Source organism: Planomonospora antibiotica, assembly GCF_014647955.1.
GTDB lineage: Bacteria > Actinomycetota > Actinomycetes > Streptosporangiales > Streptosporangiaceae > Planomonospora > Planomonospora parontospora.
This window is the reverse complement of the sequence record NZ_BMQE01000006.1, coordinates 170,452-282,982: the sequence shown is the minus strand read 5'-3', so window position 1 is coordinate 282,982 and position 112,531 is coordinate 170,452. Positions and strand designations below refer to the sequence as shown.

The 112,531-nt window shown below is 72.9% G+C and carries 104 protein-coding genes and 1 pseudogene (1 of these 105 cut by a window edge); 49 read left to right on the top strand and 56 right to left on the bottom strand.

Going from position 1 to position 112,531, the window contains the following annotated elements; translation table 11 throughout:
• Positions 1–78 precede the first annotated feature (78 nt).
• From IEZ06_RS08560 to IEZ06_RS08520, 9 genes and pseudogenes are all read right to left on the bottom strand, one after another.
• Positions 79–2,223, bottom strand: coding sequence for a glycoside hydrolase family 3 C-terminal domain-containing protein (locus tag IEZ06_RS08560; RefSeq protein WP_189236093.1), 2,145 nt, complete (start codon positions 2,221–2,223; stop codon positions 79–81).
• Between the two features lie 275 nt (positions 2,224–2,498).
• Positions 2,499–3,140 (bottom strand): ABC transporter ATP-binding protein, encoded by a 642-nt coding sequence (locus IEZ06_RS08555; RefSeq protein WP_189236092.1) that lies wholly within the window; start codon positions 3,138–3,140, stop codon positions 2,499–2,501.
• Complete coding sequence (locus tag IEZ06_RS08550; RefSeq protein ID WP_189236091.1) at positions 3,128–3,931, bottom strand: ATP-binding cassette domain-containing protein; 804 nt, start codon at positions 3,929–3,931, stop codon at positions 3,128–3,130. Before IEZ06_RS08550 ends, IEZ06_RS08555 begins: the two co-directional genes overlap by 13 nt.
• A gap of 7 nt (positions 3,932–3,938) precedes the next feature.
• Positions 3,939–4,784: an ABC transporter permease gene (locus tag IEZ06_RS08545; protein WP_189236090.1), complete on the bottom strand. Its 846-nt coding sequence runs from the start codon at positions 4,782–4,784 to the stop codon at positions 3,939–3,941.
• Positions 4,781–5,800, bottom strand: a complete 1,020-nt coding sequence (locus IEZ06_RS08540; RefSeq protein ID WP_203871916.1) for an ABC transporter permease — start codon at positions 5,798–5,800, stop codon at positions 4,781–4,783. The genes IEZ06_RS08545 and IEZ06_RS08540 overlap by 4 nt, the downstream gene beginning before the upstream one ends.
• A complete protein-coding gene (locus tag IEZ06_RS08535) occupies positions 5,782–7,455 on the bottom strand; it encodes an ABC transporter substrate-binding protein (RefSeq protein ID WP_189236089.1) in 1,674 nt (557 codons plus the stop codon). The genes IEZ06_RS08540 and IEZ06_RS08535 overlap by 19 nt, the downstream gene beginning before the upstream one ends.
• 199 nt (positions 7,456–7,654) lie before the next feature.
• Positions 7,655–8,734: a cation diffusion facilitator family transporter gene (locus tag IEZ06_RS08530; RefSeq protein ID WP_189236088.1), complete on the bottom strand. Its 1,080-nt coding sequence runs from the start codon at positions 8,732–8,734 to the stop codon at positions 7,655–7,657.
• Positions 8,735–8,911: 177 nt separating this feature from the next.
• A pseudogene (locus tag IEZ06_RS08525) lies at positions 8,912–9,352 on the bottom strand (class I SAM-dependent methyltransferase); the annotation flags it as partial.
• Positions 9,353–9,376: 24 nt separating this feature from the next.
• The gene (locus tag IEZ06_RS08520; protein WP_189236087.1) at positions 9,377–9,772 is read right to left on the bottom strand and encodes a cupin domain-containing protein; all 396 of its coding nucleotides are present in this window, start codon (positions 9,770–9,772) and stop codon (positions 9,377–9,379) included.
• 399 nt (positions 9,773–10,171) lie between these two features.
• Here IEZ06_RS08520 and IEZ06_RS08515 point away from each other — a divergent pair, with 399 nt between their 5' ends.
• Positions 10,172–10,816, top strand: a complete 645-nt coding sequence (locus tag IEZ06_RS08515) for a GlxA family transcriptional regulator (protein WP_229797893.1) — start codon at positions 10,172–10,174, stop codon at positions 10,814–10,816.
• Here the strand turns inward: IEZ06_RS08515 and IEZ06_RS08510 are convergent.
• Both IEZ06_RS08510 and IEZ06_RS08505 read right to left on the bottom strand, forming a co-directional pair.
• Entirely contained in the window at positions 10,813–11,847 is a 1,035-nt protein-coding gene (locus IEZ06_RS08510) for a LacI family DNA-binding transcriptional regulator (protein ID WP_189236086.1), read from the bottom strand. The genes IEZ06_RS08515 and IEZ06_RS08510 overlap by 4 nt on opposite strands.
• The gene (locus tag IEZ06_RS08505) at positions 11,844–12,185 is read right to left on the bottom strand and encodes an MmyB family transcriptional regulator (RefSeq protein ID WP_229797892.1); all 342 of its coding nucleotides are present in this window, start codon (positions 12,183–12,185) and stop codon (positions 11,844–11,846) included. Before IEZ06_RS08505 ends, IEZ06_RS08510 begins: the two co-directional genes overlap by 4 nt.
• An 89-nt stretch (positions 12,186–12,274) precedes the next feature.
• On the opposite strand from IEZ06_RS08505, the gene IEZ06_RS08500 reads away from it, so the two are divergent.
• The 3 genes from IEZ06_RS08500 to IEZ06_RS08495 all read left to right on the top strand — a co-directional run bounded on the left by IEZ06_RS08500 (position 12,275) and on the right by IEZ06_RS08495 (position 15,277).
• The gene (locus IEZ06_RS08500) at positions 12,275–13,636 is read left to right on the top strand and encodes an MFS transporter (RefSeq protein WP_229797887.1); all 1,362 of its coding nucleotides are present in this window, start codon (positions 12,275–12,277) and stop codon (positions 13,634–13,636) included.
• Positions 13,637–14,208: 572 nt separating this feature from the next.
• Positions 14,209–14,340: a hypothetical protein gene (locus IEZ06_RS37130; RefSeq protein WP_255529579.1), complete on the top strand. Its 132-nt coding sequence runs from the start codon at positions 14,209–14,211 to the stop codon at positions 14,338–14,340.
• Positions 14,327–15,277 (top strand): tetratricopeptide repeat protein, encoded by a 951-nt coding sequence (locus tag IEZ06_RS08495; RefSeq protein WP_189236085.1) that lies wholly within the window; start codon positions 14,327–14,329, stop codon positions 15,275–15,277. The genes IEZ06_RS37130 and IEZ06_RS08495 overlap by 14 nt, the downstream gene beginning before the upstream one ends.
• Positions 15,278–15,356: 79 nt before the next feature.
• Here the strand turns inward: IEZ06_RS08495 and IEZ06_RS08490 are convergent, their stop codons facing one another.
• Both IEZ06_RS08490 and IEZ06_RS08485 read right to left on the bottom strand, forming a co-directional pair.
• On the bottom strand, positions 15,357–16,328 hold the full coding sequence (locus IEZ06_RS08490; RefSeq protein WP_189236084.1) for a polysaccharide deacetylase family protein: 972 nt from the start codon (positions 16,326–16,328) through the stop codon (positions 15,357–15,359).
• Positions 16,329–16,513: 185 nt separating this feature from the next.
• Positions 16,514–17,503: an LLM class flavin-dependent oxidoreductase gene (locus IEZ06_RS08485; RefSeq protein ID WP_189236083.1), complete on the bottom strand. Its 990-nt coding sequence runs from the start codon at positions 17,501–17,503 to the stop codon at positions 16,514–16,516.
• A gap of 169 nt (positions 17,504–17,672) precedes the next feature.
• Here IEZ06_RS08485 and IEZ06_RS08480 point away from each other — a divergent pair, with 169 nt between their 5' ends.
• On the top strand, positions 17,673–18,551 hold the full coding sequence (locus tag IEZ06_RS08480) for a TIGR03619 family F420-dependent LLM class oxidoreductase (protein ID WP_189236082.1): 879 nt from the start codon (positions 17,673–17,675) through the stop codon (positions 18,549–18,551).
• Between the two features lie 30 nt (positions 18,552–18,581).
• On the top strand, positions 18,582–19,028 hold the full coding sequence (locus tag IEZ06_RS08475; protein WP_203871915.1) for a nuclear transport factor 2 family protein: 447 nt from the start codon (positions 18,582–18,584) through the stop codon (positions 19,026–19,028).
• Between the two features lie 94 nt (positions 19,029–19,122).
• Here the strand turns inward: IEZ06_RS08475 and IEZ06_RS08470 are convergent, their stop codons facing one another.
• The 4 genes from IEZ06_RS08470 to IEZ06_RS08455 form a co-directional block, all read right to left on the bottom strand.
• Positions 19,123–20,763, bottom strand: a complete 1,641-nt coding sequence (locus IEZ06_RS08470) for a GMC oxidoreductase (protein WP_189236081.1) — start codon at positions 20,761–20,763, stop codon at positions 19,123–19,125.
• A 193-nt stretch (positions 20,764–20,956) separates the two neighbouring features.
• Positions 20,957–21,457 carry a carboxymuconolactone decarboxylase family protein gene (locus IEZ06_RS08465; RefSeq protein ID WP_189236080.1) on the bottom strand — a complete coding sequence of 167 codons (501 nt, stop codon included), beginning with the start codon at positions 21,455–21,457 and terminating at the stop codon, positions 20,957–20,959.
• Entirely contained in the window at positions 21,454–22,533 is a 1,080-nt protein-coding gene (locus tag IEZ06_RS08460; protein WP_189236079.1) for an NAD(P)H-dependent amine dehydrogenase family protein, read from the bottom strand. The genes IEZ06_RS08465 and IEZ06_RS08460 overlap by 4 nt, the downstream gene beginning before the upstream one ends.
• Before the next feature lie 64 nt (positions 22,534–22,597).
• Positions 22,598–23,257 carry a class I SAM-dependent methyltransferase gene (locus tag IEZ06_RS08455; RefSeq protein WP_189236078.1) on the bottom strand — a complete coding sequence of 220 codons (660 nt, stop codon included), beginning with the start codon at positions 23,255–23,257 and terminating at the stop codon, positions 22,598–22,600.
• 117 nt (positions 23,258–23,374) lie between these two features.
• Between IEZ06_RS08455 and IEZ06_RS08450 the strand changes: the two genes are divergently transcribed.
• Positions 23,375–23,851: a DUF5713 family protein gene (locus tag IEZ06_RS08450; protein ID WP_229797886.1), complete on the top strand. Its 477-nt coding sequence runs from the start codon at positions 23,375–23,377 to the stop codon at positions 23,849–23,851.
• 27 nt (positions 23,852–23,878) lie between these two features.
• On the opposite strand, the gene IEZ06_RS08445 is transcribed toward IEZ06_RS08450, so the two are convergent.
• From IEZ06_RS08445 to IEZ06_RS08425, 5 genes are all read right to left on the bottom strand, one after another.
• Positions 23,879–24,388: a hypothetical protein gene (locus IEZ06_RS08445; RefSeq protein ID WP_189236077.1), complete on the bottom strand. Its 510-nt coding sequence runs from the start codon at positions 24,386–24,388 to the stop codon at positions 23,879–23,881.
• A 259-nt stretch (positions 24,389–24,647) separates the two neighbouring features.
• On the bottom strand, positions 24,648–26,873 hold the full coding sequence (locus IEZ06_RS08440; protein ID WP_189236076.1) for a glycosyl hydrolase family 18 protein: 2,226 nt from the start codon (positions 26,871–26,873) through the stop codon (positions 24,648–24,650).
• Between the two features lie 158 nt (positions 26,874–27,031).
• On the bottom strand, positions 27,032–27,925 hold the full coding sequence (locus tag IEZ06_RS08435; protein WP_189236075.1) for a helix-turn-helix domain-containing protein: 894 nt from the start codon (positions 27,923–27,925) through the stop codon (positions 27,032–27,034).
• Positions 27,926–28,080: 155 nt separating this feature from the next.
• Positions 28,081–28,539: a hypothetical protein gene (locus IEZ06_RS08430; protein WP_189236074.1), complete on the bottom strand. Its 459-nt coding sequence runs from the start codon at positions 28,537–28,539 to the stop codon at positions 28,081–28,083.
• Positions 28,536–29,009, bottom strand: coding sequence for a hypothetical protein (locus tag IEZ06_RS08425; protein ID WP_189236073.1), 474 nt, complete (start codon positions 29,007–29,009; stop codon positions 28,536–28,538). Before IEZ06_RS08425 ends, IEZ06_RS08430 begins: the two co-directional genes overlap by 4 nt.
• A 44-nt stretch (positions 29,010–29,053) precedes the next feature.
• On the opposite strand from IEZ06_RS08425, the gene IEZ06_RS08420 reads away from it, so the two are divergent.
• Complete coding sequence (locus IEZ06_RS08420; protein WP_189236072.1) at positions 29,054–30,082, top strand: helix-turn-helix transcriptional regulator; 1,029 nt, start codon at positions 29,054–29,056, stop codon at positions 30,080–30,082.
• 97 nt (positions 30,083–30,179) lie between these two features.
• Here the strand turns inward: IEZ06_RS08420 and IEZ06_RS08415 are convergent, their stop codons facing one another.
• The 5 genes from IEZ06_RS08415 to IEZ06_RS08395 all read right to left on the bottom strand — a co-directional run bounded on the left by IEZ06_RS08415 (position 30,180) and on the right by IEZ06_RS08395 (position 36,191).
• The gene (locus tag IEZ06_RS08415; RefSeq protein WP_203871914.1) at positions 30,180–31,511 is read right to left on the bottom strand and encodes a pectate lyase; all 1,332 of its coding nucleotides are present in this window, start codon (positions 31,509–31,511) and stop codon (positions 30,180–30,182) included.
• A 423-nt stretch (positions 31,512–31,934) separates the two neighbouring features.
• The gene (locus IEZ06_RS08410) at positions 31,935–32,252 is read right to left on the bottom strand and encodes a hypothetical protein (RefSeq protein WP_203871913.1); all 318 of its coding nucleotides are present in this window, start codon (positions 32,250–32,252) and stop codon (positions 31,935–31,937) included.
• Positions 32,249–33,043, bottom strand: coding sequence for a slipin family protein (locus IEZ06_RS08405; protein ID WP_189236071.1), 795 nt, complete (start codon positions 33,041–33,043; stop codon positions 32,249–32,251). The genes IEZ06_RS08410 and IEZ06_RS08405 overlap by 4 nt, the downstream gene beginning before the upstream one ends.
• Positions 33,040–33,789 (bottom strand): hypothetical protein, encoded by a 750-nt coding sequence (locus IEZ06_RS08400; protein ID WP_189236070.1) that lies wholly within the window; start codon positions 33,787–33,789, stop codon positions 33,040–33,042. Before IEZ06_RS08400 ends, IEZ06_RS08405 begins: the two co-directional genes overlap by 4 nt.
• Positions 33,786–36,191 (bottom strand): nitric-oxide reductase large subunit, encoded by a 2,406-nt coding sequence (locus IEZ06_RS08395; protein WP_203871912.1) that lies wholly within the window; start codon positions 36,189–36,191, stop codon positions 33,786–33,788. The genes IEZ06_RS08400 and IEZ06_RS08395 overlap by 4 nt, the downstream gene beginning before the upstream one ends.
• Positions 36,192–36,380: 189 nt before the next feature.
• Here IEZ06_RS08395 and IEZ06_RS08390 point away from each other — a divergent pair, with 189 nt between their 5' ends.
• Entirely contained in the window at positions 36,381–37,247 is an 867-nt protein-coding gene (locus tag IEZ06_RS08390; protein WP_189236069.1) for an ATP-grasp domain-containing protein, read from the top strand.
• A gap of 146 nt (positions 37,248–37,393) precedes the next feature.
• On the opposite strand, the gene IEZ06_RS08385 is transcribed toward IEZ06_RS08390, so the two are convergent.
• Positions 37,394–37,996 (bottom strand): short chain dehydrogenase, encoded by a 603-nt coding sequence (locus IEZ06_RS08385; protein WP_189236068.1) that lies wholly within the window; start codon positions 37,994–37,996, stop codon positions 37,394–37,396.
• Between the two features lie 69 nt (positions 37,997–38,065).
• Here IEZ06_RS08385 and IEZ06_RS08380 point away from each other — a divergent pair, with 69 nt between their 5' ends.
• The gene (locus tag IEZ06_RS08380; protein ID WP_189236067.1) at positions 38,066–38,974 is read left to right on the top strand and encodes a LysR family transcriptional regulator; all 909 of its coding nucleotides are present in this window, start codon (positions 38,066–38,068) and stop codon (positions 38,972–38,974) included.
• A 122-nt stretch (positions 38,975–39,096) separates the two neighbouring features.
• Here the strand turns inward: IEZ06_RS08380 and IEZ06_RS08375 are convergent, their stop codons facing one another.
• Both IEZ06_RS08375 and IEZ06_RS08370 read right to left on the bottom strand, forming a co-directional pair.
• A complete protein-coding gene (locus IEZ06_RS08375; RefSeq protein ID WP_189236066.1) occupies positions 39,097–40,677 on the bottom strand; it encodes a sensor histidine kinase in 1,581 nt (526 codons plus the stop codon).
• Between the two features lie 154 nt (positions 40,678–40,831).
• Positions 40,832–41,167, bottom strand: a complete 336-nt coding sequence (locus IEZ06_RS08370) for a sigma factor-like helix-turn-helix DNA-binding protein (protein ID WP_229797885.1) — start codon at positions 41,165–41,167, stop codon at positions 40,832–40,834.
• Between the two features lie 143 nt (positions 41,168–41,310).
• Here IEZ06_RS08370 and IEZ06_RS08365 point away from each other — a divergent pair, with 143 nt between their 5' ends.
• Entirely contained in the window at positions 41,311–42,099 is a 789-nt protein-coding gene (locus tag IEZ06_RS08365; protein ID WP_189236064.1) for a hypothetical protein, read from the top strand.
• A gap of 31 nt (positions 42,100–42,130) precedes the next feature.
• On the opposite strand, the gene IEZ06_RS08360 is transcribed toward IEZ06_RS08365, so the two are convergent.
• Both IEZ06_RS08360 and IEZ06_RS08355 read right to left on the bottom strand, forming a co-directional pair.
• Entirely contained in the window at positions 42,131–42,757 is a 627-nt protein-coding gene (locus IEZ06_RS08360; protein WP_189236063.1) for a DUF305 domain-containing protein, read from the bottom strand.
• A 107-nt stretch (positions 42,758–42,864) separates the two neighbouring features.
• Positions 42,865–43,704, bottom strand: coding sequence for an NAD-dependent protein deacetylase (locus IEZ06_RS08355; protein WP_189236141.1), 840 nt, complete (start codon positions 43,702–43,704; stop codon positions 42,865–42,867).
• 189 nt (positions 43,705–43,893) lie between these two features.
• Here IEZ06_RS08355 and IEZ06_RS08350 point away from each other — a divergent pair, with 189 nt between their 5' ends.
• Together IEZ06_RS08350 and IEZ06_RS08345 are read left to right on the top strand one after the other, a co-directional pair.
• A complete protein-coding gene (locus IEZ06_RS08350; protein WP_203871910.1) occupies positions 43,894–44,430 on the top strand; it encodes an NUDIX hydrolase family protein in 537 nt (178 codons plus the stop codon).
• 36 nt (positions 44,431–44,466) lie between these two features.
• Positions 44,467–45,732, top strand: a complete 1,266-nt coding sequence (locus tag IEZ06_RS08345) for a methyltransferase (RefSeq protein WP_189236062.1) — start codon at positions 44,467–44,469, stop codon at positions 45,730–45,732.
• Here IEZ06_RS08345 and IEZ06_RS08340 read toward each other — a convergent pair.
• The gene (locus IEZ06_RS08340; RefSeq protein WP_189236061.1) at positions 45,722–48,220 is read right to left on the bottom strand and encodes a PEP/pyruvate-binding domain-containing protein; all 2,499 of its coding nucleotides are present in this window, start codon (positions 48,218–48,220) and stop codon (positions 45,722–45,724) included. The two genes, IEZ06_RS08345 and IEZ06_RS08340, sit on opposite strands and share 11 nt — an antisense overlap.
• Positions 48,217–48,939 (bottom strand): TetR/AcrR family transcriptional regulator, encoded by a 723-nt coding sequence (locus tag IEZ06_RS08335; protein WP_189236060.1) that lies wholly within the window; start codon positions 48,937–48,939, stop codon positions 48,217–48,219. Before IEZ06_RS08335 ends, IEZ06_RS08340 begins: the two co-directional genes overlap by 4 nt.
• Before the next feature lie 174 nt (positions 48,940–49,113).
• Between IEZ06_RS08335 and IEZ06_RS08330 the strand changes: the two genes are divergently transcribed.
• The gene (locus tag IEZ06_RS08330) at positions 49,114–49,530 is read left to right on the top strand and encodes a YchJ family protein (protein WP_189236059.1); all 417 of its coding nucleotides are present in this window, start codon (positions 49,114–49,116) and stop codon (positions 49,528–49,530) included.
• A gap of 162 nt (positions 49,531–49,692) precedes the next feature.
• Here IEZ06_RS08330 and IEZ06_RS08325 read toward each other — a convergent pair whose 3' ends face one another.
• Complete coding sequence (locus tag IEZ06_RS08325) at positions 49,693–50,952, bottom strand: NAD(P)/FAD-dependent oxidoreductase (RefSeq protein WP_189236058.1); 1,260 nt, start codon at positions 50,950–50,952, stop codon at positions 49,693–49,695.
• Between the two features lie 125 nt (positions 50,953–51,077).
• Entirely contained in the window at positions 51,078–52,610 is a 1,533-nt protein-coding gene (locus tag IEZ06_RS08320) for a PucR family transcriptional regulator (RefSeq protein WP_189236057.1), read from the bottom strand.
• Between the two features lie 181 nt (positions 52,611–52,791).
• On the opposite strand from IEZ06_RS08320, the gene recD2 reads away from it, so the two are divergent.
• Positions 52,792–54,924, top strand: a complete 2,133-nt coding sequence (recD2, locus tag IEZ06_RS08315; RefSeq protein WP_229797883.1) for an SF1B family DNA helicase RecD2 — start codon at positions 52,792–52,794, stop codon at positions 54,922–54,924.
• Between the two features lie 114 nt (positions 54,925–55,038).
• Here the strand turns inward: recD2 and IEZ06_RS08310 are convergent, their stop codons facing one another.
• On the bottom strand, positions 55,039–55,227 hold the full coding sequence (locus IEZ06_RS08310; RefSeq protein WP_189236055.1) for a hypothetical protein: 189 nt from the start codon (positions 55,225–55,227) through the stop codon (positions 55,039–55,041).
• Here IEZ06_RS08310 and IEZ06_RS08305 point away from each other — a divergent pair.
• From IEZ06_RS08305 to cutA, 3 genes are all read left to right on the top strand, one after another.
• Positions 55,226–57,607 carry a putative bifunctional diguanylate cyclase/phosphodiesterase gene (locus IEZ06_RS08305; RefSeq protein ID WP_189236054.1) on the top strand — a complete coding sequence of 794 codons (2,382 nt, stop codon included), beginning with the start codon at positions 55,226–55,228 and terminating at the stop codon, positions 57,605–57,607. The genes IEZ06_RS08310 and IEZ06_RS08305 overlap by 2 nt on opposite strands.
• A gap of 177 nt (positions 57,608–57,784) precedes the next feature.
• Complete coding sequence (locus IEZ06_RS08300) at positions 57,785–58,795, top strand: coiled-coil domain-containing protein (protein WP_189236053.1); 1,011 nt, start codon at positions 57,785–57,787, stop codon at positions 58,793–58,795.
• A gap of 49 nt (positions 58,796–58,844) precedes the next feature.
• A complete protein-coding gene (gene cutA / locus IEZ06_RS08295) occupies positions 58,845–59,189 on the top strand; it encodes a divalent-cation tolerance protein CutA (RefSeq protein WP_189236052.1) in 345 nt (114 codons plus the stop codon).
• A 54-nt stretch (positions 59,190–59,243) separates the two neighbouring features.
• On the opposite strand, the gene IEZ06_RS08290 is transcribed toward cutA, so the two are convergent.
• A complete protein-coding gene (locus IEZ06_RS08290) occupies positions 59,244–59,735 on the bottom strand; it encodes a MarR family winged helix-turn-helix transcriptional regulator (RefSeq protein WP_189236051.1) in 492 nt (163 codons plus the stop codon).
• A 112-nt stretch (positions 59,736–59,847) separates the two neighbouring features.
• Here IEZ06_RS08290 and IEZ06_RS08285 point away from each other — a divergent pair, with 112 nt between their 5' ends.
• The 6 genes from IEZ06_RS08285 to IEZ06_RS08260 all read left to right on the top strand — a co-directional run bounded on the left by IEZ06_RS08285 (position 59,848) and on the right by IEZ06_RS08260 (position 66,910).
• Positions 59,848–60,699: an NAD-dependent epimerase/dehydratase family protein gene (locus IEZ06_RS08285; protein WP_189236050.1), complete on the top strand. Its 852-nt coding sequence runs from the start codon at positions 59,848–59,850 to the stop codon at positions 60,697–60,699.
• Between the two features lie 421 nt (positions 60,700–61,120).
• The gene (locus IEZ06_RS08280; RefSeq protein WP_189236049.1) at positions 61,121–63,781 is read left to right on the top strand and encodes a glycoside hydrolase family 3 protein; all 2,661 of its coding nucleotides are present in this window, start codon (positions 61,121–61,123) and stop codon (positions 63,779–63,781) included.
• A gap of 179 nt (positions 63,782–63,960) precedes the next feature.
• A complete protein-coding gene (locus IEZ06_RS08275; protein WP_229797882.1) occupies positions 63,961–64,953 on the top strand; it encodes a Ca2+-dependent phosphoinositide-specific phospholipase C in 993 nt (330 codons plus the stop codon).
• Positions 64,954–65,214: 261 nt separating this feature from the next.
• On the top strand, positions 65,215–65,457 hold the full coding sequence (locus tag IEZ06_RS08270) for a hypothetical protein (protein WP_189236048.1): 243 nt from the start codon (positions 65,215–65,217) through the stop codon (positions 65,455–65,457).
• A gap of 188 nt (positions 65,458–65,645) precedes the next feature.
• A complete protein-coding gene (locus IEZ06_RS08265) occupies positions 65,646–66,530 on the top strand; it encodes an IclR family transcriptional regulator (RefSeq protein WP_203871909.1) in 885 nt (294 codons plus the stop codon).
• A gap of 215 nt (positions 66,531–66,745) precedes the next feature.
• Positions 66,746–66,910, top strand: coding sequence for a hypothetical protein (locus tag IEZ06_RS08260; RefSeq protein WP_189236047.1), 165 nt, complete (start codon positions 66,746–66,748; stop codon positions 66,908–66,910).
• A gap of 48 nt (positions 66,911–66,958) precedes the next feature.
• Here IEZ06_RS08260 and IEZ06_RS08255 read toward each other — a convergent pair whose 3' ends face one another.
• Positions 66,959–67,576 carry a flavin reductase family protein gene (locus IEZ06_RS08255; RefSeq protein WP_203871908.1) on the bottom strand — a complete coding sequence of 206 codons (618 nt, stop codon included), beginning with the start codon at positions 67,574–67,576 and terminating at the stop codon, positions 66,959–66,961.
• Positions 67,577–68,028: 452 nt separating this feature from the next.
• Here IEZ06_RS08255 and IEZ06_RS08250 point away from each other — a divergent pair, with 452 nt between their 5' ends.
• The 9 genes from IEZ06_RS08250 (at position 68,029) to IEZ06_RS08210 (ending at position 78,322) form a co-directional block, all read left to right on the top strand.
• Positions 68,029–68,838 carry an alpha/beta fold hydrolase gene (locus IEZ06_RS08250; RefSeq protein ID WP_229797881.1) on the top strand — a complete coding sequence of 270 codons (810 nt, stop codon included), beginning with the start codon at positions 68,029–68,031 and terminating at the stop codon, positions 68,836–68,838.
• On the top strand, positions 68,835–70,493 hold the full coding sequence (locus IEZ06_RS08245; protein ID WP_189236046.1) for an FAD-binding protein: 1,659 nt from the start codon (positions 68,835–68,837) through the stop codon (positions 70,491–70,493). Before IEZ06_RS08250 ends, IEZ06_RS08245 begins: the two co-directional genes overlap by 4 nt.
• Positions 70,494–70,513: 20 nt before the next feature.
• The gene (locus IEZ06_RS08240) at positions 70,514–71,671 is read left to right on the top strand and encodes a ferredoxin--NADP reductase (protein WP_189236045.1); all 1,158 of its coding nucleotides are present in this window, start codon (positions 70,514–70,516) and stop codon (positions 71,669–71,671) included.
• A 169-nt stretch (positions 71,672–71,840) separates the two neighbouring features.
• Positions 71,841–72,626, top strand: coding sequence for a 2-keto-4-pentenoate hydratase (locus IEZ06_RS08235; protein ID WP_189236044.1), 786 nt, complete (start codon positions 71,841–71,843; stop codon positions 72,624–72,626).
• A gap of 10 nt (positions 72,627–72,636) precedes the next feature.
• Positions 72,637–73,566, top strand: a complete 930-nt coding sequence (locus tag IEZ06_RS08230) for an acetaldehyde dehydrogenase (acetylating) (RefSeq protein ID WP_189236043.1) — start codon at positions 72,637–72,639, stop codon at positions 73,564–73,566.
• A gap of 134 nt (positions 73,567–73,700) precedes the next feature.
• A complete protein-coding gene (gene dmpG / locus IEZ06_RS08225) occupies positions 73,701–74,720 on the top strand; it encodes a 4-hydroxy-2-oxovalerate aldolase (RefSeq protein WP_189236042.1) in 1,020 nt (339 codons plus the stop codon).
• A gap of 8 nt (positions 74,721–74,728) precedes the next feature.
• On the top strand, positions 74,729–75,913 hold the full coding sequence (locus tag IEZ06_RS08220) for an acyl-CoA dehydrogenase family protein (protein ID WP_189236041.1): 1,185 nt from the start codon (positions 74,729–74,731) through the stop codon (positions 75,911–75,913).
• A gap of 31 nt (positions 75,914–75,944) precedes the next feature.
• On the top strand, positions 75,945–76,853 hold the full coding sequence (locus IEZ06_RS08215) for a VOC family protein (protein ID WP_189236040.1): 909 nt from the start codon (positions 75,945–75,947) through the stop codon (positions 76,851–76,853).
• Entirely contained in the window at positions 76,850–78,322 is a 1,473-nt protein-coding gene (locus tag IEZ06_RS08210) for an FAD-dependent oxidoreductase (protein ID WP_189236039.1), read from the top strand. The genes IEZ06_RS08215 and IEZ06_RS08210 overlap by 4 nt, the downstream gene beginning before the upstream one ends.
• Before the next feature lie 104 nt (positions 78,323–78,426).
• On the opposite strand, the gene IEZ06_RS08205 is transcribed toward IEZ06_RS08210, so the two are convergent.
• The 3 genes from IEZ06_RS08205 to IEZ06_RS08195 form a co-directional block, all read right to left on the bottom strand.
• Positions 78,427–79,014: a hypothetical protein gene (locus tag IEZ06_RS08205; protein ID WP_229797880.1), complete on the bottom strand. Its 588-nt coding sequence runs from the start codon at positions 79,012–79,014 to the stop codon at positions 78,427–78,429.
• Positions 79,015–79,105: 91 nt separating this feature from the next.
• Complete coding sequence (locus tag IEZ06_RS08200; RefSeq protein WP_189236038.1) at positions 79,106–79,390, bottom strand: ferredoxin; 285 nt, start codon at positions 79,388–79,390, stop codon at positions 79,106–79,108.
• A complete protein-coding gene (locus IEZ06_RS08195; RefSeq protein WP_189236037.1) occupies positions 79,387–80,544 on the bottom strand; it encodes a 3-ketosteroid-9-alpha-monooxygenase, oxygenase component in 1,158 nt (385 codons plus the stop codon). The genes IEZ06_RS08200 and IEZ06_RS08195 overlap by 4 nt, the downstream gene beginning before the upstream one ends.
• A 198-nt stretch (positions 80,545–80,742) precedes the next feature.
• Here IEZ06_RS08195 and hsaA point away from each other — a divergent pair, with 198 nt between their 5' ends.
• The gene (hsaA, locus tag IEZ06_RS08190) at positions 80,743–81,909 is read left to right on the top strand and encodes a 3-hydroxy-9,10-secoandrosta-1,3,5(10)-triene-9,17-dione monooxygenase oxygenase subunit (protein WP_189236036.1); all 1,167 of its coding nucleotides are present in this window, start codon (positions 80,743–80,745) and stop codon (positions 81,907–81,909) included.
• Between the two features lie 203 nt (positions 81,910–82,112).
• Complete coding sequence (locus IEZ06_RS08185) at positions 82,113–82,730, top strand: TetR/AcrR family transcriptional regulator (RefSeq protein ID WP_189236035.1); 618 nt, start codon at positions 82,113–82,115, stop codon at positions 82,728–82,730.
• Positions 82,731–82,833: 103 nt separating this feature from the next.
• Here IEZ06_RS08185 and IEZ06_RS08180 read toward each other — a convergent pair whose 3' ends face one another.
• The gene (locus IEZ06_RS08180; RefSeq protein ID WP_189236034.1) at positions 82,834–85,602 is read right to left on the bottom strand and encodes a cation-translocating P-type ATPase; all 2,769 of its coding nucleotides are present in this window, start codon (positions 85,600–85,602) and stop codon (positions 82,834–82,836) included.
• Positions 85,603–86,096: 494 nt separating this feature from the next.
• On the opposite strand from IEZ06_RS08180, the gene IEZ06_RS08175 reads away from it, so the two are divergent.
• Positions 86,097–87,929, top strand: coding sequence for a glycoside hydrolase family 15 protein (locus tag IEZ06_RS08175; RefSeq protein WP_189236033.1), 1,833 nt, complete (start codon positions 86,097–86,099; stop codon positions 87,927–87,929).
• A 145-nt stretch (positions 87,930–88,074) separates the two neighbouring features.
• Here IEZ06_RS08175 and IEZ06_RS08170 read toward each other — a convergent pair whose 3' ends face one another.
• From IEZ06_RS08170 to IEZ06_RS08155, 4 genes are all read right to left on the bottom strand, one after another.
• A complete protein-coding gene (locus IEZ06_RS08170) occupies positions 88,075–89,460 on the bottom strand; it encodes an MFS transporter (RefSeq protein ID WP_189236032.1) in 1,386 nt (461 codons plus the stop codon).
• Positions 89,461–89,497: 37 nt separating this feature from the next.
• Complete coding sequence (locus tag IEZ06_RS08165; protein ID WP_189236031.1) at positions 89,498–90,319, bottom strand: class II glutamine amidotransferase; 822 nt, start codon at positions 90,317–90,319, stop codon at positions 89,498–89,500.
• Between the two features lie 53 nt (positions 90,320–90,372).
• Positions 90,373–90,891, bottom strand: a complete 519-nt coding sequence (locus tag IEZ06_RS08160; RefSeq protein WP_203871907.1) for a hypothetical protein — start codon at positions 90,889–90,891, stop codon at positions 90,373–90,375.
• Positions 90,892–91,047: 156 nt separating this feature from the next.
• Positions 91,048–91,542 carry a DUF1269 domain-containing protein gene (locus IEZ06_RS08155; RefSeq protein WP_189236030.1) on the bottom strand — a complete coding sequence of 165 codons (495 nt, stop codon included), beginning with the start codon at positions 91,540–91,542 and terminating at the stop codon, positions 91,048–91,050.
• 599 nt (positions 91,543–92,141) lie between these two features.
• Between IEZ06_RS08155 and IEZ06_RS08150 the strand changes: the two genes are divergently transcribed.
• Together IEZ06_RS08150 and IEZ06_RS08145 are read left to right on the top strand one after the other, a co-directional pair.
• Complete coding sequence (locus IEZ06_RS08150) at positions 92,142–92,372, top strand: hypothetical protein (RefSeq protein WP_203871906.1); 231 nt, start codon at positions 92,142–92,144, stop codon at positions 92,370–92,372.
• Positions 92,373–92,752: 380 nt separating this feature from the next.
• Positions 92,753–93,271 (top strand): DUF7144 family membrane protein, encoded by a 519-nt coding sequence (locus tag IEZ06_RS08145; protein ID WP_203871905.1) that lies wholly within the window; start codon positions 92,753–92,755, stop codon positions 93,269–93,271.
• 139 nt (positions 93,272–93,410) lie between these two features.
• Here the strand turns inward: IEZ06_RS08145 and IEZ06_RS08140 are convergent, their stop codons facing one another.
• Both IEZ06_RS08140 and IEZ06_RS08135 read right to left on the bottom strand, forming a co-directional pair.
• Entirely contained in the window at positions 93,411–94,556 is a 1,146-nt protein-coding gene (locus tag IEZ06_RS08140) for an AI-2E family transporter (RefSeq protein WP_229797879.1), read from the bottom strand.
• 237 nt (positions 94,557–94,793) lie between these two features.
• Entirely contained in the window at positions 94,794–95,990 is a 1,197-nt protein-coding gene (locus IEZ06_RS08135; protein ID WP_203871904.1) for a cation:proton antiporter domain-containing protein, read from the bottom strand.
• 531 nt (positions 95,991–96,521) lie between these two features.
• Here IEZ06_RS08135 and IEZ06_RS08130 point away from each other — a divergent pair.
• Positions 96,522–96,914, top strand: coding sequence for an SHOCT domain-containing protein (locus tag IEZ06_RS08130; protein WP_189236029.1), 393 nt, complete (start codon positions 96,522–96,524; stop codon positions 96,912–96,914).
• Between the two features lie 141 nt (positions 96,915–97,055).
• On the opposite strand, the gene IEZ06_RS08125 is transcribed toward IEZ06_RS08130, so the two are convergent.
• On the bottom strand, positions 97,056–97,214 hold the full coding sequence (locus IEZ06_RS08125) for a hypothetical protein (RefSeq protein ID WP_189236028.1): 159 nt from the start codon (positions 97,212–97,214) through the stop codon (positions 97,056–97,058).
• Between the two features lie 6 nt (positions 97,215–97,220).
• Complete coding sequence (locus IEZ06_RS08120) at positions 97,221–97,640, bottom strand: hypothetical protein (RefSeq protein ID WP_189236027.1); 420 nt, start codon at positions 97,638–97,640, stop codon at positions 97,221–97,223.
• Between the two features lie 355 nt (positions 97,641–97,995).
• Here IEZ06_RS08120 and IEZ06_RS08115 point away from each other — a divergent pair, with 355 nt between their 5' ends.
• Positions 97,996–98,181, top strand: coding sequence for a LapA family protein (locus IEZ06_RS08115; protein ID WP_203871903.1), 186 nt, complete (start codon positions 97,996–97,998; stop codon positions 98,179–98,181).
• A 235-nt stretch (positions 98,182–98,416) separates the two neighbouring features.
• On the opposite strand, the gene IEZ06_RS08110 is transcribed toward IEZ06_RS08115, so the two are convergent.
• Genes IEZ06_RS08110 through IEZ06_RS08100 form a run of 3 tightly spaced genes read right to left on the bottom strand, consistent with a single transcriptional unit; the run spans position 98,417 to position 99,857 of the window.
• On the bottom strand, positions 98,417–99,049 hold the full coding sequence (locus tag IEZ06_RS08110; RefSeq protein ID WP_189236025.1) for a dihydrofolate reductase family protein: 633 nt from the start codon (positions 99,047–99,049) through the stop codon (positions 98,417–98,419).
• Positions 99,046–99,522 carry an SRPBCC domain-containing protein gene (locus IEZ06_RS08105; protein WP_189236024.1) on the bottom strand — a complete coding sequence of 159 codons (477 nt, stop codon included), beginning with the start codon at positions 99,520–99,522 and terminating at the stop codon, positions 99,046–99,048. The genes IEZ06_RS08110 and IEZ06_RS08105 overlap by 4 nt, the downstream gene beginning before the upstream one ends.
• Complete coding sequence (locus IEZ06_RS08100; RefSeq protein WP_189236023.1) at positions 99,519–99,857, bottom strand: ArsR/SmtB family transcription factor; 339 nt, start codon at positions 99,855–99,857, stop codon at positions 99,519–99,521. Before IEZ06_RS08100 ends, IEZ06_RS08105 begins: the two co-directional genes overlap by 4 nt.
• A gap of 247 nt (positions 99,858–100,104) precedes the next feature.
• Between IEZ06_RS08100 and IEZ06_RS08095 the strand changes: the two genes are divergently transcribed.
• The gene (locus tag IEZ06_RS08095) at positions 100,105–101,469 is read left to right on the top strand and encodes an MFS transporter (RefSeq protein ID WP_203871902.1); all 1,365 of its coding nucleotides are present in this window, start codon (positions 100,105–100,107) and stop codon (positions 101,467–101,469) included.
• Here the strand turns inward: IEZ06_RS08095 and IEZ06_RS08090 are convergent.
• A complete protein-coding gene (locus tag IEZ06_RS08090) occupies positions 101,438–102,397 on the bottom strand; it encodes a 3-oxoacyl-ACP reductase (RefSeq protein WP_307811682.1) in 960 nt (319 codons plus the stop codon). The genes IEZ06_RS08095 and IEZ06_RS08090 overlap by 32 nt on opposite strands.
• Before the next feature lie 255 nt (positions 102,398–102,652).
• Between IEZ06_RS08090 and IEZ06_RS08085 the strand changes: the two genes are divergently transcribed.
• A complete protein-coding gene (locus tag IEZ06_RS08085) occupies positions 102,653–103,813 on the top strand; it encodes a steroid 3-ketoacyl-CoA thiolase (RefSeq protein WP_189236021.1) in 1,161 nt (386 codons plus the stop codon).
• Here the strand turns inward: IEZ06_RS08085 and casG are convergent.
• Positions 103,797–105,584, bottom strand: a complete 1,788-nt coding sequence (gene casG / locus IEZ06_RS08080) for a steroid-24-oyl-CoA synthetase (RefSeq protein ID WP_229797878.1) — start codon at positions 105,582–105,584, stop codon at positions 103,797–103,799. The two genes, IEZ06_RS08085 and casG, sit on opposite strands and share 17 nt — an antisense overlap.
• A gap of 360 nt (positions 105,585–105,944) precedes the next feature.
• Between casG and IEZ06_RS08075 the strand changes: the two genes are divergently transcribed.
• The 7 genes from IEZ06_RS08075 to IEZ06_RS08045 form a co-directional block, all read left to right on the top strand.
• On the top strand, positions 105,945–106,706 hold the full coding sequence (locus IEZ06_RS08075; protein WP_189236020.1) for an SDR family NAD(P)-dependent oxidoreductase: 762 nt from the start codon (positions 105,945–105,947) through the stop codon (positions 106,704–106,706).
• A gap of 210 nt (positions 106,707–106,916) precedes the next feature.
• On the top strand, positions 106,917–108,083 hold the full coding sequence (locus IEZ06_RS08070) for an acyl-CoA dehydrogenase family protein (protein ID WP_189236019.1): 1,167 nt from the start codon (positions 106,917–106,919) through the stop codon (positions 108,081–108,083).
• Positions 108,080–109,117, top strand: coding sequence for an FAS1-like dehydratase domain-containing protein (locus tag IEZ06_RS08065; protein WP_189236018.1), 1,038 nt, complete (start codon positions 108,080–108,082; stop codon positions 109,115–109,117). The genes IEZ06_RS08070 and IEZ06_RS08065 overlap by 4 nt, the downstream gene beginning before the upstream one ends.
• On the top strand, positions 109,117–110,238 hold the full coding sequence (locus tag IEZ06_RS08060; RefSeq protein WP_189236017.1) for an acyl-CoA dehydrogenase family protein: 1,122 nt from the start codon (positions 109,117–109,119) through the stop codon (positions 110,236–110,238). Before IEZ06_RS08065 ends, IEZ06_RS08060 begins: the two co-directional genes overlap by 1 nt.
• The gene (locus IEZ06_RS08055; protein ID WP_229797877.1) at positions 110,235–110,690 is read left to right on the top strand and encodes a MaoC family dehydratase; all 456 of its coding nucleotides are present in this window, start codon (positions 110,235–110,237) and stop codon (positions 110,688–110,690) included. The genes IEZ06_RS08060 and IEZ06_RS08055 overlap by 4 nt, the downstream gene beginning before the upstream one ends.
• On the top strand, positions 110,687–111,880 hold the full coding sequence (locus IEZ06_RS08050; RefSeq protein WP_189236015.1) for a lipid-transfer protein: 1,194 nt from the start codon (positions 110,687–110,689) through the stop codon (positions 111,878–111,880). Before IEZ06_RS08055 ends, IEZ06_RS08050 begins: the two co-directional genes overlap by 4 nt.
• Before the next feature lie 164 nt (positions 111,881–112,044).
• Positions 112,045–112,531, top strand: partial view of a phytanoyl-CoA dioxygenase family protein gene (locus IEZ06_RS08045; protein ID WP_189236014.1) — the 5' portion only. It continues 326 nt past the right edge of the window; only the first 487 of its 813 coding nucleotides appear in the window; its start codon is at positions 112,045–112,047; its stop codon lies off the right edge, out of view.

The following is a 112,531-nucleotide window of genomic DNA, read 5'->3' as shown; positions in this document are numbered from 1 at the left end:
CGTGATGGCGGCGCTGTCGGCGAACCATTGTGCGGCATCGGCGGGGCAGGCCACCACGGGGTCGGAGTGTGCTCCCTGTCAGCCCTGCCGCCTGCTGAGGGCCATCAGCTCGGTGAGGGTCCTCTCGGGGAGGGGCGCGGGCAGGAACCCCAGGAACTGGTGCATCGGCAGCGACTCGACCAGACGCAGCATGCCGGCGTGCTCGGCGGCCTGCGCCCGCTGCTCCTCGGTCATGCCCGCGGTCAGCCGGTCCATGAACGCGGGTCCGACGGCCGGGTGCGCGAGCCACTCGCCGAGGCTGGAGTCCAGGGTCAGCTCCTTGACGAGCACCTCACCGGCGAGCTCGACGGTCTCCTCGGCGACGATCATCGAGGCGTTCTCGCCGATCTGGACGGTGTAGTCGCCGGGCGCCACCAGCCAGCGGCCTTCGGCGACGTCCCAGTAGGCGAAGGCGCGGGCGTCCAGGTCGAAGGCCACGGTCGTGGACTCGCCGGGGCCGAGCGCGACCTTGGTGAAGGCGCGCAGTTCCCGGGCCGGGCGGCGGACGGGGCCGGCCTGCGTGGCGACGTAGAGCTGGACGACGTGCTTGCCGTACCGCCCGCCGGTGTTGGCGACGGTGAGGGCGGCGCGTGCGCTGTCGGCTCCGGTGACCTCCACCGCGAGGTCGCCGACGGCGAAGGCGGTGTAGGTGAGCCCGTGGCCGAAGGGGTAACGCACCGGCCGCCCGACGGTCTCGTGGTAGCGGTAGCCGACCATGACGCCCTCGCCGTAGCGGACGGTGCCCTGCTCGCCGGGGAAGTTCAGGTAGGCGGGGGTGTCCTGCAGGCGCAGCGGGATGGTCTCGGCCAGCCGCCCGGACGGGCTGACCACGCCGAAGAGCAGGTCGGCGACGGCGCCGCCGCCGGCCTGACCGAGCAGCCAGCCCTCCAGGACGGCGTCGACGTCGTCGTGCCAGCCCTCCAGCGACACGACGCCGCCGTTGGACAGCACCACGACGGTACGGCGGGCCGCCGCGGCGGTGGCGCGGATCAGCTCCACCTGCTCGCCGGGGAGCTCGATGGCGGTCCGGTCGTAGCCCTCGGACTCGTCGGCGTCGGCGAGCCCGGCGAAGACGATCGCCAGGTCGGCGCCCTCGGGATCGGTGGTGACGGTCCGCTCCCCGGCCAGCCTCCTGATCTCCTCCAGCGGGACGTCCACCCGGGTGGGGTCGACGCGGGAGCTGCCGCCGCCCTGGAAACGCGGCTCGGTGGCGAACGGGCCGACGACGGCGATGGTCCCGACGTCAGGGCCGACGGGGAGCACGGCACCGTCGTTCTTCAGCAGCACGGCGCACTCGGCGGCCAGCTCGCGGGCGAGTGCGTGGTGGGCGTCGGCGTCGAAGCCGCCCGGCGCGGCCCGCCAGCGTTCGGCCATGGCCCGCACCCGGGCCGCGGAGCGGTCGACGACCGCCTCGTCCAGTGAGCCGTCGCGGACGGCCCGCACGATCTCGGCGTCGTCTGTGGGGTTGCCGGGCATCTGCAGATCGAGTCCGGCCTTCAGGGCGGCGACCCGGTCGTTGACGGCTCCCCAGTCGGAGACCACGACGCCGTCGAAGCCCCATTCCTGGCGCAGCAGCGTGGTCAGCAGCCACGGGTGCTGGCCGGCGTAGACGCCGTTGAGCCTGTTGTAGGCGGCCATCACCGTCGCCGGCCGGGCCTGTTCGACGACGCGTTCGAAGGCGGGCAGGTAGATCTCCCGCAGGGTGCGCTCGTCGACCTCGGCGCTGACGCGCATGCGGTCGGTCTCCTGGTTGTTGGCCGCGAAGTGCTTGACGGAGGCGCCCACGCCCTGAGCCTGCAGCGCCTTGACGTGCGCGGCGGCCAGTGCGCCGGACAGCAGCGGGTCCTCGGAGTAGTACTCGAAGTTGCGCCCGCACAGCGGCGAGCGCTTGATGTTCACCCCGGGCCCCAGGACCACCTGGACGCCGTGCGCGCGGGCCTCGGCGGCCACCGCGGCGGCCAGCCGGCCCGCGACGGCGGGGTCCCAGCTGGAGCCCACCGCGACGGCGGGCGGGAAGCAGGTGGCGGGCAGGCTCCGATGGATGCCCAGGTGGTCGGTGCCGCCGGTCTGCCGGCGCACGCCGTGCGGGCCGTCGCTCAGCACGGCCGAGGGCACGTCGCCCACCGGCTCGGTGCTCCACGCGTCCCTGCCGGACAGCAGGGACGCCTTCTGCTCGAGGTTCACCGGAACCTGCGGCGGAAGGCGGCTTCAGGGGTGTCGCCGGGGTGCGGGCTCATGGGACCCCATCGGTAGGGAAGATCGAGATGTGCCTCGGATGGTAACCACGCACTACCAACACGTACAAGTGCGGGGGCGGTGACGTTCCGCCCCAGGAGGCGCGGGTGCGGGGACGGGCCTTCCCGGGCCCGCTCCGCGGCGATGGCCTCGTCACCGGCGGAATCGGAGGCGGCCGGGACCGGGCCTTCGGCCGTGCGCCCGGGCACGGCCGAAGGCCCGGTTCAGGCGGGCACCGAGGGCGGGCCGCACTCCGCCGGGACGCGGAGGCGCTCGACGGCGATCTGCTCGTCGCAGAGCCGGTCGAGCAGCGCCGGCTCGTGACTGATGACGACCATGCCGAGGCCGCGTTCGCGGACGATCCGGATGAGCGCGTGCCAGATCTGCGCCTGCGTGATCGCGTCGAACATGGCGGTCATCTCGTCGGCGACGAGATACCGGGTGGCGGGATGGAGCGCGCGGGCGATGCAGAAGCGCTGCAGCTCGCCTCCGGAGAGCTCGGCCGGCCAGCGGTCGAGCCACTCGCTCCTGACGCCGAGCAGGTCGAGCGTCTCCCGGGGCACCGCATGGGACTCCCGCAGCACCGAGCGCATCCGCCACTTGTGGTTGACCGCCCGCTCGGGATGCTGGTGGATCAGCTGCACCGGCCGGAACCCGCGTCCGGGCAGCGGGGCGCCGTCGACCGTGATCTCACCGGACCCGGGCCGGAGGTCTCCCGCCAGGAGCGCGCCGAGCGTCGACTTGCCGCTGCCGCTCGGCCCGGTGATGCCGACGACGGTGCCGGCCTCCACGCGGAAGGAGGCGTCGCGGTACAACGTCCTCCCGCCCGGGTGGCCGTAGCCGAGGCCGCTGACTACCAGTGCCATTCCACACCTCCGGCGGAGAATCGGTTCTGCGGCAGCGCGCGCCACAGCTCGCGCGCGAAGGGATGGCCGAGCCCGTCGCCCTCCCCGGTGAAGGCGGAGGCGGGCTCGACGGTGACGAGGCGCCCGCCGTTCATCACCGCCACCCGCTCGGCCACGGTCACCGCCGAGAGGATGTCGTGGGTGATGAGCAGCACGGCGACCCCGTCCGCGGCGAGCTCGCGCAGATGCCGGAGCACCTCTGCGACGGCTTCGGCGTGCAGGCCCGGGGTCGGCTCGTCGGCGATGATCAGCCGGACGGTGTCCCGGACGCCCGTGGCGAAGAGCACCCGCCTGAGCATCCCCCCGGACAGCTCGAACGGGTACAGCCTCGCCGTCTCGCTCGACAGGCCGTAGCGGGCGAACAGCCGGCGTTGCTCCCGCTCCGCGGTCTTCGGATCGAGGCCGATCCGCACCTGCCCGCCGACGGGCATCAGCGGGTCGAGGTTCGTCACCGACTGCGGGATGTAGGAGATCTCCCGGCCGAGCGTCCGCCTCCGCCCGGCGGCGGTCAGCCGCTCGCCCCGGAAGCGGATCTCACCGGTGACGTGCGCGTTGTGCGGCAGGATGCCGAGGATCGCCTGCGCGAGCAGGGTCTTGCCGGATCCGCTCGCGCCGATGACCGCCAGGATCTCCCCCTCGCGGACCTCGAGGTCCAGCCCGGCGATGCCGGGGACCGTCCGGGTGCGCAGCCTGCTCGCGTACTGGACGAAGCCGACGTCGAGATCGCAGATCGTCAGGATCGGTGTGTTCATCCGGCTCTCATCCGTTCGACGTCGCAGGGTCGAGCACCGCGCGCACCCGGTCGCCGAGTCGCGCGAAGCCGAGTACGGCCAGCAGGAGGGCGAGGCCGGGGAACACCGCGAGCCACCACATCCCGCTGGAGATGTGCGACATCCCCTCCGACAGGAGGATGCCGATCGCCGGTGTCTGCGGGGAGAATCCGAACCCGAGGAAGGTGAGTGCGGCCTCGTGCAGGATCACGTGCGGGAACATGAGGACGAATCCGACCAGGAGCTGGGGCAGGACGAGCGGCAGGACGTGCCTGCGCGCGATGAAGAGCGGTGACCTGCCGAGCCCGCGGGAGACGAGGATGAACTCGGCGCCGCGGATCTGCTTCACATCGGCTCTGACCAGCAGCGCGAGCGACATCCAGTGGGTGAACGCGATGCCCAGGACGATGCCCGGGATTCCGCCTCCGACGGTGAAGGCGAGCAGGATCATGAAGATCAGGTGTGGGATGCCGATGGACAGGTCGATGAGCCAGGAGACGACGCCGTCGACCCGCCTGCCGAGGAGCGCGGCGCCGATGCCGAGCACCGCGGAGATAACCGTGCTGATCGCCGCCGTCAGCACGCCGATCCCCAGGGAGAGCGCGAGTCCCTTCACCACTCTGGTGAACAGGTCCCGGCCGAGGTGGTCGGTCCCGAGCGGGTGCTCCAGGCTCGGTGGCAGCAGCCGCGGCGCGGCGTCCGGCCGCAGTGCGGCGTCGTCCAGGAGGAGGTGGCCCGCCAGGACGCAGGCGACCAGGAGCACCACGACGGAGAGCGAGACGACGAGGTCCCGGCGGCCGCGCAGGCGCGGGCGGTGACCGGTGGGCGCTGTCATGCCCTCCTCCGCGTCCGAGGGTCGATCGCGGCGTTGACGACGTCCGCGATCAGGTTGCCGGTGAAGACGAACACCGCGCTGACCAGCACGATGCCCAGCAGCAGCGGGACGTCGCCGCCGAGTGCGGCCTCGGTCAGGGTGGAGCCGAGGCCCGGATAGGAGAAGACCGTCTCGGCGAGCACCGAGCCTCCGAAGAGTTCTGCGAAGTAGGCGAACTGAAGGGTCACCGCCGGGACCACGGAGTTCCGGAATCCGTGGTTGCGGAAGATCTGCGCGTCGGTCTCGCCCCGGGCGCGGGCGAATGCCACGTAGTCGCTGTTCAGGACGTCCGTCATCTTCTCCCGGGTGTGCATGGCGATGTTCGCGACGCCGACGGCGGACAGGGTGATCACCGGCAGCACGAAGTGGTGGAACCGCTGGGCGAACGTGACGTCCGCCGCCGGGACGCCCTGCGGCCCCGCGAGCCCCACGGGGAACCAGCCGAGCCACACGGAGAAGACGACGAGGAAGACGATGCCGAGCCAGAAGGTGGGCGTCGCGGACAGGGTGTAGCTGTACCAGGAGACGACCCGGTCGGCGAGCCGGCCGCGCCGCATCGCCGCGACGGCTCCGAGCAGGTATCCGAGCACCCCGGACATCGTCCAGGCGACCCCCATCAGCGCGAGCGACGCGCCGAAGCGGGCGCCCATGACATCGGTCACGGGCGCCTTGTAGAGCGTCGAGGTGCCGAAGTCGCCCTGAAGCAGGGTGCCGGCCCAGGCGAGGTACTGCTCGACCGGCGAGCGGTCCAGGCCCCACTGCTCGCGGAGCTTGGCCAGCTGCTCGTCGGTGAGGTCCACGTCGGCGCCGATGTAGGCCTGGATCGGGTCGATCGGCGAGTTGTGGACCAGGGTGAAGGCGAGCGCCGACACCCCGGCCAGCAGGGTCGCCAGACGCAGGACGCGCAGCAGGACCAGTCTCGGCATGACGGGCACCGCCCCGGCCGGCCGGCGGGCGTTCACTTCTCCCAGCGCCACTGGGCGAGGGTGTTGAACAGCGCCCACTCGTGGCCGTGGCCGTGGATCGGCTGCTCACCCAGGTGCAGCCCGTCGCGGACGAGGTAGAGGTGGTCGATCCGGATGAGCCAGACGATGGGCGCGTCGCCGTCCTGGCCGGCGAAGCCGGTCCTGCCGTCCCACTGCGCCCGCTTCCAGTGCTCGTTCGCCTCGTCCTGGGTGGCGGCGGACAGCGCGCGGTCGAGGTGGCCGTCGACCGTCGGGTCGGCGTACTGCGGCATGTTGTTGTAGCCGGTGTCGATGACCTTCGACGAGTACATCGAATACAGCTGGTGCGCGTGGTGGCGGCCGCCGCCCCAGGTCACGGCGTTGGCCTTGCCGTCGAGGTAGATGCCGTCCCAGGTGCTGCCCTTGGTCGTGATCTCGATGCCGAGTGCGCGCGCCTGCTCCGCCACCACCAGCGCCAGATCGCTGCGGAGCTTGTCGTCGGAGGGGTACATCAGCGTGAACCCGGCCTTCTTCCCGGCCTTCTCCACGATTCCGTCGCCGTCGGAGTCGCGCCAGCCGGCCTCGGCGAGGATGCGTCTGGCGTCGTCGATGCGGCCGTCCTCGAACGCCGCCTCCTGGTTGAACCACGGGAGGCCGTCGACGAGGGTGTAGGCCGGGCGGCCGTGGCCCTGCAGCACGATCTCGGTGATCTCGTCGCGGTCGAGGCCGATGTTCAGCGCCTTGCGGATCGCCGGGTCCGCGGTCACGTCGTTGCCGACGGCGACGTCCTTGCCCTGGATCTTCCCCTTGCCGCCGGCCGGCCGCGTCGGCAGCGACAGGGCGCGGGAATCGATGCTCTCGAAGCTCCGCAGCGTCATCCCGGTGACGCGCTGGCCGGCGAAGGCCGGCGGGACGTAGGCGATGTCGACGGACCCGGCCCGCGCGGCGGCGAGCGCCGCGTCCTCGCCGAGGAAGAGGAAGGTGAGTTTGGTGAACTCCGGTCGCCGGCCGTACCAGTGCGGGTTCGCCGTGAGGATGAGCTGCTGTCCCTGCTGGTAGTCGGCGACGGTGTAGGGGCCGGACCCGATCGGGTTCTTCGAGTAGTCCGGGCCGTAGTGCTCGGCGGGCAGGATCGGGATCTCCGAGAGCTGGCTGACGAAGGTCGAGCGCGCTTCCTTCAGGTGGAACTCGACACGGGAGCCGTCGACGGCGGTGATCCGGTCGACGAACGTCAGGTCGAACCGGGTGCCGTCCTCCTTCAGCGTCTCGTAGGTGAAGACGACGTCCCGGGCGGTGACCGGCTCGCCGTTCGACCAGCGGGCGTTGTCGCGGAGCGTGAAGCTCCAGGTCTTCCCGTCGTCGCTCACGGAGTGCTCCGAGGCCAGGTCGCCGACGAAGTCGACGTCCTTGTCGATGGTGAGCAGCGAGCTGTGGATCGGCCGGATCTGCGCCGGCCTGGAACCCCAGCCCTTCAACGGGTCGAACTCGCCGCCGGCGACGTCCCCGACGGCGATGACGAGCTCGGTGCCGCGGCGCTGCGGTCCGCCCGGGGACGACGTGTTCTCGCCTCCCCGGCCCCACCCTGTCGTGACGCCGACCGTCACCCCCACGACCACGATGAGCGCCAATGCTGTGGCGATCCACGCGCGCCTGGCCTTGCCGGCCTGAAATTCCTCATCTCGGGACAAGGGGAACGACCTCGATTTCTGACGTTGTCACAAAGGGGATCGTCGCCACAGAACGGGCGACAGCGGACAACAGTACTGATAATCATTATCGTTTCTCAAATCGAGGCTCAGGGTCCGCGCCGACGCGGGTTCCGGCGCAGTCGTATCGGCTGGCCGGTCCGCCGTGCCGGGCCCGGTGGGCCGACGACGCTCCGGGCCGCTACCGATGGGCCAGGAGCGGGGCGTGATGATCGGTGCCGGCCGGGCCGTCGGGATCGGCGTGCACCGTGGCGGCCCGCAGCCGGGGCAGCTCGTGCATCAGGGCGTGCTCGGCCTGCACCGCCACGGCGTGCGCCTCGGTCAGCAGCGCGTCGTGGCGCACCGCGATCTCGACCTCGGCACGCAGCGTGTGCCCGACCCAGCGCAGCCGTACCGCCCCGACGCGCTGGACGCCGGGCACACCGGTCAGGACGTGCTCGGCCCGGGTGACCAGCGCGGGATCGACGGCGTCCATGAGCCGGTGGTAGATCTGGCGGGCGGCATCGCGCAGCACCACGCAGATCGCCCCCGTGATCACCAGGCCGACGATCGGGTCGGCCGGCGGGAAACCGAGCGCGCCGCCGCCGGCGCTCAGGAGCACCGCCAGGGAGGTGAAACCGTCGGCGCGGGCGTGCAGGCCGTCGGCCACCAGCGCGGCCGAGCCGATCTTGCGGCCGATGCGGATGCGGTAGCGGGCCACCAGCTCGTTGCCGGCGAACCCGGCCAGCCCCGCGGCCGCGACCGCCCCCAGATGGGAGACCGGCTGGGGGTGGAGCAGCCGGTCGACGGCCGTCCACCCGGCCAGCACGGCCGAGGCCGCGATGGTCAGCACGATGACGATCCCGGCCAGGTCCTCGGCCCGGCCGTAGCCGTAGGTGTAGCGGTGGTTGGGCCTGCGGCGGCCCAGCACGAACGCGATGCCCAGTGGCACCGCCGTCAACGCGTCGGCGGTGTTGTGCACGGTGTCGCCCAGCAGCGCCACCGACCCCGACAGCACCACGATGACGGCTTGGGCGGCCGCGGTCAGACCGAGCGCCCCCAACGAGATCCACAGCGCCCGCATGCCCTCGGCACTGGACTCCATCGCCGCGTCGACCTTGTCGGCGGCCTCGTGGGAGTGCGGCCGCAGCAGGTGCGTGACCTTCGCCCGGATCCCTGCCGCACCGCGCCCATGTCCATGTCCGTGGTCGTGGTCGTGGTCGTGGTGGTCATGGCGGCGGCTGTCCGAGGGAGGGCCGACGGCGTCGCGCTGATCGCTCATACTCCCCACGATGACCCACGACGCCGATTGCAGCATCTCGACATCAGCGCAGGTCACGCTCTTGCGAGACGGTCGCGCCACGACCGGCCGCCATCGGCCTCGGCATGCCGGCCCCGGCGCGGGATCGCCGGCCGCATCGCTGTGTCCGTCAGCGGTCCAGCCGGACCGGCGCCGAGGTCAGACGAACGCGACGACGGCGTATCTCTCGTCGGTGATGGTCCGTCCCCACAAGGTCGGGTCGGTCAGCGGCTCGACGCGGGCGCTCTCCACGAGCGGCTGCAGCGCCGCCAGGAGACGGCGTGCCTCGACCCCGCCCATCCACGGCATCGACTCCACCCCGACCGCGTAGGACCGGTCCTCACCCGGTTCGGCACTCGCCCAGCGCCCTTCGACGAGGACCAGGCGCCCGCCGGGACGCAGCAGGCCGATCCACCGGCGCAACGCACCCTCGGGGTCGGGCAGGGTCCACAGCAGATGGCGGGACAGGACCACGTCGAAGGACGTCCCGGCCTGCGCGGGCGGGTCGCTCGCGTCACCCGCCAGCATCGGGGCGTCGAAGCCGGCCGCGGTGAGCTTGCGCCGGGCCTGCTCGACCATCAGCGGGGCCAGGTCCACCCCGACCGGGCGCGCAACAGCCCGTCCTCACGAGCCGAGTGCGTGTCCTGTGGTGGCGTCGATGTGGCCGGGGACCTCGGCGGGGCGGTCGCCGACCGTCGATGTCCCGGTGGGCTCGAACATGAGGATCGCGGCGCCGCCGGGAGCGTGCGGCTTGTGCTCCATGCCCCGGGGGACGGTGAACACCGCGCCCCGGGGGAGGCGGACCGTGCGCTCCCCGCCGGCCTCGCGCAGCCAGATGTGCAGTTCCCCGTCGAGCACCAGGAAGAACTCGTCGGTGTCGGCGTGGACGTGCCACATGTGCTCGCCCTGGACCTTGGCGATGCGTACGTCGTAGTCGTTGACGCGCGTGACGATGCGGGGGCTCCACAGGGCGTCGAAGGAGGCCAGTGCCGTGCCGAGGGCGATGGGTTCGTTGCTCATGGGAGAAGCCTGGCGCATCGGTCCCGACCGGGGTGAGTGCTAGGAATGGCACATGGCGCAAGGATCCTCTCACTCCGCCCGCACGCCGGGCGCGCACCGGGTCGTCGTGATCGTGGACGAGAACTCCAACCCCTTCGAACTCGGCTGCGCGACCGAGATCTTCGGTCTGCGCAGACCCGAGATCGGGCGCGATCTCTACGACTTCCGCCTCTGCTCCCCTGAACCGCGCACCCTGATGAGGGACGGGTTCTTCACGCTCACCGGAGTCGCCGGCCTGGAGGCGGCCGACTCGGCGGACACGCTGATCGTCCCCAACCGTCCCGACGTCGAGGTGCCCCGCCGCCCCGCCGCCCCGCCGTACTCGACGCCGTCCGGCGGGCACACGCGCGCGGCGCCCGCCTGGTCGGCTTCTGCAGCGGTGCTTTCACCCTGGCTGAGGCCGGGGTGCTCGACGGACGCCGGGCCACCGCCCACTGGCAGTGGGCGCACTCCTTCCAAGCCCGCTTCCCTTCCGTCCGGCTCGAAACCGATGTGCTGTTCGTGGACGATGGCGACGTCCTCACCGCCGCGGGGAGCGCGGCCGCGCTCGACCTCGGCCTGTACATCGTCCGCCGTGACCACGGCGCGGAGATCGCCAGTTCGGTGAGCAGGCGGCTCGTCTTCGCCGCGCACCGCGACGGCGGGCAGCGGCAGTTCGTGGAGCGTCCCGTGCCCGACCCGCCGGACGAGTCCCTGGGGCCCGTCCTGGCCTGGGCTCAGGAGCGGCTGGACGCCCCGCTCACGGTGGCCGATCTCGCCGCGCACGCCGCGATCAGCCCGGCGACACTGCACCGCCGCTTCCGGGCGCAGCTGGGCACCACGCCGCTGGCGTGGCTCACCGGGGAACGGCTCGCCCTGGCCTGCCGGCTGATCGAGCGGGGAGAGCCGCGCTTCGAGATGGTCGCCCGGCGCAGCGGACTGGGCACCGCCGCCAATCTGCGTGCGCTGATGCGCCGCGAGATCGGGCTCACTCCCCTGGAGTACAGGCGCAGATTCGGTCTCTAGCGCTTCGGGGGAGCGGTGCTGCCGCGGACGACGAGTTCCGTGGCGAACTCGAGGCGGTTTCGCTGCAGGGGATCGCCTTCGGCGAGCGTCACCAGCATGGCGGTGGCCGCCGCCGCCATCTCGGTGAGCGGCTGGCGGATCGTGGTCAGCGGCGGGATGGCCCATCGCATCGACGGCATGTCGTCGAAACCGATGACGCTCAGGTCGTCGGGGATGCGGAGGCCCAGCTCGTGCGCCGCGTGATAGACGCCGATGGCCTGTCCGTCGTTGCAGGTGAAGACGGCGGTGGGCGGCTCGGGCAGGCGCAGCAGCCGGCCGGTGTGCGTCAGGCCGTCCTGGATCTGGTAGTCGCCCTGGCAGATGAGGTCCTGGTCGACGGGCACGCCGGCCGTGTCCAGCGCCGCGCGGTAGCCGTCGAGCCGTGCGCGGCTGGACAGCGCGTGGACGGGGCCCGTGATGATCGCGATCCGCCGGTGCCCGAGCTCCAGCAGGTGGCGGGTGGCCGAGAGTCCGCCGTTCCAGTTGCCCGCCCCCACCGAAGGGACCCGCTGCCCGGGGTCGCCGAGCGGGTCCAGCAGGACGAGGGGGATCTCCCGGGCGGTGAGCCTGTCGCGCTGAGCCTCGGTCAGGTTGGAGAAGACCGCGATGACGCCGGTCGGGCGGCGGTTGAGCACGTCCTCGATCCAGTCGTTCCCCGGGGTGTGCCGGCCTTGCAGCTCGGAGACCGCCACGGCCAGGCGGTGCTCGTGCGCGACCTGGCCGACCCCTTTGATGATCTCCGTCGGGTAGTCGCCCGCGAGCTCGTGGAAGACCAGCTCCACGACGGCGGCCGGACTGACGCGCCGCCGTTGCCTGCGGTAGCCGTGCTCGCGGATGAGGTCTTCGATCAGCGCGCGGGTCTGCGGCGCCACCGCGGAGCGGCCGTTCACCACTTTCGAGACCGTCGCGGTGGACACCCCCGCGAGCTCGGCCAGCTGGGCCAGGGTCAACGGTGCGGGGCCGGGTGCGGCCGGCCCGTCGACAACGGTCATGACGGCAGTCTAGTCGGCGGGGCGCCGGCGGCCCCGGTCTCGCTCCGGCCGCGGCCGGGCGACGCGTCCGGTTCCTTCACCGGCTCGAAGCCGGGTGCGGAGAGGCTGAGAAGGCGCAACGCGGACTCGGAGGACGAACCCGGTTCGGCGCTGTAGGCGATGATCCGCTGCCCGAGGTCTCCGGGGATGAGAAGGTTCTCGAAATGCAGCTCCATCGGGCCGACGACCGGGTGGTGGAAGTGCTTGACCCCCGAGGTGCACGTGCGCACCGGGTGCCGGGCCCAGCGCGCGGCGAACTCCTCGCTCCGGATGACGAGCCCGCCGACGAGCTCGGCCAGCCCGCGGTCGTCCGGATGGCGTCCCGCCGCCAGGCGCCGGGGCCGCGACGCCGGGCACGCCCCGGAGACTCGCTCCCCGGCTGCTGCTGGTGCTGGTCCTCCTGCTGGCCGCCCAGTTCATGCTGGCGGTGGACTTCTCCATCCTCAACGTGGCCCTGCCGGTCATCGGCGAGGGGCTGGGATTCCCGTTGGCGCACCTGCAGTGGGTCGCCACCGCCTTCGCGCTCTGCGCCGCCGGGTTCACCCTGCTGTTCGGCAGGCTGGCGGATCTCTTCGGCCGCCGCAGGATCTTCCTGGGCGGGCTCGCCGTACTGGGCGCCGCCTCGCTGATCGGAGGTCTGGCACAGAGCCCGGAAGTGCTGATCGTCGCCCGCGTCCTCCAGGGGCTGGCCACCGCGGCGGTCACCCCGGCCGGGCTCTCCCTGCTGACCACGTCCTTCCCGGAAGGCCCGCTGCGGGAGCGGGCGCTCGGCCTCAACGGCGCGCTGATGTCGGCCGGTTTCACCACCGGGGCCGTCCTGGGCGGGGTGCTGACCGATCTGCTCTCCTGGCGGTGGGCGTTCTTCGTCAACGTGCCGGTGCTCGTGCTCGTGCTCGTCGCCGCCCCCATCGTGATCAAGGAGTCCAGGCCGGCGAGCAGGCCTCGGCTGGACGTGCCCGGCGCGGTCAGCGTCACCCTCGGTCTGCTCGCCGTCGTCTTCGGCCTCACCCAGGCCGGGGAGCACGGCTGGGGCACGGCCGACGCCCTCGTCCCGCTGGCCGCGGGCGGACTGCTGCTGGTCGTGTTCCACCTCGTCGAACTCCGGTCGGACGCGCCCCTGGTGCCCCCCGCGGTACTGGGCAGGCGGACGGTCGCCTGGGGGAACATCGCCGGACTCATCGCGTTCCTGACCGAGACGTCGCTGGTCTTCCTGCTGACGCTCTACCTGCAGAACGTGCTGGGCTTCTCGCCGCTGGCGGCGGGGCTCTCCTTCGGGGTGCTCGGAGCCGGCACCGTCGTCGGCGGCTCGATCGCGCCGCGGATCATCGGCAGGATCGGCGCCCGCTCGGCGCTCATCACCGGAGGGCTGGTGCAGGCGGTCTTCACCGTCGCCCTGCTCGGCCTGGGGGACGACCGCTCCTGGATGTGGCTGCTGCTGACGGCCACCTTCGCCGGCGGCGTCGGCAACATGCTGGTCATCGTCGGATTCATGGTCACCGCAACCGCCGGCCTGCCCGACCACGAGCAGGGCCTGGCGACCGGCCTGGCCACCATGACCCAGCAGGTCGGCATCACCATGGGCACCCCGATCATGAGCGCGATCGCCACGTCGGCGATCGCCGGGATCTCCGCGTCGGCCGTGCTCGGCGGACTGAAGGCGGCCATTGCGGTGAACGCCGCCCTCGTGCTGCTGGGAGTCCTCACCAGCCTGTTCTTCCTGCGCGAGCGGGCTCTCCGCCGCCGGCGGTGACGGTGCGGACGCACCACCGCGGCGGGCGGCACCGATACGGCGCCGCCCGCCGCCTGCGCGCCCGGATGGAGATCCCGGGCGGAGGGCCGGTCAGTCCCAGCGCAGCCGCTCTTGCGTGCCCTCCGCGACCAGTGGCCCCGCGAAGTCGTCTCGCCGTGGCCCTCACTCGCCGAGACGAAGGAAGCCCGGCCGGGGCGACGACTGGTTCTCACCACGCGTCGCGCGCTTTCGAGCCAAGGCTGAGTATGGGCTGCACTGTACGGCGACGCGACACGCCCACATCACTGACAACGATCGGACGCACGTTACTGACATCAACCGGCTCTGGCCTACTTTTGATGACGACGTGACCGTGAGTGAGGCAACCGGCCTGCGGAACACCACCAAGCCGCCTCCGATGTCCTGTCGGCTTACCTCCAGCCGACCGCCCTGCGTCACCGTCCGCTACCGAGTCATCAAAAGTGGGCCAGAACCCAGTTCTTCCGCGCGCAACAGCGGCAGCCGTCTCCAAGTGGGCCGCAAGTCCGGCGGATCACGATGTCCGGGGAGTTCCCCCGACGGAAGGAGCAGACATGCGGATGATCAGAAGGATGGGGATGCTGGCGGTCGCGCTGGCCGTACCGCTCTTCGTCGTGCTGATGAGCGGTACGGCGGAGGCCATCCGCATCGCCAACCACTGCGAACCGCCCCTTGACGCCGACTGAGCGGTTCGTACGGCACCGCCGGATCCGGGTGATCCGGCGGTGCCTGCTGCGCGGGGGCTACTGCTGCGAACGCGGCTGGTACGCCGAGGGCGAGCGATGGGCCCGGCGGGCGGGCCGGGTGCTGCACCGGATGGACCCCGCCGGGCGGGCCCCGCTCCTGGTGGAGCTGGCGACGCTCTGGCACGGGCTCACCCGGTACGCGGACGCGTACGGGTGCGCCCGCGAAGCGGCGGAGCTGCTGACCGGGATCCCCCCGGGTCCGGGGCGCGACGGGCCGCTCGCCGACGCACTGGTCCGGATGGGCGACGTCGGCCGCAGGCAGGCCCGGTACGGCGAGGCCGAAGGGCACCTGCGCCGCGCGCTGCCCCTGGTGGACGAGGCCGACCACGCGCGGGGGGCGGCCGTCCGGCTGGCTCTCGGGGTGCTGTGCAAGGAGACCGGCCGCCATGACGAGGCCGGCGCCCGGTACCGGGAGGCGCTGCTCCTCCTGGAACGGCACGGCGGGGACGCTCTGATGGAGGCCGACGCGCTGCACAACCTGGCGGGGCTCGCGCACGTCCGGGGCCTCCCCGGCGGCGAGGAGCACGCCCGAGCCGCGATCGGGCTGCGGAGCAGGGCGCTCGGCCCCACCCACCCGCAGGTGGCCGGAGACCTGGCGGTGCTCGGCGCGGTGCTCGCGGCCGAGGGCAGGCACGACGAGGCCGAGGAGGCGCTGCTCCGGGCCGAGGCCGTCTTCCGCCGGCGTCTGGGCGCCGACCACTACGAGGTGGCGGTGTGCCTGGTGAACCTGGCGCACCTGGATGAGCTCCGGGGCCGCGCCCGGGAGGCCGGGCGGCGGTACCGGGAGGCTCTGCGCATCAAACGCCTCGCGCTCGGCGACGACCATCCGGAGGTGGCGCGCCTGGCGGCGGCGGTGAGGGGCCGGCCGCCGTCCTGAGCGGCGCCGCGGGGAAGGACCGGTGCGGCCGGTGGCCGGGCCCGGCGGGTGGGACGCGGTCCTCCCCTCGCGGCGCCGGTCAGCGCCGGGAGCCGGGGGCGTCCCGCCGGCCGCCGTAGGCGAGTCTCGGCGGTTTCCCGCCGAACAGCTCACTGACGGTGACGAAGCGGTAGCCGCGCGCGGAGAGGCTCCTCAGCACCTTCGGGATCGCCTTCACCGTCGTGGGGTGGATGTCGTGGAACAGGACGACGGCCCCGGGAGCCGCCCCCTTGATCGCCCTGCGTGCCACCGCGGAGCTGTCTCGGTGCCTCCAGTCCTCGGTGTCCACGCTCCACAGGACCACGGGACGCTTCGTCTGCCTGCGGACGGCGGCGTTGTGGGCGCCGTACGGCGGCCGGACGGTCTCCGGCGTGACGCCCGCCGCCCTCTCGACGGCCTGGTCGGTGCGGGCCAGGTCGGCGCGGATCGCGGCGGCCGGCAGCCTGGTGAGGTCGTGGTGGGACCAGGTGTGGTTGCCGATCTCGTGCCCGGCCTCGACCGCCCGCCGTACCACGCCGGGGTTCTCCGCGACGTTCCGGCCGACGACGTAGAAGGTGGCGCGGGCGCGGTACGCCGCGAGGTGGCGCAGCAGCGTGCCGGTGTACCGGCCCGGACCGTCGTCGAAGGTGAGCGCCACGCACTTGACCCGGCGGCAGTCGACGGGTGCCTGCGCGGCGGACGCCTGGGCGGCGGGTGGCTGCGCGGCAGGTGGCTGCGTGGGGACGGCAGGTGCGGCGGGCTCCTGTGCGGGGACGGCGGACGCGGGCCGGGGCGGCGTCCCCGGTGCGGGGGAGGCGGTGCCAGGAGGCGACGGCCGTGCGGCGGGGACGGAGGGCGCGGCCGGGGCGGCGCCGGCCGTCCCGGCCGCGGCGGAACCGCCTCCCTGGCCGGCGGCGCACACCGCCGTCAGGACGGTCGCGACGAGGAGTCTCGCGGAATCCCACCGCGCTCCCGCCCGCCCCGGTCGGCGCGACCGCGCCGCGCCCTTCGTCGACTCCCCGGTGAACCGCATCCCGCACGCTCCAGATCTCCGGAACGGCGTCGGCGCCCTGGTGGAATCGGACCGTTCCAACGGGTTCGACAACCGCTGTGCGCATATGGTTCGGAACGAATTCGCCGCCGAGCGGTGTTCTGCGGGGGTGCTCCGGGCGGTGGCGCGCGGGAGCCGGGCCGCCGTCTCCGCGGAGCATCCCGGCGTCAGGCGGGGGTCGGGCCGTACTCCTTGGCCAGCAGTTCGAGGGAGCGCAGCCAGGCCTCCCTGCCGGGGGCCGCGGAGACGACGATCAGCTCGTCGGCCCGGGCCTGCTCGGCGAACCGGCCGAGGTAGTCGGTCACCTCGACGGGGGTCCCGACGGCCGAGTACCTGGCCATCTGCAGGATCTGCCGCCCGGCGGGGGAGGCGAGGACCAGGTCGGCCTCCTCCGGCGTGAACGCCCGGCCCCGCCCGAGGAACAGGCCCACCCGCCTGCGCTTGGCCTCCAGGAACTGCTCCTGCGCCTCCTCCGCGGTGTCCGCCGCGACGACGTTCACCCCGGCGATGACGTACGGCTCCCGCAGCTGCGCGGACGGGGTGAACTCGCGCCGGTACACCTCGACGGCCTCCTGAAGGGCGTCCGGGGCGAAGTGGGAGGCGAAGGCGTACGGCAGCCCGAGCGCGGCGGCGAGCTTGGCCCCGAACAGCGAGGAGCCGAGGATGTAGAGCGGCACGTCGGTGCCCTTGCCCGGGGTCGCGTCGACACCGGGGATCCGGGACTCGCCCGTCAGATATCCCTGCAGCTCCAGGACGTCCTGCGGGAACCCGTCGGCCGCCGCCGGGGTGCGGCGCAGGGCCCGCATGGTCTGCTGGTCGCTGCCCGGCGCCCGGCCGAGACCGAGGTCGATGCGGCCGGGGTGCAGGGTCTCGAGGGTGCCGAACTGCTCGGCGATGGTCAGCGGGGAGTGGTTGGGCAGCATGACGCCGCCGGCGCCGAGGCGGATCGTCCGGGTGTGCGCGGCCACGTGCGCGATGAGCACGCTGGTCGCCGAGGACGCGATGGACGGCATGTTGTGGTGCTCGGCGTACCAGATCCGCCGGTAACCCCACTCCTCGGCGCGCTGGGCCAGCGTCACGCTGGCGCGGAAGCTGTCCCCGGCGGTCTCCCCCTCACCGATGTGGGCCAGGTCGAGGATGGAGAGCGGGACGGTCATGGAGGGACGCCTTTCACCGGGCGGGGAGGACGCGGATCCGGTCCCGGAGACCCCCGCCGCCTCGGGACACGCTCTGCAACAGCGGCGGCGGAGCGGTTATTTCCGGGGCGCCGGGAGCCCCTCCGGCGCGGGCATTGAACTATAACGTGTTCTATTGTTATCTGGGCTCATGCGGTTCACCTATGCCGAGGCCATGACCGACCCGTCGTACCACCTGCCGCTGGCCCGGGCCGCCGAGGCCGCGGGATACGCGAGCATCAGCGTGGCCGACTCCCTGGTCTACCCGGAGGAGTCCCAGGCGGGTTATCCGTACACCGCGGACGGCGACCGCGGGTTCCTGGAGGACAAGGGCTTCGTCGAGACGTTCGTCCTGGCCGCGGCCATGGGGGCGGTGACCTCGACGATCCGGTTCACGCCGTTCGTGCTCAAGCTGGCGGTCCGCCCGCCGGTGCTGGTGGCCAAGCAGGCGAGCTCGGTCGCCTTCCTGACCGGCGGCCGGCTGGGCCTCGGCGTCGGGCTCAGCCCGTGGCCCGAGGACTTCGCGGCGATGGGGGTCCCGTGGGAGCGGCGCGGCCGGCGGATGGACGAGGCGATCGAGGTCGTCCGCGGCCTGACGCGCGGCGGTTACTTCGAGTACCACGGCGAGTTCTACGACCTGCCCCCGATGAAGATGTCCCCGGTCCCCGCCGAGCCGATCCCGATCCTGGTCGGCGGGCACAGCGAGGGGGCGCTGCGCCGGGCCGCCCGGCTCGGCGACGGCTGGATGCACGGCGGGGGCGACGCCGCCGAGCTGGACGCGCTGCTGGCCAGGCTGGCCGCCCTGCGCGCCGAGTACGGCACCGCCGACCGGCCCTTCGAGGTCCACGTGATCTCCGCCGACGCGTACACCGTGGACGGGGTCGGGCGGCTGGCCGACAAGGGCGTCACCGACCTGGTCGTCGGCTTCCGGAACCCGTACGTCAAGGGCCCGGACACCGAGCCGCTGAGCAGGAAGGTCGAGCACCTGGAGCGCTTCGCCGAGTCGGTCATCGCGAAGACCGGCCCTTGATGATTTCCGATAACAGGTTACAGTTTTTCTGTGAATGATTCCGCCGCCGTCGTCTGGGACGCGTCGTACGGTGACCACCCCGCGCGCCGGGCGGCGCACTCGTCCATGGCGGCGGTCGCCGCCGGGCGCAGGGAGGAGTGGCTCGGGCTGTTCGCGCCGGACGCCCTGGTGGAGGACCCCGTCGGGCCCTCGATGCTGGACCCCGCGGGGAAAGGGCACCGCGGCCGCGACGGGATCGGGCGGTTCTGGGACGGGCACGTCGGCTCGGTGCGCGGGTTCCGCTTCCGGGTCGCGGACTCCTTCGCCAACGGGCCGTGCTGCGCCAACGTCGTCTCCATCACCATGACGCTGGACGGCGGCGCGGTCATGACGGTCGACTGCGTGATCGTCTACACCGTCGACGAGTCGGGGCTGATCACCTCGCTCCGCGCGCACTGGGAGCCGGAGCGCGCGCTGGCCACCCTGACCGGGCCGTAGTTCCGTACGCGCCGTGGTTCCGTGCGCGCCGTGGTTCCGTGCGCGCCGTGGTTCCGTACGTCCCGGCCGGGGCGGCCGCCGTGCCGGACCGCCGTCACAGGTCCGTGGCGATGATCCTCTCGATGTTCCGTTCGGCGAGCGCCGTGATGGTGACGAACGGGTTGACGGTGGTGTTGCCGGGGATCAGCGCGCCGTCGACGACGTACAGGCCCGGGTAGGCGGTGAGTCTGCCGTAGTTGTCGGTGGCCCTGTTCAGCACCGCGCCGCCGAGCGGGTGGTAGGTGAGGTGGTCGCCCCAGATCTTGTAGACGCCGAAGAGGTCGGTCCGGTAGATGGTCCCCTCCTTGGAGTTGATCCTGTCGAAGATGGTCCTGGCCATGTCGATGGACGGCCGCTTCCAGGCGGTCTGCCAGTTCAGGTCGACCCTGCCCGCCGCGGCGTTCCAGGAGAACTCGGCGCGGTGCGGGTTCCTGGTGATGGACAGGTAGAACGAGGCGAAGGTCTCGATCCCGGTGGGCAGCGGCGCGACCTCGGCGAACGCGCCGCCGGCGGCCCAGTTGTCGATGCCGGAGCAGGGGATGGCCGACTGGAGGGCGCCGGTCGGGTCCCACAGGTGGTTGGCGCGGCCGCACATGACGTTGCCGTTGTCGCCCCAGCCCCTGCCGACCTCGCCGTTCAGGCCGGGCAGCACGCCGGTGGCCTTCAGCTTGACCAGCAGCTTGCTGGTGCCGACGCTGCCGGCGGCGAAGAACACCCTGTCCGCGGTCACGGTCTTGACGGCCGTGGTGTCCCCGGTGGTGTTCAGCTGGTCGATGACGACGGTGTAGCCGCCGCCTGCGGGAGCGACCGAGGTGACCCGGTGCAGCGGTGAGACGGTCACCCTGCCGGTGGCCCTCGCCCGGGCCAGATAGGTCTGCTGCAGCGACTTCTTGCCGTGGTTGTTGCCGTAGAGGATCTCGCCCGCCAGCGCCGACCTGGGAACGGTCCCGGCCGCCTCCTGCTCCATGTAGTCCCAGTCGTACACGTCCGGCACGAAGACGAACGGGAAACCGGAGCGCTGGGCGTGCTTGCGGCCGACCCGGGAGTACTGGTAGCAGGCGGTGGAGTCGAACCAGGCCGGGTCGACGGTGCCGACCCCGAGCCCGGCGTTGGCACGCGGGTAGTAGACGTCGTACATCTCGTCGGCGTCCACCGACGGCAGGACGGCGCCGAAGTTCTCCCGCTTGGGGGTGACCGCCATGCCGCCGTTGACCAGCGACCCCCCGCCGACGCCGCGGCCCTGGTAGACCGTGATGCCGCCGAACTCCTCGGCGTCCAGGATGCCGGTGTGGCGCGGGATGTCCCGGTCGATGGGGAATCCGAGGAAGTAGTTGAGGGGGGCCTTGGTCCGGGTGCGCAGCCAGTAGGACCGGTAGTCCGGCTCGCGCGTGTTGCAGAAGATCTTGCCGTCGGAGCCGGGGGTGTCCCAGGCCATGCCCATCTCGATCATGTGCACGTCGACGCCCGCCTGGGCGAGACGCAGGGCGGCGACGGAGCCGCCGTATCCGGTGCCGATCACCAGCGCCGGGACGTGGGCCCCGGAGGCGATCGGGGCGGCGGCGCGGGCGGTCTCCGCCCGGGCCGCGGTGGCGCGCCCCGAAAGGGCCGCGATTCCCAGGACGGAGCCGGTTCCGGCGATGAAGCCGCGGCGGGAGATGCCGCTGGAGACGGGGCCGTCCGGGGCGGTGCTGCTCATGTTCGGTTCCTCACCCTCGACGAAACGAGACCGGTCGTGCATGCCGCGCGGCGGGCCGCTCCGCGCGCGGAGGCGGCTCGGGCGCGTTCGTCTATACGTGAGCGCCGGGTCAGGGCGTGTGTCGCTCGGGTGTCGGTCGTTCGGGGCCGGGCCGGGGAGCCGGGGTGTCCGCCGCTCGGGAGATCCGGGGCGTCTACCGCCGGGGAGACGGCGCGGAGCCGCCGGGCAGCACGCACACGGTGTCCAGGCCCAGCACGTGGTTGAGCCGGCCGAACGCCAGCCAGGCGCCGATGCTCATGCTCAGTTCCACGATCTCGGTCTGGCTGTAGTGCGCGGTCATCCGGGCCCAGAACGCGTCGTCGAGGCCATGGTGGTCCAGGGCGTACCGTTCGGCGTACTCGGCGGCCAGCCGGGTGCGGTCGTCGAAGGCGCCGGTGGTGCGCCAGGCGGCCACCGCGTCGGCGAACCCCTCCTCGACCTTGTGCCCGTCCCGCTCCGTCCGCCAGTCGAGGCAGAAGGCGCACCCGTTGATCTGTGCGATCCGCAGCCGCGCGGCCTCGAACTCGCGGAGCCCCAGGGTCGTGTGAGCGTACACCGACAGCGAGAAGTTCGAGGCGGCGGCCCCGATGCCGGGGACCATCTCGCCCCACACGTACGCGATCGGGTCCTTGCCCTCGGGGACGTCGATGTTCACGGCCGTTTCCTTCCGAGTCTGCCGGTCGCGGGGCGCAGCGGGACGTCGAGCGCGTCGTAGAGCCCGGGTTCCGCCTCCAGGAGCCAGTCGACCGCGCCCACCAGCCGGCCGACCGCGGTGGCGTTCCCGCCCGCGGACCGGTTCCCGCCCTCGTCGACGGCCTCGACCGTGACCTCGATGCGCGGACGGCCCTCGATGATCACCCGGTGCGCCCCGGCTCCGTCGGGCGGCATCGGCCAGTCCGGCGCGCAGGACGGGTGGATGCGGGTGACGTGCTCGACGACGATGAGGGGCTCGCCCCCGACGACGCCCTGCACCTCGAACCGGACCGCGCCCTGGGTGCCCGCCTCGAACGCGCCCATCGACGCGGTGCGCACCGTGGCGTCGAGCGGGCGCCGCTCGACGGTCTCGCGGATCTCGTCGAGCTCGACGCCGAGGCCTCTGGCCATCAGCCGCACCTGCCCGCCCCAGACCATGGCCGGGACCGTCGGCGCGATCATCGGCGGCTCGTAGTCCATCGGCTGGCCCATGCCGACCAGGTAGCGGACCGAGTCCGGCTGGTCGTAGGTGGAGTAGTCGAAGATCTCCTGGCAGCGGACCGCGTCCACGACGGTGCCGAGACCGCTGATCAGCAGGGGCAGCACGTCGTTGCCCCAGCCGGGGTCGACGCCGGAGACGAACAGCGAGCCGCCGCCGTCCGCGACGGCGGACAGCACCGGTTCCCGCAGCTCCGGCGGGGCGTTGCGCTGGTCGTAGAGCGCGTACACCGAGGGGGTGACGACCACGGCTCCGGCCCGGATGGCCCGGGTGATGTCGGCCAGTGCCCCGTCGGGGCGGATGTCGCCGGACGCCGCGTACACCACGGCCCGGGGGCGGGTCGCGAGCACCGCGTCGACGTCGTCGGTCGCCGCGACCCCGAGGTCGTGGCCGAGTCCGCCGAGCTCGCCCGCGTCCCGGCCGACCTTGCCGGGGTCGTGGACGATCACGGCTGTGAGCTCCAGTGCGGGATGGGCCTCGACGGCGCGGATGGCCGCCCGGCCGACGTTGCCGGTTCCCCAGACGATCGTGGACGTCATGGACGGAGCGTAGCAAGCGCTTGGTTTAATGTGTACGGCGCCGCGGGGATTCCGGCCGGTCGCTTCAGGACTCTGGCGGACAGGTGAGGGTGGCGGGGCGGGCGCTTCCCCGGAGGAAGAAGGACATCGGCGTGCGCATCCGGGGGAACACGAAGCGCTCCAGCTCGGTGATGGTGAACCCGGCCCGCTCGATCAGCCCGGCGGCGTCGCGACCGGTGTGGCAGCCGCCGGCCAGGCGGGGCCAGACGGTGGCGTCCAGCAGCCGTTGCACCCGGGCCATCCCGGCCGAGCCGGCGCGCACGTGCTCCAGGAAGCGCAGCCGCCCGTCGCCGGTCAGTACCCGGCGCATCTCGACCAGTCCCGCGTGCGGGTCGGGCAGCGAGCACAGCACCAGCGCCGCCACCGCCGCGTCGAAGGTCCCGTCGGCGGCGGGCAGGTGTTCGGCGAGGCCGTCGGTCACCTCGACCGGGACCGGCGCCACCGCGGCGGCGGCACGGGCCAGGCGGCGCAGCCGCGGTTCCGGCTCGACCGCGAGCACCCCGGTGACGGCCGGAGGGTAGTGGGCGAAGTTCAGCCCGTTCCCGGCCCCCACCTCGACGACCCGTCCGGACAGGCCCGCCAGCAGCGCCCGGCGGTGTGCGGCCAGTCCTCTGTCCTCCACGACCCGGCTGAGCCGGGCGTAGCAGCGGGCGAAGAGCGGATGGTGCACTTCGGCGGCGGTCATGCCGTCCTCATTCCCGCTCACCGCCGGTTCACCGGACGCGGCCCCCGCCCAGGACGCCCCGGCGGACCGCGAGCGTCTCCTGGGGGCGTCGGCCGCCGCCGGGACGCACTCGATGACGTGACCGGCCGCATGGACCGGAAAGCCGCGGTCGGGGGTGCAGGCCGCCGGCCCCTGGCTCGCGGCCTGGTGGGAGTCGTCGGTGGCGCAGTGCAGTATCGCGGCATCGGTCCACGCAGCGAAGGGGAGATCACAGTGCCGCCGGTGAATCAGCAGGTGCTCGGCCGCGCGTTTCTCAAGGGGATGTACGAGGACGCATACTTCCCCGATCACGTCGTCGACCGGGGCAGAGCGATCCTGCTGGGGCTGTGTGAGCGGATCGAGGCCGAGCAGCCGCCGGACCTGGCGGCCCTGTACGCGCTCACGGAGGTCGCCACGCAGGAGTTCAACGCGCTGGAGGCGGAGTTCGAGGCGGCCGGCAGCGAGATCGAGACCGTCGCGCGAGAGGTGATCGCCGAAGACTTCCGGTTCGTGGCCGCGGCATACGGGTTCGCGGAGGCGGACGTGGAAGAGCTGATCGCCGCCCGCGACTGGTGAATCGCCAGAGGCCGAGGGGAGGGAGGATCATGCGTAGTAGGTGTAGAGCGGCTTCCAGGTTCCGGCGTACAGGCAGGTGAGGGACGGCTTGGCCGCCTTGGCCCCGGCGCACACCTTGAGCTCGACCTGGTAGACCTTCTTGTGGGAGAACGCGAACTTCAGCGGCTTGCCTTGGGTGCAGGTGCGGTAGCTGCGCTGCTTGAGGGTCACCCCGCCGGCCGCGTCCGCGGTGGAGACGCGGAAGACGGCCCAGCCGCAGGTCGAGGAGCCGGCGGTCAGGTCGGTGACGCTGCCGGTGACCGTGACGCGGTCGGCGGGCTTGCCGGGATCGTCCTTCGCGGTGGCCGTCAGCGAGCCGGCCGCCTTGGCCCTGCGGCCGGCGGCGTGGTGGGGGCCCCACTGGGTGGGGGCGGCGGCCTGCGCAGCGCGCGCGTCCGAGGTGCCCGTGGCGGGACCGGCGGTGGCGTGGGCAGCGGCGGGGGCCAGAACCATGATGCCGGCGATGGAGAATCCGGCCAGGGCGCGAGCGGTGTTCATGGTGAATCCTTTCCGTCTGCGACTGGGCACAGCGTGCGACGGACCGCTTTCACCCGGCTTGAAGGCGGGATTGCAAGCGTCGGAGGCAGGATTGCAAGCCCGGGTGTGGAGCCTCTGCACACCGCGGTCACGGTGGTGCTGTTCCCGATGCTCCTGCCGGCCACCTGGCTCCGGTGTCAGCATGTCCGGGGAGAACGGGCCGGTCACCGTCCTCATCGATGAGGACGGTGACCGGCGTGACGGACGATGCCCTGACCGCTTATCCGAGACCGGTCTTCATCGCGTTGATCAGCTCGCCGCCGGCGGTGTCACCGCTCAGCTCCCAGAAGAACGCGCCGCCCAGCCCCTGGTTCTTGGAGTAGCCCATCTTCCCCCCGATGGTGGCCGGGGTGTCGTAGCTCCACCACTGGTTGCCGCAGTGGGCGTAGGCGGTGCCGGCGATCGTGCCGGTGGCCGGGCACCTGGTCTTGAGGACCTTGTAGTCCTCGATGCCCTGCTCGTAGGTGCCGGGGGCGGGACCGGTCGCGGTGCCGCCGGGGGCGGCCTGGGTCACGCCGGTCCAGCCGCGGCCGTAGAAGCCGATGCCCAGCAGGAGCTTGCTCGCCGGGACGCCCTTGCTCTTCAGCTTCTGCACGGCGGTGTCGCTGTCGAAACCGGTGATCGGGATGCCGTTGTAGGAGGTCAGCGGGGAGTGCGGCGCGGTCGGGCCCTGAGCGGCCCAGGCGCCGAAGAAGTCGTAGGTCATGACGTTGTACCAGTCGAGGTGCTGGGCGGCGCCGGCGTAGTCGGCTGCGTCGATCTTGCCGCCGGAGGTGCCGTCGGCCGTGATGGCGGCGGTGACCAGGCTGCCGGAGCCGAACTCGGCGCGCAGCGCCGCCATCAGGTTCTTGAACGCGGCCGGGCCGCTGGTGTCGCAGGACAGGCCGCAGGCGTTGGGGTACTCCCAGTCGACGTCGATGCCGTCGAACACGTCGGCCCAGCGCGGGTCCTCGACCAGGTCGTGGCAGGACTTGGCGAACGCGGCCGGGTTGGCCGCGGCCTGGCCGAACCCGCCGGACCAGGTCCAGCCGCCGAAGGAGTACAGGATCTTGATGTGCGGGTAGGCCTTCTTCAGCTTGCGCAGCTGGTTGAAGTTGCCGCGCAGCGGCTGGTCCCAGGTGTCGGCGACGCCGTCGACGCTCTGGTCGGCGGTGTAGGCCTTCTCGTAGTCGGCGAAGCCGTCGCCGATGGTGCACCGGCCGCCCTGGACGTTGCCGAAGGCGTAGTTGATGTGGGTCAGCTTGGAGGCCGAACCGCTGGTCACGATGTTCTTCACGTGGTAGTTGCGTCCGTAGACGCCCCAGTTCGTGAAGTAGCCCAGCAGCTTGTTCCCGCCGGTGCCGCGCTCTGCGGTGGTGACCTCGATCTCGTTGCTGGAGCCCGAGCGGTTGCCGGCGGCGTCGCGGGCGCGGACGGTGTAGGCGTACCCGGTCTCGGGGGTCAGGCCGGTGTCGGTGTGGCCGGTGCCGGTGACGGTGGCCACGAGGGTGCCGCCGCGGTAGACCTCGTAGCCGGTGACCTTGACGTTGTCGGTGGAGGCGTTCCAGGTCAGCTCGACGGTGTCGGCGGTGACGGTGCCTGCCCGCAGGTTGCCCGGGACGCTCGGCTCCTCGGTGTCGCCGCCGTCGTCCGCGGTGGTGACCCTGACCTCGTTGCTGGCGGCGGAGCGCTGGCCGGCGGTGTCGCGGGCGCGGACGGTGTAGGCGTACTCGGTCTCGGGGGTCAGGCCGGTGTCGGTGTGATCGGTGCCGGTTACGGTGGCCACGAGGGTGCTACCGCGGTAGACCTCGTAGCCGGTGACACCGGCATCGTCGGTGGAGGCGTCCCACGCCAGGGAGACGCTGGTCGCGGAGGCCGCGGTGGAGCGCAGGTCGCCGGGGGCGGTCGGCGGGGCGTCGCCGCCGGACCCGCCGGTCACCGAGATCGCCGAGACGGTCGCGTAGTTGGCCCCGCCGTTCATGTTGAACTGCACGTCGAGGGCGCCGTCGGTGACCGTCACCGGGAAGGTCCTGTCGCAGGCGGTCAGCCGGCCGCAGGCGGCGAAGATGTCGAAGGCGGTCAGCACGCCGGCGCCTTCGGCGCGGACGTCGAACCTGCGCTGGCCGGCGGCGTTGGCCCAGTCCTCGACCATCTTCAACGTCACCTGGTAGGTGCCGTCGGGTACGTCGAAGCGGTAGCCGCTCCAGCCGTTGAAGGTGTTGTAGCTCTGGTACAGGGAGTCGTCGGCGGTGCCGGCGATCGGGCCGCCGGTCGTGTTGGTCCCGTAGCTCGTCTGGTGGCCCCAGCCACCGCTGGTGTAGGCCTTGTCGGCGGACCATTGCACGCCCGCGCCGTCGGTGACGGCCGCGCCGCCCGAGTTGACCCGGATCGGTACGGCGGCGGCGCCGTACGCGCCGGGGGCCATGGTGACGGCGGCGCCGAAGGGGAGCGCCAGGGCCGCGGTCATGGCCAAGAGTTTCAAAGCGAGTCTGTTGCGCACGGCTTCACCTCTCCTGCCTGCATGGGGGGTACGAATTAATAAGAAGCTTTCCTATTAATTCGAGGTGAACGTATCCCCGTGACCATGACCGGTCAAGGTGCGAAATTTCGGGTCAGAGGAGGGCCTCAGCGGGACGGCCAGCGCCAGGCGATGCCCACCGCCCCTGAAGGCAGGCCGCTGGCCGTCAGGTGTACGGTGCCGTGCGCGTTCGGCACCAGCGCTCCGGCGGGGTACGGCTCACCGCCCGGGAGGCGGCGGGTGTAGGAGTGGCACCGTTCGGGCGGCGCCAGCGGATCGAACCGCACCTCGACCAGGAGCTGCCCCACCGGCCGGTGCACGCCGTACTCGTGACCGGCGCAGGGGACGGGCGGGCGATCGCGGGCCTCCCACTCGAAGGCCCAGCTCTCCCCGCGGCGGAGCATCTGGCCGAACAGGAGCTCCGCGACCGGTGCCGGTCCCTGCCGCCGGACCTCGCCCAGGTGGCAGTTCTCCAGCGCGAGGATCTCGCAGGTCCGGGGGTCCGCGTCCGGAGCGGCGGGGGAGCGGACCACGTAGCGGTCCACCCCGCGCCGGCGGGCCCTGATCAGGGTGCGCGTCCACACCGAGGTGCGACGCCCCGCGGCGTCGATGGTCACCGTCTGGTGCTGGCTGAGGACGGTCAGGTCCTGCTCGCGCGGGGCGGGGAGCGAACCGGGCGGCTCGCCGGGCGCCCCGGGTCGCCGGTCCGGTTCGGGGCCGGGCCGCAGGAGACCGGCCAGCGCCCGCTCGGGGACGCCGAGAACGTCCTCCAGGGCCGCGATCACCTCCAGGGAGCGCTCCCCGCCGGGCCGCCGGTGCCCCCGCTGCCAGTCGCTCAACGTGGACAGCGCGACGGTCGGCCCGCGCTGGGCGAGACGGGCCCGGATCCGGTCGAGCGAGAGCCCGCTCTCCCGGATGCAGGCCCGCAGGGCGAGGTGGAACGGGCCGGAGCGGAGCAGGGCGTCGCGGTCACCGATCGGCTCGGGGGTTCGGCGCGGCATGGGGACGCTCCTGGGATCGCGGCTGTCGCGCGGCGCCCGGACCACCGCGATCCCGCCCCTCGCCCGGGAACGCGCGCCGGCCGCGCTCTGTGCGGGAGTGAGCGTAGGTCGTTCCACCGTCCGCGATCCAGTGGGGACGCGCCCTCGGGAAGTCCCTACGGGATGTGGACCCGGGTGAAGTCCATCGTCCAGTTGGTCTCCCAGGTCGACTCGCCGTCGTAGGAGAACGCCTGCTCCCACCGGCACGACTCCGGCGTGGGCCGCGACCAGACGAACCGGACGCGGACCGGACGGCCGTCGTCGGTGTCGTCGCCGTAGAACATGCCCACCCCGTCGGTGAACCGGCCCACCATCGGGACCGGGTCGAGGCCCCGCGTGCTGTTGATCCAGTGGATGGACCACTCCTGGCGCGCGGGGTCGTAGACGCGGACCGTCGCGCCGTCGAACTCCTTGGTCGGGAAGGTGATCTCATCGAAGCTCCCCGCCCCGCCGAAGAAGCCGCGCGCGACGCTCCGTCCGGGGAACTCCTCCCACTCGTCGCTCCCGGCGTCGCGCTTGCGCAGCCTGCGGTTGGCGACATCCCAGGTGCCGATGAAGAAGTCGAAGTCGTTCACCGCCCCACCGGTCCTTCCGGGCGCGTGTCGGCGAGGTAGCCGCCGAGGTCGGGGGTGTCCCCGGCGAACATGTGCCGGACCCAGGCGGCCCGCTCGTACTCCAGGGCGGGCAGCTCCCACACGCACCCGGCCCAGCGCCGCGTCTCGGGCACGAAGTTCGAGGGGTCCTCGTCGGGGCACCCGACGGCGGGCTGGCCGGCCGCGGCGGTGTGCACCTCCACCACGTTGTCCCAGACCCAGGTGTAGACGAGCAGGTAGGCGCCGGTGTCCCCGCCCCGGTGGAGGACGATCCAGCCGGCCGGGGAGTCGTCGGCGGGTGCGGGCACGAGCGTCGGCAGATACTCGTGGGCCGCCTTCTCGACCTCCGGCTCGATCGGCCTGTCAGGCCTGTCGACGTGGTAGCGCTTGTAGGGGCGGCCGCCGGCGACGATCGGGTCCAGCGGCCGCATGTTCTTCTCGATGAACGCCATGGCCGGACCGTACGGCCTCTTCCCTGACACGTAGTGTCAGTGGTGTGCGAGCATCCCGTCTTCTCTCCATCCTCCTGCTGCTCCAGTCACGCGGCCTGCTGACCGCCCGGCAGCTCGCCGACGAACTGGAGGTCAGCGTCCGCACGATCTACCGCGACGTCGAGTCGCTGCACACCGCGGGGATCCCCCTGTACGGCGAGGCCGGGCACCGGGGCGGCTACCGGCTCCTCGACGGGTTCCGGACCCGCCTGACCGGGCTGACCGCGCAGGAGGCCCAAGCGGTGTTCCTGGCCGGGCTGCCCGGACCGGCCGCCGAACTCGGCCTCGGCGCGCTGGCCGCCGCGGCCGAACTCAAGATCGAGGCCGCGCTCCCGCCCGGCCTGCGGGAGGCGGCCCGGCGCATCCGGGAGCACTTCCACCTGGACTCGCCCGGCTGGTACCACGACGGCGACCGGGTACCGCACCTGCCCGAGGTGGCGGGCGCCGTCTGGGACAGGCGGGTCATCCGCGTGCTCTACCGGCGATGGGCCGAGCCGTGCAAGGTCACCAGGGTGCTGGAGCCGTACGGGCTGGTCCTCAAGGCCGGGAGGTGGTATCTCGTGGCCCGGTGCGACGGCACGCTGCGGACCTACCGGGTCAACCAGGTGCTCGATCTGGAGGTGACGGACGAGACCTTCGAGCGCGCCGAAGACTTCGACCTGGCCGGCCACTGGAGCGCGCACCTGGCGGACTTCCGGTCACGGCTGTTCCAGGGGCACGCGGTGGTCCGGATCTCGCCGGAGGGGCGGGAACGCCTCTCCGACCTGATGAGTTCGGCCGTGGTCGGCGCCGTGGCCGAGACGGCCGGCGAACCCGACGGCCTCGGCTGGATCACCGCCACCGTGCCCATCGAGTCGCTGACGCACGCGCGGACCGAGTTCCTCAAACTCGGCGCCGAGGTCGAGGTCCTGGAGCCCGCCGGACTCCGCCACCGGATGGCGGAGACCGTGCACGCCCTCGCCGCTCTCTACCCCCGGGCGGATCGTGTCACGACGCGTCCCACGGCGGAGCGGGCCGCTCACGGGGCGGGCTGACCCGCGGGGCGACGCGCCGCCGCGCCGGTCCGCGGCCGGCCGGGGCGGGCGGCGCGGTGCCGCCGGGCGGGCCCGCCCGGCGGCACCGCCGAAGGGCCTACTTGTAGGTGATGTCGGAGGCGGAGTACAGGCAGCTCACGCCGTCGGGGCCGGTGCCGGTCTTGCCGGGCTCACCGCTGGTGACGCCCTTGTACCGGTCGCAGATCGCGATCTTCTTGCCGGAGTCGCCGACGACGGTGATCGCCGACAGCTTCGCGGTGTCGCCGTAGTTGGGGTTGATCCCGACGAGCGACTTGGCCGGGGCGGTCACCTGCACGTTGGAGACCACCACGTGCCGGGCGTACTGCTTGGAGCAGTTGCCGCAGGAGCGGTAGAGCTTGCCGAAGTTCTCCACCCGCAGGTTCTTCAGCACCATGGTGCCGGGGCCGTTGTGCTGGAAGACCTTGTCGGAGCCGGCCCTGGCGCCGCCGCCGTCGATGGTCATCGTCTGGGAGGCGCTGGTGCCCTTGAAGGTGGCGGCGTCCTCGCCGATGTCCTCCCACCAGACGTTCTTGAGCGTGCAGGTACCGGTGCAGTGGATGCCGTCGGCGCCGGGCGAACCGATGATCACGTTCTGCAGGACGGCGCCGTCGGCGAGCTTGAAGATCGGGTCCTGGCCCTCGTTCTGGCCGTCGCCGCCGAGCTTGCCGGAGCCGTAGAAGCGCTTCATGCCGCCGTCGTAGGGACCGCTGACGGGGATGGTGGCGGTGACCGGCTGCTGCCCCCTGGCGGTGGGCCAGCCGGGCAGCGGCGTCGCGGTCGGGGCGGTCGTGGGGGTCGCGGTCGGCTTGGCGGTGGGGGTGGCCGTCGGCTTGGCGGTGGGCTTGGCGGTCGCGGTGGGGGCCGGGGCGGGGACGTTGCCGGCGGGCTTCAGCGTCCAGCGCTTGCTGGCGGAGGTGTCGCAGGAGTTCTGCTGGACGGCGGCGTCGTTGGCGGTGGAGGCGTCCTTGACGTTGAGGCACTTGGCGCTGCCGAGGTTGACGACGCGGTAGGTGCCGCCGGAGACCTGGTCGAGCCGCCAGTGATGGAAAGCGCTTACAGAACAGGCCTGCTGGATGGCGGCCTTGCCGGCGGAGGTGCTGTTGCCGGTGATGGTGGCGCATTTGCCGCTGTGGGAGGCGGTCAGGCGCCGGCCGCCGGTGACGTCGGTCAGGGCCCAGGTCTGGTTGGCGCCGCCGTTGCAGGCGTACTGGACGAGCTGGGCGCCGTCGGCGGTGCTCTTGGCCTTGACGTCGAGGCACAGGCCGCTGGCGGCGTTGACCAGGGTGTAGGACCCGGCGGCCGGGGCCGCGGCCGCCGAGGCGGGGACGCCGGCGAGCATGCCGCCGGCGAGGGCGGTCAGGGCGAATGCGGCGACACACGCTCGGCGTGTGGCGGTGGATAAGGTCACTGTCCAGCCTTTCGGTGTTGGTCGGGGGATGTCTCCGTCGCGTCGTGGATCACCGTCGCGGCCCGGGGCTCTCCGGCTGATGGGCGGGAGCTGCGATCACGCTGTTGTGAGCGTTAACAACAGTGGGAAGGCGAGGTGTGCCCACAGAGATGTGGTGGGCGACCATGTGCGGCCTCTCCGGCTCGGGCGAACCCGCTGCGGCCCATGGGCCGCGGCATCGAGGGCTCGAGGTGGGTCTTCGACGTGGAGGTGCGACGGGCCCTCGTGGTCGTGCCGCGAGGGACTCCGTATGCGGGAGTGACGGGTGTTGTTTCTATCGTGCTGGGGGGTATTTGTCATGTTAATGACTTTTTATATGATGTGTTCTTAGTGACGCTCTCATCCGCCAATAACCGCTATGTCGCTATATGAGATGCTCCTTCCTCAGTGGTCTCTTTGTGGAGACGCCTGCCGGGTGTGTCGTGCCCGCGCCCAGCGCAGACCCCCGGTGATGGCGACGACCGCGCCGACCGCGCCGATGATCAGCCCGCCGAACATCCACAGGAACAGCGGGCTCAGGCCGGTGACGCCGCTCCCATGGCCTGCCATGCTGCCCCCGAGGAACCCGGCGAGCGGGGCGAGTACGGCCAGGATCGAGCCGAGGACCATCGTGCGGAGGCCGCGCCGCTCCGGGGGCTCGTGCGGCCCGGAGGCGGGACCGGAGCCGGAGCCGGCGTTCGGGTTCGGAACGGGCGCGGTCATGGGTTCCTCCTGGTGACGGGGGAGCCGTTCGTCACGGCGGGGAGCCTCTCGAGGAACGGCCCGATGATGTCGATGGGCAGGGGGAAGACGATGGTGGAGTTCTGGTCGGCACCGAGCTCCAGCAGGGTCTGCAGATAGCGGAGCTGCAGGGCCGCCGGGCTCCTGCTGAGCGTGTCGGCGGCCTGGCGCAGTTCCTCGGAGGCCTGGAGCTCGCCGCGGGCGCTGATCACCTTGGCGCGCCGTTCCCGCTCCGCCTCGGCCTCCCGGGCCATGGCGCGCTGCATGGCTTCGGGGATCTCGACGTCCTTGATCTCCACGACCTGCACCTGGACCCCCCACGGTCCGGTCTGGGCGTCGATGCTCATGGTGAGGTCCTCGTTGAGATCGGCGCGGTGGGCCAGGAGGGTGTCGAGATCGGCGCGCCCGACCACCGACCGCAGCGTGGTCTGCGCGATCTGGGAGGTGGCCACCGCGTGGTTCTCCACCGCCATCACCGACCGGACCGGATCGACGATCTTGAACAGCACGACGGCGTTGACCCGGGCCGACACGTTGTCCTTCGTGATGACCTCCTGCGGGGGGATCGTCAGGGTGACCACTCGCAGGTCGACGCGGATGAGCCTGTCCAACCCGGGAAACATCAGCCGCACGCCGGGCTGCAGCGGGGCACGCAGCCTGCCGAGCCGGAACGCCACCCCGCGCTCGTACTCCCGGAGCACCCGCACCGAGGCCGCCAGCGTGACGAGCACGACGGCGACCGCGACGGCCAGGGCCGTCTGCACCGGGGTCACCGCGGTCCCCTCCCGTCCGGCCCCGGTCCACGCCCGTCCTCCGCCGGGTCCGTGAAGGCGCCGGACTCGGCGGAGGATCCGCCCGCCGCGCTCCACCCGCCTGCGTGCCGGGGAGCCGGCCTGCCGGGACGGCGGTCGCTGCGGTAGCCGGTGCGGCGGCGCGCCTCCCGGGACGCGGCGACGGCCTCGGCGGCCACCGCCGCGTCCAGCGACTCCACCTTGACGTCCGCCGGGAAGGCCGCTGCCGTACGGCGCAGGTGCGACCAGAGCGGCAGACCGCCCGCGGCGATCAGCACGGCCGCCCCCGCCAGGACGGCGCGCTCGGCCGGTGCGCGCTCGCCCAGCGCCACGGCCAGCGGCCAGAGCGCGCCGAGCAGCGCGACGGTGCAGGCGATCCCGCGGTGGAAACGCTCGGCCTCCGAACCCGGCCAGGGATCGACGGCCCGGGTGACCTCCCGGCCGGCGTCGGAGACGGTGCAGGCGTCCTTCACCGGGCAGGCGTTGCACACCGCCGGTCTGGCCCGGTAGCGCATCACCCGGTTGTCCGGGTCGAAGGAGTGCGGCCACAGCCACTGGTCCTGCGGGCAGATCCAGGCGTCGTGGTCGGCGTGGTAGGTGAAGGCGCCCGACCGCCAGGCGGAGGTGCGGCCGGCGGCGCGCCTGGCCAGGCGGTCCAGGGCGAAGGCGACCAGCAGCAGGAAGACCCCGTAGGCGACGGCCGGCCAGACGGCGGAATCGATCATCATCGGCCTCCCGCGCCGGACGGGTCGTCGGGGCGCAGGTCGGAGGCGTACCGGACAGGCCCGGTCTCCGGGCCGGCGGCCCCGCCGTCGCCGGCGACCGGCACAGGCTGTCTCTCCACGAACAGTTCTTCGACCGGGACGTCGCCGGTGGTGGAGCGGATCCGGTGCCGGACGCCGAGCCAGGTGATGTAGAGGAAGGGCAGCACTCCGCCGAAGATGAAGATCAGGTCGCCGGGCATGCGCAGCCACTCCAGGACGGCGTTGCCCGGCTGCATGATGTACTCCAGCGAGCGGGCCTCGTAGTAGCCGTCGTTGACCGAGTGCCACAGCTGGATCACGCCCAGCGGCAGCAGGGTGGCGAAGACCATCCAGGCGAGCCCGATGTTCAGCGACCAGAACGAGAGCCTGGCCAGCCGGTCCGGCCAGAACCGGGCGGGGATGAGGTAGCGCAGCGCGAAGAAGGCCAGGCCCACGGCGAGCATGCCGTACACGCCCATCATCGCGCCGTGCCCGTGGTTGGAGGTCAGCGCGGTGCCGATCTGGTAGTAGGACACGATCGGCAGGTTGATCAGGAAGCCGAAGACGCCGGCGCCCAGGAAGTTCCAGAAGCCCACCGCGACCATGAACATCACCGCCCAGCGGTGCGGGAAGGGCGCGGAGCTGCGCGACTCCTGCCGGGAGCCCAACTGCAGGAAGGTCCAGGCCTCGATGGTGAGGAAGGTCAGCGGGATGATCTCCATGGCGGAGAAGAAGGCGCCCAGGGCCATGTGCTCCACCGGTGTGCCGGAGAAGTACAGGTGGTGCATGGTGCCGAGGACGCCGCCGGCGGAGTAGAGGATGATGTCGAGGAAGATGAGCTGCAGCGCGATCTTCCGGCGCACCACCCCGAGCATCACGAAGATGTAGGCGACCATGACGGTGGTGAACAGCTCCAGGAAGTCCTCCACCCACAGGTGCACCACCCAGAACCGCCAGAACTCGCTGACCGTCAGGTGGTTTCCGGTCCCGGCGAGCAGGCCCACGGCGTAGAAACCGGGGATCGCCAGGCCGGCGTAGAAGAACACCCACGGCAGGTTCGCCCGGTGCTCGGTCTTCAGACGGCTGCGGATCACCCGGTAGAGCATGAAGATCCAGATGAACATGCCGGCGGTGAGCAGGACCTGCCACACCCGCGGCAGGTCCAGGTACTCCCACTGCTGGTCCCAGAGCGGGGAGCCCTCCGCCCACTCCACCCCGAAGACGCTCAGCGCCTCACCGAACAGCGAGCCGACGACCACCAGGGTCAGTGCGCCGAGCAGGCCGTAGGCCAGCCAGTGCTGTCTCTTCGGTTCCCGGCCGGAGATGTAGGGCGCCAGGAAGATCCCGGCGGCCAGGAAGGACGCCGCCGTCCAGAAGAGCGCCAGCTGCAGGTGCCAGGTCCGGGCGAGGTTGAACGGCAGCAGCCGGGCCAGGTCCAGGCCGAAGAAACTCGACAGGTCGGCCCGGTAGTGCTCGATCGCCGCGCCCAGGAGCGCCTGGACGAGGAAGAGCGCGGCCACCACGAAGAAGAACCAGGCGGTGGCGCGCTGGGCGGGGGTGACCTCCACCTCGCCGGGTTGCTTGAACGCCAGCGGGCGCGCCTCGGCGCTGTGCCAGCCGATCTGCCGGTTCCACCGCCCGTAGAGCGCGAAGAGGATCCCGATGCCCACCAGCAGGGCCGTCAGCGACAGTCCGCTCCACACCAGGGCGTCGGCCGTCGGGGTGTTGCCCACCCGCGGTTCGGGCGGCCAGTTGTTGGTGTAGGAGTAGTCGTGCCCCGGTCGCTCGGCGGCGGCCGCCCACGCCGTCCAGCCGAAGAACGCGGTGAGGTCGTGGATGTCGTCGGGGTCGGTGACGGCCTTCGGGATGAGCCCGTACCGGGTGCTGTCGGTGCCGAAGAAGCCCGCGTAGTGCCGCTTGAGCCCTTCGAAGGCCCGCACCTGGGCGGCGGTGATCTGCAGCGTGCCGGTGGCCTCGTCGTACCGGTTGGCGCGCAGCATCCGCGCCACCTCGGCCTGCGGGTCCCGGACGCCCGAGGCGCGCAGCTCGTCCTCGATGGCGACGGCCGAGCGGCGCAGGTAGTCGGCGGTGTAGTCGGGTCCGAGGTAGCCGCCGTGGCCGACGATGGAACCGTACTGCTGCAGACCCCGGCGCAGGAAGATCTGCTGTCCGGAGGTGATGTCGGCGCCGGTGAAGACGACCTGGCCCCGCTCGTCGACGACCCGCTGGGGCAGCGGCATCGCGTCGGTGTAGGTGCGCAGCGCCAGCAGCCCCATCACGAAGAACCCGAAGACCATCACCAGGGCGACCCCCTGGAGCCAGCCCTTGGAGACCAGCAGTTCCGAACGCCGGGCCGGGCCCGTTTCCGCAGAGCCTGTCCGTACCACCGTCGCACCCCCTCGTCACTCGTGGTCGGCCGGTCGTGGTCGCTCGGGCGAGGGGGCGGGAGCCGTGACCGGCCGGCAGTGGGACCGACTCTAGAATCCGCAGGTCGGTGGGGGCGGTGACACGCATTGCTCATTGCGAAAGGCGTGGATGATGCGAATTCCGGATGGAATGCCTTTACCCTGCCTGTCATGACCGTGGGATTCCTGCTCTGCTCCGATCCGCTCCGGCCCCGGCGGGCCGACCCGCACTTCGAGCGGGAGGCGCGGGCCGTACGGGAGGCGGACGCCCCGCTGGCGCTGGTCGACCACGACGCGCTGGCGGCGGGCCGGGCCGGGGAGGCCGTGTCGCGGGTGCCGGTCGGGTTCGGGCCGGTCTGGTACCGGGGCTGGATGCTGCGGGCCGAGCGGTACGCCGAACTGGAGGAGGCGCTGCTCGCGCGGGACTGCCGGCTGCTCACCGGCGCCCGCGCCTACCGGTCGGGCCACGAGCTGCCCGGGTGGATCGGCTGCTTCGGGGGGCTGACACCGGAGACGGCCGTGCTGCCGCTGGAGCCGGGTGGGGCGCCGCCGGTGGGCGAGCGCCTGACCCGGCTGACGGCGGACCTCGGGCCGGGCGGGTTCGTGGTGAAGGACTACGTCAAGTCGCGCAAGCACGAGTGGCTGGAGGCGTGCTACGCCCCCGATGCGGCCGCGCTGGAGCGGGTGGCGGCCAGGTTCGTGGAGCTGCAGGGCGACGACCTGGTGGGCGGGCTGGTCGTGCGCCGGTTCGAGGAGTTCCAGGGCCGCCAGGTGCGCGTGTGGTGGCTCGACGGGGAGCCGGTGTTCGTCGGCCCCCATCCGGACGAGCCGGACGGTGAGTCGGCCGGGCCCGGTGACCTGGGTGCGGTGCGGGCGGCGGTCCGGGAGCTGGGGGTCCGGTTCGTCACGACCGACCTGGTACGGCGGGCCGACGGCGCCTGGCGGGTGATCGAGGTGGGCGACGGGCAGGTCAGCGACTGGCCGTCGGGCGCCGATCCGGCCGTGCTGGTCGGGGCGCTGCTCAGGGCCGGTTCCTAGCGTCCCGAGCGGTCAGGCGGCGTCGATCCGGAGGGCGGGGCCGGCCGCTGGGACGAGGGGGAGCCGGGTTCGTGCGAAAGCGGCCGCCGGGACGACGGGGAGCCGGGTTCGTGCGGGGGCGGCCGCTCCGCGGCTCCGGGCGGCCCTCATCGTGGAAGCAGGTAGACCTGGCCGGTCTGGGCGCCTTCGACCGAGCGGACGTAGGCCGCGGCGACGTCAGCGAGGCCCACCGGCGGGAAGCCGGGGAAGTGGTCGCCGTAGTCGTCGAGGCTCTCGGTGAAGACCGTCGGGCTGACGGCGTTGACGCGCTGGGGGGCGATCTCGATGGCGGCGGCCCGTACGAACGCCTCCACGGCGCCGTTGGCCATGGAGGCGGCGCTCCCCGTGACGACGGGATCACGCCCCAGCACGCCGGTGATCAGAGTGAACGAGCCGCGCCCGGCGACGTGGGGGATGCCCTGGCGCACCAGCTCGATCTGGCTGAGCACCTTGCCGCGGAAGGCGTCCAGGTAGTCCTGGGGCGTCATCTCGGCCAAGGGCCTCCAGGGGACGTCCCCGGCGGCGCTGACCACCGCGTCCACCTCCCCGGCCGCCGCGTACAGAGCGGCGACCTGTGCGGGATCGGCGATGTCGTGGCGCAGGTCGCCGCTGTTGCGGCCGACCGTGAGGACCTTGTGGCCGCGCCCGGCCAGCGTCCCGTGCAGGGCCGTGCCGAGCTTCCCGCCGGCCCCGATCAGAAGGATCTTCATGCCCTCGACTCTAGGCGCGCCTTCGGATGGAGGGAAATGCCTTATATATGGCATTTATGCTTGGTGCTCATGAATGTGGAACTGCGCCATCTGCGGGCTCTGGCGGCGATCGGGGACGAGGGCACCATCACCGGTGCCGCGGCCGCCCTGCATGTCGGCCAGCCCGCCCTCTCCCGCACCCTGGAGCAGCTGGAGAGCCGCCTGGGCGTCCGCCTGGTCGAGCGCACCACCCGGCGCCTCGCGCTCACCGAGGCCGGCCGGCGCCTGTGGGAGCACGCCCACCGCATCCTCGACCAGCTGGACGCCGCGCTGGCCGAGGCGGCCGACGGGACGTCACGGCCGCTCCGTGTCGCCTTCGCCTGGGCCGCTCTCGGCCACCACACCGTGCCACTGCTGCGCGCCTGGCGTGACCGGCATCCCGAGGTTCCGGTCACCGTCCGCAGGGTGGACGACCCCGAGGCCGCTCTGCGACGGGGCGAGGCCGACGTGGCCTTCCTGCGCACCGAGCCCGCCGATGATCCTGCGCTGGCCCGCGTCGCTCTCGCGCGGGAGCAGCGCCTGGCGGCCGTACCCGAGGGCCACCCGCTCGCCGGGCGCGAGACCGTGCATCTGGCCGACCTCGCCGACCAGCCCGTCGTCCTGTGCTCCACCGCCTCCACCACAGGTGCGGACCTGTGGCCCGGCGCACGGCGGCCGCACACCTTCGAGGTACCGGGCGTGGACGAATGGCTCACCGCCATCGCCACCGGAGAGGCCGTCGGCGTGACCGCCGCGGGCAGCGGTTACAGCCATCCTCACCCCGGCGTCCGCTATCTGCCCATCGCCGACGCCGCTCCGGTCACCGTCCACCTGCTGTGGCCCAGGGTCCCGGCCCACCCCGCGACCGACGCCTTCCGCCGGCTGGTACGGCAGCACCTGGCGGCCGCACCGGAGGCGCCGTTCGTGACCGGCTTCCCGGGCGGGACCGCCGGCGCGTGACCGGAGCACCCGGCAGCCCTCCTCGGGTGGCGGGTCCGGAGCCGGGGCGACCGTGACCGGCTGCACGCCGGAGACGACGGAGCCGGCGACCTCGACCGTCATCCCGGCCACGTCGCGGGCCTTCAGCGGCGGCGGGTCCTGCCCGCCGTCGCGGCCGGCGCGGGGTCCCGGGCGGCCAGGGGCAGGGTGACCACGAAGCAGGCGCCGGGACCGCTGCCGGGGTCGTACCAGGCCCGGCCGGCGTGCGCCTCGGCGAGGGAGGCCACGATCGACAGCCCCAGGCCCGTGCCGGCGATGCCGCGGGTGCGCTGGTCGTCGGCCCGGCTGAAGCGTTCGAACAGCCGGGGGACGAACCTCTCCGGCACGCCCGTGCCGTGGTCGCGGACGCGGATGTCCACCGTTGCGGCGCCGAAGCGCGCCTGCAGGAGCACCGGCGGCGCGCCGTACTTGAGCGCGTTGCGCACGTAGTTGCCGATGATCTGCTGCAGGCGGAGCGGATCGGCGAGCACCGGCGGCCCGGCCGGGCAGTCGATGGTGATCGACGCCTCCGGGAACAGGGCGGCGCACTCGGCCATGGCCTGGCGCAGGTCCACCGGCTCCGGCTCGACGCGCAGCCCGCCCGCCTCGAGGCTCGGCACGGTCAGCAGGTCCTCGGTCAGCATGGTCAGCCGGGTCAGCAGGGTCTGTGAGCGCGAGAGCATCTGGCCGGTGCGTTCGGGGCCCAGCTCGGGATGGTCCTCGATGATCTCCAGGAAGCCGCGCACCGCGGTCAGCGGGGAGCGCAGCTCGTGGGAGACCACCGCGACGAGGTGGTCGCGCAGCGCGTTGGCCTGACGCAGCTGCGCGTTGCGCGCGGCCAGCTCGTCGGCGTGCCGCCGCACCCGCCGGTACAGGGCGGTGACCTGGTGCATCAGCGCGGCGAACACCACCAGGGCGGCGATCAGGGCCAGCAGCCGGGCGCCGTACCAGCCGAAGGTGAAGCGCGCGCCGCCGAACAGGGTCAGCAGCACGTCCCCGCAGGAGGCGATCACCGCGATCACCGCCCAGGCCTCCAGGCCGCGTACGGCGCTCCGGAAACGGCTGACCGCCAGCAGCAGGCCGACCACGTTGGTGGCGATGATGGCCGCTCCGAACCGCTCGGTCAGCACGCGGTAGCTCCCGTTGCTCATGATCACGGCGATGTGCTCGGCCTGGGCCGTCACCAGCCAGGCGGCCGCGGCGGCCCCGGCCGCCATGGATCCGGACGCGAGCGCGACCAGCGGCCACCGGCGGCCGGCGGGGGCCGGGGCGGCGCCCAGCCGTCGCGGCCACGGTCCCAGCGCCAGTCCGATCAGCAGGGGGAAGCCGGTGTGCCAGGCGGTCCACAGCCACGGCGCGCTGCTCGGTGTCGCGCCCAGCAGTCCCTGGGGCGCGAACAGGCCGGGAAACACCAGCGCGTGCGGCACGATGACGGCGGCCGACCACAGGTAGGCGCACGACAGGGCCAGCAGCCGGCGGTCACCGCCCGCCAGGAACTGGGTGATCAGCAGGAACGCGGTGAGCAGGTCGCTTCCCCACACCAGCGCCAGGAAGGCCGGGAGGAACGCCGGGACCTGGCCGAGCATGCGGTCGGCGCCCAGGAAGATCAACGCTGTGATCACCGGGACGACCACGGCCGCGAGCAGGGGGGCGCGGCCCACCCGCGCGGCCGGGGTGTCGTCCATCACGGAACTGAGGGTCACCGTGTCCGCATCGGCGGCCTCCGGCGGAACCTGAGGGTGACGGAGGACACGGCGCCGGGTCCGGGCGGGCCGTACGGCGGTGCCCCGGGTCGGCGTCCGGTGGGGATCGGTTCTCCTGCCGGCGGGATGGAACGCCTCATTCCACGCCGAGCTGCCGGCAGACGGCCCGGGGTTCGCCGACGTGGTGCAGGAGACCGGCGATCCGGCGCAGCGCGCGGGCGGTGCGGCTCTTGACGGTGCCCAGCGGCAGGCCCAGTTCCAGGGCGATCTCCGCCTGCGTCATGTCGCCGTAGTAGGCCATGCGCAGGACTCCCCGCTCGTCCGGGTGGAGCAGGGCGAGGGCCCGCCGTACCTGGAGGCCGAGCCACTCACGCTCCAGGCAGGGCGGTTCGGCGGCCAGGTGCGCGGCCTCGTCCCCCGCGCGGAAACGCCGGGCGAGCACCCGGCCGGTCTCGTCCGTGATCAACGTCATCCCTCCATCGGCCTCGCCCATGGTGGGACATGAGTCCTTCTCGCTTCCGCGTCCTTCTGCACAGTGCGGAACCGCCGGCCGGCCCGGCGCGGTACTGCAGGGCGTCAACGGCACGAACAAGAGAGCAAGAGAAGGAAGAGACCATGGGACTCAGGAAGACCTCCCTGCGAGCCGCCGCGCTGACGGGGCTGTCGGCCCTCGCGATCGCGGGCCTGCCGAACACCGGCCAGGCCCAGGCCGCCGCCGGGGGAACCGTCTCGCTGCAGGGGACGAAGCTCGTCTACGTCGCGGCCCCCGGCGCGAGCAGCAGCGCCGGCATCAGCCTCTTCAACGGCGAGATCGCCGTCTTCGACACCGCGCCGCTCGCGAACGGGCCCGGCTGCCGTCAGCTCACCCCGAGGGCGGTGGCCTGCGGGACCGCCGTCACGGAGTTCACCGCGACGCTGGGGGACCTGAACGACAGCCTCAGCGTCGGCGCCCCGATCAACGGCACCGTCGACGGCGGGGACGGCCAGGACGACTTCCTCGCCGGCACGAAGTCGGCGAGGCCCCGGTCGATCACCTTCATCGGCGGCACCGGGACGGACACCGTCTCCTACCAGGGCAGCGACCTGTCGGTGCGGGTCAGCCTGGACAACAACGCCGGCGACGGCCGCAACATCGACTCCGACGACATCCGCAGCGACGTGGAGAACATCGTGGGCACCCCGCACGGCGGTGACATCCTGGTCGGCAACTCGGGCAGGAACACGATCGACGGCGTCTCGGGTCCCGGCGACCAGCTGTACGGCGAAGGCGGCCCCGACCGGCTCCTCGCCAAGGACCTGGACAGGGAGACCGCGCTGGACTGCGGCGCGGGCGGAGGCGACGAGGTCGTCATGGACGAGATCGACCCCGCCCCGGCCGGTTGCGAGCTCGTCCGGAAGTTCTGATCCGCGCCGTGTGGCGCCGCCGGGGCGCGGCTCAGCCGCCGAGGATCTTCTCCAGCCGCTCGATCTCGGCCTGCCGGGAGGTGCCGGCGGTCTCGGCGAGCCGCCGGGCCGCGGGATTGAGGCCCTCCGCCCGTTCGGCGGCGGCCACCTCGATCGCGCCCCGGTGATGGTCGATCATCAGCTCGGCGAACATCCGGTCGAACTCCGCCCCCTCGGCCCGCCGCAGTCCGGCCATCTCGGCCCCGGTCGCCAGGCCGGGTATGTCCTGCCCGCCGCTTCCCGCAGAGACGGCCGGCTTGCCCCAGGCCGCCAGCCAGCCGGTCATGGTGGCGATCTCCGAGCCCCGGACGCGAGCGGCCTCCGCCGCGAGCTCTGCGAGCTCCGGATCGGAGGCGCGGGCCGCGGCGAGCCCGGCCATCTCCACGGCCTGCTCGTCGAGCGGGATCATCATCCGGGCGAACGCCACGTCGGCGTCGTTGAAGTCGGTCGTCGGCTGCGCGCTCGCGGCGGGCGAGGGAGTGCTCGTCCCGGCGCCGGGGGTCGCCTCCGGGGCGTCACCGCCTCCGCAGGCGGTGAGCAGGCCCAGGGCGCAGACTCCCGCCGCCGCGGACAGGGCGGCCGGCGGAAGCCCGCGGGCGGTGGATCGGCCGGTGGACATGTCGGTCGGCCTCCTCCCGGGTCGTCGCGCGCGGCGGCCGGCCGTTCGCGGACGGTCCCGGCGCGGCGGCGCCGGTATCCGCCCAGGTCATGGCCTGCCCCGCCATTCTACGACCGGCGGCCGGACGGATCCCGGCGCGGTGCCGGGTCGAGCTCCGACAGGAGAGCGGTGAGGGCCGGACCGAGCGGGGCGTCGAAGCGCAGGAGCGCGTCGGCGTCGCCCCGGGTCGGCCCCCGGTTGACGATCGCGACGGGTACGGCGTGCTCGGCGGCGCGGCGGACGAACCGGTAGCCGGACATCACCGTCAGCGAGGACCCGAGGACCAGCAGGACGCCGGCCCGCTCGGTCAACGCGTAGCACTCCTGGACCCGGACGCGCGGCACGTTCTCCCCGAAGAAGATCACGTCTGGCTTGAGCAGGCCGCCGCAGCCGAGGCAGTCCACGATCCGGAAGGAGTCGACCCGGTCGTCGGCGAGGACGGCGTCGCCGTCGGGGTTGACCGCCTCGGCCCGGGCCTCCCAGCCGGGATTGGCCGCGCGCAGGCGCCGGTCGAGCAGTTCCCGGGGGGTGCGCTCGCCGCAGGACAGGCAGCGGACGCGGTCGAGGCCGCCGTGCAGCTCGATCACGTCCCGGGCGCCGGCGGCCTGGTGCAGGCCGTCGACGTTCTGGGTGATGACCCCGGCGACCAGCCCGCGGCGCTGCAGTTCGGCGACCGCGCGGTGACCGGCGTTGGGGGCGGCGCGGGCGATGTGCCGCCAGCCCAGGTGGCTGCGCGCCCAGTAGCGCCTGCGGGCCGCCGCGCTGCCGGTGAACGCCTGGTAGGTCATCGGCTCGGCCCGCCGCGTGCGGCCGGTCTCCCCCCGGTAGTCCGGGATGCCGGACTCGGTCGACAGCCCGGCGCCGCTCAGGACCACGACCTCCCCGTCCGAGACGAGATCGGCCAGCATCCGGAACCGGCGGCCGGGGTCCGCGTCCGGCCGACCGGGCGGCGCGCCGGGCACACCACCGGGCACGCTGCCGGAACCCTCGCCTGCCACCCGAGCCACCTGTCCATGATGCCCGATGTCCGCATCCGGTCGAGCCGCACTTCGGGACTGGCCGTGCCCGCCGGGGCCGCCGCGAAGTACGATCGACCAATGACCGAAATGACCGAAACCGCGTCCGGTTGGCTCACTCCCGACGAGCTGGAGGCGGCACGCGCGCGGATGCCGATCCTCTACGTCGACGCCGTACCGGTGCGGGTCGACGATACGGGGACGGTCACGCACGTCGGGCTGCTGCTGCGCATCGGATCGGACGGGACGGTCAGCCGCGCCCTGGTGTCCGGGCGCGTGCTCCACCACGAGCGCGTCCGCGACGCGCTCCTGCGCCACCTGGAGAAGGACCTCGGCCCGGTGGCGCTGCCCCGCGTCCCGGCCTCCCCGCAGCCGTTCACCATCGCCGAGTACTTCCCGACGCCGGGCGTCACGCCGTACCACGACCCCCGGCAGCACGCGGTCTCCCTGGCCTACGTCGTCCCGGTCGCCGGGGACTGCAGCCCCCGGCAGGACGCCCTCGACTTCGCCTGGTTCACGCCGCAGGAGGCCTCGTCGCCGTCGGTGCTGCAGGAGATGTCCGGCGGGCAGGACGTCCTGCTGAAGCAGGCCCTCGCCCACGTCGGCCGCCTCCCCTGACGTCCCCGCGGCGCCGTACGGCTAGCCTGGGGCGCGATGAACCGCCTGACGACTCCGCGGGGCGAGCTCGCCCTCGCCCGCTTCCCCGAAGACCCCCGCGACCTGCTGCGCGCCTGGGACGCCGCCGACGACTACCTCCTGCGGCACCTCGACGGCACCGCCGGTGAGGTCGCCGGGGGAGTCGGCGGGACCGGCGGAGGGCCGGTGGACCTGTCGGGCACCGTGGTCGTGGCGGGCGACCGGTGGGGCGCGCTGACCACCGCGCTCGCCGCCCACCGCCCCGTGCAGATCACCGACTCGTTCCTCACCCAGGAGGCGACCCGGGCCAACCTGGAGCGCAACGGGATCGGCGCGGACCAGGTGCGGCTGCTGTCGACCAGGGACGCCCCGCCGGACCGGATCGACGTGCTGCTGGTCCGGGTGCCCAGGAGCCTGGCGCTCCTGGAGGACCAGCTGCACCGGCTCGCCCCCCGCGTGCACGCCGGCACCGTCGTGGCCGGCACCGGGATGGTCACCGAGATCCACACCTCGACGCTGCGGCTGTTCGAGCGGATCCTCGGCCCGACCAGGACGTCGCTGGCGGTGCGGAAGGCGCGGCTCATCCTCTGCACGCCCGACCCCGGCCTGCCCCGGACCGCCAGCCCCTGGCCGAAGAGCTACGAGCTGCCCGGCGGGGTGGGACCGGCCTCGGGTCTGACCGCCGTCAACCACGCGGGCGTCTTCTGCGCCGACCGCCTCGACATCGGCACCCGGTTCCTGCTCCGGCACCTTCCCCGGCGCCGGGGCCCCGAGCGCGTCGTGGACCTGGGCTGCGGCAACGGGGTGGTCGGTACGGCGGCGGCGCTGGACAACCCCGAGGCCGAGGTGCTGTTCGTCGACGAGTCCTACCAGGCGGTGGCCTCGGCGGAGGCCACGTTCCTGGCGAACACCGCGCCGGGCGCCGGGACGCACACCGGCGCAGACACCGGCGCAGACACCGGGACGCACGCCGGGCCGGAGCCGGAGCCGGGGGCCGGGTCCAGGGCGGAGTTCCGGGTGGGCGACGGGCTGTCCGGCGTACCGGCCCGGACGGTCGACCTGGTCCTGAACAACCCGCCGTTCCACAGCCACCGGGCCATGACGGACGCCACGGCGTGGCGCATGTTCACCGGGTCGCGCGCCGCCCTGCGCCGCGGGGGTGAGCTGTGGGTCGTCGGCAACCGGCACCTGGGATACCACGCGAAGCTGCGCCGGCTCTTCGGCAACTGCGAGGTCGTCGCGAGCGACCCGAGGTTCGTCGTCCTGCGGGCCGTCAAGCACTGACCCCGTACGGTCCGGGGACCCCGGCCGGGGCGATCACCTCCACGCTGCCGCGTCCCCCGTCGACGCGGATCCGGTCGCCGTCGCGCACCCGCATGGTGGCGTTCCCGGTGCCGACGACGGCGGGGATGCCCAGTTCGCGTGCGACGATCGAGGCGTGCGAGAGCGGCGCGCCGACGTCGGTGACGACCGCCGCCGCCCGGGGGAACAGCGGCGTCCAGCCCACGTTGGTCACGGTCGTCACCAGGATCTCGCCCTGCCCGAGCCGGTGGCCCTCCTCCATGGAGGGGATCACCCGGGCGGTGCCCTCGACCACCCCGGCCGCGCCGGGGAAACCGGTGACGGTCTCCGACGAGGGAGCCATCGGCGCGTGGGAGTCGAAGACGTCGCCCCGGCGGCCGGGGTCGGCGGCCCACCGCTCCGGGTCGAACCGCCCGCGGATGACGCCCGGGTACGGCGGCAGCGACCGGTAGTGCTCGTAGGCCGCCCGCCGCGCCGCGACCGAGGAGAGCGGCCGCCGCCCGCCGCGCAGCACGTCCAGGATCTCGCCGATCGTCAGGAAGAAGAGATCGTCGCCGTGCCCGGTCAGCTCTCCGGCCCGCAGGACGAAGGCGCGCAGCACCCAGAAGGAGCGGATCGTCTCCGAACGGGCCTCCTCCCGGGCCTGGACGATCGCGCCCCACCGGTCGACCTTCCGGCGCAGCCGCGCGGCCCGCCGCGGATCCCGCTCCCGGAACCTCCGCCAGGCGGCGCGGCTCACCTCGTCCTGGCGCTCCAGGAGCTCCGCGGGGTCGGTCGTGGAGGCGGCGAGCAGCCTGCCGATCCACTCCGGGTCCTCCGCGGGCCGGGGGGCCGAGAGCTCGAACTCGTCCGGGCAGCGGTGGCCGTACCGCCGGGCGAAGGCCTCCCGGTCGATCTCCCCGCGTTCCAGCCGCGCCAGCCCGAGCAGCGGCCCGAGGCTCTCCAGGCGCCCTCCGCCGACCCGGATCCCGGACGTCAGCGCGCCTGCGTCCTCCTCCCCGACCAGCCGTACCAGCCTGGCCCGGAGGAAGATGAGCGCGCCGGCGTCCTGGCGGCCCGCGGCGGCCAGCATGCGGCTGCACTCGCGGAAGTACGGCTCCACCCGGTCCCGCCAGAGGGCGGGCAGGTCCTCGGCGGCGGCGATCTCGGCGCGCAGGGCCTCGGCGCGCGCGGTCGCGGTCGCGAGGAACTCCGGGAGCCTGCGGGCGTACCCGCGCAGGGCGAGGCGGCCGCGGACGATCGGCAGCGCCTCCCTGAGGATCCGCCGGCGCGGCATCGGCAGCGGCGGGGGAGCGAGCTCTTCCGGTATCCGGCCGAAGACCGGCTCCTGGGCGGCCCGGAGCCGCCCGCCCAGGCCCAGGGTCGCCGCGAGCGAGGCCGTCACGCTCAGGTTCATGTAGAACCTGCCGCCGATGTTCCCGCACAGGGGATGGCCGCCGAGCTCGGAGAAGATCATCGCGTCGGCCATGAACGCCCGCACGGCCGACCAGGTGCACGGCGTCATGACGCTCGGGATCGCCTCGCCCAGGTTGCCGTTGGTCCACAGGTAGTCGCCCTTGAGGGAGTCGTTCCACTCCTCGCGCCGCCCGGTGATCGGCCTGGCCTGGAGGATGTGCGGCCGCCCGTCGCGGAGCGCCCACTCGACGTCCACCGGATGGCCGTACAGCTCCTCGATCCGCAGCCCGAGGGCGGCCAGCTCCAGGGCCTGCGCCCGGGACAGGACCGGCCGGTCGCGCAGGCCGGGCGGGACCGGCTCCTCGCGTGTGCCGCCGGGCGTGCGCACGGTCATGACGGTCTTGGACGCGACCGTCTCCGCGAGGACCGTGCGGCGGTCGCGGTCGATCGTGAACGTGTCGGGCGTGACCAGGCCGCCGACGACCGCCTCGCCCAGGCCCCAGGCCGCGTTGACGGTCAGGCGGCCGCGGTCCTCGGTGAACAGCACGCCCGCCGCGTCGGCGGGCACGAGCTCCTGGACGACGACGGCGAGGGCCACCTGGTCGCGCGGGATGCCGTGGCGCTCGCGGTAGGCGATGGCCCGACCGGTCCAGAGCGAGGCCCAGCAGCGCCTGACCGCGTCCAGCAGTTCCCCGGCGCCGCGGATGTCGAGGTAGCTCTCCTGCTGGCCGGCGAAGGACATGCCGGGCAGGTCCTCGGCGGTCGCCGACGACCGGACCGCGACCGGGACGTCTCCGCGGTCCCCGCACAGCCTCCGGTAGGCGTCCCGGATGTCACCGGCGATCTCCTCCGGGATCCCGTGGGCGGTGAAGAGCGCCGCTATCTCGCCCGCCCCGCCCGCCAGGATCCCGTCCCGCAGGCCGTGGCGGGCCACGAAGCCGCGGTAGGCCGCGGTGGTGACGTGGAATCCGGGAGGCACCGGCAGCCCGGCCCGGGCCAGGCGGGCCAGGGACTCGCCCTTGCCGCCCACGGTCGCCAGGTCGGCCCCGGGGCCGTCGAGCGGAAGCGTGTTCAAAGGCTCTCCTCCAGTTTCCTCCGGGCGATCTCCAGCGCCCGGTCCAGGTAGCGTGCGGTGGCCTCGGCCACCTGCGCGGCGCTCTCGGGGGTGACGGGGTGCCCGGACCCCAGGGTCCGCTGCACCGTCTCGGCGAGCAGGGCGGCGCGCCGCTCGATGTCCAGGTGGAACGGGCCGGGCAGCGCGGGGGCGTGGAAGAACCCGTAGAAGGCGGTGGCCATCACGTTCTGCTGGTCGGCGGGGGTCAGGTCGGATCTGACGAGTCCGTGCTCCCTCAGGACGCCGAGGTAGGCGGCGAACGCGGTGAACATCGCCTCGGCGGCCTCCGGACTGGTGCGCTTGTGCCGCAGCAGGGCACCGAGCACGTCCCCGTCGCCGAGCAGGAGCGCCTTGAGCAGCGGGCGCCGGAGCATCTCCAGCGCCAGCTGCCGGACCAGGCCGCCCACCGGCTCCGCCTGGCCGGCGGTGCGCAGCCGTACGGCCTCCAGCATCAGCACCCGCTCCCTGCGGAGCAGGGCGGTGAACAGCGCCTCCCGGCTCTTCCAGTGCAGGTAGATCGTGCCCTTGGCGACGTGGGCGTGCCGGGAGACGTCGTCGAGGGTCGTCTTGTCGTAGCCCCAGCGGGCGACCAGCTCCGCCGCCGCGTCCAGGATCCGGTCCGCCCGCGCCCGGCGCTGCTCCGGCGTCCGCCGCCTGCGGTCGGTGGGCTCGGCTGTCATGGGACCACCTCTCAGGTATATGACTGAATATACGTATCTAGTCATACATCTGACAAGGCATCGCCGCGAACCTCGGCGCTGTGAACCCCGGCCGCTGTGAATCCCGGCCGCCGTGAACCCGGCCCGCTGCGGACCGGGGCGGAAGGCCGATCCGGGGACGGCACAATGGGAGGCATGTCCCGACGCAGCACGCAGCCCCGCCGGGCCGCTTCCGGATCCGCCGCCCCCTGCCCCTGCGGGCTGCCCGCGCCCTACCGGGACTGCTGCGGGCGGCTGCACCGGGGGGAGGCCGCCGCGCCCACCGCGGAACTGCTCATGCGCTCGCGGTTCAGCGCCTTCAGCGTCGGCGACGCGGACTATCTCCTGCGCACCTGGCACCCGTCGACGCGCCCGCCCGGGGTGGAGTTCGACCGGGCGCTGCGCTGGACCGGCCTGGAGATCCTGGAGGTCGCCGGCGGGAGTGCCTTCCACACCGAGGGCACCGTCCGCTTCCGCGCCCGCTACACCGAGCGCGGCCGGGCGGGGGAGATGGAGGAGCACAGCCGTTTCACCCGGCACGCGGGCGCGTGGATGTACGTGGGCGCGCTCTGACGGGCGCACAGCCGCTTCACCCGGCACGGGGGCGCGCTCCGACGGCCGCCTCCGGCCAGGGGACTTCGAGACCCGCCTCCGGCCAGGGGACTCCTGCAGCCGGGGAACTCTGACGGCCGCCTGGCCGGGGCACGGGGCCGATCCGCCTCGGGCCGACGGCGCTCAGCGCAACGGATCGAACTCGCGCAGGGCGTCGGGCTGCTTGCCGGTGACGATCCGCTCGGCCAGCAGCCGCCCGGTGACCGGGCCGTGGGCCAGGCCCCACATGCCGTGCCCGCCGGCCACGTAGACCCCCGGCTCGCGTACCGCGCCGATCAGCGGCCGCCCGTCGGAGGTGACCGGCCGCGGGCCGACCCACTCGTCGGTGCGCTCCTCCCAGCGCACGCCTTCCAGCAGCGGGCGGACGGAGGCGATGATCGCCTCCAGCCGGGCCGGGACGAGCGGCGCGTCCGGGTCGCGGAACTCCATGGTGCCCGCCACGCGCAGCGCGCCCCGGTACGGGGTGCACGCCACCCGCACGTCCGGCAGGTAGATCGGGCCGGGCACGGGGCGGTCCACCGGCACGGTGAAGGAGTAGCCGCGCCCCGCCCGCAGCGGGACGCGCACCCCCCACCGGGAGGCCAGCCGCGGCAGCCACGCGCCGGTGGCCAGCACCACCGCGTCGGCGGACAGGGTCGTGCCGTGCGGGGAGCGCACGATGACCTTTCCGCCGTCGCCGCGCACCCCGGACACCTCGAAGGCGTGGACGGCGGCGCCGCGGGCCATGACGGCCTCGCCCAGTGCGTGGACGAAGCGGCCCGGGTCGACGTACCGCTGCCCGTCGATGCGCACGCCCGCCTGCAAGGCTCCGGACGCGAGCGGCACGTGCTCGGCCAGCCGCGCGCCGGACAGGGTGCCGTGGTCGACCCGCTGCCCGGCCTCGCCCAGCCTGCGCAGCTCGCGCAGCAGCCCCTCGGCCTGCCGCGGGGTCCGGAACGCCGCGGTGATCGGCGCCCGGACGAGGGGCGCGTCCACGCCGCCGGCCGTGAGCGCCTCGAACGCCTCGATGCACTCGTCGTTCAGGGGCAGGTTGGCCCGCACCGCCCGGGTCCACGACGACCACCGGCAGTTGGCGGCGAAGCGGGCCAGGAACGCCCACAGCCCGGGATCGACGCCCGCGGGGATGTGCAGCGGTGCGGCGGGGTTCGCCAGCGACCGCAGGCCGTAACGGAGCACGGAGGGCTCGTTCAGCGGGATGGTCAGCCCCGGGGCGATCCATCCGGCGTTGCCCCAGGACGCGCCGGCCGCTATGCCGCCGCGGTCGACCACGTCGACCTGCACACCGTGCTCCTGCAGGAACCACGCGGTGGACAGGCCCACGATGCCCGCGCCCACCACGATCACCGACCGGGGCCGGTCGCCGATGTGCTCGACGCCGCTCATGACCCGCCTCCATACCAGGACGAATGCTGTTGCCGGGATCAGCATGACCCGGACGGCCCCGGATGAGGTTGTGGGATGCCCACAATCGAAGATCTGATCTTGGAGGTTCGCCACAACGGAGCGCCCTAGTCGTCTCCGAGGGCGGCCAGGCTGATGATCATGGCGAGTCGCTGGCGGGCGTCCTCCAGGTTCAGCGGGGTGATCTCGCCGATCCTGCGCAGCCGGTTGCGGACCGTGTTGGGGTGGACGCCGAGCCGCTCGGCCGCGGCGGCGAGATCGCCCTGGGCCTCCAGCCACGCCCGCAGCGTCGCCGCGTAGTGGGTGGCGTGCGCGGCGTCGTGCCCGCGCAGCGCGCTGACCGGCCCCCGGGCGGGAGGCCGGCCCGTGCGCGCCGCGGCGCGCAACCGCTGGAGCAGGATGTCGCCCCAGGACTCGTCGTAGGCCGGCGGCGCGGTCCGGGGCGCGCCCGCCTCGTGCAGTGCCAGGCACTCGTCGGCCTCCTGCCGGCCGGCCGGAAGCTCCTCGGCCTGGGCCGGGGCGCCGATCCCGGCCAGGACGCGCACCCGCGCCGGAAGCGCGGCCTGCAGCGCGGCCACCCACTCGCGTGCCGCGGCCGCCGGCTCGCCGGGCAGGATCGTGTAGAGCGTGTTGTCCAGCAGCGTGCTGCGCCCCGGCCGGGACCAGCCGAAACCGGTGGTGGCCCGCTCGAAGGCCAGCAGGGGTGCGGCGTGCCGCTCGGTGTCGGCGTGCGCGCGGACCGCGATGACCCGCATCGCCCCCGGGGCCAGCCCCAGCTGGCTCAGCACCGTCGCGGCGTCGGCGCCGCCCTCCAGCAGCCGGACGGTCAGGTCCGACTCCACCTGCCGCTCCAGATCGGCGCTCGCCCGTGAGCGCAGCAGGTGCAGGGCGACCGTGCGCGCGCCGTCGGTCAGGGCGCCGAGCCGCGCCCCGGTCAGCGGGCTGCCGCAGGTGACCCAGACCGATCCCAGCAGCTCACGGCCCGCCCGCACCGCCACCGCCATGCGCCCGGTCAGGCCGTTCCGCGGGTCCTGCGCCACGAACACCGGTTCGTCCGTCGAGGCCAGGTGGTCGAAGACCCCCCGGGCCCGGAGCGTCTCGCGCAGCCGGTCCGGCACCTGCCGCACCAGGATCGTCTCGAGCCGGGCCGGGTCGCCCGCCTGCTGGGAGCGCGAGTACGCCAGCACCCGCGACAGCCGGTCCTCGATGGTCACCGCGCCGCCGATCACCTCCGCCAGGTTGTCGGCCAGCGCGAACAGGTCCGTCGGCCCGCGGCCCGACTCGGTCTCCCGCCCCTCCAGCACCAGCCCGTAGACGACACCGGTGAGCTGGCTCCACGACACCGCGGGATCGACCAGCATCACCGCCACGTCCTCGCTCTCACCGGCGGAGAAGGCCTCGTGGGCGGCGCCGGCCTCAGCGCGCACCAGGACCGCCGCGGACCGGGCCGCCACCGCCCATCGCACCGCCTCGGCCACCGACGCGGCGCCCACCGCCAGCAGCACGTCGCCCGCGACCCGGTCGTCGGTGGGATCGGGCATCGCCACGCTGCGCAGCTGCACCGAGCGCGCCTGCGGCCGGCCGCACAGCCGTACGCCGTATCCGCCCAGCACGTTGATCAAGCGGTCCAGTCTGATCATGAGCGCCTCCTGCCCGGTCCCGACGCATCACGGTAACCACCGGCTCCGGGGGCACGCGCCCGTCAGCCGCGCGAGGGGGGGCTCCTCCGGCTGGTCGGTCCCGTCCCGGTCGCGGCGGAGCACGATGCCGTACAGGCCCCGCCTGGAGGTTTCTGTCGGTCGGATCCGGTTGGATCCTGCTGTGGACGTTTCCGTCGAGCACCTGGTGTACGTCCGCGAGGACGGCCACACCGTCGCGCGGATGAGCGCCGAAGGCGTGCCGGACTTCATCGCCTCCGGCCGGGCCCTGGCCGGGATCCAGCCCGGCGAGGCGCTCCGGCTCGTCGGCTCCTGGGGCGAGCACCCGCGCCACGGCAGGCACTTCGCGGCGGACGGGTGCGAGCGGGTGGCCCCGGCCACCGTCCGGGCGATCCGGATCTACCTCGGCTCGGGCCTGATCCGCGGCATCGGCCCGAGGCTCGCCCACGCCATCGTCAGCCACTTCGGAGAGGCGACGCTGGAGGTCATCGACGCCGAGCCGGAGCGGCTCAGGGAGGTCGTCAACATCGGGCCCGCCCGGCAGGAGCAGATCACCCGGGCGTGGGAGGAGCAGAAGGAGATCGCCGCGCTGATGGCGGTCCTGCAGGGGTTCGGGGTCAGCCCGATGCTCGCGGCGAAGATCTACCAGGTGTACGGCGCGGACTCCGGCGAGATCCTCGCCTCCGACCCGTACCGCCTCATCGGCCAGGTCCGGGGGATCGCGTTCGGCACGGCCGACCGGATCGCGCTGAGGTCCGGCGTCCCGGAGGACAGCCCGGAGCGGATCGGCGCGGCGGTCCTGGACACGCTGGAGACCGCCGGCGCCCGCGACGGACACTGCTACCTGCCGCTGAACGTCCTGGTCGGCAGGGCGGCCGAACTGGTCGACCAGGACCGGGAGCCGGTCCGCCGGGCGGTCGACGCGCTGCGGGCCGAGCGCCGGGTGGTCGTCGAGGCGTCTGCCGACGACCCCGACCAGACCGTGGTCTACGCCAAGCACGTGCACGGCCGCGAGGTGGGCCTGACGGCCCACCTGACCAGGCTCTGCCGGGCCCCCTCGGCGCTGCCCGCGCGCGCGTGGCCGGAGGACCCGGGGCTCCACGAGGACCAGCGGGCGGCCGTGGCCATGGCCCTGACCAGCACCGTGTCCGTCCTCACCGGCGGCCCGGGGTGCGGCAAGAGCCACACGGTGAAGGCCGTCGCCGCCGCGGTGCGGGCGGCCGGCGGCACGGTCACCCTGACCGCCCCGACGGGCAGGGCCGCCAAGCGGCTGTCGGAGCTGACCGGGCTGCCCGCCATGACCGTGCACCGCATGCTGGCCCGCCGACCGGATCCGGAGCCCGGCACGCTGTTCACCGAGACTCCCTCCCAGGCCGACCTGGTCGTGGTCGACGAGGCCTCCATGCTGGACCTGCACCTGGCCACCCGCCTGGCCGCGGCCGTCCCCTCGGGCAGCCACCTGCTGATCGTCGGCGACGCCGACCAGCTGCCGAGCATCGCGCCCGGCAACGTGCTGGCCGACCTGCTGCGCGTCGAGGCCGTCCCGCGGACCAGGCTGACGCACGTCTTCCGGCAGGCGGAGGAGAGCGGGATCATCCAGGTCGCCCACCGCATCCGGGCCGGCCGGGTGCCCGACCTCCCCGGCCGGAGGGGGTTCTGGTTCGAGGAGGTCGACGATCCCGGCCGGGTCGCCGAGCGGGTGGTCCACCTGGCGACGGTGGCGATCCCGCGCAAGCAGAACGTGGGGCCCGACCAGGTCCAGGTGCTGTGCCCGATGCGCCGGGGCGCGACCGGGACCGCCGAGATCGGCCGGATGGTCCAGGAGCGGCTCAACCCCGCCGGGGAGGGGAAGGAGGAGCACTGGTCGGGCGCCTCGGTCTTCCGGACCGGCGACCGCGTCATGTCCGTCCGCAACAACTACGACAAGGGGGTCTTCAACGGGACCACCGGGACGGTGACCGGGATCGTCCGGCAGGACAGGCTCCTGGAGGTCCGCACGGACGAGGGGGAGAGCGTGCAGTACGGCTTCGGCGAGCTCGACGAGCTGACCCACGCGTACGCCGTCAGCGTGCACCGCTCCCAGGGCAGCGAATACCCCTTCGTGGTCGCGCCGATCGTCGCCGAGGCCGGCGGCGTCATGCTGCGCCGCAGGCTGCTCTACACCCTGGTCACCCGGGCCCGGTCATGGGTGGTCCTCGTCGGCCAGCGCGAGGCCTTGGAGACGGCGGTCAACCGGCTCGGGCACCGCCGGAACACCGGGCTCGCCCGCAGGCTCGCGCTGAGTCTGCGGGACTGAGCCTGCGGGACTGAGCCTGCGGGACTGGGCCCGCTGGGCTGGGTCTGCTGGGCTGGGCCTGGAGACGGTTCCGGGAGGGCGGGGCGCCGGGAGGGCCGCGCCTTTACCCGATCGTCACCTGCTTCCGGTCAGCTCCGGTGACCGCGCACCGATAGGGGCGTATCCGACCTCACAGAAGGAGAACCGGCAGGCCCGCGCCGCCCGCAGGCCCGCACCCGCCCCGTAACCGCTGCCGACCTCCCTCCCCGCCGTGCCGTCCGGGCGCGCGGGCGGGAGCACCCGGCAGGCCACCAGAGAGATCATGATGCAGAGCCTCTTCGCGGCAGCCCGTACGGGCTCCCGCCTTGCCGGCCACCCGCGCGCCTGGCTGGTATTCCTCGTGCTGGGAGGCCTGGCGGCCGTGACCGTCCCGTTCGCGGCGGGTGCGTCACCGGTCGTGGAGACGCTGTCCTGGGTGCTGCTGCCGGGAGCCTCCGCGCTGGCCGTCCTGGCCGGGATGCGCCGGAACGGGCTGACCGGCTCGCGGCCGTGGCGGCTGATAGGCGCCGGTCTCCTGATCACGCTGCTGGCGAGCGCCCTCGGCTGGGGCGTCGGCTGGGTCTGGCTGAGGAGCCCCCTCCTGCTGGGCGTGTACCAGGCCGGCACGCTCGCCGCCTACGGCCTGGCGCTGGTCGCCCTGGTCATGCTGAGCCTGCGGGCCTCCGGTCCGCGCTGGGCGGCGCTGCTGGACGCCGGCACCATCACCGTCGGCGTGGCCATGCCGCTCTGGACGCTGCTCATCGGCCCGGTCGCCGACCGGGCCGTGCACATCGACACCGACCTGGTCTTCGCGCTGGCGCTGCCGGTCGTCGACCTGTTCATCCTCGGGCTCGTGATCCGCCTGGCCCTGGACAGCGGCCGCGTGCCCGGGCTGAGCCTGCTGGGCGCGTCCTACGCCGCCATGTTCTTCTCCGACGTCGTCTACCTGCTGAACCAGACCTCGAACGAGGTGTACGGCGCCGTCTCCACGGCCTGCTGGCTGGGCTGGGCGGTCCTGACCGGCGCGGCCATGCTGCACCCCAGCATGGCCGCCGCGAACCGGACGCAGGAGCCCGCCCCCTTCACCCGGGCGCGGCTGGCCGCGGTCCTGGCGCTGGCGCTGGCGCTGACGCTGGTCAGCCCGCTGGTCTCCGTCGTGGTCCCGATGGTCACGGGCGCCGGCCCGGCCGCGGGCGCCCACGGCGGCAGCTCGGTCACGCTGCTGACCGTGCTGCTGGCCGTGCTGCTGGTGCTGCGGCTGAGCACCGTCGTGTGCGTGAGCGTGGCCCAGGCGGCGGACCTGCGCGTCGCCCTGCACCGGCAGGACGTCCTGCAGCGCAGCCTGTCCCACCGCGCCTCACACGACCCGCTGACCGGACTCGGTAACCGCACCCTGCTGGGTGAGGCCCTGCACACCGTCATCACCTCGCACGCCGCCGCCCCCGACGCCCCCCATCCGGCGCTGCTCCTGCTGGACCTGGACGCCTTCAAGGACGTCAACGACACCTACGGCCACCCGGTGGGCGACGAGGTGCTCACCGTCGTCGCCCAGCGGCTCCGCGAACTGGTCGCCGGCGAGCGCATCCTGGCCCGGCTCGGCGGCGACGAGTTCGCCATCCTCCTGCCCCGCGCCGAGCCCGGCGAGGCCATGGCCGTGGCCCAGCGGATGCTGGAGACCGTGCGGGCCCCCTACCTGCTCGACGGCCGCGAGCTGTACCTGACCACCAGCATCGGCGTTCTCACCGGCACCGCCGTCGCCACCGCGTCCGACGCCCTGCGCGACGCCGACCTGGCCCTGTACGCGGCCAAGGCCGCGGGCAAGAACCAGATCGTCGTCTTCGACAGCGAGCTGCGCGCCCGGCGCCTGCACCACGCGGAGATCGCCGTCGGGCTGCGCCAGGCGCTGGCCCGGGAGGAGTTCACCCTGGCCTACCAGCCCGTCGTGGACCTGACCTCCGGCACGATCTACGCGGTGGAGGCCCTGCTGCGCTGGACCCCGGCCGGCGGCCGGCCCATCCCGCCGGACGTGTTCATCCCCGTCGCCGAGGACACCGGGCTGATCGTCGAGATCGGCCGGTGGGTCCTGAACCAGGCCTGCGCCGACGCCAAGCGGTGGCACGAGCGGTACGGCATCGCCGTGACGGTCAACGTCTCCGGGCGGCAGCTGCGCGAGCGCGCGTTCCGGGACACGGTGCTGGACGTCCTGGCCCGCTATGCGCTGCCGGAGAACGCGCTGACCCTGGAGGTCACCGAGAGCATGCTGCTGGCCACCACCGCCGCCGAGACCCGCCGCATCGTCGAGCTCCTCGCGGAGCTGCGCGCCCATGGGGTACGCATCGCGCTGGACGACTTCGGCACCGGTTACTCCTCGCTGGCCTACCTGCGCACCCTGCCGGTGGACATCCTCAAGATCGACCGCTCGTTCACCGCCCCGCTCACCGACACCGACCCCCACCAGGCCCGTGCTTTCACCAAGGCCATCGTGGAGCTCTCGGCCAGCCTGGGCCTGTCCACCGTCGTCGAGGGCGTCGAATCCCGCGAGCAGGCCGCGGTGCTGCAGCAGATGGGCTGCCCGCTGGCCCAGGGCTACCTGTTCTCCCAGCCCGCCCCCGCCCGTGCGATCGACGACATGCTCCAGGTGGCCCCCTCGAAGTCCGCGGCCTGACGCCCCGGCCCCGGCCCCGGGCCGGATCGGATCGGATCGGATCGTGCCAGGAGAACGGGATTTCGGTCCGGCAGGTCAGGCGGATGAATCATCCCCTAATATCGTCCATCGGACGAAGAGCGCCCCAACTCGGCATCCCGGCAGCCGGCGCCTCACATCTTCGGCGAGAGGGGGAGCGTGGCGGCGGCACTCCGCGGGGAGCGGTACCGCGATGCGCTCCGGGCCCTGCTCGCCTCGCTCGTCGCGGTGGCCCTGTGCCTGGGCGCGACCTCGGCGGGCCACGCCGCGCCCAAGCCGGGCGCCAAGCAGCTCCGCAAGGAACTGGCCCAGCTGCAGAAGCGGTCGGAGACCCTGATCGCCGAGTACTACGAGGGACGCGTCCAGCTGCAGAAGGTCGAGCGCGTGGAGAGGACGGCCCGCGGCAACCTGGAGCGCGCGCAGCGGAACTTCGACCTGGCCGCGCAGGAGATCCGCCTGCTGGCCGCCGAGCGGTACCGCGCCGGTGGCCTGACGTCGGTGGCGGCGCTGGTGGGCGAGGCCGACGCCACCGCCCTGCTGGACCGCCTGGCCCTTACCAGGCAGGTCGTCGCCGACCAGGACGCCAGGTTGCGGAGTTTCACCGAGGTGCGCGACGCCCACCTGCGGGCCCGCGAGTCGGCGCGGGAGCGCGCCGCCGAGCTCCGTGACGCGCTCAAGGAGCTCGACGACGACAAGAAGCGGGCGGAGGAGTTGATCGAGCAGATCAAGGACAAGATCGACCTGCTCTATCCGACCCCCGGGATCCGCCGGGCCGACGGCACCTGGGTCCCCCAGCTGCCGTCCGGGCCGGACCACATCACCCCCCGGATGCGGCTGGTCCGGCAGCTGATCGCGCAGCGCTTCGGCTCCCGGTTCGGGATCGGCTGCTACCGGGTCGACGGGGGCATCGCCGACGGCGGGGAGCATCCGCTGGGGCGGGCCTGCGACTTCATGCTCAGCAGCGGAGGCGCCATGCCGACGGCGGCCGAGACCCGGCGGGGCAACGAGATCGCCGCCTGGGCGGTCGGGAACGCCCGGCGGCTCGGCATCATGTACGTCATCTTCCGCCAGCGCATCTGGCACGTGCGCACCGGCACCTGGCGGACCATGTCGGACCGCGGCGGCGTCACCGCCAACCACTACGACCACCCGCACATCTCGGTCTACTGAAATAGGGTGGGACCCGGTCGGCGCACCCCTCCCGGATCGGACACCTCGTATGCCTCACGACGCCTCGGACTGCCTCGAAGTGCGCGTCACCGCCGCCGACCGCGCGGAGGCGGAGCGGATCCGCGCGGCGGCGGTGGGGGAGCGGCTGGCCGTCGACGCGCAGCTGCTCGGCCCGATCGAGTCCGTCTACTGGTGGGCGGGAGAGGTCCAGCGAGCCGAAGAATGGCTGCTGCTGATGAAGACCACGGCGGAGCGCTTCGAGGAGCTCGCCCGGCGGGTCCGTGAACTGCACTCCTACGAGGTCCCGCAGATCGTCGCGGTCGCGCTGGCGGCCGGCACCGCCGACTACCTCGGCTGGATCAGGCGCGAGACCTCCCGGTCCCAGGCCGGGTAGCCGGGGCCGGGCGGAGGCCGATGCGCCTTCCCCGGGGCCGCCCGCCCCAGGCCGTCAGGGACCGGTGTCTCCGAGCGAGCCCAGCAGCTTGCGGAGCAGGGCGGCCAGTTCGTCCCGCTCGGCGGGGGTGAGACCGTCGAGCAGGCGGTCCTCGTTGGCGACGTGGCCGTCGACGAGGCCGCCGACCAGGCGGTGGCCGGTCTCGGTGAGCGTGACCAGGACGAGGCGGCGGTTGCCCTCGGCGGTGGCGCGGGTGACCAGCCCCTTGGCGACCAGGCGGTCGATCCGGTTGGTCAGCGCTCCGGAGCTCACCATGGCGGCCCCTGCCAGATCGCCCATGCAGAGGGTCCGGTCGGCGCGGAACAGGGTCGCCAGCACGTCGAACTCCCACGGTTCGAGGCCGTGCTCGTCGAAGTAGGCCCTGACCCCGCGCTCCAGCAGGCGGGAGGCACGTGAGATCCGGCCCACCACGCCCATGGCGGAGGTGTCCAGGCCGGGTCGCACGGCGGCCCACTGGTCGAGGATCCGGTCCACGGCGTCGTTCATCCGGCCATGCTACTCGAAAACTTCGATATCGAACTGTTTGACATCGTCCCGATCGGCGCTTTAACGTTTCGTCGTCGCAAGTTTCGATGTCGAAGATTTTGAGGTGGAGAAGATGAGGGTTCTCGTGCTGGGAGCGACCGGCTACATCGGCTCGGCGGTCGCCGGACGGCTCGTGGAGCACGGCCACGAGGTGGTGGCCGCGGTCCGCCGCAAGGACGGTGGGAGCCGGGCCGTACCCGGAGCCGCGGAGGTCAGGTACGGCGATGTGACCGATCCCGCCTCCCTCGCCGCGGCCGCCGCCGGCGTGGACGCGGTCGTGCACGCCGCCGCCCCGGCGGGGGACGAGGCGGTGGAGACGGCGGCGGCCGACGCCCTGCTGGCCGGCGGGGCGAGGGTCGTCTACACCAGCGGCATCTGGGTGCTCGGCGCCGGCTCCTCGGACGAGGAGAGCCCGCTGAACCCCGTCCCGCTCGTCGCGTTCCGGGCGGCCGTCGAGCGGCGAGTGCTCGCCTCCGGCGGGGTGGTGGTCCGGCCCGGCATCGTGTACGGAGCGGGTGCGGGCATCCCCGCCCTGCTGGTCGCAGAGGCCGCCGGACACGGCCGGGGCCGCTACGTCTCCGCGGACGGCCGGGAGCCCACCTGGCCCACCGTCCACGTCGACGACCTGGCCGACCTGTTCGTCGCCGCGGTGGAGAGCGGCGAACCCGGCACGGTCCTGCACGGGGTGGGGGAGGAGGCGGTGCCGCTGGCGGCCGTCGCGAGGGCCGCCGCGCGGGCCGCGGGCCTCGGCGGTGTCGAGGCGGAGGCCTGGCCGGTGGAAGAGGCGGCCCGGACCCTGAACCCGGCCTTCGCCGAGGCGCTCGCCCTCGGCCAGACGGTGAGCGCGGCCCGGACCCGCCGGGCGCTCGGCTGGACCCCGAAGCGGCCGGGCCTCGTCGCCGAGCTCGCGGCCGGCTCCTACTGAGGCCGGTTCCTGCTGAGGCCGGTTCCTGCTGAGGCCGGTTCCTGCTGAGGCCGGTTCCTGCTGAGGCCGGTTCCTGCTGAGGCCGACGGGCCGCGTAACGGCCGCCGGAAGCCCGGCCGGGGGAGCCGGGTGGCCGGCCTTCGGAGGATCCGCCTCCGTGCTCCCTTCCTGGCCTCCAACGCCGGGGCGGCCGCGCGCGGCTCGGCGACGGGCTCTCCGTCCAAGGCTGCGGCCAGGCGGGCGGAACGTTCTGGGAACGGTTCCCAGGGCCACCGCATCTGGTCACAGAGCACGGATCTATTTCAGAGAGCGCTCTCAGGAAACTATTGACGGGACCGGCCTCACGGCGTCAGGATCTGCGCAGTGCGGATCACGGGGGAACCGCCACGCCCTTTCGCAGCGCCTCGAGAACGGACCCTCGATGACCACACCTTCCGCCCGACCGGGCGCCAGGAGGAGCAGGCTCGCCGTGCTGGCGGGCCTCGCGGTCCTGGCCTCCGGAGTCACCGGGATGCCGAGCGCGGGCGCCGAGTCCGCGGGCGGCCGACAGCCGGTGATCGGAAAGCCCTCTCTCGACTTCCGCGGTTGCGCCCGCATCGAGAAGAGCCTGCCCAAGCTCTTCGACTGGCCCAGGATCGACAGCAGGATCAAGCGGAACCCGCTGGACGAGAGGCGGATCGCGAAGATCGTCTCCGGTATGACCCTGGCCGAGAAGGTCGGCCAGATGACCCAGCCGGAGATCGCGGCGATCACCCCGGAGGAGGTCAAGCAGTACGCCATCGGCTCGGTGCTCAACGGCGGCGGCTCCTGGCCCGGCCGCGACAAGCACGCCGCGCCGAAGGCCTGGCTCGACCTCGCGGACGCCTACTGGGACGCCTCCGTGGCCACCCGGACGAAGATCCCCGTCATCTGGGGCATCGACGCCGTCCACGGCAACAACAACGTCTACGGTGCGACGATCTTCCCGCACAACGTCGGCCTGGGCGCCGCGCAGGACCCGTGCCTCATCCGCGACATCGGCGCGGCGACGGCCAGGCAGATCCGCGCCACCGGCCAGGACTGGGCCTTCGCCCCCACGCTCGCCGTCGTCCGCGACGACCGGTGGGGCCGCACCTACGAGGGCTTCTCCGAGGACCCCCGGATCGTCCGCGCCTACGGCTACGAGGCCGTCAAGGGCCTGCAGGGCAGCCATCCGCTCCGCATCGGCTCCAGCGGCGTCATCGCCACCGCCAAGCACTTCATCGGCGACGGCGGCACCGTCAAGGGCGTCGACCAGGGGGTCAACCCCTCGTCCGAGGCCGAGATGATCAACATGCACGGCCAGGGCTACTACGGCGCGCTCGCGGCCGGCTCCCAGACCGTGATGGTCTCGTTCAACAGCTGGACGAACGAGGAGCTCGGCGTCAACGAGGGCAAGCTGCACGGCAGCAAGCGCGCGCTGAGCGACATCCTCAAGGGGAAGATGGGCTTCGACGGCGTCGTCGTCTCCGACTGGAACGGCATCGGCCAGGTCGCCGGGTGCACCAACGCCAGCTGCCCCCAGGCGATCAACGCGGGCATCGACGTCGTCATGGTCCCCAACGACTGGAAGGCGTTCATCGCCAACACGATCGCCCAGGTCGAGAGCGGCGAGATCCCGATGGCCCGCATCGACGACGCGGTCACCCGCATCCTGCGGGTGAAGCTGCGCGCCGGCGTGCTCGACGGCCGTAAGCCCTCCAAGCGCGCCTACGCCGGCTCGGCCGGCGCGCTGGAGGACCGGCGGCTGGCCCGGGAGGCCGTGCGCAAGTCGCAGGTCCTGCTGAAGAACAACGGCAGGGTGCTCCCGCTGGCCAGGAACTCCAAGGTCCTCGTGGTCGGCAAGAGCGCCGACAGCCTGCAGAACCAGACCGGCGGCTGGAGCCTCACCTGGCAGGGCACCGGCAACACCAACGCCGACTTCCCGAACGGCACCACGATCCTCGGCGGCCTGAAGGAGGCGCTGGGCGAGGCGAACGTCACGTTCAGCGAGACGGCCGACGGCGTCGACCCCGCGGCCTTCGACGCGGTCGTCGCGGTGATCGGCGAGACGCCGTACGCCGAGGGCGTCGGCGACCTCGCGCGGCGCTCGCTGGAGGCCGCCAAGATCTACCCCGGTGACCTCGCCGTGCTCGACAAGGTCAAGGGCAAGGGCGCCCCGGTGGTCACCGTCTACGTCACCGGCCGCCCGCTCTGGGTCAACAAGGAGCTCAACCGCTCCGACGCCTTCGTCGTCGCATGGCTGCCGGGCACCGAGGGCGGCGGCGTCGCCGACCTGCTGGTCCGGGGCCGCCATCACCAGGGCTACACCGGCAGGCTGCCGTACTCCTGGCCGAAGACCGCCTGCCAGACGCCGCTCAACGCCGGCGACGAGGGGTACGACCCGCTCTTCCCGCTCGGGTACGGCCTGCGCTCCGGCCAGGCGAGCTCCATCGGCGCCCTCGACGAGACCGCGCCGGAGTTCGGCTGCGGCTCCACGGGCGGCGGCGGTGAGGCGAGCGAGGACCTGGAGATCTTCAACCGGACCGACGTCGCACCGTACAAGAGCTTCATCGGCTCGGCGGAGAACTGGGGCGGCACCGAGATCGGCCCCGACGGCCAGGCGGCGCACGCCGAGATCAACGTCGTGCAGTCCGACGTCAACGTGCAGCAGGACGGCCTGAAGGCGACCTGGACCGGGACCGGCCCCGCGCAGGTCTACCTGCAGAACCCGGCGGGCGGCACCGACCTGCGCGGCTACCTCAACTCCGACGCCGCGCTGGTCTTCGACACGGTCGTGCACCAGGCGCCGGCCGCCAGGACCGTCATCAGCACCCACTGCGTCTACCCGTGCATGGCGGAGGTCGTGGCGACCTCCCTCTTCGCGGGGCTGCCCGTCGGGACGAAGTCGACGGTCAAGATCCCCGTCTCCTGCTTCGCGGCGGGGGGCCTCGACCTGGAGAACGTCAACACGCCCTTCCTCGTCTACACCGAGGGCGCCTTCTCCGCGTCGTTCGCCAACGTCCGCTGGGTCCCGAAGGCGGCCGCGGACCCGGACGCGAGGAAATGCTCGGACCTGAGCTGACCGATCCGGAGGCCCTGACCTGAGCCATGCCGGGCCCGGAAACCCGGGCCCGGCATGACGCGGCCTGCCCGTCGCGCCGCGGGAACGGGTCTTGCGGAGCGCGCGGATCCTGGTCAAGATCGGCCTGACACGTCCGACGGCGCCGCGGGGACCGCCTTCCGACCCTCCCGGAGGCATCCGTGCGTTTCCCCTCCCGCATCGCCGTCACCGCCGCCCTGACCGCCTCGATGGTCGCGGCCGTCTGCGGCGGTCCCGCCCGCGCGGACGAGCCCGCCCTGACGGACCTGACCTTCGGCGGGGTGCACAACGCCTACGAGAGGGCGGCCTACCCCTACCTGGTCGACGCGCTCGACGCCGGGAACCGGATGATCGAGATCGATCTGTGGACCTTCTTCGGCCAGTGGACCGTCAGCCACTCCAACCCCTTCTGGAGCGACAACAACTGCGAGCGGGGCGCGACGGCCGGCGAGCTGCGCGACTCGGCGCGCAACCAGCAGTTCACGCACTGCCTGGACAACGTCAGAGCCTGGCACGAGGCGAACCCGGGGCACGAGCTCCTGGTCGTCAAACTGGAGATGAAGGACGGGTTCCACGACAACCGGGGCCGGGGGCCCGACGAGCTCGACGCCGTCCTGCGGGAGCGCTTCGGCGACGCGATGCTCACCCCGGCGGACCTGATGGGCGGCCACGCCACCCCGGACGACGCCGCGCGCGCCGGGGCCTGGCCCGCCGACCACCGCGGCAGGATCCTGGTCTACGTGATCCGGGGCACCGCGGAGAACGACAGCCTGCCCACCGAGGTGGAGTACGCCCGGCACCTGCGGGACCACCCCGCCGACGCCCAGGTCTTCCCGGTCCCCAGGGGAGGGTACGGCGCCACCGACCCGCGCCAGGGGTACGAGGAGTCCCTGCGCCCCTGGTTCGTCGTCTTCGACGGCGGCGCGGCCTCCTTCGCCGGGCTGTCCGCCGAACGGCGGGCGTTCTACGGCGACTACTTCACCGCGGTCACCTCCGCCCACGAGGTCGCGCCCGCGCTGGACCCGGTGGACCCGCCCGCCGACCAGGCGCTGGCCAGGACCCGGACGCTGGGCTGCCTGGGGGCGACCGTCGTGTCCAGCGACTGGCGCGACGTCCCCGGCTGGCAGGGACCGCACGCCCGCACCGGGTGCTGACGGGGGGTCTACGGCCGCGGCGGGGCCGCGGGCGATCGGCGGGGCGGCCGTACGGGATCCCGCGGTGTGCCCCTTGGAGAAGTACGGGCCGTCCGGGAGAGGGCGGTCATCGACCGCACGGCGGCGGAACTGAGGACTTCCCGGCGGCGGCAACCGTTCCGCACCCCACGCGCACTCCGGCCGCCACTCCCGGCGGGCCTACTGGAGGAAGAGGGCCGGACGGCCCGTACTTCTCCAAGGGGCACACAGGGGATCACCGTCATGACCTTCATCGCCACTCTCGCCATCGTCCTCCGCGTCCTGGGCAACACCCTCGTCCTGCCGCTGGCCGCCTGGGCGATCCTGGCCGCGTGCGGCCCGGTGCACGCGAGCGCGGAGGTCTGCAACGCGGCCGACACGCTGAGCCGGGTGGAGCGGACGGCCGGGATGACCGCGGACGACCTGCTCCAGGTCGCGGAGAAGCAGCTCACCGACAAGCCCCGGACCGGCAAGCCCCGCCGGTGAGCGCCACCGGTGAGCGCCACCGTGCCCCCGCGCGGCGGCGGCGGCCGGGCGGAGTCCCGCTCGCCGCGTCCTGCGCACCGGAGCGCGTACGCCGAGGAGATCCGGCCGGTCATGGATCTTCCACGCCCGCTGTCCCGTTGCTACATTCCGAGATGAGAATTCATTTCAGTTTTGGACCGGAGGGCTCGATGACCGCTCTCACCCCCGAGCCGGAGCCGACGGCGCCCGCCCGGCGCGACCTGCCGCCGTCGATGGTCGAGCGGATGACCCTGATCATGGACGCGTTCACCGGCCGCTCCACCCGGCTGACCCTGGAGGACGTGGCCCGCCGCACGCACCTGCCGCGCTCGACGGCGCACCGGATCCTCGACCAGCTGGTCCGCCTCGGCTGGATCGAGCACACCTCCTTCGGTTACGGCCTGGGGCCGCGCGCTCTCGGGCTCGGCGGCGGCGACGGCCACGGCGAGGTCCGGGAGGCGGCCGCGCCGCTCCTGCACGACCTGCAGCTCAGGACCGGTCTCGTGGTCCACCTGGCGGTCCTCGACGGGGCGGAGGTCTTCTACCTCGACAAGGTCGGCGGGCGGTTCGCCGCCTCGGTCCCCTCCCGGGTCGGCGGCCGGGCCCCGGCCCACTCGACCGCGCTGGGCAAGGCGATGCTGGCCTGGCTCGAACCCGAGGAGGTCGACGCCCGGATCGGCGCCATCGGCCGGCTGACCGGCCGCACCATCGGCGAGATCGGCATCCTGCACCAGGAGCTGAACCGGGTACGGCAGCGCCGGGGGCTGGCGTTCGAACGGGGGGAGTGCTTCCCCGACATCGCCTGCGCGGCCGCGGCGATCCGCGGCCCCGAGGGGCCGGTGGCGGCGATCTCCCTGGTGGGGGACGCGCGGACGCCGCTGGAGAAGGTCGCCCCGCTGGTGGCCTGCGCCGCACGGCAGGCCTCGGAGGCGCTCTTCCCGGACGCGGAGACCCCTCGGCGGGCCCGGCTGATGGCGGTGGTCCCGGACCGGACGTGGTCCGCGGAGACCATGAACCGGCTCCTGGCCACCGGCCAGGACGGCGACTGGCTCTGACGTCGCGGCGGACGGGGAGACGACAGGGAGCCGGTCGAAGCGGCCGGTCCTCTCCTGCGGATCCGCGCGCCGGGTCGCGCTCCACCGACCCGTGATCGTTGGTAATGCCTCGATGTGGTGAACCGAAAATGAAGATCAACCCAGGCGGACGGGGAGGCTCGCAGGGCAGGGCGGGGTGAGACCCGAAGGGAGAAGCCATGCAGGAACGGAGACCGGTGACCTTGCTGGGCGGACCGCTGGATGGACTGACGTTCTTGTCGGCCGGGACCGAGAAGGCCGGCACCGCGTGCGTGATCCTCTTCAAGGATCAGCAGGTGCTGTACGAACCCTTTCCCGATGATGAATCGGGCGTCTGGCTCTACGGCGGAGTCATCGGCTGACCCGGCGCGGGGCGGCGCCGGCCGCCGACCGGCGCCGCCCCGTCCGGCTCAGCCCCAGCGGTCGCCCCACCCCCACAGGACCGGCGCGCCCGCCGCCTCCGCGGCCCGCGCCTGCGGCTCCCGGGCGTCGACGCCGAACCGCCCCCGGAAGAAGATCAGCGGACGCTGCCCGGTGCCCGCCTCGACCTCCAGGACCCGGCCGATCACCACGTCGTGGTCGCCGGCGGCGTGCACGTCGGACACCTCGGCGTGCACCCGCAGCAGCACACCGCGCAGGGCCGGGGTGCCCCACCGGGACAGGTCCCAGTCGAGCCCGTCGTACTTCCGGCCCGTGCCGGAGCCGAACCGGCCGCACAGATCGACCTGGTCCTCGCCCAGCACGTTCACGCAGAACCGCCCGGAGTCACGGATCCTCGGCCAGGTGCGGCCGCCGCGGCCGGCGCAGAACAGCACGAGCGGCGGTTCGAGCGAGACCGAGGCGAACGCCTGGCAGGCGAAGCCCACCGCCTCGCCGCCGTCGACCCCGGTGACCACGGTGACCCCGGTGGCGAACGCCCCCATCGCGCGCCGCATCTCCAGCGGGGTGGGCGGAGCGGCGCCGTCGGCGGCGGTCGCGCCGGCCGGGTCGCCGACGCCTGCCGTGAGCGCCGCGGGCTCGGCTGTCATGGCTCACCTCACGTGTCCCGGTACGGCGGGCGGCCGTACCGGAAGAACGTAGGCCGCGCGGCGCCGTACCCGCGCGGGGCGGTCCCGTTGAGCGGAAGGCTCCGGGGCCCCGGCCGACGCGGTGCCGGGCCCCCGGCCGCGGCGGCGGTCCCGGCCAGCGGGACCGCCGCCGCTACCGGTCGGCGGCCCCGGTTACGTTCCTGCGAGGCCGGTGCTCCCGCCGGCCGTTCCCGGCGACCGAGGCGGATGGACCGAGGCGGATGATGAGCACGGAGCCGAGTCACGGACCGATCCACGGGCAGAGTCACGGACCGGGACATGAGCCGATCCACGGGCCGGGTCACGGGTCGGGACATGAGCCGATCCACGGGCCGGGTCACGGGTCGGATCAGGGGCCGGGTCACGGGCTGAGCCATGAGTCGACGCTGCGCGAACTCGCGACCGGCGAGGGCGTGCTGCGCTACCACGAGGCCGGCGACGGCCCGCCCCTGCTGCTGCTGCACGGGTCCGGTCCCGGCGTCACCGGCTGGCGGAACTACCGCGGCAACCTGGCCGCCCTCGCCGGGCGCTTCCGCTGCCTGGTGCTGGAGTTCCCCGGCTTCGGCGTCAGCGAGCCCACCGGCGCCCACCCCATGGCCGCCGCGCCCGGCGCGGCGCTGCGCCTCCTCGACGGGCTCGGGATCGAGCGGGCCGACATGATCGGCAACTCCATGGGCGGGATCGTGGGCGCCCAGGTGGCGATCTCCGACCCCGCCCGCGTGCGCCGCCTGGTCACCATCGGCGGGCTGGGCGTGAACCTGTTCAGCCCCGGACCCGGCGAGGGCATCCGGCTGCTCACGGAGTTCGTCGAGCACCCCACCCGCGAGACGCTCGTGCGCTGGCTGCACTCCATGGTCTACGACCCGGCCCTGGTCACCGAGGAGATGGTCGAGGAGCGCTGGGCGCAGGCCACCGACCCGGACACGCTCGCCGCCTCCCGCCGGATGTACGGCCGCGCCGCGCTCGCCGCCCGTGCCGCCGCCGCACGGTCGGACGCCCCGCCGTACTGGGCGACGCTGCACCGGCTCAGGGCCCCGACGCTGATCACCTGGGGCCGCGACGACCGGGTCAGCCCCCTCGACATGGCGTTGGTGCCGATGCGGGTGATTCCCCGCGCCGAGCTGCACGTCTTCCCGGACTGCGGGCACTGGGTGATGATCGAGCAGCGGGCGGCCTGGGAGAGCGCCGTGCTGGCCTTCCTGACCCGCGAGGAGGCCGCATGAGCGGACAGGAGTGGGACGCCGAGTTCGACCTCGTCGTCGTCGGCAGCGGAGGCGGCGGGATGACGGCCGCGCTCACCGCCGCCGCCGAGGGTCTGGAGCCCCTGATCGTCGAGAAGGGCTCGCGGTACGGCGGCAGCACCGCCATCTCCGGTGGCGGCATCTGGATCCCCGGCAACCCCGTACTGCGCGCCAGCGGGCAGCACGAGAGCCGCGAGGCCGTCCGCCGCTACCTCGACCTGCTCACCGCCGGGCGGGTGCCCGCCGCGCGGCTCGACGCCTACGTCGACCACGGCCCGGCCGCGATGGAGCTGCTCTGCCGGAGCAGGTGGATGCGCTTCTCCTGGACCAAGGGGTACGCCGACTACCATCCCGAGCTGGAGGGGGGCCGCGCGCTGGGCCGGTCCATCGAGGCGCTGCCGTTCGACACCCGCAGACTGGGGCCCGACGAGAGGCACCAGCGCCCCAACAGCCTGAAGGGCCCGCTGGGCCTGTGGATCACCGCGAAGGACTACCACGACCTGGCGATGGCCAGACGCACCTGGCGCGGGCGGCGCGCCACGCTCGTGGCCGCCTGGCGGGTCGCCTCCAACCTGGTCCGCCGCCGCCACATGGCGACCGGCGGGCGCGCGCTCGTCGCGCGGCTGCGCATGGCGCTCAAGGACGCCGGGGTCCCGCTCTGGCTGAAGACGTCCATGACCGACCTCGTCGTCGACGGGCACGGCGCCGTCACCGGCGTCGTCGTCGAACGCGAGGGCCGCACCCTGCGGCTGCGCGGCCGGTACGGCGTGCTGCTGGCCACCGGCGGCTTCGACCACAACCCCGCACTGCGCGCGAAGTACCTGCCGGAGGGCGGCCGGGCCGACTTCAGCATGGGCGCCCGGGAGAACACCGGCGACGGCATCCTGGCGGGGGAGCGGGCCGGCGCCGCGCTCGACCTGATGGACGACGCCTGGTGGATGCCGGCGGTCCGGCACCCCGCGGGCGCGGCCATCCCGCTGGTCTCCGAACGCTGCATCCCGCGGTCGATCATCGTCGCGGCGGACGGGCGGAGGTTCGCCAACGAGTCCGCGCCGTACGTGAACTTCGTCCACGACCAGCTCTCGGGCGGCCACGTCCCGGCGTGGTTCGTGATGGACGCCAGGGCCCGCGCCCGCTACCCGTTCGCGCAGATCCTGCCCGGCGCGCCGATCCCGCAGGCGTTCTACGACGCGGGCGTGGTGCACCGGGCCGGCACGATCGCCGAGCTGGCCAGGCGGATCGGCGTGCCCCCGGACACCCTGGCCGAGACCGTCGAGCGCTTCAACGGCTTCGCCCGCGAGGGCAGGGACGCCGACTTCGGGCGGGGGGAGAGCGCCCACGACCGCTACTACGGCGACCCCACGCTGAAGAACCCGAACCTCGACGTGATCGACCGCCCGCCGTACTACGCGGTCCGCATCGAGGCCGGCGACCTCGGCACCAAGGGCGGCCTGGTCTGCGACGAGCACAGCCGGGTGCTGCGCGCGGACGGGTCGGTGATCGAGGGCCTGTACGCCACCGGAAACGTCTCGGCCTCGGTGATGGGCAACGAGTACGCCGGTCCCGGCGCCACGATCGGCCCCTCGATCGTCTTCGGGTACGTCGCGGCCGGGCACGCCGCACGACGGGCCCGCTGAGACCTCGGAGGGAGACGACCATGGCGCAGCCCGGACCGCTCAGGGTGCGCGTCGTCGAGGTCGTCCGCGAGACCGCGGACGCGCACTCACTGGTGCTCGAACCCGCCGACGGCGACCGCGGCCGGTTCGGCTACCGGCCCGGGCAGTTCCTCACGGTCCGGATTCCCGGCGGCCGTGAGGGGGGCGCGGCCCGCTGCTACTCGCTGTCCAGTTCCCCGGCCTGCGACGAGAAGCTCAAGGTGACCGTCAAACGGGTTCCTGGAGGCCATGGGTCGAACTGGATCTGCGACCACGTCACCGAGGGCGACGTCCTGGAGGTGCTGCGGCCCTCCGGCGCCTTCACCCCCCGCACGCTCGACGGCGACCTCCTGCTGCTGGCGGCCGGGAGCGGCATCACGCCGGTCATGTCGATCCTCAAGTCCTGCCTGCACGCCGGGACCGGGTCGGCCGTCCTCGTCTACGCCAACCGGGACGAGAAGTCGGTGATCTTCCGGGACGAACTGGCCGCGCTGGCCCGGGAGCACGCCGACCGGCTGGCCGTACTGCACTGGCTGGAGTCGGTGCAGGGCCTGCCCACCGCGGCGGGGCTGGCGGCGGTGGCGGGGCCGTACGCCGGGCGGGAGGCGTTCGTCTGCGGTCCCGGGCCGTTCATGGACCTCGCGGTCGAGGCCCTCACCGGCCTCGGCGTGCCGCCCGAGCGGGTGCGCACCGAGCGCTTCACCTCACTGACCGCCGACCCGTTCACCGCCCGGCCCGCGTCCGGCGCCCTCGCACCCGATGTTCCTGCGCCCGCTGCCCCCGTGTCCGACGCCCCCGTGTCCGGCCTCACCGAGGCTTCCTCCCCGGCCGCCGTGCCCGCTCCCGGGTCCGCCGGTCCCACCGGACCGGCCCGCACGGCGGAGGCCGCGGACGTCGAGGTCGAACTGGACGGCCGGACGCGGACCGTGGCCTGGCCCCGCGGCGCGCGCCTGCTCGACGTGCTCCTCGACGCGGGGCTGGACGCGCCGTACTCCTGCCGCGAGGGGTCCTGCAGCGCCTGCGCCTGCGTGCTCGTCGAGGGCGAGGTCGCGATGGAGCGCAACCAGGTCCTCGACGACCGCGACCTGGCCGACGGACTCATCCTCGCCTGCCAGGCGCTCCCGGTCAGCGAGCGGCTCAGGATCACCTACGACGCCTGACCGGCCGGGGTGCCTCCGGAGCCTCCCACTGAGCGGGAGGAGACCGGCGCGGACGGCGCGCCGCTGAGACCTTTGACCCGGACGGGAGGGACCGGGACGGGGACGCCCCGGCCGGCCCGGGGCGCCGCCGGTCCGGGAGCGGCGCGAACCCCGGCGACAGGAGGCCGCGATGCTGGATCCGGCGGAACGCGCGTCCGCGGCCGCCCTGCTGCGGGCGGCGCAGCGGGACCGGGCGCCGATCGAGCCGCTGACCGTCTCCTTCCCCGGCATCGACGTCGTCGACGCCTACGAGATCCAGCTGCTCAACATCCGCCGCAGGCTCGCCGGCGGGGCCCGGGTGCGCGGGCACAAGGTGGGCCTGTCGTCCGAGGTCATGCAGCGGATGATGGGCGTCGGCGAACCCGACTACGGCCACCTGCTCGACGACATGGTGCTCGCCGAGGACGCCCCGATCCCGGCGGGGGCGTACTGCCACCCGCGCGTCGAGGTCGAGATCGGCTACGTGCTCGGCGCGGGCCTGCCCGGCGAGGGCTGCACCGAGGCCGACGTGCTCGCCGCCACCGAGTACATCGTGCCGAGCATCGAGCTGATCGACAGCCGCATCAGGGACTGGCGGATCGGGCTGGCCGACACGGTCGCCGACAACGCCTCCTCGGCGGGGGTCGTCCTGGGCGCCGCCCGCGTGCGCCCCGGCGAGCTGGACCCGGCCGGGATCGGGGCGGTGCTGTACCGCGGGGGCACCGAGGTCGCGCGCGGCGACACCTCGGCCGTCCTGGGGAACCCCACCACCGCCGTGGCCTGGCTGGCCGGGAAGGTCGCCTCCTTCGGGGTGAAACTCGAAGCCGGGCACCTGGTCCTGCCCGGCTCCTGCACCCGGGCCGTGGACGTACGCCCCGGCGACGTCTTCCGCGCCGAGTTCGCCGGGCTCGGCTCCGTGACCGCTCGATTCGAATGAGGGTGAGACCTTGAGCAAGGCGACCGCCGCGATCGTCGGATCGGGGAACATCGGGACCGACCTGATGTACAAGCTGCTCCGCTCCGAGTCGATCGAGCCCCGCTGGATGATCGGGATCGACCCCGCCAGCCCCGGCCTGAAACGGGCCGCGGACGAAGGGCTGGAGGCCTCCGCCGAGGGCGTCGACCGGCTGCTCTCCGGGCGGGAGCGGCCCGACCTCGTCTTCGAGGCCACCTCCGCCCGCGTGCACCGGGACAACGCCCCCAGGTACGAGGCGCTCGGCATCCGGGCCGTGGACCTGACCCCCGCCGCGCTCGGGCCCGCCGTCGTGCCCGCGGTCAACCTCGGCGCCCACCTGGACGCGCCCAACGTCAGCCTGATCACCTGCGGGGGACAGGCCACCATCCCGATCGTGCACGCCGTCTCCCGGGTGACCGAGGTGGCCTACGCCGAGATCGTCGCCAGCGTCGCCTCCCCGTCGGCCGGTCCGGGGACGCGGGCGAACATCGACGAGTTCACGATCGCCACCCGCCACGGCATCGAGCGGATCGGCGGCGCCGCGCGCGGCAAGGCGATCATCATCCTCAACCCCGCCGAGCCGCCGATGATCATGAGGGACACGGTGTTCTGCGCGATCCCGGCCGACGCCGACCGCGAGGCGGTCGCCGCCTCGATCAAGGAGGTCGTCGCCGACGTGGCGTCCTACGTGCCCGGCTACCGGCTGCGCGCCGCACCCCAGTTCGACGATCTCGCGCCGGTGAGCGGCGGGCTCGCGCCGGTGGGCGGCGGGCTCGCCCGGGTCGCGGTCTTCCTGGAGGTCGAGGGCGCCGGCGACTACCTCCCGCCGTACTCCGGCAACCTCGACATCATGACCGCCGCCGCCACCCGGGTCGGCGAGGGCTTCGCTCGGCGCGTCCTCGCCCGGCGGGCCCCCGCCTGAGCCACCGCTCCCGCCCGCCTCCACCGCTCCCGCCTGAGCCGCCGCTCCCGTCCGTTCCCGCCGCATCCGCCCGACCCCGAGGGCCCGCCGCCCCGGAACCCGCGCGACTCCGTCCCAGCCAAGGAGACCCGCCCATGCCCTACAGCGCCGACCTCGACGTCCGCGTCACCGACTCGTCGCTGCGCGACGGCTCGCACGCCAAGCAGCACCGGTTCACCGTCGCGGACGTCCGCTCCGTCGTCGGCGCCCTCGACGCCGCCGGGGTGCCGGTCATCGAGGTCTCCCACGGCGACGGCCTCGGCGGCTCGTCGTTCAACTACGGGTTCAGCCGCACCCCCGAGCAGGAGCTGATCGGGGCCGCCGTCGGGGCCGCGCGGCGGGCGAGGATCGCCTTCCTGATGCTGCCCGGCCTCGGCGTCCTGGACGACATCCGGGAGGCCGCCGGGAACGGCGCCGCCGTCTGCCGGATCGCCACCCACTGCACCGAGGCCGACATCTCCGTCCAGCACTTCGGCCTGGCCCGGGACCTGGGCCTGGAGACCGTCGGCTTCCTGATGATGGCGCACAGCCGCCCGCCGGAGGCCCTCGCGAAGCAGGCGAGGATCATGGCCGACGCCGGCTGCCAGTGCGTGTACGTCGTCGACTCCGCCGGCGCGCTGATCCTGGAGCAGACCGGCGACCGGGTCGCCGCCCTGGTGGCCGAGCTCGGCTCCGACGCCCAGGTCGGCTTCCACGGCCACGAGAACCTCGGGCTCGGCGTCGCCAACTCCGTCATCGCCGTCCGGTCCGGAGCCGTCCAGATCGACGGCTCGACGCGCCGCTTCGGCGCGGGGGCGGGCAACACCCCCGTCGAGGCGTTCGCCGCCGTCGCCGAGAAGCTGGGCATCCGGACCGGCATCGACGTCCCGAAGATCATCGACGCCGCGGAGGACGTCGTCCGCCCGGTCATGGACGGCGAGTGCCTGCTCGACCGGCTCTCGCTCACCATGGGCTACGCCGGCGTCTACTCCAGCTTCCTCAAGCACGCCGACCGGCAGGCCGCCAGGTACGGGGTCTCCGGCACCGAGATCCTCCTGGAGGCGGGGCGCCGCAACCTCGTCGGCGGCCAGGAGGACCAGCTCATCGAGATCGCCGTCGCCCTCGCGGAGAAGTGAGGACCGCAATGACCGACCACGTGCTCGACGCCATCACGGAGCGCGCCGAGGAGATCGCCGCCCTCGGCGCCTCCAGCGAGGCCCTCGGCAGGCTGGACGACCAGGCGGCCAAGGCGCTGCGGGACGCCGGCGTGATCCGCATGCTCCAGCCGGCCGCGTACGGCGGCTTGGAGTCCCACCCCAGGGAGTTCGCCGAGACGGTGATGGGCGTCGCCGCGCTCGACGGCTCGACCGGCTGGGTGGCGGGGATCGTCGGGGTGCACCCGTGGGAGATGGCCTTCGCCGACCCCCGGGTGCAGGAGGAGGTCTGGGGGGAGGACCGGGACACCTGGATCGCCTCGCCGTACGCGCCGATGGGCGTCGCCCGGCCGGTCGACGGCGGCTACGTCCTCAACGGCCGCTGGCAGTTCTCCTCCGGCACCGACCACTGCGACTGGATCTTCCTGGGCGGGCTGCTCGGCGACGCCGGGGGCAGGCCGGTCCAGCCGCCCGTCTCGCTCCACCTGATCCTGCCGCGCGCGGACTACGAGATCGTGCCGGACTCCTGGGACGTGGTCGGCCTGCGCGGCACCGGGAGCAAGGATGTCGTCGTCGCGGGCGCGTTCGTCCCGGACTACCGGGTCATCCCGTTCTCCAAGGTCATCGACGGGAGCGCGCCCAGGGAGGCCGGGCTGACCAGCCCGACCTACCACGTCCCGTTCTCCTGCGCGTTCCCGCTCGGCATCACCGCCGCCGTCGTCGGCATCGCCGAGGGCGCCCTCGCCCACCACCTCGCCTACCAGCGGGGCCGGGTGCAGATCACCGGTACGAAGGTCCGGGACGACCCGTACGTGCTCTACGCGATCAGCGAGGCGGCCGGGGAGATCGCGGCCTCCCGGTGCGCGCTGCTCGACAACGTGTCGCGGATGTACGACGCCGTCGCCGCCGGGCGGGAGGTCTCCTTCGCCGAGCGCGCGGCCGGCCGGCGGATCCAGGTCCAGGCGGCCTGGCGCGCCGTACGCGCGGTCGACGAGATCATGGCCCGCTCCGGAGGCAACGCGATGCGCGCGGACAACCCCGTCCAGCGCTTCTGGCGCGACGCGCACATGGGCCTGGCCCACGCCATCCACGTCCCCGGCGCGGTCTTCCACGCCGCCGCCCTGACCGACCTGGGCGTCGAGCCCCCGCCGGGCCCGCTGCGCTCGATGATCTAGTACCCCCGACGGACGAACTCGGAGTGATGAGATGACGCAGATCCGCGGGCTCGGCTACCTGAAGGTCCGGACACGCGACCTCGCACGCTGGCGCGAACTGGTGGTCGACGGTCTCGGCTTCGCCGAGGGCGCGGGGCCGGACCCGGACGGCCTCTACCTCCGCATGGACGAGCGCCGGTCGCGGCTCGTCGTGCTGCCCGGCGAGAGCGACCGGGTGCTGGCCGTCGGCTGGGAGGTCCGCGACCAGTTCGCGCTGGCCGCGGTCGGCCGCGCGGTCGAGGCGTCGGGCACGGCGGTCAAGGTCCTCTCGGCGCGGGAGTCCGCCGAGCGCGACGCCGAGCAGGTGATCGCGTTCGACGACCCGGCGGGCACCCCGGTCGAGGTCTTCTTCGGCCCCGTCCTCGACCACGCCCCGGTGCTCACCGGGATGGGCCAGCGCTTCGTCACCGGCGAGCAGGGCATGGGCCACGTCGTCATCCCCTCCACCCGTGCGGACGAGACGGTCTCCTTCTACGCCGAGGTGCTCGGCTTCCTGCCGCGCGGCGCCATGCGGGTCGGCGGGGGGAAGGGGCCGCGGGTGCGCTTCATGGGCGTCAACCGGCGCCACCACAGCCTCGCGGTCTGCCCCGCCCCGCACGGGGAGGAACCAGGCCTGGTGCACCTCATGGTCGAGGTCGACGGCCTCGACGCCGTGGGCCGGGCGCTGGACAACGTCCGGCGGCTCGGCTTCTCCATCTCCTCCACCCTGGGCCGGCACACCAACGACAAGATGATTTCCTTCTACGTGCGCGCGCCGGGCGGCTGGGACATCGAGTACGGCACCGGCGGCCTGCTCGTCGACGAGACGCACTACACCGCCGAGGAGATCACTGCGGACAGCTACTGGGGCCACGACTGGTCCGGCTCCGAGCCGCTGGCGGCCTTCACCCCGCGCGCATGAGCGCCGTGCCGCCGGTGGAACCGGTCCGGGCCGGCTCGGTCGGCGCCTGGGACCACGAGTGCGACGTGCTCGTCGTGGGTTTCGGCTGCGCGGGCGCCGCCGCGGCCTACGAGGCCGCCACCGCGGGGGCCCGCGTCACCGTGCTGGAGCGCGCGGGCGGGCCCGGCGGCTCCTCGGCGCTGTCCGGCGGCGAGATCTACCTCGGCGGAGGCACGGCGCTGCAGAAGGCCTGCGGCTTCGACGACACCCCCGGCGACATGTTCGCCTACCTGGTCGCGGCGCTCGGCCCGCACGCCGACACCGGGAAGATCCGGCTGTACTGCGACGGGAGCGTCGAGCACTTCCGGTGGCTGTGCGAGCGCGGGCTCACCTTCAACGAAGGGCTGTTCGACGCGCCGAGCTGGGTGCCGCCGACGGCGGACGGGCTGATGTGGCTGGGGGAGAACGCCTGGCCGTACAGCACGCTCGCCCGGCCCGCCCCGCGCGGGCACCGGCCCGCGACCGAGTCGTTCGGCGGCTGGCTCCTCATGGAGAAGCTGGTCGCGGCCGCCCGGGAGGCCGGGGCCGCCGACCACGCCGACACCCTGGCCACCAACCTCGTCGTCGACGGGGTCGGCCGGGTGGCGGGCGTGCTGGCCCGCCGGTACGGCGAGCGGGCGGCCTACCGCGCGCACCGGGCGGTCGTGCTGACCACCGGCGGCTTCGTCGACTCCGAGGAGATGCTCGCCCTGCACGCCCCGGTGCTACTGGGGCACGGCAAGGTCAGCGACGGCCTCGACGACGGCGGCGGCATCCGCATGGCCGCGGCCATCGGCGCCGCCACCCGCCGCATGTCCGCCGTGCAGATCGCGCTGACCGCCCTGCCCGCGCTGGCCGTGCGCGGCCTGCTGGTCAACGGGCTCGGGCAGCGCTTCGTCAACGAGGACGTCTACCCGGGCGTGTTCAGCGCCGCCGCCGTGCTGCACCAGCCGGGACCGTACTGGGTGGTCGTCGACGAGGAGGGCTACGACGACGTCCCCCGGCGGGACCTGTGGGGCGTGCGCCCGACGTTCGCCGCCGAGACGCTCGCGGAGCTGGAGGAGTCGCTCGGCGTGCCCGCCGGGGCGCTGGAGACGACCGTCGGCGTCTACAACCGGCACGCGGAGCGGGGCGAGGACCCCTACTTCCACAAGGACCGCCGGTGGCTCCGGCCGCTCCGGCCGCCCTTCGCCGCGGTCGACCCGCGCCTGGGGTTCGGCGGGGGCGGCCGGAGGGACACGGGCGTGGCCGGGTTCACCCTGGGCGGGCTGCACACCACCCCCGACGGGGCGGTGCTGGACCAGTCGGGGCGGCCGATCCCGGGTCTGTACGCCGCGGGCCGGGCCAGTTCCGGCCTGCACGGCGACGGCTACGTCAGCGGGACGTCGCTGGGCGACGGCACGTTCTTCGGCCGCCGCGCCGGCCGCGCGGCGGCCCGGTCCGCCGGGTGATCCGAGGCCGCCGCCCGCCGGAGCGCCTGACGCCCCGCAGGACTGAGTAGCTCTTTTCTCCGGCGCGTGACGGAACCCGCGCCGCCCGGGTCGCGCGGAGTCGCTCAGGGCAGCCGGATTCCCTTGATGATCCTCCCGAGCTCGGGGACGAGCGGCTGGCTGGCCATCACGGTGACCACGGTCCCCTTCCGCTCGATCCAGCCGACGTACCGCCCGTGGCCGAGTGCGCCGTCGCCCTCCTGGGTGAGGACCGTGCGACCGCCGATCTTCGCGGTCTTCGGGTCACCCGAGAACGTGCCGAGGTGGAACGGGGCGTCCTTCAGCTGTGAGAGTTCGCGGGCGTCCGGCCAGCAGACCACTCGCACCCACAGAGACCTGTGCTTGCGATCCACCTCGTCACGGGTGTCCGTCCACTGGTAGCCGTACTCGCTCAGACCGTCGTGCCGGTCGACGACGACCCGGCCCCAGGAGAAGCCCTTCGGAATGTGGCTGACGAGGACTCCGCGGATGGCGGTGGCGCCCCGCGGAGGCCGGTCGGACCGGCCCGCCTGGGACCGTTCGGCTTCCGCCCTGGTCGGGGTGGGGCAACCGGGGTCACCGGCCGTGACCGCGTGCGCGGGTGGCACGATCAGTGTCCCGGCCGACACGAGGGAGAGCACGGACAGAGCGAGTGCCTGCTGAGTTCTTGTCACATCCGGTTGGATGCCCCTGCGGTGGCAGAAGTTCGATCTCGCAGGCGATCGAGGCGGGCGGTTTCCCCGGTCCGCTCACCCCGCGGGGGGATCACCCGTCTCCGGGGTCGTCCGGCACGGGGAGCTCCCCGTCCAGCGCCGCCCGGACGATCGACTCGCGCAGCGCCTCGCAGGCGGGGAACAGGTCCCCGTTCGGGCCGTCGCCCGGGACGGCGGCCCGCCGTTCCAGGCAGGCCCGCACGGCCTCGGCGCTCCACTGGATGCTGGTCTGCTGCCAGCTGGCCTTGCGCGCCCGCACCGCGGCGCCGCACGCCCGGCAGCGCACCGGGCGCATCGGCGGGCCGTCCAGCAGCCGCTCGTCCGGGCGGATCGTCATGAGGGCCCGCCCCGGGCGGCGGCCCTGCGGGCGAGGTTCTCCTCGACCTCCTTCTTCCACGCCTCGACCGGCCGGGTGGTGTCCAGCTCGAACTCGAAGCGCTCCACCATCTCCGGCGTGACGTCGGCGGCGTCCACGTAGAACTGCTCGTACCAGCGGCGCAGCTGGTAGACGGGCCCGTCCTCCTCGCACAGCAGCGGGTTGTCGACGCGGGCCTTGTTCTTCCAGATCTCGACGTCCTGCTCGAAGCCCTTGAGGATGAAGTCGCCCAGCCGTACGGCCATCTCGTCGGCCCCGGCGCTCCCCAGCCGCTCGTTGCGCTGCACGATGATGCCGGACTGCAGCACGAAGGAGTCCGCGTCGACGGGGTAGTGGCAGTTGATCAGGACGCAGTCGATGTCCATGCCCTCGTAGTGGTAGGTCAGGTCGTCGATCATGAAGGACGGTCCGTGGTACGCCGCCACGGAGGTGTTGCCGAGCATCCCCGGCCGGCCCTCCTTGGCGGGCGGCCGGGCGTCCGGGCGGCTCAGGCCCTTCATGATCTGGGTGGCGACATGGCCCTCGAAGACGTTCTTGAAGTACGTCGGGAACGAGTAGTGCACGTAGAAGAAGTGCGCCATGTCGACCACGTTGTCCATGACCTCGCGGCAGTTCGCGGCGACGAGGGTCTCGTGCCAGACCCAGTCGGTCCAGTCGTCGCGCGTCGCGCCCTCGATGCGGGGGATCGTGACGCCGGGCGGCGGCGGGTTGCCCTCGGGGTCGTTCCAGACGAACAGCATGCCGTCCTGCTCCAGCGTGGTCCACGCCGAGGTGCGGGCGCGCAGCGGGACCCGGCGGGCGTAGGGGATCTTCCTGCAGCGGCCGTCGCCGCCCCAGCGCCAGTCGTGGAACGGGCAGGCGATCTCGTCGCCCTTGACCGTGCCGCGGGACAGGTCCCCGCCCATGTGCCGGCAGTAGGCGTCGAGCACGTTGAGCCGGCCGTCGCTGCTGCGGAAGACCACGAGCTTGGCGCCGAAGGCGTCGACGGTGTGCGGCCGGCCGTCCTTGAACCGCTCGGACAGGCCCAGGCAGTGCCATCCCCGGGCGAAGCGCGCGGGCACGGCGCCGGCCTCGATGGCGCGGACGCCGTCCCGCTCGGTCTCGGCTGCAGTCACGCTGAACCCATCCCCTCAGGACGCGCGCCCTCCCGGATTCCCCGGCCCTCCGCGAAACGGTAGGCCGGGGCGGCGCCGTACGGGCCGGGAGTCCCGGTGGCCGGGACGGCCGCACCGGGCCCGCCGCCGCCCGGCGCACCATCGTGGTCTGCACCTGACGGCACGGGCGGACACGAGCGGACACGGGGAGCGCAGACCATGAGCGACGAGGTCCTGGAGCCGGTGCGCGCGCTGCTGCCGGGCATCGCCGGGCGGGCCCGGTCCGCCGACGAGAACCGGCGGATCCCGGAGGAGACGGTCGCCGAGCTCGCCGCCGCCGGGGTCTTCCGGATGCTGCAGCCCAAGCGGTACGGCGGCGCCGAGCGCGACCCGGCGGAGTTCTTCGAGGTGATCCGGGAGATCTCCGGCGCGTGCGGCTCCACCGGCTGGGTCGCCTCCCTGCTCGGCGTGCACCAGTGGCAGGTCGGCATGTTCGCCGAGGCCGCGCAGGACGAGGTCTGGGGAGGGGGCCCGGACGCGCTGATCTCCTCGTCGTACGCGCCGATGGGGCGGCTCACCCCGGTGGAGGGCGGCTACGAGATGTCCGGCCGGTGGAGCTTCTCCTCCGGTTGCGACCACGCCTCCTGGGCCGTGCTGGGCGCGACGGTCGTCGGCACGGAGGGCAGGCCGGTCGATTTCATGAGCGTGCTGGTGCCCCGCGCCGACTACGCGATCCACGACGTCTGGGACGTGATCGGCCTGCGCGGCACCGGGAGCAACGACATCACCGTCGAGCGGGCCTTCGTCCCCGCGCACCGCACGACGCGCAACTACGAGCAGGCCCAGCTGCGCGGCCCCGGCCAGAAGGTCAACACCGGCCCGCTGTACCGCATGCCGTTCGCGACGCTGTTCACCTCCGCGATCACCGCGCCGGTGATCGGCGCGGTGGCGGGCTGCTACGACGCCTACCTCGCCGCGATGCGCGACCGGGTACGGCTCAGCCTCGGCGGCGGCCGGTTCGCCGAGGACCGGTTCGCCCAGGTGGCCGTCGCGCGGGCCGCCTCGGAGATCGACGCGGCGATCCTGCAGACGGACCGCAACGTGCGCGAGGTGTACCGGCACGCGGTCCGGGGCGACGCGATCCCGATGGAGCTGCGGCTGCGCGCCCGCAGGGACCAGGTCCGCGGGACCGAGCGGGCGGTGGAGGCGATCGACCTGTTGTTCAAGACGGCCGGGGGGAACTCGCTCCGGCGCGGCAACCCCATCGAGCGCGCCTGGCGCGACGCCCACGCCGGCAGCGTGCACGTGGCCAACGACGTCGAGCGGGCCCTGGCGATGTACGGCAGGAGCGCCTTCGGCCTGACCGTCGAGGACGACCTCGTCTGAGCGGTCCGGTGCGGCGGTCCCGTCCGAGCGGTCCGGTGCGGCGGTCCCGTCCGAGCGGTCCGGCGTGCGGGTCCCGTTCGAGCGGCCCGGCACGCGCCGGAAGCGGGGCCGGGGACGTCCCGCTGACCGGTATCCGGGCTTGGCGGCCCCGCCCCGGGCCGTGTGTATTGTCTATCCGGCATCGCAGACGACCGGGGGAGAACGTGCCGAGGATCGCCGAAGCCAGGCCGCCCGCCGAGCCCAGTTCGCCCGAGCAGCGCGCCCGGCACCTGCGCATCCTCCGCGCGGCCGCGCACATCGGGGCGGAGAAGGGCCTGGAGCGCGTGCAGATGCACGAGGTGGCGAAGGCCGCGGGCGTGGCGATCGGCACGCTGTACCGGTACTTCCCCTCCAAGACCCACCTGTTCACCGCCGTCATGGCCGAGCAGATCGACCGGTTCGGCGAGAGCCTCCCGGAGCCCGCGCCCGGTACGAGCCCCGAGGACGCGGTCGGCGACGTGCTGGTGAGCGCCAGCCGGCAGCTGCTGCGCAAGCCCGCCCTGGCGACCGCGATGCTCCAGTCGGCGAACGCGGCCAACGCCGCCGCGGTCGCCGACGCCGTCCGGATCGACGGCACCTTCGGCGGCATCATCCTGCGGGTCCTCGGCATCGACGACCCCACCGTCCAGGACGCCGCCCTGGTCCGGCTCCTGCTGCAGTGCTGGTACGGCGTGCTGCAGTTCAGCCTCAACGGGCGGGCCTCCATCGCCGACACCGAGAGCGACATCCGGCTCGCCTGCCGGCTCCTGCTGGCCCCGCGCTCGAACGCCCCGCGGGGCTGAGGAGGAACCGGCGGCGGGGGACGCGCGGAGCGGTCCCTTCGAGCCCGGCCCGGCGGATGCGTTCTGCGCGGTTACCGGTACCGGGCTGCGGGAGGAGCGGGCGTCACCGTGCTTCCTGCCGCCTTGCGTGTCCGCGGTGCCGGAGGACGACTTTGAGCAGTTCTTCGAGCACGACGAGACTCGCCGCGAGCCCGATGCACGTCCCCCACTGGGCGACGCTCAGACCGGTGGTGCCGAAGATGCGCTGCAGCAGTCCGATCTCGGTCACCGCGATGACCAGGACCAGGGCGAGAGCGTACCGGCGCAGTTGGGTCGGACCCGGTACGGCCGCGCGGGAGAAGACCGTGTTCAGCTGGTCGCGGGCCAGCAGCCCGGCCGCGACGTGGAAGAGCGAGAGCGTGGTCAGGAGCATGGTGGGGGCCGCCGGGGAACCGGCGCCGCCGGCGCCGATCTGGTAGGCGGCCAGTGACCCGGCCGTCATCACCGCCCCTTGGAGGCACAGCCTGACCCAGTTCGCCCGGGACAGGACCGGCGCGCCGACCGGCCGGGGGGCCCGGTTCATCAGACCGCGTGTCGGCTCGTCGAATCCCAGGGCGATCGCGACCGGGATGTCCACGACCATGTTCACCCACAGGATCTGCAGCGGGGTGAGCGGGATGCCGCCGGCGATCCCGAGCACGGCGGCCGCGATGAAGATCGCGATGTAGGCGACCAGGGTCGCCATCTGGAAGCGCAGATACTTCAGCAGATTGTCGTAGAGCGCACGCCCGTACTCCACGGCGCCGACGATCGTGGCGAAGTTGTCGTCCGTGAGGATCATCACGGCGGCTTCCTTCGACACCTCGGTGCCGGTGATCCCCATCGCCACACCGATGTCCGCCGCCTTCAGGGCGGGGGCGTCGTTCACCCCGTCGCCTGTCATGGCCACCACGTTGCCGGTCTGCTTGAGCAGCCGGACCAGGCGCAGCTTGTCCTCCGGGGCCACCCGCGCGACGACCCCGATCTCCTTCAGCTGCCCGCGCAGTTCGTCATCGGTCAGCGACGCGAACTCCGCCCCGGTGATCGCCCGGCCGGGGATGCCGAGTTCGGCGGCGATGGAGCCCGCGGTCGTCACATGGTCACCGGTGATCATCCGCACCCGGATGCCGGCCTCCCTGCACTCGGCGATCGCGGCCTTCGCCTCCGGCCGCGGGGGGTCGACGATCCCGACCATCGCGAGCAGCGTCAGGTCCCGCACCAGGCCGATGAGGTCGCCGCCCGGGTCGAACGCGGCCGGGTCGAGGTCGCGCTGGGCCACCACCATGACCCGCTCACCCGCCCTGGCCATGCGGTCGTTCGCCTCCAGCGCGAGCGGGCGGTTCCCGTCCGTCACCGGCACCAGTGATCCGTCCGGGGCGCGGTAGGAGGTCCCGCGGGCGATGAGCACGTCGGGAGCGCCCTTGACGTAGCAGCGGACGACCGGTGCTCCGTTCGCGCCGGTCATCTCGTGGAACGTCGCCATGAACTTGTAGGCCGAGTCGAACGGCACCTCGCCGACGCGCGGGTAGGCGCCGCGCGTACCCGCGACGTCGAGGCCGCCCTTGGCGGCCAGCACGATCAGCGCGCCCTCCGTCGGGTCCCCCACCAGGTTCTCCCCGTCCAGTACGGCGTCCGCGCACAGGACCATCGGCAGCAGGTACGGATCGAGGTCGATGTGCGCCCCGCCGACATGCTTGATCTCGCCGGCGGTGCCGTAGCCTTCGCCCGACACCGTGAACCGGTTCTGGCCGGGGATCACCATCTCCCTGGCCGTCATCTTGTTGAGCGTCAGCGTGCCCGTCTTGTCCGAGCAGACCATCGAGGTGGAACCCAGTGTCTCCACCGCCGGCAGGCGCTTCATGACCGCGTTCCGGCGCGCGATCTCCCGGGTGCCGATCGACAGCAGCGCCGTCACGACCGCAGGGAGACCCGTCGGGATGGCGGCGACCGCGAGGGCCACGCCGGTGATGAACAGGGTGTCGAACGGCTTGCCCTGGATCAGCCCGAGCACGACCACCAGCGCGAGGGCGATCCCGGCGATCGTTGCGATGATCTTCGACAGCGCGTCCAGTTGCTTCTGCAGCGGCGTCTTCTCGGTCTCCGTGTCGGCCAGGAGATCCGCGATGTGGCCGATCTCGGTGTCCATCCCGGTCGTGGTGACGACCAGCTCGCCGCGCCCCCGGGTGACGGACGTGTTCATGAATCCGAGGCAGGTGCGGTCGCCGAGCGGCGCGTCCTTCCCCGGCACGGGATCGACCCCTTTGACGACCGGCAGGCTCTCGCCCGTGAGGGCGGCCTCCTCGATCTCCAGTGACGCCGCGACGCAGATCCGGCCGTCCGCCGGAACCCGGTCACCCGCCTCGACCAGCACCACATCGCCCGGCACGAGTCCTTCGGCGTCGATCTCGACGGCCTGACCGTCCCGGCGGACCCGGGCGACCGTCTTCATCATCCGGGAGAGCGCCTTGACGCTCTCCTCCGCCTTCGCCTCCTGGCGGAGGCCGACCACGGCGTTGAAGACGGTGAGCCCGGCGAGGACCGCGGAGGTCCCGACGTCGCGCGTGACGATCAGGTTGATGGCGGCTGCGGCGAGCAGCACGAGCTGCATGAAGTCCCGGTACTGGCGCAGCCACGCCTGGAGGACGGACTCCTTCTTCCCGGTGGCCAGTGCGTTGGGGCCGTGAGCTTGAAGGCGGTCGTGCGCGGCCTCGGCGCTGAGCCCCCGGTCGAGCCGGACCTCGAACTCCCGGGTCACCGTCGCCACATCGGCCTGGTGCCAGGCGGGATGGCCGTCGGCCTCCCCCGAGGCGGCGACCCTGGAGGTCCGAACCGCCGGAACGCCTGTCCTGCTCATGGCCTGCGTCCTCCATTGCGAGAGTGCTGTCTGCGCGTACGGCGAACCTCGTCCGCCGTACGCCTCCGCCGACCGGCGGAGCGGAACGCCGACACGTCGGCGAAGGGCCGCACGGAATACCTCTCCCCGGAGATTTCTCCATTTTTGGAGGCTAAGTAACGTTAAGTGCTTAATGCCCTGTAAATCCTATTTGTGGACATGGTGCCCGTAGCGCTTCCCCGGTAACCGGCCCTTCGGGGCGGCCGGTTACCGGACGGTGCGGGGATCCGGCCACCGGGGCCTCGTCTCCGGGGCGGAGGGCTCCGAATTCCCCGTCCCGGGCACGATCCGGTGATCGCGAGGGGAGGGGAGCGGCGGCCGGCCGTCACCCCGGGCCGACTTCACGGCACACCGGGAAGTTAGCCTGGAGACAACTGCTCCGTCCCCCCGGCGTCGGTCGCCCGACACATCCGGAGGCAGCCGCTCGGCACACCCGGCGCACGACGGAGGAATCCATGAACGGCTACCCGAAGATCGCGGACCACGGCATGATCGGGGACCTGCAGACCGCCGCGCTCGTCTCCGGAACGGGGACCATCGACTGGTGGTGCACGCCCCGGTTCGACTCGCCGAGCCTGTTCGCCTCCCTCCTCGACAGCGAGCGCGGCGGGCACTGCCGGCTCGCCGCCGACGTGGACCGCATCGCCGGGGCGACCGTCCGGCAGCTCTACCTGCCCGACACCGCCATCCTCGTCACCCGCTTCATGGCGCCCGGCGGCGTCGGCGAGGTCGCCGACTTCATGGAACCCAACCCCTCCACCACCCCCTCCGACCAGCACCGCCTGGTGCGGGTCGCCCGGGTGGTCCGCGGCAGCCTGCCCTTCACACTCGTCTGCCGCCCCCGCTTCGACTACGGGCGGGCACCGCACAACCTCACCCTCCTCGACGACGGATCCGCCCTCTTCCACGGCCCCCGCACGGACCTCCACCTGCAGACCACCGGACCGCTCGCCCTGCGCCCGGACGGCGAGGACGTCGTCGCCGACTTCACCCTCCAGGCCGGCGAGACGGCCGCCGTCGTCCTGACCACCGACAGCAGCGGCTACCACCCGATGGCCGCCCCGACCGCCGACGAGGTGCGCGCAAGCATCGAAGCCTGCCGTGACTTCTGGCACGACTGGCTGCGCACGTCCCGATACCGCGGCCGCTGGAAGGACATGGTCAACCGTTCGGCGATCACCCTCAAACTGCTCACCTACGCGCCCACCGGCGCGCCGATCGCCGCCGCCACCATGGGCCTGCCCGAGCAGATCGGCGGCGAACGCAACTGGGACTACCGCTACACCTGGATCCGCGACGCATCCCTGTCCGTCCGGGCCCTGATCGACCTCGGCTTCGTCGAGGAGGCCCAGGCCTTCCGGACCTGGCTGCGCGAACGCCTCGACGCCGGCAGCACCTCGGGTGAGCCACTGCAGATCATGTACCGGATCGACGGCGACCCCTACCTGACCGAGGAGGTCCTCGACCACCTGGAGGGCTACCAGAAGTCCGGGCCGGTCCGCGCCGGCAACGCGGCCGCCGACCAGCTCCAGCTCGACATCTACGGCGAGGCCGCCGACGCCCTGGCCCAGGCCCAGGAGATCGGGGGCATCCGCGGCTGGCGGTCCTTCGCCGGGGTGCTGGACTGGCTGGCCGACACCTGGGACCGCCCCGACGAAGGCATCTGGGAGACCCGCGGTGGACGCCAGGAGTTCACCTACAGCCGCCTGATGACCTGGGTCGCCTTCGACCGCGGCATCCGCATGGCCACCACCTACTCCCGTCCTGCCGACCTCGCCCGCTGGACGAGCGTCCGCGACGCCGTCTTCAACCAGATCGTCGACCGCGGCTGGAACCCGCAGCGGCAGGCCTTCGTCCAGAACTACGCCACCGACGTGCTGGACGCCTCCCTCCTGCTCATGCCCCGCGTCGGGTTCATCTCGCCCCGCGACCCGCTCTGGCTGAGCACCCTCGACGCGATGGATGAGGAACTGGTCAGCGACAGCCTCGTCTACCGCTACGATCCCGCAGCCTCCCCCGACGGGCTGCGCGGCTCCGAGGGGACCTTCAACCTGTGCAGTTTCCTCTACGTCGAGGCCCTCGCCCGCGCCGGACGACTGCACCAGGCCCGCTACGCCTTCGACAAGATGCTCACCTACGCCAACCACGTCGGATTGTTCGCCGAGGAGATCGGCCCGTCAGGCGAACAGCTCGGCAACTTCCCGCAGGCGTTCACCCATCTGGCGCTCATCGCCGCGGCCATCGCCCTCGACGAGCAGCTCGACCGCGCCGAGACAAGCGGACCGTAGAACGCGCACCGCGTTCCCCGACCGGTGACCGGCGCGTGGACCGGCGGGCGCCCCGGTCCGTCCGCGCCTGAGCGGCGCGGACGGACCGGGATCCTCCGGGCGGCGCGGCGTGGACGGCTACTTCGACCCGGCGCGGTGTGGACGGCTACTTCGACCCGGCGGGGAGGCTGACGGCGGCGGCGAGGCCGACCAGAGCGAAGACCGCGAGAGCGATCATGGCGAGAGCGTAGGACCGGTTCCCCTCGGCCAGCCCGGATACGAGGATCGTGCCGGCGATCGCCGTGCCGAACGACGAGCCGAGGTTGGAGACACTGCGCGACAACCCGGATATCTCACCCTGCAGTTCCTCGGGGAAGCTGGACTGCACGAGGTTGACCGACGGGGTCAGCATCACGCCCACGCCCATCCCGATCAGCAGCAGCCCCGGTGCGAAGGCGACGACCCTCGACGACGCCCCGACCAGGACGAGCAGGATCGCGACCCCCGCCACGGTCATGATGAAACCCGCCGAGATCAGGGTCTTCTGCGAGTGCTTCCGGGCGAGCCGCTCCGCGGCCAGCGATGTGAGCAGGACACCGGCGGTCGCCGAGGTGAAGATGACGCCCGTCTCGATCGCGTTGTATCCGCGGACCGTCTGAAGGAAGACGGCGACGACGAACGACGTCCCCATGAGGACCAGCCACTGCATGTTCTGGGTGACGAGCCCGAGATTGGACGTGCGGTTCCGGAACAGCCCCATCGTCAGCAGCGCCTCCTTCCCCGCGCGCTCCCGGGAGCGGATGTGCAGGAAGAACCAGACCAGGAAACCGGCTCCGGCGGTGAGGAACGCCGCCATCAGCACGGCGTCGCTGCCGGCCTGGAGGATCCCGAACACCACGAAGAACATGCCGACCGCCGACAGGACCGCCCCGGCGGCGTCGAAGGGGCGTGACGGATCCGGGGCCACGGGATCGACGATCCGCCGGCTGAGGAGGACGATCACTGCGACGACCACCGCCTGGAAGAGGAACGCGGCCCGCCAGTCGATCGCCGTCGCGATGAACCCTCCGATCAGCGGGCCCGCCGCGGCCCCGACGCCGCCCAGTCCGCTGATCAGGCCGAAGGCCCGGGCGCGCGACGGGAGATCGTCGAACGCCATCGTCGCGAGGATGTAGACGGGCGGGATCAGCAGTGCCGTGCCCACCCCCTCGAGCACCGAGTTGCCGAGGACCAGCACTGCGAGGCTGGGCGAGAACGCACTGATCAGTGCACCGATCCCGTACAGGGTGAGACCGGCGAGAAAACACCTCTTGCGGCCCCAGCGGTCGGTCAGCTTACTGCCGGGGATCATGAGCACCGCCATGATCAGCAAGAACAGGGTGATCGTGCCCTGCACGCCCTCCACCGTCGTGTCCAGGTCCTCGCCGATGTCATTGATCATCACGTTCATGTTCGAGCCCGCGAAGCTGCAGATGAACTGGGCGAGGGCGAGAGGCGCCAGAGGCCTCCTGGAGGAGGCGACCGAGTCCTGGGAGGCGGGGGTCCTGGTCACTTCTCACCTCGCCCGGCGAACGGCGGGCGGCACCTCATCAACCCTCCCGCAACGGGGAGAACGCATGGATCTCCACCTCTCCGTTGCGAATGACCCCATGAGAGCTCTCGGGAAGCTCGTTCCACGCACCCGTGAGATCACGGAGCGGCTCGGAGACGACGAACCGTGTCCCCGCCCCCAGCCGTCGCAGGCTCTCCAGTTCCGGATGGAGCTGCCGCACCTGGGAGATGTCGGTGGAGTAGAACAGCGACCGGGGGCGGCCCGCACTGGCGTGGCGGAACATCCAGACGGACTCGCCGTCGGTGGTGGCCACGGTCATCTGGACGGGAGGGGGGGTGCCGTGGCGCTGGGCGAGTCCCTCCACCAGCCCGACGGCGCGGGCGACCGCGCTCGGAGGGTCGTCGGCCAGCCCGAAGGAGAGCGCCAGGAAGAACAGGAGCTCGGAGTCGGTCGACCCCTCGATGGCGGGGTAGAGCGACGGCTCCACCGCCATCGCCAGGTCACGCCTGAGTTCACGGAACCCTTCCACGACCCCGTTGTGCATCCACAGCCAGCGGCCGTACCGGAACGGATGGCAGTTGCTGCGCTGCACCGGGGTGCCGGTCGAGGAACGGATGTGCGCGAACAGCAGAGGGGTGCGGATCTGCCGGGCGATCTCGCGGAGGTTCCGGTCGTTCCACGCGGGCTCGATGCTCTTGAACACGGCGGGTTCCGCGCCCTCGCCGTACCACCCGATGCCGAAACCGTCACCGTTCGTGGTGGTCTCGCCGAGCCGGGCGTGCAGGCTCTGGTCGATGAGCGAGTGAACCGGCTGGAACAGCAGTTCCTCGGCGAGGATGGGTTCTCCGCAGTACGTCATCCACCTGCACATGGTCGCCTCGATCCGGAAATGTGAATTCGACTGGCTTCGTTTCAATGGTGGAATGCGGCCTTCAACGCCACGATGACCAGCCCGAGCAGCAGGTTGACCACGCTCGTGACCAGCACCATCCGGGAAGAGGCGCCGATCTCCACGGCCGCTGCGGCCGCCCAGCCGACCTGCCCGGCCACGGCGACCGCAAGGGCCAGCCATACGGTGCCCTGCGACTCGAGACCGAGCAGCGGGCCGACGGCCACGGCAACGGCCGGTGGAACGGTCGCCTTGACGATCGGCCATTCCTCTGCGCAGGCCTTGCGGACATCGGCCATGTTCATGGTCTGGAAGACCATGCGGGCGCCGAACAGGTGGGCGTACACATGGGCGGCCCAGAACACGGCACCGGTGCCGACCAACAGGATGATCATTTCTATCCGCGGGAATCTGCCGAGTGTTCCGGCGCCGGCCACCACGGAGGCGGCGAGCAGTGATCCGTAGACGGCACCGGTGTAGTCCCTGTGCTCGCCGTCGGCCGGCAAGCGGGCGCCATCGTCCGGATCGGGCGCCATTCCCATCGCGACCTCTCATGATGTTGGCCGGATCGGCCGCAGACGGAGAGTCCTCAGATTCCACGGCGGCATGGCACGGCGCGCGGCGCGCCGGGGATGGGCGCCCGTCGTCTCGGAGCCGTTCGACCGGGACATGCCGGCGGTCGCGCGCTTCCTTCTCTGTCAACGGGCGCCGATCCCCTCCATCATCTCGTGCAGTTGCGCCTCTTCCTCGCGGCTGAGCGAGGTCTGGATGACATGCCCGCCGTACGGCTGGATCTCCGGGATGACCTTGTCCGGGGCGCTCCGCACGACCAGGACGAACAGCGCGGCGGTGCCGGGTTCCAGCTTGTCGGCGAGCTCCCTCATGAACTCGTTGTTGACGCCGGCGTCGATCATCGCCCCGCCGGCCGCTCCGGTGGCGGCGCCCAGTGCCATGCCGAACAGCGGCATGAAGAACACCATCCCGATCAGGCCGCCCCACAGCGCGCCGCCGGCCGCGCCCATACCGGTCAGGCCGACGGCCTGGTGCATCTTGATCTTGCCGTCGGCCCGGCGCTCGACGACGACCACGTCCTCCATCGTGATCAGGTTCTGCCGTTGCAGGTCGGCCAGGCGATCACGTACCGCGACGGCGGTGGCGACGTCGGGGTAGGAGATCGCGATGAGGTTGCTCATTGAGGTTTCTTCCTTTGATCGGTTACGTCGGCGAGGAGGGCCGGTCGGACGGCCGATCCCGGACATGTGAAGCCCTTGGCCGCTCTTTTCCGGGCAGAGCCGCTGCCGGGACGGAGTGGCCTGGCAGATGTGACGCGGGTGCGGGCCGTCGCCCGATTGCGCGGGCGGCATGCCGGCGGCGATCGGCCGGCCGCGACGTGCGGCTCCGATGAGGTCCGCGGCGAACACCCGCAGCGGCCGCATCACGCCGTCTGCGGCGGTGACGGCGGTGATCTCCCAGGCCATCCTCCATGTCCCTGGTGATCCCCCCTTCCTGATCGGGCGATCACCGCGAGCAGGCAAAAATATTGCATTGAGGAAATCCATGCATCCTTCAAGTGAATGCGGACCGGGACTAGGGGTGGCCGCAAGACATGAGATGAGCAAAACGAAGCATGGCTTCTTCGTGCAGATCCTTGGGAGTGGATGGACGGGCTGAGGGGATCATCCATTTCATCCTTTTTTGATTTATGCTGGATGAAAGGCGGTTGGATGCCATGGGTTGCTTGTTCGCAATCTTTGCAGGTGTTTTTCCGAGACTTGCCGTCTTCATCATCTGGGTGGCGCGGCCGGCCCTGGTCAGCGCGGCTTTCGACACATGGATCTGGCCCCTGCTCGGCCTGATCTTCCTGCCGTTCGCGACGTTGATGTACGTGATCATGTACGTGCCCGGCATCGGACTGGGGGGAGGGGACTGGTTCTGGATCGCCGTGGCGGTCGTGCTGGACCTTTTCCACTGGGTGGGAGCCGCGACCCAGCGCCGCCAGTTTCCCGGCTACCCCCGGGGGTGACCGGCTCTGCTTCGCGGTCGAAGACGCCGCGGGACGGGGGCTACCGCATGCCCGGACGGGGCGATGTGCTGCTCCTGGCCGTGGCGATGTGCGCCGATGCACTCGTCCCGCAGCCGGTCGGCCATGGTGAAGGTGAAGGGCCTCGGCGCGGCCCGGCGCGACCCTCTCGCTGGGGACTCGACTCCAAGCGAAGATGTGTCCGATTTGTCTATATTTGAGAGAGAGTGCGGAGTATGTGAGGGATTTCGGGTAGGGGGAGAGGGTTAGGTGCGGCGATGAAGGTGAGAGCCGCTCAAGCCGCCGAATTCCCAGACAGCGCGCGGACGGGACCACCGTGGACACGGACGTCCCGGAAGCCCGCCGCGCGGAGGGAGCCAACCATGGAACACCCGCGTTACGCGCGAACGCAGGAGGCGTCCCGCGACCAGACGGTGCCCCAGCCGCGTCAGGACCCGCAGCTGGCGCAGGTCCGGCCGGTGATGGAGGAAGGGCCCCAGCCCACCGGCTGGGTCGGCTGGGTGGTCTTCGCCGGGATCACGATGATGGTCCTGGGATGCTTCCAGGCCTTCATGGGCCTGGTGGGCATCTTCAACACCGACTTCTACCTCGTCACCGCAGGCGACCTGGCTATTCCCGTCAACTACACGGCCTGGGGCTGGACGCACCTGATCATGGGTGTGGTCGTCGCTCTCGCCGGCGTCGCCGTCATGTCGGGGAAGACGTGGGGGCGCGCGGTCGGCATCGGTCTCGCCGCGGTCCAGGCACTCGTCAACTTCGCCTGGTTCCCGGCCTACCCGTTCTGGTCGATGATCGTCATCGCCGTCGACGTCCTGGTGATCTACGCGCTGGCCGTCCACGGCAGGGAGATGAAGGCGTACAGCAGAGGCGGCGTCCTGTAGGCGTCTCGCGGTTCGCCGGGTGAGCACGGGTGGGGGCCGGCCTCCACCCGTGTCGCGTGTCGTCCGCGTCGGCCGGACGCGCGCCATGCCATGGAGCGCGCTCGCCGTGGAGGGAGCCGACGGGCCTGCGCGCCGCCGTTCACTTCGGCGGTGCCGGTCCGCGTTCGCCCGCCGGCGGGGGCGGTTCGGCGGCCGTGGCCTCCTGCAGTTCCTGACGGGTGACGAACGTGTCGACCAGGGAGAGCAGCATGGCCGCCACGGGGATGGCCAGCAGCGCGCCCATCGCGCCGAACAGCGACGCCCCGAGGATCACGGCGGCGAAGGACACCCCGGGATGGATGTCCACCGCCCGCGAGCTGATCTTCGGCTCCAGGGTCAGGTTCTCCACCTGCTGGTACAGCACGCCCCAGGCCAGCGCCGCCAGGCCGATCCAGGGCCGGGACGAGACCAGTCCCACCACCACCGGCAGGGCGATGGAGATGTAGGTGCCGATGGTGGGCACGAGCTGGGCGACCAGTCCCGTCCATGCGCCGAGTGCGAGCCAGGAGGGCATGCCGAGCGCCAGGAACACCAGGGCGGAGGCGGTGCCGTTGATGGCGGCCAGGATGAGCCGGGAGGAGACGTACCCGCCGGTCTTGATCGTGGACACGTCCCAGACGCTGATGAAGACCTGCTGGAGCCGGCCGGGCAGCAGCTGCGCGATCCACCGGCGCAGTCTCGGCCCGTCGGCCGAGAAGTAGAACGTCAGCAGCAGCAGGGTGAACATGTTGAACACCGCCCCGGTCACCGTCCCCAGCAGGCCCAGCACGCCGCCGAGCACGCCCTGCGCGTACTCCGCGGCCTGCTGCGGGGTCAGATTGAGGGAGTCCAGGATGTCGGAGATCTCGTAGCGGGTGTCGAGGCGGGCGTTGAGCCAGTCGACGGCGCCGGTGACGACTCCGGGAAGCGCCTTCAGCAGCACCGCGACCTGTTGCACGAACATGCTGCCGAACAGGACGAGGAAGAGCACGAAGGCGAGGATGAACAGCGCCATCACCAGCAGTGTGGCCCTGCCCCGGGGCATGCGCCGTGACAGGCGGCGCACGGCGGGCTCCATGGCCAGGGAGAGGAACCACGCCATCACCAGCATGGCGACCAGCGGACCCGCATCGGTGATCATGAAGTGGAGGAAGAGCACCACGGCGACGACGGCCGCTACGGCGAGTCCTGAGCGCCAGACGTTGACGGGCGAGAGCAGCACCTGCACCGCGGACGTCCCGCCGTGCGGCTCCACCGGTTTCTTCATGTCTCTCCTGGGATCTCGACGTTCCACCTCCTGCGGCCCGTGCGGCCCGTGCGGGACGACGGTGCCGACCGGTCGGGGTCCACGCGCGCGGACGTCGGCCTCCCGTGCGTTCGGCTTCGGGCCCGTGGCCTCTGCCGCACCGGACGCGGAGGTGACGCACCCAACGTACGACGGCAGGCCGCTTCAACCGGGCATCTACCGGCTGGTCGGCTTGTCGGCGGACTCGCGTGGCGCCGCTCATCGCCGGCGGGTGACGACGCTTCCGTACCGGGAGGACAGCGGGCCGGCGCTGAGGCCGTGGAGGAGGACGCTCGTGAACACGGTCACGCCGATGACGGCGACGGCCTCGTCGGCGCCGGTCCCGAGTTCCTCGACTGCGAGCAGCGCGAAGGCCAGCGAGGCGAGCCCTCGCGGGCCGAACCAGCCGATGAACAGAACGGTTTCACGATCGAGTCCGGCACGCGCGCAGGCCAGGGCGACGGGCACCATCCGCACGAGCGTGAGACTCAAGATCGCGTAGATTGCGGTGGAGAGCTGCACCTGGCCCACCATGCCCGGAACGGCGAGCGCGCCGAACCCGAGCCAGATGAACAGGGACGCCAGGCTGCCGACCTGCTCGGTGAACACCAGTTCGGCGGGGCCGCGCGGGCCCGCTGCGGCGCCGAAGGCGAGTCCTCCGCAGAAGGCCGCGACGAACCCGTTCCCGTGAGCGCCGAGAGACGCCGTGTAAGCGACGAGGGTCAAGGCGAGTACGGCGATGCCGGCGAAGTCCCCGGCGGCCCATCCCCGGCGGCGCGTCCATCGCAATGACCATCCTCCGGCCAAGCCGATGACGGTGCCCACGGTCACGCCGATGCCCAGTTCGGCGAGCACCCCCCATGGGCCGGGTGCGCCTGCGGCCCCTTCTGCCGAGGCGGCGCCGGCGAGCGCGAACATGACCACGGGCGTGACGATGCCGTCGTTCAAACCGCTCTCGACGGTGATCACCTGGCGGACGCCGGCGGGTACCGCGGGGTTGGTGGTGATCGGGAGCCCCAGGGCGGCGTCCGTCGGCGCGAGGGCGGCTCCCACCAGCAGGGCGAGGTAGATGCCCAGATGCGGGAAGAGCCAGTTCGCCAGCGCCCATCCGGAGAGGACGGTCAGCGGCAGCCCGGCGGCCAGCAGGCGCAGGTACCGGCCGCGGTCGTGACGCACTTGGTCGAAGGAGACGCCCGCCGCGTCGGAGAAAAGTACCCATACCAAGGTGAACTCGACCAAGGGTTTGAAAGTCTCCGCGGCCAGGGGCGGCGGATCGACCAGACCCATGGCGGTCAACGACCATCCGGTGGCGACGAAGACGATCGGCGCGGTCAGGTCCGCCCGCTGGAGCCGGGCCGACACGATGCTCCACAGGAAGACGGCCAGGGCGATGATCGAGATCGCCGTCGTGTCCAAGAAGCGCTCCTCCGCCTGCCCGCCCGCTGCCGTCCGGCCGCCGCCAGGACTCCAGGCAGGGTGAAGCCGGCCCGCCTCGTGCATGCTCCGGTGGCGCTGATGCTCCGTACGGCGGAAGTCGCGTGCCATGGCGCTGAAGAGTGCGGGCCGGAACCGCGCTGGTCGGCACGGTCGGCCGGACGTTCGACGAGCCGCCCCTGCCCGGCTCGAGCCTGTGCTCACCGGACCGGGCGCCCCGAACCCTCCCGGTGGTACCCCGGCCTGATGTGCGGAAACCGCCAGGCCGTAAAGGCGCGGCGCCTTAAGGAGCCGTAAGAAGCGGTCACCTCGACGGGGACCCGGCCGGTGAGGTGGCCGCGCGGAGAGGCTCTCGAGAAAAGAAGCCTGACCTGGTGTCGGGCTCACAAGAGCAGGGGATAACGGTCATATATCCACAAAAACGGCAAAAGTGACTAACGTTCTCTGAGCGTGCACGGCCATCGGCGATCGTCCTGCGGTCGCCCGGCAGGCGCGACCGGGAGGAGCAGGCTGATGGACGACTACCCCCTTCTCGACCTCTTCTGGACCATGCTCGTGTTCTTCATGTGGATCCTCTGGTTCATGCTGCTCTTCCGGGTCATCGGCGACCTGTTCCGTGACGACAATGTCAGCGGGTGGGGGAAGACCGGCTGGACCGTCGCCCTGGTGCTCCTGCCCTTCGCCGGAGTCCTCATCTACCTGATCGCCCGCGGCAGGGGCATGGGTGAACGCGAGATGATGCGGCTGCAGGCGAGCCAGGAAGCGTTCCGCACCTACGTGCGTGAGACCGCCGCCACTTCGGGCACCACCGACGAACTGGTCAGACTCGCGGACCTGAAGCGCCGGGGCGACATCACCGGTGACGAGTACGAGCGGGCCAAGTCCAAGGTTCTTGCCGGGGTGTGAGCGGGACGCGAAGGCGAGGTCGCCATCGACAGCCGCCCCGGGCACGGCACCCGGGTACGACTCGTGCTGCCCGCCGCCGTGCCGGTGCCGCGCGAGGCTTGTGAAGACCGGACCTGGCCGGTGGCCTCCGGCCACCGGGGTTCACCGGCCGGTACCGTGGTCGCTCCGGCGCCACCACGAGATCTGGGAAAGCAACGCCGCCTCGATGAGGGTGGCCAGGGCAGAGTGTGCGGGGTCGCCGTCCTGCGGGACGGGCGGCGTCTCGTTGGCCGCCTGGAGTGGTTTGCTGGGCTCGGTCATGCGCGTTCACGCTAGCGTCCGGCCGATCATCGCCCGCCCATGAGCGCGGAGATCTCCACTGGCACAAGCCGCCGAGGAGAGCGCAGACGACGGGAGCCGCATCACGCGCCGGGGCGCATCGGTCGCAGATGCCGGAAGGACGCCGCGGCCGGCGGTCAGGACCGGCATCAGGTAGGTCGTCACGGCCACCGCGGCCAGACCGAGGACGACCCCGGCGGGGTAGTGCAGGCCGGCCCAGACGAACGGAAGCAGGAAGAACGGGGCGGTGCCCAGGGCCACGGAGTCGAACATCCGGGTGACGACGCCCGGCAGCGCGCCGCCGGCCAGCAGCATCGCGAGCTGCCGGGCCGCGACGCCGGGACCTTCACCGAGCAGTGACAGGCGCCGACCCGTGTCCTCGCCCTCTCCTGCCGGTAAAACAGACAAGGAACCCATAGTTTCATTAATGCCCAGTTGAGGACTCTTGTAGCGGTCAGGTGTCCGGCCTACGGGATCCTGTACTCGGACGCGGCCTACGGTCACCAGTTGCCGCCGAACGCCCGGACACCCTGGACGTCCTGGACGCGCATGCGTGTGGAGGACGCGGGCGAACCGGCCGGCAGACGGTCCGCCTCGGTCCGCCTCGGTCCGGGGCGGCCGGTGCCGGTTCCTGGTCCGGCTCCGTCGGACGGGCGCCTGGTGCGATTTCGGGGTATGGCAGAAACCGAAGCCGCTGCACGCATTTGGGGGATCCGTGACAGAGCAGAGACCGGCGAACTCGTGGAGGGCGGTGCCGCCACGTGTGTGGCTGGCGCTTGCTCTTCTGGTACTGGCAGTCGTCTTCATCCTGCAGAATCGGCAGGATACGGCCATCCGGCTGTTCACGCTGGTGGTGACCGCCCCTTTGTGGATCACTCTGGTGGCGTGCACGGCCATCGGCATGCTGATCGGTGCGCTGATCGGCCGCGGAAGCAGGAAGAGCCGGTGACGTCGCCTGCCCGCGTTCGACGTGGGGCGACGCGCGCAGCACCCGTTCGGAGCGCTGCCGTGTGCGCCCATTGTGGAACTGTCGCCGGATCCTGAAAACCGGCTCTGGAGCGGAAGCCGTGCTTACCGGAGGTGCACGAGACGGCAGGCGGGGACTGCCACCTGATCGAGGGCCGCCGCCGGTTCGTCCACCTGCTTTGAGGAGCACGGCACCGGCTGTGCCCCGATCCGGCGGACTACCGCTGGGCGAGGGCCGCGACGCCTTCGTACTCTCCCACCGGGGCAACGCCGGCGGTCTCGTACTGGAGCAGCAGCAAGCCGCTCGCCGTCGCCTCGTGGTGGACGAGTCGGAGGCCGGTGGGGCGGCCCGGGTGGTCGAGCAGCCGCCGCCCGGAACCGGTCACGGTCGGGGCGACGACGAGCCGGAGCGTGTCGACCAGGCCCGCCGCCAACAGGGCGTTGCCGAGTCGCGCGCTCCCGTGGATCTGGAGTTCCCTTCCCGGCCGCGCCTTGAGTTCCCCGACGGTCCGGATCGGATCGCCGCGGAGCACGGTCGTCGGGTGCCAACTCCCTTCGGTGAGGGTGTCGGTCACCACGTACTTCGGCAGTGAGTTCATCCGTGCGGTGTACGGGTCGTCCGGGTCGGTGATCTGCGGCCAATCCCGAGCGAACGCCTCATAGGTTCGCCGTCCGAGCAGCAGGCCGTCGGCGAGGTCCAGCCACTCAGAGGTACGCCGGACGAGCAGCTCGTCCAGGTAGGGCACGAACCAGCCGCCACGGGTGAAGCCGCCGCTCGTGTCCTCGGTGGGCGAGCCGGGGCCCTGGCTCACCCCGTCGAGGGTGACGAACTCCGTGAGCGTGATCTTCATCGGGCGGCCCGGCTCTCCGCGACCACGGCGAGTTGCCCGGTGACCGATCCCCAGCCTTCGAGGAAGCCGAGTTCCTCATGGCGGGCGCGGGCCGCCGGATCGCCGTGCCGGACGATGAGCCGGTAATCCGTGCCGTCCGGATGATCGCTCAGCGTGATCTCGGCTGTCATGGGGACCGGTGCGGGAGTCGCGGGGCGCCAGGCGCTGTCGATCGCGTTCGTGAACACGATCCGCTCGAGCTCCTCGACGACGAGGAAGCTCGCGTCGACGTGCGGGACGAATCCCACCCCGTCGTCGCTCAGCCGCGTCACCAGCGCGCCGCCGGGCCGGACGTCCATGCGGTCGACGCGGCACACGGCTGGAGCGGGGACCCACCACTTCTCAAAGCGGGACGGATCGGTCCACGCACTCCACACGGCGGCGCGGGGGGCGCGGATGACCCGCTCCAGGGCCAGGTCGAGGTCGGGATTCATCGTTGCATCTCCTTCGGATCGGTGACGAGGCGTTCGAGCCGGTCGGTGCGCTCCTCCCAGATCCGGCGCTGCTCCGCGAGCCAGTCGTCGACGAGGGCGAGACGGTGGCGGTTGAGCACGCAGGTGCGCACCCGACCTGACTTGACCGTGCGGATCAGGCCGTTCGCCTCGAGCATCCGCACATGCTTCATGAAGGAGGGAAGGGTCATCGGGAACTCGCGGGCGAGATCGCCCACGCTCGTCGGCCCGCGGCCGAGGCGTCGGATGACGCCGCGCCGCGTCGGGTCGGTGAGAGCGACGAACACACCGTCGAGCTCCGCCGAATACTGTGCCATGCGGCTAACTATCGCTCGACGAAACACTTAGCGCAAGGGCAAAGTATTGAAGCCGCCCCAGGGCGGCAGGCTGCGCCGCGGCATCCGCCGGGCGCTCCCCCTTAAGGATTCGCAGGACAGGCTCTAGAATCATCGGCGTGACATGGCGACATTAATTCACCGCTAGAGGTCGACGCGGGGCGCGCTGCCGCGGACCTCCGGGAGCACCGGCTTCCGGATGTCCGAATCGCCCCCAAGGAAAGACCTCATGATCATTTATGCTTCCCGCGCGCCCGGAACGCGCGCGAACCGCTTGGCAGCCGCGGTCTACGTCTACACGTTCCTCGACGAGTTCATTCTGCTGTACCCGGTGTACGCCCTGCTGTTCGTCGACACCGGGCTGTCCGTCGCCGAGATCTCCTCGCTGTTCGTCATCTGGTCGGTGACCGGCATCGTGCTGGAGGTCCCCTCCGGCGTGTGGGCCGACGCGGTCTCACGCCGGCTGCTGCTGGTCCTCGCCCCGCTCCCGGCGGCCGCCGGTTACGCCCTCTGGGTCGCCGCCCCCTCCTACTGGGCGTTCGCCCTCGGCTTCGTGCTGTGGGGGATCCGGGGGGCGATGGCCTCGGGAGCCTTCGAGGCGCTCGTGTACGAGGAGCTCGACCGCCTCGGCGAGGCCGGCCGGTACGCCCGGGTCATCGGCCGCGCCGAGGTGGTCGCCATGTGCGCGGTCGCCGCGGCCACCGCGGCCGCGAGCCCGGTGTTCGCCGCGGGCGGCCACGGGGCGCTGGGCGCGGCGAGCGTGCTCGCCTGCCTGCTGTGCTCGGTCGCGGGGCTGGCGTTCCCCGAGCACCGCGCGCGGCGTTCCCCGGCCCGGGGCGGAGATCCGGTCGGCCCGGTCGGCCCGGTCGGCCTGGCCGGTCGGACCGATCCGAGCGGTCCGACCGGCTCGGTCGATCCGGTCGATCCGCCGGAACCGAATGGTCCGAACGGGCCGGACGGCCCGCACGAGGAGGACGGCCCGGACGGCCTCCGCCGGTACGCCGCGGTCCTGCGGGTGGGCCTGGCCGAGGTGCGGGACGACCGCTCCGTACGGCGGGCGCTGCTGCTCGTCCCCGCGACGGCGGCCGTCTGGGGCGCGCTGGAGGAGTACGTCGCCCTGCTCGCGCAGGAGACCGGCGTCCCCGGGCACGCCGTACCGCTCTGGGTGCTGCTGGTCTGGTCGGGCGTGACGGCCGGCGCCCTGCTCGCCGGGGCCGGGCACCGGCTGGGCGCCCGGGGGTTCGCGGCGCTGCTCGGGCTCGGCGCGCTCGCGCTGGCCGGCGGCGCGTTGAGCGGGCGCCCCGGAGGGCTCGCCGCGGTCGCCGCGGCCTTCTGCGTCTTCCAGCTGGCGAGCGTGACGGCCGACGCGCGACTGCAGGACAGGATCACCGGACCGAGCCGCGCGACGGTGACCTCCCTGGCGAGTCTGGGCACGGGGCTGGCGACGGTCCTCGTCTACGGGCTCTACGCCGCCGCCTCCGCGTTCGCCGGGCACGGCGTCGTCTTCGCGCTGTTCGCCGTGCCGTACGGGCTCCTCGCGCTCGTGCCGGTACGGCGCGCGCTCAGGAGGAGGGGGTGTTCCCCGCGTCCGTAGCGTCGAGCAGCGCCACACCGTGGGCGGCGAAGGTCTCCTGCGGCCCGCGTCCGCGGAAGTACGGCGTGAGCAGCCCGTCGAGCTCCTCGACCGAGAACGCGCCGCCGCCGGCGGTGAACCTCCGCTCCACCGCCGGCGGCGCCAGGAGCGCGACCATGTCGCCGTAGACGACGAACACCTGGCCGTTGATCCCGTCCGCCGCGGGGGAGGCCAGGTAGCTCACGAAGGTCCCCACCCGGTCCGGGTCCAGGGGGTCGGGCCCGCCGGAGGGCGCGCTCTCGCCGAACACGCCCGCCGTCATGGCGGTGCGGGCCCGGGGGCAGATCGCGTTGGCGCGCACGCCGTACCGGGCCAGGCCCTGGGCGGTCGCGAGGGTCAGCGCGGTGATGCCGGCCTTGGCGGCGGCGTAGTTCGGCTGGCCCGGGGAGCCGAAGAGGAACGCCTCGGAGGAGGTGTTGACGACGCGACCGTAGACCGGCCCGCCGGCGGCCTTGCTCGCCGCGCGCCAGTGCGCGGCCGCCGCGCGCGACACCGCGGCATGGCCCTTGAGGTGGACGCGGACGACCTCGTCCCAGTCGGACTCGGTGAGGTTGAACAGCATCCGGTCGCGGAGCACGCCCGCGTTGTTCACCACGATGTCCAGGCCGCCGAAGGCCTCCACGGCGGTCCGCACGAGAAGCCCGCCCGTGGACCACTCGCCGACGTCGCCGGTCACCGCGACGGCCTTGCGGCCGAGCGCCTCGATCTCGGCGGCGACGTCGCCGGCGCCCGGCCCGACGTCGTTGACGACGACGTTCGCGCCGCGCGCGGCCAGGGCCAGCGCCTCGCTGCGGCCGAGCCCGGCGCCCGCGCCGGTGACGACGGCGGTCCTGCCCTCCAGGGTGACGTCCACGCTCATGTCCTCGGCTCCCGTCGTGCGCGCGGTCACGGTGGAGGGAAAACTAGTACGCGTTCCGGATCGGCTACCGGGTCCGTCCCGCTCAGTGGAGCGGCCTGCCACAGGGGGAAGACGGACCACTCAGCGGGACCGGGGACATGCGGGAAGGGAATCCGTTCTAGCCTCACGCCGTGACGCTGTGACGTCGCGCTGCCGGGCCCGGCGGGCCGGTCCGGTGATCGCGGCCCCGGCCGTCCGCAGGCACGCGCGCCCCTCCGGCGGGGCCGACCGAAACGAGGAGAAGCCATGGCCGAAGCCGTCATCGTCGACGCCGCGCGCACGCCGGTCGGCCGCCGCAGGGGCGCGCTGTCCGGGCTGCACCCGGCAGAGCTGCTCGGTCTCGTCCAGAGGGGCCTGCTGGAACGCGCGGGGGTGGACCCGGCCGGGATCGGCCAGGTGGTCGGCGGCTGCGTCACCCAGGCGGGGGAGCAGTCGAACAACGTCACCCGCCAGGCCTGGCTGCACGCCGGCCTGCCGTACGGCACCGCCTGCACGACGATCGACTGCGCGTGCGGCTCCTCCCAGCAGGCCGTCCACCTGGTCGCCGGGCTGATCGCGTCCGGCGCGATCGACGCCGGGATCGGCTGCGGGGTCGAGTCGATGAGCCGCGTCTTCCTCGGCCAGGCGATCACCCCCGAGACCGGCAGCCCCCGCCCGGAGGGCTGGTCGGTGGACATGCCCGACCAGTTCACCGCCGCCGAGCGCATCGCGAGGAGACGGGGGATCACCCGCGCCGACACCGACGCCCTCGGCCTGGCCTCGCAGCGCCGCGCCGCCGCCGCGTGGGCCGAAGGACGGTTCGACGGCCAGGTCATCCCGGTCGAGGCGCCCGTCATGGGCCCGGAGGGGCCGACGGGCGAGATCGCCGTCGTCACCCGCGACCAGGGGCTGCGCGAGACGAGCGCCGAGGCTCTGGCGAAGCTGAAGCCGGTGCTGCCCGACGGCGTGCACACCGCCGGCAGCACCTCGCAGATCAGCGACGGCGCGGCGGCCGTGCTCCTGACGAGCGCGGAGAGGGCCCGCGCGCTCGGGCTCCGGCCCAGGGCCCGCATCGTCGCCTCGGGCATGGTCGGCTCCGACCCCTACTACCACCTGGACGGGCCGGTGCAGGCCACCGAGCACGTGCTCCGCGCGGCCGGGATGACGCTGTCCGACATCGACCTGGTCGAGATCAACGAGGCGTTCGCCGCGGTGGTGCTCTCCTGGGCGAGGGTCCACAAGGCCGACATGGACCGGGTCAACGTCAACGGCGGCGCGATCGCCCTCGGGCACGCGGTCGGCGCCACCGGCGCCCGGTTGATCACCCAGGCCCTGCACGAGCTGGAGCGGTCGGACCGGTCGACCGCCCTGGTCACCATGTGCGCCGGCGGCGCCCACGCCACGGCCACCGTCATCGAGCGGATCTGACGGCCCCGCCGGCTCCTTCGGCTCCGTCGGCCCCGCCGGTTCCCGCGGCCCGGGCGTCCCCGGCGCTTCCGGCGGTGCCGACGGCGGAGCGCTCGACCTCGCGGCGGACCACCTTGCCGGTCGCGTTGCGGGGGAGGGGCTCGGTGGTGATCCGCCACCGGGCCGGGACCTTGAAGTAGGCCAGCCGCTCCGCGGCGTACGCCCGCAGCCCGTCCTCGCCGACCGGCCGCCCGCCACCGGTGACGACCACCGCCGCGACCTCCTCGCCCAGGTCCGGATGGGGCACGCCGACGACGGCGCACTCGCGGACGGCGGGGTGCTCCGCCAGGACGCCCTCCACCTCGGCGGGGTAGACGTTCTCCCCGCCGCGGATGATCAGGTCGGAGCGCCTGCCGGTGAGGCGGAGCCGTCCCCCCTCGACCGTGCCGATGTCACCGGTGTGCAGCCACCGGTCCTCGCGCAGCGCGTTCCGGGTGGCCTCCGGGTCCCGCCAGTAGCCGAGCATGTTGAACGGGCTGCGCACGCAGACCTCGCCCTCCTCGCCGTCGGGCAGCGCTCCGCCGTCCGGACCGCGGATCTCCAGCTGCACGGTCGCGACGGGACGGCCCAGCGTGCCGGGCGCCTCCGCCAGATCCGCGGGCGTGGCCACCGAGACGGCGGTGGAGGACTCGGTCAGCCCGTAGCTGTCGACCAGGGCGTGCCGGGCGACCGGCAGGGCCGCCCGCAGCCGCTCCTTGAACGCCGGCGAGGACGGCGCGGAGGCCAGGGCGAAGGCGGTCAGCGACGACAGGTCGTACCCCGACAGGTCGCCGTGCTCGACCAGCCGGTGCGCCATGGTGGGCACCGCGCCCCAGTTGGTGACCCGCTCCCGCTCGATCAGCCGCAGCACCCGCTCCACGTCGAAGGCGCCCAGGTGCATGACGACGGCGCTGCCGGTCGCCAGGCGCGGCACGGCCAGGTTGTGCAGGCCGGCGATGTGGAACAGCGGCAGCGCCAGCAGGTGGCGCCTGTCGGCCGGATCGGCCGGGTCGCCGAACGCGCGGGCCACGGCGTCGTTGAGCCGGTGGTACTCGATGACCGAGGTGAGGTTCCGGTGCGAGTGCACCGCCCCCTTCGGCCGCCCGGACGTCCCGCTGGTGTACAGGATGACCGCCGGATCGTCCTCGGCGGCGCCGCACTCCGGCGGGACCGCGTCCGGGAACAGGGCGGCCAGGCGGGGGACGTCCTCCTCGGCGCTCAGGACGACCGGGCCGCCCCGGGCACCGTTCCCGCCGCCCCGGACGACGTCCCGCAGGCCGTCCCCGACCGCCGCCGCCCGCCCGGCGTCCGCGACGACCACCTTCGGCCCGGTGTGCTCCAGCGCGTACGCGATCTCGCGCCGCGTCCACCAGGCGTTGCAGCCCACCGCGACCGCGCCCAGCGCGACCGCGGCCCAGAACGAGACGATCCAGGCGGAGGAGTTGGCCGCGACGATGGCGACGCGGTCGCCCGCGCGCACGCCGTACTCCTGGTGGAGCGCCCGCGCCAGCGACGCGGCCCGTACGGCGTGCGCGGCGAAGCTCAGCCGCTCGTGCTCGGTCACCACGTAGTCGCGGTCGCCGAACCGGGCCGACGCGGCGAGCACCTCGCCGAGATTCCCGTGCCGGTTGGCGAACACCCGCATCCGCGAGCCGAGCACCTCCTCCTCGGCCAGCTCGAACTCGCCGCCGGGGCCGGTCAGCCGCGCCATGATCTCCGCCGCGGCGGCTCCCGGATCCGCAGGTACGGTCACCGTCTCCCCCTCCTCCCGCCGGGCCGGGAAGACCCCGCCCGGCACGCGGCCATGGGCACCGCCCGGTACGGGGCCGTGGGCACGGCCCGGTACGCGGTCGTGGGCGCCGCCCCGCACAGGGTCGCGGGTACGGCCCGGCACGGGGGGCGTGGGCGCCGCCCGGCACGCGCTTCCGGCCGCCCATTGTGACCGCCGGCGGCGGCGCGGGACGCGGAGTCCCGGTCACCGGGACCGCCGCGCCGCGCCGTCCGCCGTGCGCCGGGAGGGGCGCTCCCGGTGAGCGGGACCTCCCGCCCCCGCGGGAGCCCCTCCGCCCGACCATTGCGGGTCGGCGGCGGCTGCGGCGAGACGGGAGACCAGGTGGGAAGCCTCGACGGGAAGAACGCGATCGTGACCGGAGCCGGGCAGGGGGTGGGGCGGGGCATCGCGCTCGCCCTCGCCTCGGAGGGCGCGTCCGTCGCGGTGCTCGGCCGGACTCCGGCCAAACTGGAGAAGACCTGCGCGCTGATCCGCGAACGCGGGGCGGAGGCGGAGCCGTTCCCGTGCGACGTGAGCGACACCGAGGCCATCCCGGACGTCGTGGAGCGGGTGGCGGCGCGGTTCGGCGGGATCGACATCCTGGTAAACAACGCCTACTCGGGTGCGTTCGGCCCGCTGCTGGCGATGAGCGACGACGACTTCCAGCGGGGCTTCCGCAGCGGTCCCTTCGCGGCCTTCGCCTTCATGCGGGCCTGCCACCCGCACCTGAAGCGGCGGGGCGGCGGCAGCATCGTCAACCTGGTCAGCTCGGCCATGGTCCGCTGGGACCCGAGCACCTACGGCGCCTACGCCGCAGCCAAGCAGGCCATCCGGTCGCTGACCCGGACGGCCGCGGCGGAGTGGGGCGCCGACGGCGTCCGCGCCAACTCCATCGCCCCGCACGCGCTCTCCCCGGGGCTGCGGTGGTGGATGGAGGCCAACCCGGCCGAGGCGGAGGAGTTCCGCAGGACGATCCCGCTCGGCTACGTCGGGGACTGCGAGGAGGACATCGGACGGGCGGTGGTGGCGCTCGTCGGTCCCGGCATGCGCTACCTCACCGGCGCCACCGTCCCGCTCGACGGCGGGCAGGCCAACTTCGGCTGACGGCCGTGCCGGTGCCCGGACACCGGCACGGGCACAGGCACAGGCACGGACACCGGCACGGGCACAGGCACAGGCACGGACACCGGCACGGGCACGGTGCACCCGCACCGGTCGCCTCCCGGTCAGCGGGACCGGACCGGGGGCCGGACGGTCCCGCCGGTTAACGTCGACGGCGCCGCCCGACCGGGTGCGCGGACGGAGGATCCCTTCATGGACCTGCGGGAGACCGCAGCGCAACGGCGGCTCCGCACGGAGCTGCGGAACTACTTCGCGGGCCTGCTGCCGGAGGACGAGCGCCGCCGCGCGGGCGAGGAGGGCGTGGGCGGGGACCGCTTCCGCGAGGTGGTCCGCCGGCTCGGCGCCGACGGCTGGCTCGGCCTCGGCTGGCCGGTCGAGTACGGCGGGCAGGGCCGGTCGGCCGAGGACCAGTACGTCTTCTTCGACGAGGTCCAGCGGGCCGGGATCCCGTTCCCGTTCGTCACCGTCAACACGGTCGGCCCCACGCTGATGCGCCACGGCTCGGCGGAGCAGCGCCGGCGCTTCCTGCCCGGCATCCTCTCCGGCGACGTCGTCTTCGCCATCGGCTACACCGAGCCCGGCGCCGGCACCGACCTGGCATCGCTGACGACCCGCGCGGTCCGCGACGGCGACGAGTTCGTCGTCGACGGGGCCAAGGTCTTCACCAGCGGGGCGAACACCGCCGACCACATCTGGCTGGCCTGCCGTACCGACCCCGGCGCCCCGAAGCACCGGGGCATCTCGATCCTGATCGTCCCCACGAGCGCCCCCGGCTTCTCCTGGAGCCCCATCCGGACGGTCGGCGGGATGACCGTGACCGCCACCTACTACAGCGGCGTGCGGGTGCCCGCGAGCGCGGTCGTCGGCGAGGTCGACGGCGGCTGGAGCCTGATCACCACCCAGCTCAACCACGAGCGGATCGGCCTGGCCGCGCTCGGCGGGCGGATGATCCGGCTCTGGGAGGACGTGCTGGCCTGGGCCGGGGAGAACGGCGCGCTCGACCTGCCCTGGGTACGGCGCGACCTGGCCCGCGCCCACGCCCGGCTGGAGGCGATGCGCCTGCTGAACTGGAAGATGGCCGGCGCGGTCGAGCGGGGGGAGCTCTCCGGAGCGGACGCGGGCGCGGCCAAGGTCTACGGCACCGAGACCCACATCGACGTGCAGCGGACCCTGACCGGGATCCTCGGCGCGGCCGGCCGGATCCGCCCGGAGTCGCCCGGCGCCGCGCTCGCCGGGCAGATCGAGCAGCTGTCCAGGCAGGGCATCGTCAACACCTTCGGCGGCGGCGTCAACGAGGTCCTCAGGGACATGGTCGCCACCCAGGGGCTGGGCCTGCCCCGGCGGGGACGCGCCGCATGAGCGGGCGGACCGGAGGGCCGGCGGCGTCCACGGGACCGGGCTCCAAGACGCCGGAGGACCGTGCGGACGGCCATGCGTCGCCGGGGGGCCGTGCGGACGACTACGAGGAGCGGCTGCAGGCGTTCACCGGACGGGAGCTGTCCCCGCTCCGGCCCGGCCCGGACCCGGTCAACCTGCCGATGATCCGGCACTGGGCCGAGGCGATGGAGGACGCCAACCCGGTCCACCTCGACGAGGCGGCGGCCCGCGCCGCAGGCAGGCCCGGCATCGTCGCCCCCGCCTCCATGGTCCAGGTCTGGACGATGCCGGGGTACGCCGCCGGGAGGTCGCCGCGGGCAGGCGCCTACGGTGAGCTGCTCACCCTGCTGGAGGAGGGCGGATACACCTCGGTGGTGGCGACCGACTCGGAGTTCGAGTTCCACCGGGAGCTCGTCCCCGGGGACCGCGTCGGCGTCGGGGAGGTCGTCGAGTCGATCTCCCCGGAGAAGGCCACCGCCCTGGGCGCGGGGCGTTTCGTGACCACGCTGAAGACCTACCGCGACGGCGGCGGCGAGGTCGTGGCCGTCCAGCGCTGGCGCATCCTGTGGTTCGACCCCGCCAGGAGACCCGCCAGGAGACCCGCCGGAGCGCTGCGGCCCCGGCCCGCGCTCAACCGGGACAACGCGTTCTGGTTCGAGGCCGCGCGCGGGCACCGGCTGGTGATCCAGCGCTGCGCCGGGTGCAAGGACCTCCGGCACCCGCCCGGTCCCTGCTGCCCGCGGTGCGGCTCCTTCGACTGGGACACCGTCGAGGCCTCCGGCCGCGGACACGTGTACAGCTACGTGGTCAACCACCACCCGCGCCACCCCGCCTTCGAGTTCCCGCTGGTCGTCGCCCTCGTCGAGCTCGCCGAGGGCACCCGGCTCATCACCGGCCTGACCGGCGTCGCCCCCGAGGCCGTCGAGATCGGCATGCCCGTCGTCCTCGACTGGATCGACCCCGACCCCGGTCTGTCGCTCCCGGTGTTCCGGCCGGCCGGACAGGAGGAGCACTGATGGATTTCACCCTCGGCGAGGAGCTGGAGGCGGTCCGTGACCTGGCGCGGGAGGTCTTCGCCGACCGCGCCGCCACCGAACGGGTCCGCGCCGTCGAGGGCTCCCCGGATCGGATCGACGAGGACCTCTGGACCGAGCTGGCCAAGACCGGCCTGCTCGGCGTCGCCCTGCCCGAGGAGTACGGCGGCGCCGGGCTGGGACCGGCCGCGCTCTGCGTCCTGCTGGAGGAGCAGGGCCGCCGGGTGGCCCCCGTACCGGTCTGGCCGGCGCTCGTCGGCGCACTCGCGGTCGCCGCGCACGGTACGGCGGAGCAGCGCCGCGACCTGCTGCCGGGGATCGCGGACGGGTCGGCGCGGCTCACCGTGGCGCTGGAGGAGTTCGGCCCGCACGACCCGCGCACGCCGGAGTGCACGGCCCGGCCGGACGGGAGCGCGGACGGCGGCTGGCGGCTGACGGGCGTGAAGGCGGTCGTGCCCTCGCCCTCCGGGGCCGCCCACGTGCTCGTCTCCGCGACCGCCGAGAACGGGACCGGCCTGTTCCTGGTGGACACCGGAGCCGACCGCGCCGGCTGGGAGCGGGTCGAGACCACGAGCCGGGACCTCGCCGGGAACCTGCTGCTGACCGGTGCGGCCGCGCAGGCGGTCGGCCGTCCTGGCACCGGGGCCGTCGACCGGACCGTCGAGCTGGCCTCCGTCGCCCTGGCCGCCCTCCAGCTGGGCGTCGCCGAGGGCGCGCTGCGGCTGGCCGCCGGCCACCTCGCCGCGCGGGAGCAGTTCGGCCGCCCGCTGGCCACGTTCCAGGCGGTCCAGCACCAGCTCGCCGACTGCTACATCGAGATCGACGCCATGCGGGTCTGTCTCTGGCGGGCCGTCTGCGCGATCGAGGAGGAATCCGAGGCGGCGGCCGCACCGGTCGCGGTCGCGCAGTGGTGGGCCGCGGAGGCCGGGCTGAACGTGGTCCACCGGGTCCAGCACGTGCACGGCGGGATCGGCGTCGACGTCGACTACCCGGTGCACCGCCACTTCCTGTGGGGACGGCAGATAGCCGGCACCCTGGGCGGGGCGAGCGCCGTACTGGCCCGGCTCGGCGACGCGCTGGCGGACGGGAGGGCGGCGTCGTGACCCCGCCGCGCTCCAGGACGTACGACGAGGTGGCGGTGGGCGACCCGCTCGGAGAGCTGGCGATCCCGCTGACCAGGACCATGATCGTCGCCACCGCGATCGCCACCCGCGACTACCAGGACGTGCACCACGACCCCGCGCTGGCGGTCGCCCGGGGTTCGAAGGACGTCTTCATGAACATCCTTACCACCAACGGCCTGGTCGAACGGTTCGTCACCGCGTGGGCGGGTCCCGCCGCCGTCGTCACGGCCATCAGGATCCGGCTCGGCGCGCCGAACCACCCCGGCGACACCATGGTGCTGACCGGCGCCGTCACGGCCAAGGACGACGGGAGCGGCCGGGTCGAGGTGTCCGTCCGCGGCGCCAACGGCCTGGGCGCCCACGTGACGGGAACCGTCGTCGTGCGGCTCCCGCGCGACGGCGGCCGCCCCGGGAAGGAGGGCGCGGCATGACCCGGCGCGACCGCCTCGGACCGCTCTCCGGCGCCGCCGCGATCGCCGGCATCGGCGCCACCGAGTTCTCCAAGGACTCCGGGCGCAGCGAACTCCGGCTGGCCTGCGAGGCGGTGCTGGCCGCCGTCGCCGACGCCGGGCTGGAGCCGTCCGACGTCGACGGGCTGGTGACGTTCACCGCCGACACCAACTCCGAGATCCATGTCGCCCGCAGCACCGGCATCGGCGAGCTGCGGTTCTTCTCCCGGGTCGGCTACGGCGGCGGGGCCGCCTGCGGTACCGTCCAGCAGGCCGCGATGGCCGTCGCCACCGGTGTCGCCGACGTCGTCGTCTGCTACCGCGCCTTCAACGAGCGCTCCGGCGTGCGCTACGGCCTCGGCCAGGCGGACCGGCCGGCGGACACCGGAGCCGACGGCGCGGCCTACTCCTGGATGACCCCGTTCGGCCTGTCCACCCCCGCCCAGTGGGTCGCGATGTTCGCCCGCCGCTACATGCACGAGTACGGCGCGACCAGCGAGGACTTCGGCCGGGTCGCCGTGGTGGACAGGAAGCACGCGGCGGTCAACCCGGCCGCCTGGTTCCACGGGCGGCCGATCACCCTCGCCGACCACCAGGCCTCCCGCTGGATCGCCGAGCCGCTGCGCCTGCTGGACTGCTGCCAGGAGAGCGACGGCGGCCAGGCCCTGGTCGTCGTCTCGGCCGAGCGGGCCCGCGACCTGCCGCACCCGCCCGCGGTCGTCCGCGCGGCGGCGCAGGGTTCGGGCGCCGACCAGCACATGATGACCAGCTACTACCGGCCGTCGATCACCGGCATCCCGGAGCTGGGACTGGTCGGCCGGGAGCTGTACGCGCAGAGCGGCCTGGGCCCGGACGACGTCGGCGCGGCGGTCCTCTACGACCACTTCACCCCGCTGGTGCTCCCGCAGCTGGAGGAGCTCGGCTTCTGCGCCAGGGGAGAGGCCAGGCACTTCATCGCGGACGGGCACCTGGAACTCGGCGGGCGGCTGCCCTGCAACACCCACGGCGGCCAGCTCGGCGAGGCGTACCTGCACGGCATGAACGGCGTCGCCGAGGCCGTGCGCCTGGTCCGCGGCACGTCGGTCAACCAGCCCGCCGCGCCCGGCGACGTGATCGTCACCGCGGGCACGGGTGTGCCCACCAGCGGCCTCATCCTGGGCCCGGACGCGTGAACACCGGCATCCGCGGACGCGTCACGGAGCCCGAGGGGCGGCCGTGCCGCGGGCCGGCTTGATCGGCATGGCCGGGGCTCGACCGCGGCTGTTGCCGCACACCCGATAGAAGCGGTGCGGAAAGTGTCGGGTGATCGGGACCGATGTCGCCGCACGATGGGGGAATGGATGACACGACCTTGGTATCCCGCTTTCTCCGCGACGGCTTCGTGAAGTTGGAGGGTGCCGTCGCGCCGCGCGTGGCCGCGGACTGCGCGCGGCTACTGTGGCGAGAGACGGGCTGCGAACCGGACGATCCGGCGACGTGGACACAGCCCGTGCACTGGGTGGCAGGCCTGGCGCAGGGGCCGTTCGCCGCCGCACCCAACTCCCCGTTCCTCCACCACGCGTACGACCTCCTCGTCGGCGCGGGACGCTGGGAGCCGCGCTACTCGCTGGGCACGTTCCCGCTGCGCTTCCCGCACCAGGAGGAGCCGGACGACGCGGGCTGGCATATCGAGGGCAGCTATCTGCCGGAAGGCGAGAGCTGGTACTTCACGAATGTGCGCTCCAGCGGCCGGGCGCTGCTGATGCTGTTCCTGTTCAGCGAGGTCGGTGAGGAGGACGCCCCGACCCGGATCCGGGTCGGCTCGCATCTCGACGTGCCGAAGG

Coding starts and splice junctions, on each gene's coding strand:
- IEZ06_RS08325 (WP_189236058.1), bottom strand. CDS start 50,952: ATGAGCGGCGTCGAGCACATCGGCGACCGGCCCCGGTCGGTGATCGTG.
- IEZ06_RS08105 (WP_189236024.1), bottom strand. CDS start 99,522: ATGAATCCCGACCTCGACCTGGCCCTGGAGCGGGTCATCCGCGCCCCC.
- IEZ06_RS08065 (WP_189236018.1), top strand. CDS start 108,080: ATGAGCGGGCGGACCGGAGGGCCGGCGGCGTCCACGGGACCGGGCTCC.
- IEZ06_RS37130 (WP_255529579.1), top strand. CDS start 14,209: ATGCGGATGATCAGAAGGATGGGGATGCTGGCGGTCGCGCTGGCCGTA.
- IEZ06_RS08480 (WP_189236082.1), top strand. CDS start 17,673: ATGCGGTTCACCTATGCCGAGGCCATGACCGACCCGTCGTACCACCTG.
- IEZ06_RS08200 (WP_189236038.1), bottom strand. CDS start 79,390: ATGACGATCCGCCCGGACGAGCGGCTGCTGGACGGCCCGCCGATGCGC.
- IEZ06_RS08485 (WP_189236083.1), bottom strand. CDS start 17,503: ATGACCGTCCCGCTCTCCATCCTCGACCTGGCCCACATCGGTGAGGGG.
- IEZ06_RS08070 (WP_189236019.1), top strand. CDS start 106,917: ATGGACCTGCGGGAGACCGCAGCGCAACGGCGGCTCCGCACGGAGCTG.
- IEZ06_RS08130 (WP_189236029.1), top strand. CDS start 96,522: ATGGACGACTACCCCCTTCTCGACCTCTTCTGGACCATGCTCGTGTTC.
- IEZ06_RS08380 (WP_189236067.1), top strand. CDS start 38,066: ATGAATGTGGAACTGCGCCATCTGCGGGCTCTGGCGGCGATCGGGGAC.
- IEZ06_RS08490 (WP_189236084.1), bottom strand. CDS start 16,328: ATGCGGTTCACCGGGGAGTCGACGAAGGGCGCGGCGCGGTCGCGCCGA.
- IEZ06_RS08240 (WP_189236045.1), top strand. CDS start 70,514: ATGGCGCAGCCCGGACCGCTCAGGGTGCGCGTCGTCGAGGTCGTCCGC.
- IEZ06_RS08255 (WP_203871908.1), bottom strand. CDS start 67,576: ATGACAGCCGAGCCCGCGGCGCTCACGGCAGGCGTCGGCGACCCGGCC.
- IEZ06_RS08125 (WP_189236028.1), bottom strand. CDS start 97,214: ATGACCGAGCCCAGCAAACCACTCCAGGCGGCCAACGAGACGCCGCCC.
- IEZ06_RS08350 (WP_203871910.1), top strand. CDS start 43,894: ATGACCGAAATGACCGAAACCGCGTCCGGTTGGCTCACTCCCGACGAG.
- IEZ06_RS08335 (WP_189236060.1), bottom strand. CDS start 48,939: ATGACAGCCGAGCCCACCGACCGCAGGCGGCGGACGCCGGAGCAGCGC.
- IEZ06_RS08360 (WP_189236063.1), bottom strand. CDS start 42,757: ATGTCCACCGGCCGATCCACCGCCCGCGGGCTTCCGCCGGCCGCCCTG.
- IEZ06_RS08280 (WP_189236049.1), top strand. CDS start 61,121: ATGACCACACCTTCCGCCCGACCGGGCGCCAGGAGGAGCAGGCTCGCC.
- IEZ06_RS08305 (WP_189236054.1), top strand. CDS start 55,226: ATGATGCAGAGCCTCTTCGCGGCAGCCCGTACGGGCTCCCGCCTTGCC.
- IEZ06_RS08550 (WP_189236091.1), bottom strand. CDS start 3,931: ATGAACACACCGATCCTGACGATCTGCGATCTCGACGTCGGCTTCGTC.
- IEZ06_RS08060 (WP_189236017.1), top strand. CDS start 109,117: ATGGATTTCACCCTCGGCGAGGAGCTGGAGGCGGTCCGTGACCTGGCG.
- IEZ06_RS08270 (WP_189236048.1), top strand. CDS start 65,215: ATGACCTTCATCGCCACTCTCGCCATCGTCCTCCGCGTCCTGGGCAAC.
- IEZ06_RS08050 (WP_189236015.1), top strand. CDS start 110,687: ATGACCCGGCGCGACCGCCTCGGACCGCTCTCCGGCGCCGCCGCGATC.
- IEZ06_RS08425 (WP_189236073.1), bottom strand. CDS start 29,009: ATGGCGTTCATCGAGAAGAACATGCGGCCGCTGGACCCGATCGTCGCC.
- IEZ06_RS08410 (WP_203871913.1), bottom strand. CDS start 32,252: ATGACCGCGCCCGTTCCGAACCCGAACGCCGGCTCCGGCTCCGGTCCC.
- IEZ06_RS08400 (WP_189236070.1), bottom strand. CDS start 33,789: ATGATGATCGATTCCGCCGTCTGGCCGGCCGTCGCCTACGGGGTCTTC.
- IEZ06_RS08100 (WP_189236023.1), bottom strand. CDS start 99,857: ATGGCACAGTATTCGGCGGAGCTCGACGGTGTGTTCGTCGCTCTCACC.
- IEZ06_RS08095 (WP_203871902.1), top strand. CDS start 100,105: ATGATCATTTATGCTTCCCGCGCGCCCGGAACGCGCGCGAACCGCTTG.
- IEZ06_RS08460 (WP_189236079.1), bottom strand. CDS start 22,533: ATGACGTCCACGATCGTCTGGGGAACCGGCAACGTCGGCCGGGCGGCC.
- IEZ06_RS08440 (WP_189236076.1), bottom strand. CDS start 26,873: ATGACCGCGGCCCTGGCGCTCCCCTTCGGCGCCGCCGTCACCATGGCC.
- dmpG (WP_189236042.1), top strand. CDS start 73,701: ATGCCCTACAGCGCCGACCTCGACGTCCGCGTCACCGACTCGTCGCTG.
- IEZ06_RS08175 (WP_189236033.1), top strand. CDS start 86,097: ATGAACGGCTACCCGAAGATCGCGGACCACGGCATGATCGGGGACCTG.
- IEZ06_RS08520 (WP_189236087.1), bottom strand. CDS start 9,772: ATGAGCAACGAACCCATCGCCCTCGGCACGGCACTGGCCTCCTTCGAC.
- IEZ06_RS08140 (WP_229797879.1), bottom strand. CDS start 94,556: ATGAAGAAACCGGTGGAGCCGCACGGCGGGACGTCCGCGGTGCAGGTG.
- IEZ06_RS08355 (WP_189236141.1), bottom strand. CDS start 43,704: ATGCTGGCCGATCTCGTCTCGGACGGGGAGGTCGTGGTCCTGAGCGGC.
- IEZ06_RS08210 (WP_189236039.1), top strand. CDS start 76,850: ATGAGCGCCGTGCCGCCGGTGGAACCGGTCCGGGCCGGCTCGGTCGGC.
- cutA (WP_189236052.1), top strand. CDS start 58,845: ATGCCTCACGACGCCTCGGACTGCCTCGAAGTGCGCGTCACCGCCGCC.
- IEZ06_RS08310 (WP_189236055.1), bottom strand. CDS start 55,227: ATGATCTCTCTGGTGGCCTGCCGGGTGCTCCCGCCCGCGCGCCCGGAC.
- IEZ06_RS08330 (WP_189236059.1), top strand. CDS start 49,114: ATGTCCCGACGCAGCACGCAGCCCCGCCGGGCCGCTTCCGGATCCGCC.
- IEZ06_RS08165 (WP_189236031.1), bottom strand. CDS start 90,319: ATGACGTACTGCGGAGAACCCATCCTCGCCGAGGAACTGCTGTTCCAG.
- IEZ06_RS08385 (WP_189236068.1), bottom strand. CDS start 37,996: ATGAAGATCCTTCTGATCGGGGCCGGCGGGAAGCTCGGCACGGCCCTG.
- IEZ06_RS08290 (WP_189236051.1), bottom strand. CDS start 59,735: ATGAACGACGCCGTGGACCGGATCCTCGACCAGTGGGCCGCCGTGCGA.
- IEZ06_RS08455 (WP_189236078.1), bottom strand. CDS start 23,257: ATGACCGCCGCCGAAGTGCACCATCCGCTCTTCGCCCGCTGCTACGCC.
- hsaA (WP_189236036.1), top strand. CDS start 80,743: ATGAGCGACGAGGTCCTGGAGCCGGTGCGCGCGCTGCTGCCGGGCATC.
- IEZ06_RS08445 (WP_189236077.1), bottom strand. CDS start 24,388: ATGAACACCGCTCGCGCCCTGGCCGGATTCTCCATCGCCGGCATCATG.
- IEZ06_RS08530 (WP_189236088.1), bottom strand. CDS start 8,734: ATGAGCGATCAGCGCGACGCCGTCGGCCCTCCCTCGGACAGCCGCCGC.
- IEZ06_RS08470 (WP_189236081.1), bottom strand. CDS start 20,763: ATGAGCAGCACCGCCCCGGACGGCCCCGTCTCCAGCGGCATCTCCCGC.
- IEZ06_RS08285 (WP_189236050.1), top strand. CDS start 59,848: ATGAGGGTTCTCGTGCTGGGAGCGACCGGCTACATCGGCTCGGCGGTC.
- IEZ06_RS08110 (WP_189236025.1), bottom strand. CDS start 99,049: ATGAAGATCACGCTCACGGAGTTCGTCACCCTCGACGGGGTGAGCCAG.
- IEZ06_RS08145 (WP_203871905.1), top strand. CDS start 92,753: ATGGAACACCCGCGTTACGCGCGAACGCAGGAGGCGTCCCGCGACCAG.
- IEZ06_RS08435 (WP_189236075.1), bottom strand. CDS start 27,925: ATGCCGCGCCGAACCCCCGAGCCGATCGGTGACCGCGACGCCCTGCTC.
- IEZ06_RS08085 (WP_189236021.1), top strand. CDS start 102,653: ATGGCCGAAGCCGTCATCGTCGACGCCGCGCGCACGCCGGTCGGCCGC.
- IEZ06_RS08320 (WP_189236057.1), bottom strand. CDS start 52,610: ATGATCAGACTGGACCGCTTGATCAACGTGCTGGGCGGATACGGCGTA.
- IEZ06_RS08220 (WP_189236041.1), top strand. CDS start 74,729: ATGACCGACCACGTGCTCGACGCCATCACGGAGCGCGCCGAGGAGATC.
- IEZ06_RS08160 (WP_203871907.1), bottom strand. CDS start 90,891: ATGGGAATGGCGCCCGATCCGGACGATGGCGCCCGCTTGCCGGCCGAC.
- IEZ06_RS08510 (WP_189236086.1), bottom strand. CDS start 11,847: ATGACCGTTGTCGACGGGCCGGCCGCACCCGGCCCCGCACCGTTGACC.
- IEZ06_RS08235 (WP_189236044.1), top strand. CDS start 71,841: ATGCTGGATCCGGCGGAACGCGCGTCCGCGGCCGCCCTGCTGCGGGCG.
- IEZ06_RS08180 (WP_189236034.1), bottom strand. CDS start 85,602: ATGAGCAGGACAGGCGTTCCGGCGGTTCGGACCTCCAGGGTCGCCGCC.
- IEZ06_RS08375 (WP_189236066.1), bottom strand. CDS start 40,677: ATGGACGACACCCCGGCCGCGCGGGTGGGCCGCGCCCCCCTGCTCGCG.
- IEZ06_RS08345 (WP_189236062.1), top strand. CDS start 44,467: ATGAACCGCCTGACGACTCCGCGGGGCGAGCTCGCCCTCGCCCGCTTC.
- IEZ06_RS08370 (WP_229797885.1), bottom strand. CDS start 41,167: ATGACGTTGATCACGGACGAGACCGGCCGGGTGCTCGCCCGGCGTTTC.
- IEZ06_RS08390 (WP_189236069.1), top strand. CDS start 36,381: ATGACCGTGGGATTCCTGCTCTGCTCCGATCCGCTCCGGCCCCGGCGG.
- IEZ06_RS08265 (WP_203871909.1), top strand. CDS start 65,646: ATGACCGCTCTCACCCCCGAGCCGGAGCCGACGGCGCCCGCCCGGCGC.
- IEZ06_RS08555 (WP_189236092.1), bottom strand. CDS start 3,140: ATGGCACTGGTAGTCAGCGGCCTCGGCTACGGCCACCCGGGCGGGAGG.
- IEZ06_RS08215 (WP_189236040.1), top strand. CDS start 75,945: ATGACGCAGATCCGCGGGCTCGGCTACCTGAAGGTCCGGACACGCGAC.
- IEZ06_RS08245 (WP_189236046.1), top strand. CDS start 68,835: ATGAGCGGACAGGAGTGGGACGCCGAGTTCGACCTCGTCGTCGTCGGC.
- IEZ06_RS08155 (WP_189236030.1), bottom strand. CDS start 91,542: ATGAGCAACCTCATCGCGATCTCCTACCCCGACGTCGCCACCGCCGTC.
- IEZ06_RS08365 (WP_189236064.1), top strand. CDS start 41,311: ATGGGACTCAGGAAGACCTCCCTGCGAGCCGCCGCGCTGACGGGGCTG.
- IEZ06_RS08545 (WP_189236090.1), bottom strand. CDS start 4,784: ATGACAGCGCCCACCGGTCACCGCCCGCGCCTGCGCGGCCGCCGGGAC.